Annotated in this window: 110 protein-coding genes and 2 tRNA genes (2 of these 112 only partly in view); 62 read left to right on the top strand and 50 right to left on the bottom strand. The window is 55.0% G+C overall.

Features of this window, described 5'->3' with window-relative positions; genetic code table 11:
• The 4 genes in view from V5T82_RS02280 to ftsE are tightly spaced (at most 15 nt apart) and all read right to left on the bottom strand, a layout consistent with a single transcriptional unit that may run on beyond the window.
• On the bottom strand, positions 1-203 hold the beginning of the coding sequence (locus tag V5T82_RS02280) for a lysophospholipid acyltransferase family protein (protein WP_332893957.1). The gene continues 571 nt to the left of window position 1, outside the view; 203 of the gene's 774 nt are visible here — the first part of the coding sequence; its start codon is at positions 201-203; its stop codon lies off the left edge, out of view.
• A gap of 15 nt (positions 204-218) precedes the next feature.
• A complete protein-coding gene (locus tag V5T82_RS02275) occupies positions 219-839 on the bottom strand; it encodes a YdcF family protein (RefSeq protein WP_332893956.1) in 621 nt (206 codons plus the stop codon).
• Between the two features lies 1 nt (position 840).
• Positions 841-1,725, bottom strand: a complete 885-nt coding sequence (locus tag V5T82_RS02270) for a cell division protein FtsX (RefSeq protein ID WP_332893955.1) — start codon at positions 1,723-1,725, stop codon at positions 841-843.
• Complete coding sequence (gene ftsE, locus V5T82_RS02265) at positions 1,725-2,426, bottom strand: cell division ATP-binding protein FtsE (RefSeq protein WP_332893954.1); 702 nt, start codon at positions 2,424-2,426, stop codon at positions 1,725-1,727. Before ftsE ends, V5T82_RS02270 begins: the two co-directional genes overlap by 1 nt.
• 173 nt (positions 2,427-2,599) lie before the next feature.
• On the opposite strand from ftsE, the gene V5T82_RS02260 reads away from it, so the two are divergent.
• The 4 genes from V5T82_RS02260 (at position 2,600) to V5T82_RS02245 (ending at position 7,138) form a co-directional block, all read left to right on the top strand.
• Entirely contained in the window at positions 2,600-3,670 is a 1,071-nt protein-coding gene (locus V5T82_RS02260) for a zinc-ribbon domain-containing protein (protein WP_332893953.1), read from the top strand.
• The gene (locus V5T82_RS02255) at positions 3,657-4,472 is read left to right on the top strand and encodes a hypothetical protein (protein ID WP_332893952.1); all 816 of its coding nucleotides are present in this window, start codon (positions 3,657-3,659) and stop codon (positions 4,470-4,472) included. The genes V5T82_RS02260 and V5T82_RS02255 overlap by 14 nt, the downstream gene beginning before the upstream one ends.
• Positions 4,462-4,923, top strand: coding sequence for a YaiI/YqxD family protein (locus V5T82_RS02250; protein WP_332893951.1), 462 nt, complete (start codon positions 4,462-4,464; stop codon positions 4,921-4,923). Before V5T82_RS02255 ends, V5T82_RS02250 begins: the two co-directional genes overlap by 11 nt.
• Positions 4,924-5,008: 85 nt before the next feature.
• Positions 5,009-7,138 carry an SIR2 family protein gene (locus tag V5T82_RS02245; RefSeq protein WP_332893950.1) on the top strand — a complete coding sequence of 710 codons (2,130 nt, stop codon included), beginning with the start codon at positions 5,009-5,011 and terminating at the stop codon, positions 7,136-7,138.
• On the opposite strand, the gene lysA is transcribed toward V5T82_RS02245, so the two are convergent.
• From lysA to argH, 3 genes are read right to left on the bottom strand one after another with little or no spacing between them, the layout of a single operon-like run.
• Positions 7,127-8,401 carry a diaminopimelate decarboxylase gene (gene lysA / locus V5T82_RS02240; RefSeq protein ID WP_332893949.1) on the bottom strand — a complete coding sequence of 425 codons (1,275 nt, stop codon included), beginning with the start codon at positions 8,399-8,401 and terminating at the stop codon, positions 7,127-7,129. The genes V5T82_RS02245 and lysA overlap by 12 nt on opposite strands.
• Before the next feature lie 18 nt (positions 8,402-8,419).
• Entirely contained in the window at positions 8,420-8,548 is a 129-nt protein-coding gene (lptM, locus tag V5T82_RS02235; RefSeq protein ID WP_332893948.1) for an LPS translocon maturation chaperone LptM, read from the bottom strand.
• On the bottom strand, positions 8,545-9,966 hold the full coding sequence (gene argH, locus V5T82_RS02230) for an argininosuccinate lyase (RefSeq protein ID WP_332893947.1): 1,422 nt from the start codon (positions 9,964-9,966) through the stop codon (positions 8,545-8,547). The genes lptM and argH overlap by 4 nt, the downstream gene beginning before the upstream one ends.
• Positions 9,967-10,087: 121 nt before the next feature.
• Here argH and V5T82_RS02225 point away from each other — a divergent pair, with 121 nt between their 5' ends.
• From V5T82_RS02225 to V5T82_RS02215, 3 genes are all read left to right on the top strand, one after another.
• A complete protein-coding gene (locus V5T82_RS02225) occupies positions 10,088-10,609 on the top strand; it encodes a TlpA disulfide reductase family protein (RefSeq protein WP_332893987.1) in 522 nt (173 codons plus the stop codon).
• A gap of 132 nt (positions 10,610-10,741) precedes the next feature.
• On the top strand, positions 10,742-13,498 hold the full coding sequence (locus V5T82_RS02220) for a PAS domain S-box protein (RefSeq protein ID WP_332893946.1): 2,757 nt from the start codon (positions 10,742-10,744) through the stop codon (positions 13,496-13,498).
• A gap of 18 nt (positions 13,499-13,516) precedes the next feature.
• Positions 13,517-14,536 (top strand): endonuclease/exonuclease/phosphatase family protein, encoded by a 1,020-nt coding sequence (locus V5T82_RS02215; protein WP_332893945.1) that lies wholly within the window; start codon positions 13,517-13,519, stop codon positions 14,534-14,536.
• On the opposite strand, the gene V5T82_RS02210 is transcribed toward V5T82_RS02215, so the two are convergent.
• The gene (locus V5T82_RS02210) at positions 14,533-14,730 is read right to left on the bottom strand and encodes a hypothetical protein (protein WP_332893944.1); all 198 of its coding nucleotides are present in this window, start codon (positions 14,728-14,730) and stop codon (positions 14,533-14,535) included. The two genes, V5T82_RS02215 and V5T82_RS02210, sit on opposite strands and share 4 nt — an antisense overlap.
• A 213-nt stretch (positions 14,731-14,943) precedes the next feature.
• Here V5T82_RS02210 and V5T82_RS02205 point away from each other — a divergent pair, with 213 nt between their 5' ends.
• Both V5T82_RS02205 and V5T82_RS02200 read left to right on the top strand, forming a co-directional pair.
• Positions 14,944-16,749: a M24 family metallopeptidase gene (locus tag V5T82_RS02205; protein WP_332893943.1), complete on the top strand. Its 1,806-nt coding sequence runs from the start codon at positions 14,944-14,946 to the stop codon at positions 16,747-16,749.
• A gap of 50 nt (positions 16,750-16,799) precedes the next feature.
• Positions 16,800-17,312: a hypothetical protein gene (locus V5T82_RS02200; protein WP_332893942.1), complete on the top strand. Its 513-nt coding sequence runs from the start codon at positions 16,800-16,802 to the stop codon at positions 17,310-17,312.
• A gap of 7 nt (positions 17,313-17,319) precedes the next feature.
• Here V5T82_RS02200 and V5T82_RS02195 read toward each other — a convergent pair whose 3' ends face one another.
• On the bottom strand, positions 17,320-19,323 hold the full coding sequence (locus V5T82_RS02195; protein WP_332893941.1) for an ethylmalonyl-CoA mutase: 2,004 nt from the start codon (positions 19,321-19,323) through the stop codon (positions 17,320-17,322).
• 229 nt (positions 19,324-19,552) lie between these two features.
• Here V5T82_RS02195 and ccrA point away from each other — a divergent pair, with 229 nt between their 5' ends.
• The 3 genes from ccrA to V5T82_RS02180 all read left to right on the top strand — a co-directional run bounded on the left by ccrA (position 19,553) and on the right by V5T82_RS02180 (position 24,126).
• A complete protein-coding gene (gene ccrA / locus V5T82_RS02190) occupies positions 19,553-20,854 on the top strand; it encodes a crotonyl-CoA carboxylase/reductase (protein ID WP_442917117.1) in 1,302 nt (433 codons plus the stop codon).
• A gap of 88 nt (positions 20,855-20,942) precedes the next feature.
• On the top strand, positions 20,943-22,469 hold the full coding sequence (locus tag V5T82_RS02185) for an ATP-binding protein (protein WP_332893940.1): 1,527 nt from the start codon (positions 20,943-20,945) through the stop codon (positions 22,467-22,469).
• Positions 22,462-24,126: an acyl-CoA dehydrogenase family protein gene (locus V5T82_RS02180; RefSeq protein ID WP_332893938.1), complete on the top strand. Its 1,665-nt coding sequence runs from the start codon at positions 22,462-22,464 to the stop codon at positions 24,124-24,126. Before V5T82_RS02185 ends, V5T82_RS02180 begins: the two co-directional genes overlap by 8 nt.
• A 68-nt stretch (positions 24,127-24,194) precedes the next feature.
• Here V5T82_RS02180 and V5T82_RS02175 read toward each other — a convergent pair whose 3' ends face one another.
• Positions 24,195-26,708, bottom strand: coding sequence for a PAS domain S-box protein (locus V5T82_RS02175; RefSeq protein ID WP_332893937.1), 2,514 nt, complete (start codon positions 26,706-26,708; stop codon positions 24,195-24,197).
• Between the two features lie 183 nt (positions 26,709-26,891).
• Between V5T82_RS02175 and V5T82_RS02170 the strand changes: the two genes are divergently transcribed.
• The 7 genes from V5T82_RS02170 (at position 26,892) to V5T82_RS02140 (ending at position 32,421) form a co-directional block, all read left to right on the top strand.
• Positions 26,892-27,452 (top strand): cob(I)yrinic acid a,c-diamide adenosyltransferase, encoded by a 561-nt coding sequence (locus tag V5T82_RS02170; RefSeq protein ID WP_332893936.1) that lies wholly within the window; start codon positions 26,892-26,894, stop codon positions 27,450-27,452.
• Between the two features lie 163 nt (positions 27,453-27,615).
• Entirely contained in the window at positions 27,616-28,365 is a 750-nt protein-coding gene (locus V5T82_RS02165) for an electron transfer flavoprotein subunit beta/FixA family protein (protein ID WP_332893935.1), read from the top strand.
• The gene (locus tag V5T82_RS02160) at positions 28,365-29,291 is read left to right on the top strand and encodes an electron transfer flavoprotein subunit alpha/FixB family protein (RefSeq protein WP_332893934.1); all 927 of its coding nucleotides are present in this window, start codon (positions 28,365-28,367) and stop codon (positions 29,289-29,291) included. The genes V5T82_RS02165 and V5T82_RS02160 overlap by 1 nt, the downstream gene beginning before the upstream one ends.
• A gap of 41 nt (positions 29,292-29,332) precedes the next feature.
• On the top strand, positions 29,333-30,217 hold the full coding sequence (locus tag V5T82_RS02155) for a 3-hydroxybutyryl-CoA dehydrogenase (protein ID WP_332893933.1): 885 nt from the start codon (positions 29,333-29,335) through the stop codon (positions 30,215-30,217).
• 190 nt (positions 30,218-30,407) lie between these two features.
• Positions 30,408-30,587, top strand: coding sequence for a hypothetical protein (locus tag V5T82_RS02150; RefSeq protein WP_332893932.1), 180 nt, complete (start codon positions 30,408-30,410; stop codon positions 30,585-30,587).
• Positions 30,588-30,772: 185 nt separating this feature from the next.
• Complete coding sequence (locus V5T82_RS02145) at positions 30,773-31,591, top strand: GNAT family N-acetyltransferase (protein WP_332893931.1); 819 nt, start codon at positions 30,773-30,775, stop codon at positions 31,589-31,591.
• Positions 31,588-32,421 (top strand): lysophospholipid acyltransferase family protein, encoded by an 834-nt coding sequence (locus tag V5T82_RS02140; protein ID WP_332893930.1) that lies wholly within the window; start codon positions 31,588-31,590, stop codon positions 32,419-32,421. The genes V5T82_RS02145 and V5T82_RS02140 overlap by 4 nt, the downstream gene beginning before the upstream one ends.
• Here the strand turns inward: V5T82_RS02140 and V5T82_RS02135 are convergent, their stop codons facing one another.
• From V5T82_RS02135 to V5T82_RS02110, 6 genes are all read right to left on the bottom strand, one after another.
• Entirely contained in the window at positions 32,422-32,910 is a 489-nt protein-coding gene (locus V5T82_RS02135; protein WP_332893929.1) for a deoxycytidylate deaminase, read from the bottom strand.
• A gap of 172 nt (positions 32,911-33,082) precedes the next feature.
• On the bottom strand, positions 33,083-34,174 hold the full coding sequence (locus V5T82_RS02130; RefSeq protein ID WP_332893928.1) for a site-specific DNA-methyltransferase: 1,092 nt from the start codon (positions 34,172-34,174) through the stop codon (positions 33,083-33,085).
• An 89-nt stretch (positions 34,175-34,263) separates the two neighbouring features.
• Positions 34,264-34,896 (bottom strand): ribonuclease HII, encoded by a 633-nt coding sequence (gene rnhB, locus V5T82_RS02125; RefSeq protein ID WP_332893927.1) that lies wholly within the window; start codon positions 34,894-34,896, stop codon positions 34,264-34,266.
• Between the two features lie 225 nt (positions 34,897-35,121).
• Positions 35,122-35,694: a hypothetical protein gene (locus V5T82_RS02120; protein WP_332893926.1), complete on the bottom strand. Its 573-nt coding sequence runs from the start codon at positions 35,692-35,694 to the stop codon at positions 35,122-35,124.
• A gap of 66 nt (positions 35,695-35,760) precedes the next feature.
• Positions 35,761-36,132 (bottom strand): hypothetical protein, encoded by a 372-nt coding sequence (locus tag V5T82_RS02115; RefSeq protein WP_332893925.1) that lies wholly within the window; start codon positions 36,130-36,132, stop codon positions 35,761-35,763.
• 112 nt (positions 36,133-36,244) lie between these two features.
• On the bottom strand, positions 36,245-37,342 hold the full coding sequence (locus V5T82_RS02110) for a PA0069 family radical SAM protein (protein WP_332893924.1): 1,098 nt from the start codon (positions 37,340-37,342) through the stop codon (positions 36,245-36,247).
• Between the two features lie 73 nt (positions 37,343-37,415).
• On the opposite strand from V5T82_RS02110, the gene V5T82_RS02105 reads away from it, so the two are divergent.
• The 3 genes from V5T82_RS02105 (at position 37,416) to V5T82_RS02095 (ending at position 39,745) form a co-directional block, all read left to right on the top strand.
• On the top strand, positions 37,416-38,081 hold the full coding sequence (locus V5T82_RS02105) for a TIGR04283 family arsenosugar biosynthesis glycosyltransferase (RefSeq protein WP_332893923.1): 666 nt from the start codon (positions 37,416-37,418) through the stop codon (positions 38,079-38,081).
• Positions 38,078-38,632, top strand: coding sequence for a TIGR04282 family arsenosugar biosynthesis glycosyltransferase (locus V5T82_RS02100; protein WP_332893922.1), 555 nt, complete (start codon positions 38,078-38,080; stop codon positions 38,630-38,632). The genes V5T82_RS02105 and V5T82_RS02100 overlap by 4 nt, the downstream gene beginning before the upstream one ends.
• Positions 38,633-38,707: 75 nt before the next feature.
• On the top strand, positions 38,708-39,745 hold the full coding sequence (locus tag V5T82_RS02095; protein WP_332893921.1) for a DUF6765 family protein: 1,038 nt from the start codon (positions 38,708-38,710) through the stop codon (positions 39,743-39,745).
• 6 nt (positions 39,746-39,751) lie between these two features.
• Here V5T82_RS02095 and moaB read toward each other — a convergent pair whose 3' ends face one another.
• The 3 genes from moaB to V5T82_RS02080 all read right to left on the bottom strand — a co-directional run bounded on the left by moaB (position 39,752) and on the right by V5T82_RS02080 (position 43,136).
• Positions 39,752-40,288 (bottom strand): molybdenum cofactor biosynthesis protein B, encoded by a 537-nt coding sequence (moaB, locus tag V5T82_RS02090; protein WP_332893920.1) that lies wholly within the window; start codon positions 40,286-40,288, stop codon positions 39,752-39,754.
• Positions 40,281-42,101 (bottom strand): lytic transglycosylase domain-containing protein, encoded by a 1,821-nt coding sequence (locus tag V5T82_RS02085; RefSeq protein ID WP_332893919.1) that lies wholly within the window; start codon positions 42,099-42,101, stop codon positions 40,281-40,283. The genes moaB and V5T82_RS02085 overlap by 8 nt, the downstream gene beginning before the upstream one ends.
• 165 nt (positions 42,102-42,266) lie before the next feature.
• Complete coding sequence (locus tag V5T82_RS02080; protein WP_332893918.1) at positions 42,267-43,136, bottom strand: uracil-DNA glycosylase; 870 nt, start codon at positions 43,134-43,136, stop codon at positions 42,267-42,269.
• 166 nt (positions 43,137-43,302) lie between these two features.
• Between V5T82_RS02080 and V5T82_RS02075 the strand changes: the two genes are divergently transcribed.
• The 3 genes from V5T82_RS02075 to V5T82_RS02065 are packed head-to-tail and all read left to right on the top strand — an operon-like array spanning position 43,303 to position 47,691.
• On the top strand, positions 43,303-44,943 hold the full coding sequence (locus V5T82_RS02075) for an electron transfer flavoprotein-ubiquinone oxidoreductase (RefSeq protein WP_332893917.1): 1,641 nt from the start codon (positions 43,303-43,305) through the stop codon (positions 44,941-44,943).
• Between the two features lie 47 nt (positions 44,944-44,990).
• Positions 44,991-46,700: a tetratricopeptide repeat protein gene (locus V5T82_RS02070; protein WP_332893916.1), complete on the top strand. Its 1,710-nt coding sequence runs from the start codon at positions 44,991-44,993 to the stop codon at positions 46,698-46,700.
• Positions 46,701-46,710: 10 nt separating this feature from the next.
• Positions 46,711-47,691, top strand: coding sequence for a 4-(cytidine 5'-diphospho)-2-C-methyl-D-erythritol kinase (locus V5T82_RS02065; RefSeq protein ID WP_332893915.1), 981 nt, complete (start codon positions 46,711-46,713; stop codon positions 47,689-47,691).
• On the opposite strand, the gene V5T82_RS02060 is transcribed toward V5T82_RS02065, so the two are convergent.
• The gene (locus V5T82_RS02060) at positions 47,688-48,701 is read right to left on the bottom strand and encodes an ArsJ-associated glyceraldehyde-3-phosphate dehydrogenase (RefSeq protein WP_332893914.1); all 1,014 of its coding nucleotides are present in this window, start codon (positions 48,699-48,701) and stop codon (positions 47,688-47,690) included. The two genes, V5T82_RS02065 and V5T82_RS02060, sit on opposite strands and share 4 nt — an antisense overlap.
• Positions 48,702-48,947: 246 nt before the next feature.
• On the opposite strand from V5T82_RS02060, the gene V5T82_RS02055 reads away from it, so the two are divergent.
• Complete coding sequence (locus tag V5T82_RS02055) at positions 48,948-49,616, top strand: response regulator (RefSeq protein ID WP_332893913.1); 669 nt, start codon at positions 48,948-48,950, stop codon at positions 49,614-49,616.
• 151 nt (positions 49,617-49,767) lie between these two features.
• Entirely contained in the window at positions 49,768-50,442 is a 675-nt protein-coding gene (locus V5T82_RS02050; protein WP_332893912.1) for a response regulator transcription factor, read from the top strand.
• Here V5T82_RS02050 and V5T82_RS02045 read toward each other — a convergent pair.
• Entirely contained in the window at positions 50,439-52,778 is a 2,340-nt protein-coding gene (locus V5T82_RS02045; protein WP_332893911.1) for a hybrid sensor histidine kinase/response regulator, read from the bottom strand. The genes V5T82_RS02050 and V5T82_RS02045 overlap by 4 nt on opposite strands.
• Before the next feature lie 160 nt (positions 52,779-52,938).
• Between V5T82_RS02045 and V5T82_RS02040 the strand changes: the two genes are divergently transcribed.
• Positions 52,939-53,325 carry a hypothetical protein gene (locus V5T82_RS02040; RefSeq protein ID WP_332893910.1) on the top strand — a complete coding sequence of 129 codons (387 nt, stop codon included), beginning with the start codon at positions 52,939-52,941 and terminating at the stop codon, positions 53,323-53,325.
• Here V5T82_RS02040 and V5T82_RS02035 read toward each other — a convergent pair.
• Positions 53,322-53,801, bottom strand: a complete 480-nt coding sequence (locus V5T82_RS02035; RefSeq protein WP_332893909.1) for a hypothetical protein — start codon at positions 53,799-53,801, stop codon at positions 53,322-53,324. The two genes, V5T82_RS02040 and V5T82_RS02035, sit on opposite strands and share 4 nt — an antisense overlap.
• Before the next feature lie 135 nt (positions 53,802-53,936).
• On the opposite strand from V5T82_RS02035, the gene V5T82_RS02030 reads away from it, so the two are divergent.
• The gene (locus V5T82_RS02030; protein WP_332893908.1) at positions 53,937-54,677 is read left to right on the top strand and encodes a hypothetical protein; all 741 of its coding nucleotides are present in this window, start codon (positions 53,937-53,939) and stop codon (positions 54,675-54,677) included.
• Here V5T82_RS02030 and V5T82_RS02025 read toward each other — a convergent pair.
• From V5T82_RS02025 to V5T82_RS02015, 3 genes are all read right to left on the bottom strand, one after another.
• Positions 54,674-55,912, bottom strand: a complete 1,239-nt coding sequence (locus tag V5T82_RS02025) for a CaiB/BaiF CoA transferase family protein (RefSeq protein WP_332893907.1) — start codon at positions 55,910-55,912, stop codon at positions 54,674-54,676. The two genes, V5T82_RS02030 and V5T82_RS02025, sit on opposite strands and share 4 nt — an antisense overlap.
• A gap of 38 nt (positions 55,913-55,950) precedes the next feature.
• Positions 55,951-56,024: transfer RNA gene (locus V5T82_RS02020), tRNA-Gly, on the bottom strand.
• Positions 56,025-56,087: 63 nt separating this feature from the next.
• Complete coding sequence (locus V5T82_RS02015; protein WP_332893906.1) at positions 56,088-56,876, bottom strand: class I SAM-dependent methyltransferase; 789 nt, start codon at positions 56,874-56,876, stop codon at positions 56,088-56,090.
• A gap of 605 nt (positions 56,877-57,481) precedes the next feature.
• Between V5T82_RS02015 and V5T82_RS02010 the strand changes: the two genes are divergently transcribed.
• Positions 57,482-58,231 carry a glycosyltransferase family 2 protein gene (locus V5T82_RS02010; protein WP_332893905.1) on the top strand — a complete coding sequence of 250 codons (750 nt, stop codon included), beginning with the start codon at positions 57,482-57,484 and terminating at the stop codon, positions 58,229-58,231.
• On the opposite strand, the gene V5T82_RS02005 is transcribed toward V5T82_RS02010, so the two are convergent.
• Positions 58,223-59,521, bottom strand: a complete 1,299-nt coding sequence (locus tag V5T82_RS02005; protein ID WP_332893904.1) for a HEAT repeat domain-containing protein — start codon at positions 59,519-59,521, stop codon at positions 58,223-58,225. The two genes, V5T82_RS02010 and V5T82_RS02005, sit on opposite strands and share 9 nt — an antisense overlap.
• A gap of 9 nt (positions 59,522-59,530) precedes the next feature.
• Positions 59,531-60,445, bottom strand: a complete 915-nt coding sequence (locus V5T82_RS02000; RefSeq protein WP_332893903.1) for a tyrosine-type recombinase/integrase — start codon at positions 60,443-60,445, stop codon at positions 59,531-59,533.
• Between the two features lie 228 nt (positions 60,446-60,673).
• Here V5T82_RS02000 and V5T82_RS01995 point away from each other — a divergent pair, with 228 nt between their 5' ends.
• From V5T82_RS01995 to folE, 3 genes are all read left to right on the top strand, one after another.
• On the top strand, positions 60,674-61,618 hold the full coding sequence (locus V5T82_RS01995) for a radical SAM protein (RefSeq protein WP_332893902.1): 945 nt from the start codon (positions 60,674-60,676) through the stop codon (positions 61,616-61,618).
• Positions 61,619-61,737: 119 nt separating this feature from the next.
• Positions 61,738-62,145, top strand: a complete 408-nt coding sequence (apaG, locus tag V5T82_RS01990) for a Co2+/Mg2+ efflux facilitator ApaG/CorD (protein ID WP_332893901.1) — start codon at positions 61,738-61,740, stop codon at positions 62,143-62,145.
• 99 nt (positions 62,146-62,244) lie between these two features.
• A complete protein-coding gene (gene folE, locus V5T82_RS01985) occupies positions 62,245-62,883 on the top strand; it encodes a GTP cyclohydrolase I FolE (protein ID WP_332893900.1) in 639 nt (212 codons plus the stop codon).
• Between the two features lie 82 nt (positions 62,884-62,965).
• On the opposite strand, the gene V5T82_RS01980 is transcribed toward folE, so the two are convergent.
• Positions 62,966-67,189, bottom strand: coding sequence for a CheR family methyltransferase (locus tag V5T82_RS01980; protein WP_332893899.1), 4,224 nt, complete (start codon positions 67,187-67,189; stop codon positions 62,966-62,968).
• A 385-nt stretch (positions 67,190-67,574) separates the two neighbouring features.
• Here V5T82_RS01980 and V5T82_RS01975 point away from each other — a divergent pair, with 385 nt between their 5' ends.
• From V5T82_RS01975 to V5T82_RS01965, 3 genes are all read left to right on the top strand, one after another.
• Positions 67,575-69,023, top strand: coding sequence for a TrkH family potassium uptake protein (locus tag V5T82_RS01975; RefSeq protein ID WP_332893898.1), 1,449 nt, complete (start codon positions 67,575-67,577; stop codon positions 69,021-69,023).
• Positions 69,024-69,117: 94 nt separating this feature from the next.
• Positions 69,118-69,825: a sulfite exporter TauE/SafE family protein gene (locus V5T82_RS01970; protein WP_332893897.1), complete on the top strand. Its 708-nt coding sequence runs from the start codon at positions 69,118-69,120 to the stop codon at positions 69,823-69,825.
• Positions 69,826-69,830: 5 nt separating this feature from the next.
• Positions 69,831-70,298 carry a GNAT family N-acetyltransferase gene (locus V5T82_RS01965; protein WP_332893896.1) on the top strand — a complete coding sequence of 156 codons (468 nt, stop codon included), beginning with the start codon at positions 69,831-69,833 and terminating at the stop codon, positions 70,296-70,298.
• A gap of 119 nt (positions 70,299-70,417) precedes the next feature.
• Here the strand turns inward: V5T82_RS01965 and V5T82_RS01960 are convergent, their stop codons facing one another.
• A complete protein-coding gene (locus tag V5T82_RS01960) occupies positions 70,418-71,017 on the bottom strand; it encodes a hypothetical protein (protein ID WP_332893895.1) in 600 nt (199 codons plus the stop codon).
• Positions 71,018-71,310: 293 nt separating this feature from the next.
• Here V5T82_RS01960 and V5T82_RS01955 point away from each other — a divergent pair, with 293 nt between their 5' ends.
• A complete protein-coding gene (locus tag V5T82_RS01955) occupies positions 71,311-72,210 on the top strand; it encodes an Abi family protein (protein ID WP_332893894.1) in 900 nt (299 codons plus the stop codon).
• Positions 72,211-72,243: 33 nt separating this feature from the next.
• Here V5T82_RS01955 and hslO read toward each other — a convergent pair whose 3' ends face one another.
• From hslO to V5T82_RS01940, 3 genes are read right to left on the bottom strand one after another with little or no spacing between them, the layout of a single operon-like run.
• Positions 72,244-73,146, bottom strand: a complete 903-nt coding sequence (hslO, locus tag V5T82_RS01950) for an Hsp33 family molecular chaperone HslO (protein WP_332893893.1) — start codon at positions 73,144-73,146, stop codon at positions 72,244-72,246.
• A gap of 8 nt (positions 73,147-73,154) precedes the next feature.
• Positions 73,155-74,069: an ornithine carbamoyltransferase gene (gene argF, locus V5T82_RS01945; RefSeq protein ID WP_332893892.1), complete on the bottom strand. Its 915-nt coding sequence runs from the start codon at positions 74,067-74,069 to the stop codon at positions 73,155-73,157.
• Positions 74,070-74,081: 12 nt separating this feature from the next.
• Positions 74,082-75,269, bottom strand: a complete 1,188-nt coding sequence (locus V5T82_RS01940) for an aspartate aminotransferase family protein (protein ID WP_332893891.1) — start codon at positions 75,267-75,269, stop codon at positions 74,082-74,084.
• A gap of 225 nt (positions 75,270-75,494) precedes the next feature.
• Here V5T82_RS01940 and V5T82_RS01935 point away from each other — a divergent pair, with 225 nt between their 5' ends.
• The gene (locus tag V5T82_RS01935; protein WP_332893890.1) at positions 75,495-76,238 is read left to right on the top strand and encodes a hypothetical protein; all 744 of its coding nucleotides are present in this window, start codon (positions 75,495-75,497) and stop codon (positions 76,236-76,238) included.
• 6 nt (positions 76,239-76,244) lie between these two features.
• On the opposite strand, the gene V5T82_RS01930 is transcribed toward V5T82_RS01935, so the two are convergent.
• Positions 76,245-77,027 (bottom strand): ABC transporter permease, encoded by a 783-nt coding sequence (locus tag V5T82_RS01930; RefSeq protein ID WP_332893889.1) that lies wholly within the window; start codon positions 77,025-77,027, stop codon positions 76,245-76,247.
• 53 nt (positions 77,028-77,080) lie between these two features.
• Here V5T82_RS01930 and V5T82_RS01925 point away from each other — a divergent pair, with 53 nt between their 5' ends.
• The 3 genes from V5T82_RS01925 (at position 77,081) to V5T82_RS01915 (ending at position 80,488) form a co-directional block, all read left to right on the top strand.
• Positions 77,081-77,662, top strand: coding sequence for a regulatory protein RecX (locus V5T82_RS01925; RefSeq protein ID WP_332893888.1), 582 nt, complete (start codon positions 77,081-77,083; stop codon positions 77,660-77,662).
• A 209-nt stretch (positions 77,663-77,871) separates the two neighbouring features.
• The gene (locus tag V5T82_RS01920; RefSeq protein WP_332893887.1) at positions 77,872-78,081 is read left to right on the top strand and encodes a hypothetical protein; all 210 of its coding nucleotides are present in this window, start codon (positions 77,872-77,874) and stop codon (positions 78,079-78,081) included.
• Positions 78,082-78,220: 139 nt separating this feature from the next.
• Positions 78,221-80,488 carry an SLC26A/SulP transporter family protein gene (locus tag V5T82_RS01915; RefSeq protein WP_332893886.1) on the top strand — a complete coding sequence of 756 codons (2,268 nt, stop codon included), beginning with the start codon at positions 78,221-78,223 and terminating at the stop codon, positions 80,486-80,488.
• Between the two features lie 7 nt (positions 80,489-80,495).
• Here V5T82_RS01915 and V5T82_RS01910 read toward each other — a convergent pair whose 3' ends face one another.
• On the bottom strand, positions 80,496-80,696 hold the full coding sequence (locus V5T82_RS01910) for a hypothetical protein (protein WP_332893885.1): 201 nt from the start codon (positions 80,694-80,696) through the stop codon (positions 80,496-80,498).
• 150 nt (positions 80,697-80,846) lie between these two features.
• Between V5T82_RS01910 and V5T82_RS18185 the strand changes: the two genes are divergently transcribed.
• The 4 genes from V5T82_RS18185 (at position 80,847) to V5T82_RS01895 (ending at position 82,779) form a co-directional block, all read left to right on the top strand.
• On the top strand, positions 80,847-80,987 hold the full coding sequence (locus tag V5T82_RS18185) for a YHYH domain-containing protein (RefSeq protein WP_442917103.1): 141 nt from the start codon (positions 80,847-80,849) through the stop codon (positions 80,985-80,987).
• A gap of 97 nt (positions 80,988-81,084) precedes the next feature.
• The gene (locus V5T82_RS01905; protein WP_332893884.1) at positions 81,085-82,227 is read left to right on the top strand and encodes a mechanosensitive ion channel family protein; all 1,143 of its coding nucleotides are present in this window, start codon (positions 81,085-81,087) and stop codon (positions 82,225-82,227) included.
• A gap of 3 nt (positions 82,228-82,230) precedes the next feature.
• Positions 82,231-82,575 carry an arsenate reductase (glutaredoxin) gene (arsC, locus tag V5T82_RS01900; protein WP_332893985.1) on the top strand — a complete coding sequence of 115 codons (345 nt, stop codon included), beginning with the start codon at positions 82,231-82,233 and terminating at the stop codon, positions 82,573-82,575.
• Positions 82,576-82,578: 3 nt separating this feature from the next.
• On the top strand, positions 82,579-82,779 hold the full coding sequence (locus V5T82_RS01895; protein ID WP_332893883.1) for a hypothetical protein: 201 nt from the start codon (positions 82,579-82,581) through the stop codon (positions 82,777-82,779).
• Here the strand turns inward: V5T82_RS01895 and V5T82_RS01890 are convergent.
• The 3 genes from V5T82_RS01890 to V5T82_RS01880 form a co-directional block, all read right to left on the bottom strand.
• Positions 82,776-83,561: a hemerythrin domain-containing protein gene (locus tag V5T82_RS01890; protein WP_332893882.1), complete on the bottom strand. Its 786-nt coding sequence runs from the start codon at positions 83,559-83,561 to the stop codon at positions 82,776-82,778. The two genes, V5T82_RS01895 and V5T82_RS01890, sit on opposite strands and share 4 nt — an antisense overlap.
• Before the next feature lie 279 nt (positions 83,562-83,840).
• A complete protein-coding gene (locus tag V5T82_RS01885; protein WP_332893881.1) occupies positions 83,841-85,562 on the bottom strand; it encodes a methyl-accepting chemotaxis protein in 1,722 nt (573 codons plus the stop codon).
• A 112-nt stretch (positions 85,563-85,674) separates the two neighbouring features.
• Complete coding sequence (locus V5T82_RS01880; protein ID WP_332893880.1) at positions 85,675-86,562, bottom strand: radical SAM protein; 888 nt, start codon at positions 86,560-86,562, stop codon at positions 85,675-85,677.
• A gap of 256 nt (positions 86,563-86,818) precedes the next feature.
• On the opposite strand from V5T82_RS01880, the gene V5T82_RS01875 reads away from it, so the two are divergent.
• The 4 genes from V5T82_RS01875 to V5T82_RS01860 all read left to right on the top strand — a co-directional run bounded on the left by V5T82_RS01875 (position 86,819) and on the right by V5T82_RS01860 (position 91,695).
• The gene (locus V5T82_RS01875) at positions 86,819-88,237 is read left to right on the top strand and encodes a tetratricopeptide repeat protein (RefSeq protein WP_332893879.1); all 1,419 of its coding nucleotides are present in this window, start codon (positions 86,819-86,821) and stop codon (positions 88,235-88,237) included.
• Positions 88,238-88,277: 40 nt separating this feature from the next.
• Entirely contained in the window at positions 88,278-89,696 is a 1,419-nt protein-coding gene (locus tag V5T82_RS01870) for a tetratricopeptide repeat protein (RefSeq protein ID WP_332893878.1), read from the top strand.
• A gap of 195 nt (positions 89,697-89,891) precedes the next feature.
• On the top strand, positions 89,892-91,331 hold the full coding sequence (locus tag V5T82_RS01865) for an ATP-binding protein (protein WP_332893877.1): 1,440 nt from the start codon (positions 89,892-89,894) through the stop codon (positions 91,329-91,331).
• 139 nt (positions 91,332-91,470) lie between these two features.
• The gene (locus V5T82_RS01860) at positions 91,471-91,695 is read left to right on the top strand and encodes an ATP-binding protein (protein WP_332893876.1); all 225 of its coding nucleotides are present in this window, start codon (positions 91,471-91,473) and stop codon (positions 91,693-91,695) included.
• Positions 91,696-91,704: 9 nt separating this feature from the next.
• Here V5T82_RS01860 and V5T82_RS01855 read toward each other — a convergent pair whose 3' ends face one another.
• Together V5T82_RS01855 and V5T82_RS01850 are read right to left on the bottom strand one after the other, a co-directional pair.
• Positions 91,705-92,382 carry an NrsF family protein gene (locus tag V5T82_RS01855; protein WP_332893875.1) on the bottom strand — a complete coding sequence of 226 codons (678 nt, stop codon included), beginning with the start codon at positions 92,380-92,382 and terminating at the stop codon, positions 91,705-91,707.
• A gap of 5 nt (positions 92,383-92,387) precedes the next feature.
• On the bottom strand, positions 92,388-92,987 hold the full coding sequence (locus tag V5T82_RS01850) for a sigma-70 family RNA polymerase sigma factor (protein ID WP_332893874.1): 600 nt from the start codon (positions 92,985-92,987) through the stop codon (positions 92,388-92,390).
• Positions 92,988-93,171: 184 nt separating this feature from the next.
• Between V5T82_RS01850 and V5T82_RS01845 the strand changes: the two genes are divergently transcribed.
• The 4 genes from V5T82_RS01845 to V5T82_RS01830 are packed head-to-tail and all read left to right on the top strand — an operon-like array spanning position 93,172 to position 95,569.
• Positions 93,172-93,435, top strand: a complete 264-nt coding sequence (locus tag V5T82_RS01845) for a BufA1 family periplasmic bufferin-type metallophore (protein WP_332893873.1) — start codon at positions 93,172-93,174, stop codon at positions 93,433-93,435.
• A 24-nt stretch (positions 93,436-93,459) separates the two neighbouring features.
• On the top strand, positions 93,460-94,353 hold the full coding sequence (bufB, locus tag V5T82_RS01840) for an MNIO family bufferin maturase (RefSeq protein ID WP_332893872.1): 894 nt from the start codon (positions 93,460-93,462) through the stop codon (positions 94,351-94,353).
• Positions 94,337-95,104, top strand: coding sequence for an HvfC/BufC family peptide modification chaperone (locus tag V5T82_RS01835; protein ID WP_332893871.1), 768 nt, complete (start codon positions 94,337-94,339; stop codon positions 95,102-95,104). Before bufB ends, V5T82_RS01835 begins: the two co-directional genes overlap by 17 nt.
• A 12-nt stretch (positions 95,105-95,116) precedes the next feature.
• Positions 95,117-95,569 carry a DoxX family protein gene (locus V5T82_RS01830; protein WP_332893870.1) on the top strand — a complete coding sequence of 151 codons (453 nt, stop codon included), beginning with the start codon at positions 95,117-95,119 and terminating at the stop codon, positions 95,567-95,569.
• 6 nt (positions 95,570-95,575) lie between these two features.
• Here the strand turns inward: V5T82_RS01830 and V5T82_RS01825 are convergent, their stop codons facing one another.
• Entirely contained in the window at positions 95,576-96,229 is a 654-nt protein-coding gene (locus V5T82_RS01825) for a pyridoxamine 5'-phosphate oxidase family protein (protein WP_332893869.1), read from the bottom strand.
• A 110-nt stretch (positions 96,230-96,339) separates the two neighbouring features.
• Between V5T82_RS01825 and pdxR the strand changes: the two genes are divergently transcribed.
• Positions 96,340-97,749: a MocR-like pyridoxine biosynthesis transcription factor PdxR gene (pdxR, locus tag V5T82_RS01820; RefSeq protein WP_332893868.1), complete on the top strand. Its 1,410-nt coding sequence runs from the start codon at positions 96,340-96,342 to the stop codon at positions 97,747-97,749.
• On the opposite strand, the gene V5T82_RS01815 is transcribed toward pdxR, so the two are convergent.
• Positions 97,727-98,626 (bottom strand): LysR family transcriptional regulator, encoded by a 900-nt coding sequence (locus V5T82_RS01815; RefSeq protein ID WP_332893867.1) that lies wholly within the window; start codon positions 98,624-98,626, stop codon positions 97,727-97,729. The two genes, pdxR and V5T82_RS01815, sit on opposite strands and share 23 nt — an antisense overlap.
• Positions 98,627-98,731: 105 nt before the next feature.
• Between V5T82_RS01815 and V5T82_RS01810 the strand changes: the two genes are divergently transcribed.
• The 3 genes from V5T82_RS01810 (at position 98,732) to V5T82_RS01800 (ending at position 101,598) form a co-directional block, all read left to right on the top strand.
• Positions 98,732-99,355, top strand: coding sequence for a class I SAM-dependent methyltransferase (locus V5T82_RS01810; protein ID WP_332893866.1), 624 nt, complete (start codon positions 98,732-98,734; stop codon positions 99,353-99,355).
• Between the two features lie 46 nt (positions 99,356-99,401).
• Positions 99,402-99,746 (top strand): hypothetical protein, encoded by a 345-nt coding sequence (locus V5T82_RS01805; RefSeq protein WP_332893865.1) that lies wholly within the window; start codon positions 99,402-99,404, stop codon positions 99,744-99,746.
• Between the two features lie 529 nt (positions 99,747-100,275).
• Positions 100,276-101,598, top strand: coding sequence for a sigma-54 interaction domain-containing protein (locus V5T82_RS01800; protein ID WP_332893864.1), 1,323 nt, complete (start codon positions 100,276-100,278; stop codon positions 101,596-101,598).
• Positions 101,599-101,680: 82 nt separating this feature from the next.
• Here V5T82_RS01800 and V5T82_RS01795 read toward each other — a convergent pair whose 3' ends face one another.
• On the bottom strand, positions 101,681-102,136 hold the full coding sequence (locus V5T82_RS01795) for a DUF1842 domain-containing protein (protein WP_332893863.1): 456 nt from the start codon (positions 102,134-102,136) through the stop codon (positions 101,681-101,683).
• Between the two features lie 158 nt (positions 102,137-102,294).
• On the opposite strand from V5T82_RS01795, the gene V5T82_RS01790 reads away from it, so the two are divergent.
• Positions 102,295-103,716, top strand: a complete 1,422-nt coding sequence (locus V5T82_RS01790) for a phosphatidylserine decarboxylase (protein WP_332893862.1) — start codon at positions 102,295-102,297, stop codon at positions 103,714-103,716.
• 52 nt (positions 103,717-103,768) lie between these two features.
• Here the strand turns inward: V5T82_RS01790 and V5T82_RS01785 are convergent.
• Positions 103,769-103,845: transfer RNA gene (locus tag V5T82_RS01785), tRNA-Arg, on the bottom strand.
• 309 nt (positions 103,846-104,154) lie between these two features.
• Here V5T82_RS01785 and V5T82_RS01780 point away from each other — a divergent pair.
• The 3 genes from V5T82_RS01780 (at position 104,155) to V5T82_RS01770 (ending at position 108,150) form a co-directional block, all read left to right on the top strand.
• On the top strand, positions 104,155-105,312 hold the full coding sequence (locus V5T82_RS01780; protein WP_332893861.1) for a hypothetical protein: 1,158 nt from the start codon (positions 104,155-104,157) through the stop codon (positions 105,310-105,312).
• 353 nt (positions 105,313-105,665) lie between these two features.
• A complete protein-coding gene (locus tag V5T82_RS01775) occupies positions 105,666-106,937 on the top strand; it encodes an OmpP1/FadL family transporter (protein ID WP_332893860.1) in 1,272 nt (423 codons plus the stop codon).
• A 142-nt stretch (positions 106,938-107,079) separates the two neighbouring features.
• Entirely contained in the window at positions 107,080-108,150 is a 1,071-nt protein-coding gene (locus V5T82_RS01770; RefSeq protein WP_332893859.1) for a PQQ-dependent sugar dehydrogenase, read from the top strand.
• On the opposite strand, the gene V5T82_RS01765 is transcribed toward V5T82_RS01770, so the two are convergent.
• Genes V5T82_RS01765 through panB form a run of 3 tightly spaced genes read right to left on the bottom strand, consistent with a single transcriptional unit; the run spans position 108,135 to position 110,278 of the window.
• Positions 108,135-108,563, bottom strand: coding sequence for a YqaA family protein (locus V5T82_RS01765; protein WP_332893858.1), 429 nt, complete (start codon positions 108,561-108,563; stop codon positions 108,135-108,137). The two genes, V5T82_RS01770 and V5T82_RS01765, sit on opposite strands and share 16 nt — an antisense overlap.
• Positions 108,564-108,569: 6 nt before the next feature.
• Entirely contained in the window at positions 108,570-109,424 is an 855-nt protein-coding gene (gene panC, locus V5T82_RS01760; RefSeq protein ID WP_332893857.1) for a pantoate--beta-alanine ligase, read from the bottom strand.
• The gene (panB, locus tag V5T82_RS01755; protein WP_332893856.1) at positions 109,424-110,278 is read right to left on the bottom strand and encodes a 3-methyl-2-oxobutanoate hydroxymethyltransferase; all 855 of its coding nucleotides are present in this window, start codon (positions 110,276-110,278) and stop codon (positions 109,424-109,426) included. Before panB ends, panC begins: the two co-directional genes overlap by 1 nt.
• 297 nt (positions 110,279-110,575) lie before the next feature.
• On the opposite strand from panB, the gene V5T82_RS01750 reads away from it, so the two are divergent.
• Positions 110,576-111,469 carry a GGDEF domain-containing protein gene (locus V5T82_RS01750; protein ID WP_332893855.1) on the top strand — a complete coding sequence of 298 codons (894 nt, stop codon included), beginning with the start codon at positions 110,576-110,578 and terminating at the stop codon, positions 111,467-111,469.
• Here the strand turns inward: V5T82_RS01750 and V5T82_RS01745 are convergent, their stop codons facing one another.
• The 4 genes from V5T82_RS01745 to V5T82_RS01730 all read right to left on the bottom strand — a co-directional run.
• Positions 111,470-112,219 (bottom strand): methyltransferase domain-containing protein, encoded by a 750-nt coding sequence (locus V5T82_RS01745; protein ID WP_332893854.1) that lies wholly within the window; start codon positions 112,217-112,219, stop codon positions 111,470-111,472.
• The gene (locus V5T82_RS01740) at positions 112,216-113,004 is read right to left on the bottom strand and encodes a methyltransferase domain-containing protein (RefSeq protein WP_332893853.1); all 789 of its coding nucleotides are present in this window, start codon (positions 113,002-113,004) and stop codon (positions 112,216-112,218) included. The genes V5T82_RS01745 and V5T82_RS01740 overlap by 4 nt, the downstream gene beginning before the upstream one ends.
• Positions 113,001-113,876 (bottom strand): DUF4405 domain-containing protein, encoded by an 876-nt coding sequence (locus tag V5T82_RS01735; protein ID WP_332893852.1) that lies wholly within the window; start codon positions 113,874-113,876, stop codon positions 113,001-113,003. The genes V5T82_RS01740 and V5T82_RS01735 overlap by 4 nt, the downstream gene beginning before the upstream one ends.
• A 70-nt stretch (positions 113,877-113,946) precedes the next feature.
• On the bottom strand, positions 113,947-114,879 hold the 3' portion of the coding sequence (locus V5T82_RS01730; protein ID WP_332893851.1) for a dihydrolipoyl dehydrogenase family protein. Its footprint extends 504 nt past the window's final position; the window shows 933 of its 1,437 coding nt (coding positions 505-1,437); its start codon lies beyond the right edge, outside the window; the stop codon is at positions 113,947-113,949.

Below are 114,879 nucleotides of genomic sequence, written 5' to 3'. Positions count from 1 at the left end.
AGGTTTTCCAGGCCGCGTACCTCCCACCTCAGACCGATGATGTTGCGCAATCCCCAATACACCAACCCAGACCAGCCGGCGAGCGCGCCTTGCACCTTTGAGCGCGACAACAGCAAAGTCGGCAGCATGACGACCGACATCACGCAGCCGCCGATAAAAAACGTCAGGTTGTAAATAATCGAACGGATGGTGGTGAGCAGCATATACGGGGAGATCTCTTACTTATGGAACAACGCCATGATCTTATGGCGAACCCAGGCCAAAAGAAACTTATTGTATTCGCCAACGATCAATCCCGTGGTTCCGGGCCACGCCCACCATTGATCTTGTTTCACGTGGGGGGGGAACACGGGATGTTCGACCAGCTCCATATCCGCCATGGCGTGGTTGAACTCCAAGACCGAACGCGGCATGTGATAGCCCGACGTCACCAAGCGCACGCTTTGAATGTTGTTTTGTTCCACCCAGTCGTGGGTTTCGGTGGCGTTGGCGATGGTGTCTTCGGCGTACCCGATGCTGACACAGCAATTCAGCTCGTCCGGGTTTTGGCGGTAATGCTCCAACAAGGCACGCATATCAACGCCTTTATACACACCGGAGATATAGAGCTTTTCAGCCGCGCCCTCATTGAGCAGCTTTAAACCTTCGTCCAGCCGCCCACTGCCTCCCGTGAGCACAACGATGGCGTCGGTCTTGGTGGTGGTGTCGTCCACTTGGGTGGGGATGGCGTCGGCGTACTTAAACAAACCCGCACCCCAAATGCCCGCCAGCAAAATCAAGGCCCCGCCGATGCGGGATATGGTGTGTTGTGCGCGGCGTCGAAACGGGGGGCGGGTCATCTCAAATCATCCTCTTTAAGGTCCGCATCACGGTGATGCGCGCCGTCAGCCCGGCGACCAGTCCCGCAGCCAACGGCAATACCCCCAGCGCGATCCAGCCCGCCAGCGGCATGGACATATCGGGCAGCATACCCGCCTCCAGCCGATCTGCAACATATCCCAAAAAAATCAATGTCGGCACCGCCAAAACAATACCGATCAAGCCGCCCTTGAGCCCCATGGCCCAGGCCCGCCCAGCGAACTGTTTAGCGATATAACTGTCCTGCGCGCCGGTCAGGTGCAACACTTCAATGGCTTCGCGGTGAACGGTCAGACCCGTGCGCGTGGTAAACACAACGGTGCCCGTCGCCGCCAATAAAATCAGCCCCAAGACAGAGGCCGCGAACGCTTCCAGGGACCGCACCATCTGAATCAAGCGCGCCAGCCAAATGCCATGATCGTCCACCTGTGCGCCCTTGATGGCGCGGGTGAGCGATTGTTCCAACACCCGAATGTCGAGCCCAGCTTCCGCATCCGTTTCCACATCGATCAAGCGCGGCAACGGAACGTCGGTGGCGTTGACTTGGCCAAGCCACGGGCTCAGCAATTTGAGGACCTTGGCTTCGCTGACCACTTCGGCGCTGACCACACCGCGGGTTTGGGAAATCAAGTTCATGGCGCGCTGCAAACGCCGTGCGTTGTCGGCTTGGGATCCATTGGGATCGGCCGGAATTTGCACGGTCAGCGTTGCCGCCATGCCGGTGTCCCAACGCCGGGCCAGCTCATCTAGGGCAATCAGGCCCGACTGCGCCATGGCGGCCAAAAACACCATGAAAGCAATCAGCCACGGCAAAAAGCGGCTGAGCGAATCTTGATCCAACGGCAAATCGGTGCGGCGCGAAAACATCAAGACGCACCCCCAGACTTGGTTCCCGGCGTGATGGTGAGGCTGCCTTTCTCAAGACGCATCACCGGATGGCCCAGCTCACGCACCATGGATTCGTTATGGGTCGCGACCACCACGGTCGTGCCCAGCTTGTTGAGTTCATCAAACAAGTGCATCAAACGATAGCCCATGCGGTCGTCCACATTACCGGTGGGCTCATCCGCCATCAGCAAGCGCGGACGCGCGATCACGGCGCGCGCAATGGAAGCACGCTGCTTTTGACCGCCCGACAAGGTCGGGGGGCGCGCGCTCATATGGTCTTTGAGGCCGACCCAAACCAGCAATTCTTCCACATGACGGCGTATATCGGTTTCTTTAAACCCAGCCACACGCAGCGGCAACGCGACATTGTCAAAGGTGGAAAGGTGGTCCAGCAGGCGATATTCCTGAAACACCACGCCGATGGAACGGCGCAAAGCGGGCAATTCGGCGCGCGTGGCCGTGGCGATTTCGCAGCCAAACAAATTGACCAAGCCCCGAGAGGGGCGGTGCGCCAGGTACATAAGCTTCAACAGGGACGATTTGCCTGCCCCCGAAGGCCCCACCAAAAAGTGGTAAGATCCGGGACTGAGCTCGAAACTCACGTCTTGCAGCACCTCCGGCCCAAGGCCGTAGCGCAAGCCGACGTTTTCAAATCGCGCAATGGGGACGGACGGGTCCATTTCCAAAGGAGGAATTCCTTAATACTTTTTGGCACAATATAAGGTGCGAATCGCCTGTGGGCCATACGATGGCACGAGCAGGCTTAAGAAGTCCATAACCAGGGTGAGGGTTGGCTTGCCTTACCCCCTCTAACCACCTATAAAGGTTAGAGGTTATTACAGATTGTGCTGCGATGATTATTACCTGTCCAAACTGCGGAACGCATTACGACATTAAGCCCGGGGCGATTGCGCCAACGGGGTCCATGATGCGTTGTAACCGCTGTGGCTACACATGGCAGCAATCCGTGGTCCATTCGGTTGAGGTTCGCGAACAACACGTTACGTTCCCCGAACCCCCGCCGCCGCCGCCTCAACCGGTGCAACCCGCACCTGTGATGGCCGATCCGCAGCCCGCACCACCGCCGCCGCCACCACCTATGCCGGAGCCCGAACCCGAGCCCGAACCGGAACCTTTCCCGGAACCGGAGCCCGAACCCGAGCCCATGCCGGAGCCCGAACCGGAACCAGAGCCAGAGCCCGAACCGGACGCTGATCTGTCTCAAGACGATTTGGACAATTTGTTCGATTCCGACGACGACCCCGATCCGGTCGCAAATATGCTCGACAACATCGATGAGGACCAAGCCGAAACCATCGACATTTCCGATCTGGGCATCGAGGACGAAGACCAAGACCCGATTCCCGACAGCCTGAGCGAACCGCTGATGGAACCGGATGACGACGAAATTCCCATGGGCAAGCCGCAATTCAAAATTGCCAAGCCCGAAAAGAAATCGTCCGCAGGCAAAATCATCGGCATCACCTTCGCCGTTCTGTTCATCGCCATTGCCGGCGGTGGCATCGCGATGAAGGACATGATCATCGACATGTACCCGGATGCAAAAGGGCTCTATGCCCTCTTAGAGGATGTCGAACCCGGCGAAGGCTTAGCCATCAACAAATCGAACCCGCAGCGCGAAGTGCGCGACGGTGTTGATATCTTTATCTTCCAAGGCACCATCCAAAACATCACCGAACAGCCGATCATGGTGCCACCACTGCATCTGGAAATCATCAACGGGGCAAACAAAATCATTCGCCGCCAAACGGAAACGCTGGCCAAAGACCAGTTGGGCCCGGGCGAAAGCATCCCTTATAAGATCGAAGTCGAAAACGCCCCGGCCACGGCGCGCACGGCAAACTTACGTTTCTTAAGTGAAGAAGAAGCCGCCGCTGGCGGTGCCGAAGGTGACAACCAATAAGCCCCCGACACCGCCCCTAGGAGGTCCCACCATTGAACTGGGTGAGGCACAGGTCGTCACGGAAGCAGACTTAGACCGTATCTATGGCACCGATCGCACCCACGACGCCCCAACCTCCCTTGTCGATGACGAACGCAACCACATGCGAGAAGACGGTTCTTGGGACGAAGACGATGCGCACCCCGTCCCCACATCGTTGATGAGCGTCGAAGACTTTCACGACACCAACGAGGCCCCCAATGGGTCCGCTGAGACCAAGACCTTAGTGGGGCAGGCGCATCGCCGCCGGAGCGTCCTTCGCCCGCGCGCCCGTAACGACAATCGCGCTGGTCTTATGCTCAAGCTGCTGATCCCATTTTGGTTCGTCGTGTTGGCCTTTGTCGGTCTTGTCTACAACGCTGAAGTCCAATCAACCTGGAAATTCGGCGCCAATTTCGCCAAAAAGATGGAGGCGCTGACCGGGGCCGACAATGATCCTGGGCAGGGCTTGGCTATCCACAAACAACCTCCGCAACGCGAAATCCGCAACGGCATGGATTTTTTCATCTTTTCCGGCCGGATCGATAACATCACCACCCTAGACGTTGCAGTCCCTCCGATGCTCATAGAGCTTGTGGACGGCGGGGGCAAAGTCCTTCTCACCCAAACCACCGGGCTTAAACAAACCATGTTGAAGCCCGGAGGAACGGTCCCGTACCGGATTGAGATCACGAACATCCCCGCCACCGCCCGCACGGCAAACCTGCGCTTCGCCACCAACGAAGAAGCCGCCAAATATTTGAGCCCATCCCATGACCGTTAAACCCACCATCTACGTCGATGCCGACGCCTGTCCGGTCAAGGACGAAGTCGAGCGCGTGGCGACACGTCACCAACTCAAAGTCATCATGGTGTCGGACGGCGGCATTCGCCCGCGTCAAAATCCGCTGATCTCTCTGCACATCGTGCCCAGTGGCCCCGATGCAGCGGACGACTGGATTGCCGACAACATCCAAGCCGCCGACATTTGCGTCACCAACGACATCCCGCTGGCTGCGCGCTGTTTAGAGGTCAGCGCCTTAGCCATCAAACCCAATGGCGAGCGCTTTACACAAAATGCCATCGGCATGGCATTGGCCAACCGCGAACTGATGCAGACCTTGCGCGAAACCGGCGAAATCACCGGTGGCCCCCGGCCCTTTTCCAAGACAGACCGATCTGAGTTCTTAAACGGCTTGGAGGTTGCCGTGCAGGCCGCCAAGCGAGCCCGCTAATATGCTTTTATACGTTCCACTTTTGATTCTCCAAGACCTATGGCCCCTAAAGCGTCGTCTATGAACGCAACACTCGATCCCAGCGATGTCCAAAAATAATTGTTTGCAACATTTCACAGATTTACGAGAACGCGGACAGCTCCGGTTTTTAGTTGGTGCTGGAATCAGCATTGATAGCCCGTCGTGTATCCCACCGGCAGGTCCGATTTTAGATGTCATTTTTGAATGGCTTAGCGCAGGAGATCAAACCCTGCTTGACCGACTTCACGAACGTGCCCGCCCCGGCAACCGACACACTCCGTTCGATTTTTTGAGATTTGAGGCCGTGATCCAAGCGATTGCGCAACCGACACCTTCAATTGTGAAACATTTGAGGGTCTTGGAAACAGCGGGCGTATCGAATTCGACGCATCTTTTTTTAGCCCTGCTTAGCCAGCGCGGGAACCGCATTTTAACCACGAACTTCGACACACGATTTGAAGAGACCGAAGACTTCAACGAAGTCCCATGTCAAACCCACTTGCTTTCACCTCGCGCCCAGGTTCCTCCATCCGACACAAACCTCATAAAACTTCACGGCTCTTTTCCAAGACCAATGCGTGGCGGTAATCACAATCCAAAAGCCACCCTAAACCAGATCGGTTCAATTGGTCTTGCCTTTGAGCATATGCCCAAGTTCGTCGATTGGTTTGTAACCGATTGCGCGCAAAAAACGCTATTTGTCATGGGCTATTCCTCATCAGACAGCTTCGATGTAGTTCCTTTATTGGAGCAGCACTTCAGTGGGGACGAATTGATTTGGTTTGACTTCGATCCCGCGTGCACACGTGTCAGCCGGCGTGAAATTCGTCACAGTGAACCTTGTATTCTGCCTGCGGACCGTACCACGGACTTTGTTGGGCTTTGCTTGTCCAATATCAAAAACAACAATCCCGATTGCCGTGTTTATCGTGTCAAAGCCCCTTCGTTAGAACGCTTTTTGACCTGGGCATTTGGCCCCGCATATGCAAAAGGACACCGCATTCTTCAAGACCTATATGCGGATATAAACCCCGGTGAACTGACCCATATGAACCTGTCAGATTTCACCGAAAGCTTTTCGTTTCTGGAGCTCACAGTTGAAGAGCGCAAAGACATTGCTCACCGTTTGATAAACGAAGACGCTTTTGGGGAAACGATGCTGTTTTTCGATCCTGGTAATCCCAGCAACACTGATGATGAGGAAGAAGCAGACGTACCAAGACATGAAAGCATCTATGAGCAAGTCGTCGGAGAATTTTATGAAAACGGCATTACGTCTGCCCACGAACTGTGTCAAACGTTTCAGGCGCCACCTGCCCAGACCCCCGATGCTTGCCATGACTTGTCCATGGCTCAAGCCTTTATCCAACTGGAAATGGGAGACATTAAACAAGGCTTCGAAACCATCGAACAGTCGTTCATTCACAACAAGTGTGGTGGTGAAAACATCATGGCCCAAAGTCCAGATATATTTTTGATGTATGCCGAAGGTGAGTTCGGCATGTATCACTCGCAAGATGATTTTAAGGGTATGGCCCGCGCACGCGCAAAAATCCGGCGTATCTCTCGCAAGTCCGGCGCCATTTGGGGGCTTGTTCTTTGGCACCTGTTGATGGCGCGAGAGTTTGAGTTGCGCATAAGAAAACAGTTTTCTCCAGCGCTGCTCGACGAGGCCATTCAACACAGCGCTATTTCTGCATACTATTTTTTGCGCACAGGAACCTTTCCGCTGCTTTTGGAATCGTTGCGCATGCACACTTATTTTTTGGACCTTGCTGGGCATAAGGGTACTGCAAGACTAATTTCCAACCGGCTGTTGACCTGGCTGCCTGAGAACGAGATTGAAGAACGGATGGTTTGTCTCAGCAATCTCGTCACCTTATGCGTCGATGATCTCAACGCGAATAAAGCCCGTAAACATTTGGCTGAAATGCAAAAGCTGCAAACTCAAGGAGACCCAAACCTCGCTGTTTTTGTCGCGTTGGCTGAGGCAGAACTTGCGATGCTGGAAAAAGACGTAAAAAAGGTTGATGATTTCATCTCGCTCGGTGAAACGATGCTTGCCCAGTGTGATACTGATCCCTGGAACCATGCCTTCAACATCAAAGCGACACGCCAAAAAGCAGTCCGCATTGCAAAGGTCCTTGAAAAGCAGTCCAACAATGCAACCGCACTTAATGGATCAGTCCGCTAACCAGTCCGGAACTTTATCCAGCGCAATGATGTCTTCGACGTCCAAGCGTTCCCGCACGATGGCGCATTTGTCGCCGTTGACCATGACTTCTGGGATCAAGGCACGGGTGTTGTAGGTGTTGGCCTGGACCGCACCGTAGGCACCCGCCGTGCGCATCACCAACAAATCGCCCGCTTTCATTTTCGGCAATTTGCGATTTTTCGCAAACGTATCCCCGGTTTCGCAAATGGGGCCGACGATATCAACGTTGATCAACGCCGCCCCGTCTTGGGGGTCTTTCACTGGCTCAATTTTATGAAACGCGCTGTAGAGAGTGGGGCGGATCAAATCGTTCATGCCTGCGTCCGCAATCAAGAACGTCTTGGTCGTGCCTTCTTTGACGAAGACCACACGGCTCACCAAAATGCCGGAGTTGCCCGCGATCATGCGCCCGGGTTCCAACACCAACTCAACGCCCAAATCGCCCAGGGTTTCACGCACCACTTGGGCGTAGGCTTCTGGTGTGGGCGCTTGGTCTTCTTCTTCTTCGAAGTACGGAATGCCCAAGCCACCACCGATGTCCAAGACATCCACCACCATGCCCGCTTGGCGCAGCTCTGCCACCATTTCAGCGGCGCGCGTATAGGCTTCGCGAAACGGCTGCAAGTCCAACAATTGAGATCCAATGTGCATGGACAAGCCGCGAATTTTCACGCCGGTCATGTTATGGGCACGCTGATAGACGCCGTTCACGCGGGTCCATTCAATGCCGAATTTATTTTCAAGCTTACCCGTTGAAATCTTTTCGTGGGTTTTGGCGTCCACGTCCGGATTGACGCGCAAGGTCACGTTGGCAACCTTGCCCAGCCCATTGGCCACATCGTTGATGCGCTCCAACTCAGGTTCGGATTCCACGTTGATTTGCTTGATGGAGCTTTCCAACGCCAAACGGATTTCATCGTCAGTTTTGCCCACCCCGGAGAAAACGATTTTATCCGCAGGCACGCCTGCTTTGAGCGCACGGGTCAGCTCACCGCCCGACACCACGTCCGCACCTGCGCCACGCCCGGCCAAGGTTTTGATCACCGCTTGGTTCGAATTCGCTTTGACCGCAAAACACACCAACGCACCCAAACCATCTAGGGCTGCGTTAAAAACGTCGAAGTGGCGTTCCAGCGTCGCTGTGGAATAGACATAAAACGGCGTGCCGACTTGGTCGGCCAGATCGCGCAAGGCCACGTCTTCGGCATACATTTCGCCGTCTTTGTAGGTAAAGTAATCCATCGGGCTGCTTCTTTAAGCCTAATTGTTGGGATAATCGCGGGGGTATTGGGATCCATCCGGGAACTCGGGATCGCCCTTACGCCCACACGCGCTGAGGCTGCCCATCACGATTACGGCGCACAGCGCCATCACAAAAAAACGCGTCATGCCAAAAACCTTTCGCGGGCCAGTTTGACTTGGTCGAGAACCTGAGAAGGCGCCGTGCCGCCAAACGAGGTGCGGCTGGACACGGAATTGTCCACGCCCAGCACCGAATAGATCTCGTCCGTGATGCCGGGATTGATGGATCGGAACTCGTCCAAGCTCAAATCTTCCAATTCGCAATTTTTCTCTTCCGCCAATTTCACCACGGCACCCGTAACATGGTGGGCGTCGCGGAACGGCAGGTTCAACACCCGCACGCACCAATCGGCCAGATCAGTGGCAGTGGTATAGCCCTTGCCCGCGTCTGCTTTCATGTTGTCCGCATTAAACGTCGCGGATTGATACATGCCGGTCATGGCGGTGACGCAGAGCTCTGCGGTGTCTGACGCATCAAACACCGGCTCTTTGTCTTCTTGCATGTCTTTGCCGTACGTCAGCGGCAAGCCCTTCATCACGGTCAACATGCCCATCAACGCGCCGAACACCCGTCCCGCTTTGCCGCGCACCAGTTCGGACGCGTCCGGATTGCGCTTTTGCGGCATGATGGAGCTTCCGGACGAAAAGTCATCGGAAATGCGGATAAACGCAAACTGTTGCGACGCCCAAATCACCATTTCTTCGGCCATGCGCGACAGATGCACACTCAAAATCGACAACAAGCTCAGATATTCCAAGGCGAAGTCACGGTCTGAGACCGCGTCCAGCGAGTTGTGCGTCGGACGGTCAAAGCCCAAAGCCTCCGCCGTCATATGGCGGTCAATGTCAAACGACGTGCCCGCCAGCGCGGCCGAGCCCAGGGGGCTTTCGTTCAAACGCGCCCGACAATCTTGAATGCGCGAACGATCCCGGCCCAACATTTCGGTGTACGCCAACAGATGATGACCCAGCGTCACAGGTTGCGCGGCTTGCAGGTGGGTAAAGCCCGGCATGACAGTAGCGGCGTGTTCTTCGGCCCGATCGATAAGCGCGGCTTGCAGATCTTTCACCGCACCGTCCAAGCCGTCCAGGGCATCGCGGACCCACAGCTTCAGATCCGTCGCCACTTGGTCGTTGCGAGACCGCGCCGTGTGCAGACGCCCAGCTGCATCGCCGATTTTTTCACGCAGCCGATTTTCCACGTTCATGTGGATGTCTTCCAAAGCGCGCGAAAAGTTGAACGTGCCGCCGACAATCTCGGCTTCGACCTCGTCCAAACCTTGAAGGATGGCATTGACATCGTCTTGGGTTAAAATACCCTGAGCCGACAACATTTGGGCGTGTGCGCGTGAGCCGCGAATGTCTTGTGCATACAAGCGTTTGTCAAAGCCGATGGAAGCGTTGATTTCTTCCATCACGGCCGACGGGCCCGCGCTGAAGCGTCCGCCCCAAATGGTGCTGGTGGTATTGGAATTGTTATCGTCGTTATGCGTATCGTTACTCATGGTATCTGGACCCAAAATGGACTTTAAAAACAGCCCATCGCTGAAAACTCAAAAAACTGTACAACCCCGAAAAACAAAAGCTTTCCTAAGCCTTTTGCTCTGGGGACTGGCCGCCATTGTGATGATATCCGGGCGCGTTGCAAGCGTTGAAGCGGCCGAGATGGAAATTCCGCTGGAGCTCGCCAACAAGCTGCGCCCAGCCGTCATGGCTGAAGGTGCGTTTGATACGCCCTTTTTCAACGCGAAAAAAGAAAAAATCACCGTTTCCAGCCTCAAAGGCCGTGGCGTGGTGATCAATTTCTGGGCCACGTGGTGCGCCCCGTGCGTGCGCGAAATGCCCGCGCTGAACACATTATCCCAAGCTTTAGAGGGCAGCGGCGTCGAAGTCATGGCGATTTCCGAAGACCGAAAGCCCTTTAAAAAGGTTCCGCCGTTTCTAGAAGCGAACGATCTCAATAACTTAGACCTCTACTACGACCAAAAAGGCAAGCTCTCGAAAAAGCTCGGTGTTGAAGGCCTGCCGACCACGGTGCTGCTGGGTGCGGACGGTGAAATCAAGGGGCGCGTGTTGGGGGTCTTGGAATGGGACGACCCCGACACCGTGAAATACCTAACTTGGGCGCTTGGCCCTGAAAATCAATGAGTTGACCAATTTTGACGATTCCCGCTTGTTCGGTTGATCCCGGCTTAAAAAGCCTGATAAAACGGTATCTATAAGAACAGCCAAACAACAATCTTGGCGCATAACAACAGGTCAGAGTGGTTCTGGGCAGGCATGAGCTCGAAAAAATCCCCCGTGATAGCAACGAACGCAGATGCGCTGCCCAAAAAGCGCATCAAGATGCCGCCGCGCCCAGACAGTCCAGAGCAGCGCCTGCACGACATCGTGTCCACGGTCGGCGATTGGATCTGGGAAACCAATGAAATTTTAGAAATCACGTTTATTTCCGACCGTTTCTTAGAAACCACCGGGCACGCACCTGAGGTCTTGGTCAACAAGACCTTGCAACAAGTCGTGTTGGGCGACGATATGGCGGGCGGTGACGACAACCCGGTCATCTTCAACTTAGACAACCGCGAGCCGTTCCGCGATATCGCATGCTCCTTGGAAGCCGCCGACGGCCAGATCTTGCACTTTACCCTATCGGGCATTCCGTTTTATTCCGACAACAACATGTTCCGGGGTTATCGCGGCGCAGCGCACAACATCACGCCGCAATTGGAAGCCAAGCGCAAATTCTTCGAAGCCCAAAAACTCGCCCAAAACGCAACCTTGGCCGAAGCCAGCAAGCAGACCAGCCTACGCTTCGCCGCCGAAGCCGCAGGCATGGACGCGGCGTTCGTGATCTATGACGCGGATGGCAACTTGACGGCGGCCAGCGAAGAGTATGCGAAACTTTATCCCGCACTGGACGATTTGATCATTCCCGGCGCAACGCTGAAAGACATCTTGCAAGAAGCCGCTTCGCGCTTAGACATCAAAGAAGCCCAAGGACGCATCGAAGACTGGGTTTCGGAAAAGCTGGAAGAACGCCTGCATCCCAAACCACTGCACCAAGAAATCTATCGCGGTGGGCGGTGGTGGCGGATTCAAGAACAACGTACCCGCGACGGCCAAGTCATCAGCCTGCACACCGACATCACCCACATCAAGGATATGGAAGCCACGCTTCTGGACAGCGAAACCCGCTATCGCAAGCTGGTGGAAATGGCACCCGATTTGACCTGTGTGGTGACCGACGGTCTGATCACGCTAATGAACGGTGCCGGAGCGACCATGTTGGGTGAACAAGATGCCAATTGGTTTATCGGCAAAAAATTCGAAGACTTCCTGCACCCCGATTTTCGTTCCATCGTGCGCGACGACGTTAAAGAACTGTTCGACGAACACTGGACGCCCATGCGCATCATTCGTGTCGACGGCACTGCCATGGACGCGGAGCTGGCCGCCCTGCCGTTTTCGGATCGAGGGTTACAGACCGTTATGTTGGTGGCACGCGACACCTCGGAACGCAAACGCGCCGCCGAAGCCCTGATCAACCGCGATTTCCAACTGCAAGGCATCATGGACACCGTGGTTGACGGCATCATCACCATCGACGAAGCGGGGATGGTGCAGTCCTTCAACCGATCAGCGGAACGCATTTTTGGTTACGATGCCCAAGAAGTTTTGCAACGTAATGTTTCGAAACTCATGCCCAAGCAGTTCGCCGACAACCACGACAGCTACATCCAGCGCTACAAAGAAACAGGACAAGCCGGTATTATCGGTACGGGCCGTGAAACCATCGCCACATGTAAAGACGGGTCTGAGTTCCCCATCGATTTGGCCATCTCTGAGCTCAAACGCGACGGGCGTTCCTTGTTCATTGGCGTGGTGCGCGACATCACGGATCGCAAAGCCGCCGAAGATCAACTGCAAGAAAGCCAAGAACGCTACGCCCTGGCTATCCGCGGGGCTGGCGAGGGCATCTTTGACTGGGATGTGACGTCGGACCAGCTCTATATCTCGTCCCAAATTTGTGAACTGACGGGCTACAACAATCCGTTCATCAAGGCGGATTTGTGGCTGGGCATGATCAATCCCGACGACCGTCCCACCTACCACGAAAAATTAATCGCCCACCTCAAAGGCTTCACCGACAACTTTTCACACGAATGCCGCCTGCGTCACAAAGACGGCTCGGAACGTTGGATTAGGATTTCGGGCAAGGCCATCAGCGACAAAGCCGGCTATGTTTATCGAATGGCGGGTTCCGTCGGCGACATTACCGAACGCATCCAGGCGCGCCATCAACTGATCGACGCCAAGGAACGCGCCGAAATCGCCAACCGCGTCAAAACCGAGTTTTTGGCCAACATGTCCCACGAACTGCGCACGCCGCTCAATGCCATCATCGGGTTTTCGGACGTGATGCTGGCGGGATTGTTCGGCCCGCTGGAAGCGCGCTATGGCGAATACATCGAAAACATCCGCGATTCGGGCTCGCACCTGTTGGATGTTATCAACGACATCTTGGATGTGTCGCGGATCGAAGCGGGGCAGATGGAACTGCACCCCGAACGCGCCCAAGTGGACGATCTGATCCATTCCGCCACCCGCTTGGTACAAGACCGTGCGCGTTCCGCCGATTTGGAACTGAAGGTTAAAATCGCTGACGGCTTGCCCGATTTGATGGTGGACCCGCAACGCATCAAACAAGTGTTGTTGAACCTGTTGTCCAATGCCGTGAAATTTACGCCGGAAAACGGACAAGTCACCGTCACCGCCCGCCAGACTGTCAATGACGAGTTGGTCATCGCCGTTGCCGATACCGGCATCGGCATGCATACCGACGACATCGTCACCGCACTGACCCCGTTTGGCCAAGTCGACAGCAAACTGACGCGCAAGTACGAAGGCACCGGCCTGGGCCTGCCGCTCACCAAAAGCTTTGTCGAGCTGCACGACGCCCACATGGACATTGTGTCCGAGCCCAACCTGGGCACCACCGTTTCCATACACTTCCCCGCGTCGCGTCTGGTATTATAGGGGGAGGAGAGATCCCCCATGGCGAAAGCTGAACCCATACGCATTGCAACCTTTAATATGGAAAGCCTGGACGGTCCGCCGCGCGCGCGTGGCAACCTCGACGCCCGCGTGCGTGCGCTCCGCCCGCAACTCCAACGCCTGCGCGCCGATGTATTGTGCTTGCAAGAGGTCAACGGCCAGCTCAACACCGACAAGACCAAGCGCAGTTTGAGCGCTTTGGACGACGTGCTCAAAGGCACGGCCTACGAAAATTTTCACCGCGCCGCCACCCAAAGCCCGTCCGGCAAAGGTGTGCGCGACCGCCATAACTTGGTGATTTTGTCCCGCTTCCCCATTTTGGCCACCCAAGAGATCTGGAACCATTTGGTGGAACCGCCGTTGTATCGTGCCGCCACATCCGACCCGCCCCAAGACGCACCCGCACCCGTTCAGTGGGACCGTCCGTTTTTGTATGCGGACCTGGATTTGGGCGGTGGGCACAAAATGGTGGTGGTGAACGTGCACCTGCGCGCACCCCGCGCCGCTTACGTGCCCGGGCAAAAGCGCGGCCCGCACAACTGGAAAAGCATGCCCGGCTGGGCGGAAGGCTTTTTCCTCGCCACCGTCAAAGCCGCCGGGCAAGCCTTGGAAGTGCGGACCTTTTTGGACCGCCTGTTCGATATGGACGAAGACGCCCTGGTCGCCGTAATGGGGGATTTTAATTCCGGCGACGCCGAATCGCCCGTGCGCATCATTCGCGGCGACGAAGAAGACACCGGCGACGGCGCTTTTGCGCCGCGCATGCTTGTGGCGGCGGAACGCAGTCTGCCCGAAAGCCAGCGTTTTTCCGTTATTCACCGGGGCCGACCGCACATGGCCGATCACATCTTGGTTTCACAGCAACTGTTGGGGTGGCTCGTCAGCGTGGAATGCCATAACGAAGCCTTGCACGATGAAGTCGGCAGCCCTGCCGCGATCTCCGGTGCGCCGGAATCGTACCACGCCCCGGTTGTCGCCGAATTGCAGCGACCCGGCCAAGCGCGAAAACGGTTAACTTAGAGCGTCGCTTGTGCGTTGGGAGATGCCGAAGCGTTCTTGGATTTGCGGGCTCCCAAGGTGGTGATCAGCCAGGATTTCAATCCGGCGAAAAACGCAAAAACATTTGTGTGGACGTATTCGTTGCGGGCGTGTTCGGCATCACGGATGGCTTGTTCGATGAGGTCTTTTTCATCAGCATCGCTTTTGATGTACATTTTCATCACTCTCTTTTTATTGGCCAATGTTGTCATCGGTCCATTTGGGGGGAGGTGTGATCAAAGTATATTCAGTGTGCAGCGCAGCAAAACTGCTGAATTTCCACAGCTGCTATGCGTTAAATACATGCCTTCGTTATACAGTCCTTAACTTGTGTTCCTGCGGTTCCAACCCTAAGTTCTTAAGGCTTAACCTATTATTTTGAGGCAACAATGACCCACACCGATCCCATCGCTTATGACCCGACCTTGCTGGCAAAGCTGCGTGGTCGCATGAAGGCGGACGGCATTGCGGCCTATTTGGTGCCCCATGCGGATGCTTTTCAAAGCGAATATTTACCTCCGTCGGACGAGCGTTTGGCGCGGCTGACGGGCTTTAGCGGTTCGGCGGGCAGCGCCGTTGTCATGGTTGAAGACGCCGCCGTTTTCGTTGATGGGCGCTATACCCTTCAGGTGCAAAACGAAGTGGATGCGAAACATTTCACCCCAACCCCCATTGCCGAAACACGCCCCACTGCATGGCTGCGCCAGCGCCTCAAGGCGGGGGACCGCCTTGCGTATGACCCCTGGCTCTACACCCCAGCTCAACTGAGCGGGTATGAGACCCTTTGCCAGGACCTCGGCGCGGAAATGGTGGCCTTGAGCCAAAACCTCATCGATGTGTTTTGGCCCGAGCGCCCAGCCCCTCCGGCCAGCGCTGTTACAGCCCTCAAACCCCCGTTTGCCCCCCTGACGTCAGACGCCAAACGCGAATTGGTGGGCAAAAGTTTGGACAAGGCCGGGGCCGAAGCGGCCGTCATTTCTGCGGGCGATTCCATCGCTTGGCTGTTCAATTTTCGCGCCGACGACGTGCCTTTTACCCCGCTGGTTTTGGCCTATGCCCTGTTGCACAAGGACGGTTCGGCACAGCTGTTCATCGACACCACACGGTTGGATGAAGAGGTCCGCGACCACCTAGGCCCGGACGTTGCGCTGAAATCCCCCGACCAATTGGGTGCAGCCTTGGACCAACTGGCCCAAGACAAACAGGCCGTGCGCGTCTGTAGCCAAACCGCACCCGCGTGGATTATGGAACGATTAAGCCACGGTGACGCCAAAGTGGTGAGCGGATCGGACCCGTGCCAGCTGCCCAAAGCCAAAAAAACGCCCGCAGAGCTCGACGGCATGCGGGCCGCCCACGTCCGTGATGGGGCCGCATTGACCACGTTTTTGGCGTGGCTCAGCAATACGGGCCCCAAAGGGGGCGTGACGGAGATGTCTGCCGCTGAAAAACTCGACGGCCTGCGGGCGCAAAACGACCACTTCCAAGGCTTGAGCTTCCCGACCATTTCCGGGTCCGGGCCCAATGGCGCCATCGTCCACTACCGTGTGACAGAGGACAGCGATCGCGAACTCAAAACCGGCGAGCTGTATTTGGTCGATTCGGGTGCCCAGTATCTGGACGGCACCACCGACGTGACCCGCACGGTCGCCATCGGCGAACCCACGGCGGAAATGCGCGACCGCTTCACCCGGGTGCTCAAAGGCCACATCGCCATTTCCACCCAAGTCTTCCCACGCGGCACCAAGGGTTATGAGTTGGACATCTTGGCGCGCCGGGCCCTTTGGGAGGTCGGACTGGATTACGATCACGGCACCGGACACGGGGTCGGCACCTACTTAGGCGTTCACGAAGGTCCGCAATCCATTTCCAAACGCGGGGTGGGTGCTGCGCTGGCGACAGGCATGGTGCTGTCCAACGAACCCGGATACTACAAAACCGGAGCTTTCGGCATCCGCATCGAAAACCTGATTTGCGTCAAACAGTTGCCTGCGCCCAAAGGGGCTGAACGCGAAATGATGGGGTTTGAGCCATTGACCTTGGCCCCCATCGACCGCACCTTATTAGAAGACGATCTGCTAAGCCCCGCTGAACGGGCCTGGGTGAATGCTTATCACACCCAAGTTTTTGAAAAGATCGCTCCGCTCTTGGACGATGAAACGCGTAAATGGCTGGAGTGGGCTTGTCAGCCCCTATGACTGTCTTAACGTTTTAGAAGGTATCCAGACCTCATTATACTGTTGAATTCGTGTGTGAATTCGCAAATGGAGCATGCAAAGGCAAAACCATGGGGCTGTTCGACAAAGACACTGACGAACCGACAACATTCACCAAACCGGTGGATCCCAATTGGGTGCGCACGCCCCAAGGCACGTTTTTGCCGTTTTTGACCATCGATCCCGAAGCACTGGGCCTGTCCGGCGTGGGCGGCATCTTCCTGATCTGGCACGGCGGTTTGAAACCCCAGTGGGTCTACGCTGGGCACTCGGCAGACTTGGCTGCATCGTTTCATCAAGTCGGCGAAATGTCCGAAGTCGTCGAGTACGACATCAACGGCGGCCTTTGGGTCGGCTGGGCCCCGGTCAAAAAACCTTACCGGGCAGGGGCTGTGAAATACATCGACGAAAACTTCAACACGTTGGTCCCAAACGAAAGTGCCTACAACGACAAAACCGACCCGGTCCCCGTCATTGCCCCCGTCACCAAACGCAAAAAGAGCTCAGGCCTTGCGGCACTGAACCCTTTTGCAAAATCCGATTAGTTGCAGCTTAAGCCGCGCGGTTTTTGTCGATGACTGTGGCGATGTCGGCCAACATGGCGCCGATTTCGAAGTCTTTTGGGGTGAACACACGGGCCACGCCTAAATCTTTCAACGCCTGCATGTCGCGTTCGGGAATGATGCCGCCGACGATCACGGGGATGTCGTCTGCACCTTGGTCCTTCAAGCCCTTCATCACGTCTTCGACCAAGGTCAAGTGAGAGCCCGACAACACCGACAAGCCCACCGCGTGCACACCTTCTTGAAGGGCAGCGGAGACGATTTCTTGCGGCGTTTGGCGGATGCCTTCGTAGATCACTTCGAAACCGGCGTCACGCGCGGCCAAAGCTACTTGTTCGGCACCGTTGGAGTGACCGTCCAGGCCGGGTTTAGCGACCAAAAGACGCGGGCGCGTGCTCATGTCGTCGCTAAGTTCATTGATCTGGGTGCGCACATCGTCGATGTCGACCACCGGGGCGTGAGATGCTCCGGCGATACCCGTAGGCGCACGGTATTCACCGAACACTTCGCGCAGCTTGTTGCCCCACTCACCCGTGGTGACGCCTGCTTTGGCGCAAGCGATGGAGCTTTCCATAATGTTGCGGCCTTCTTTAGCCGCCGTTTCCAGTTCAACCAGCGCTGCTTGAACGTCGGCGTCGTCACGCTGGGCACGCCACGCTTTCAAGTTTTCGATCTGGGCTTTTTCGGCTTCGGCGTCCGGCGTTAAGAAGGTTTCCGCACCCGACACCAGCGGAGAGGCTTCGCCTTCGGTGAATTTGTTCACACCGACCACGGTTGAATCACCCGCCTGGATCGCAGCCAAGCGTTTGGCGTTGGATTCGACCAAGCGCTGCTTCATATAGCCGACTTCAATGGCTTTGATGACGCCGCCCATTTCGTCCAGGCGCTTCAGTTCTTCACGGGCTTGGGCTTTGAGCTCTTCAACCTTGGCCGTAATTTCGGCAGAACCGTCAAAGATGTCGCCGTATTCCAGCAAATCCGTCTCAAACGCCATGATCTGTTGCAAACGCAAGGACCACTGTTGATCCCACGGACGCGGCAGGCCCAAGGCTTCGTTCCACGCCGGAAGCTGCACGGCGCGCGCCCGGGCGTTTTTGGACAGCACCACCGACAACATTTCGATCATGATGCGATACACGTTGTTTTCCGGCTGCGCTTCGGTGAGACCCAAGGAGTTCACCTGCACACCGTAACGGAAGCGGCGCATTTTCGGATCTTCAACGCCGTAGCGCGTCTGGCAAATCTCGTCCCAAAGCTCTGCAAACGCGCGGGCTTTACACAGTTCCGTCACGAACCGGATGCCCGCGTTCAAGAAAAAGCTGATGCGCCCCACAACAGTGGGGAAATCTTGGGGTGCAATGGCGCCGGAGCTTTTCACCATATCCAAAACGGTAATGGCGTTGGCCATGGCAAAGGCCAGCTCTTCACCCGGTTCTGCGCCGGCTTCTTGTAAGTGGTAAGAGCACACGTTCATGGGGTTCCATTTGGGCATTTCTTTGGACGTGAACGAAATCACGTCCGTTTCCAAACGCATGCTTGGTGCCGGCGGGAAGATATAGGTGCCGCGCGACAGATATTCTTTGATGATGTCGTTTTGCGTCGTGCCTGCCAATTTGGAACGGTCAACACCTTGAGATTCGGCCGTCGCAATCAACAGCGACAACTGCCACGAAGCCGCCGCGTTGATGGTCATGGACGTATTCATTTTGTCCAACGGAATTTCATTGAACAGGGTCTTCATATCCCCCAAATGGGAAATCGGCACGCCCACCTTGCCCACTTCACCGCGCGACAGCACGTCATCGGCGTCCAGCGCGGTTTGGGTTGGCAGGTCAAAGGCCACCGACAGGCCGCTTTGGCCGCGGCTTAAGTTGGTGCGGTACAGTTCGTTCGACGCGGCAGCACTGGAGTGGCCGGAATACGTGCGAAACAGCCAAGGCCGATCCTTTGCGGGGGCTTTTTTCGGTGCCTGGGGCGCGGATTCGTTGGTCATGAGGAGGTCTCCCTGAAAGTCTTCACCACCTTTTTTGGTGGTTTATGGCAAGGATTTTCACTCAGAACGCAATTTTTCGCAAGTGCGAAAGAAATTGTGCGTTGCAATATTTTTTCAGATAGGGTCATAATTGACCTAATGATCAACAAAGGACCTCCCCACCAACGCCGAATGGCGACTTTGTTCTGGGATCACATCAATGGGGCGGACCCGAATGGAGGCTAATCAAATGGCTCAAGCCAACGTAGACGAAAACACCGGCGGCATCGCCGAAGTACTCGCAAACCAACCGAAAAAAGATCTGTACGAGATGGGCGAATTTCCGCCCCTCGGTCACGTTCCGAAAAACATGTACGCGTGGGCTATTCGCCGCGAACGTCATGGCGAACCGGACACGGGCATGCTGGTTGAAGTCGTGCCGACACCGGTCCTGGACAGCCACGAGGTTCTCGTGCTGGTCATGGCCGCAGGCGTGAACTACAACGGCATTTGGGCTTCTCTGGGTCTGCCGATTTCACCGTTTGACGTGCACAAAGCCGAATACCACATCGCCGGTTCCGATGCGTCTGGCATCGTTTGGGCCGTGGGCTCCAAAGTGACGCGCTGGAAAGTCGGCGACGAAGTTGTGGTTCACTGTAACCAAGACGACGGCGACGATGAAGAATGTAACGGTGGCGACCCGATGTTTTCACCGACCCAACGCATCTGGGGCTACGAAACGCCTGACGGATCGTTCGCACAGTTCACCAACGTCCAAGCACAACAGCTTTTGCCGCGTCCCAAACACCTGACGTGGGAAGAAAGTGCGTGCTACATGCTGACGCTGGCCACCGCGTACCGCATGCTTTTTGGCCACCGTCCGCACATTTTGCGCCCGGGTCACAACGTGTTGGTTTGGGGGGCTTCCGGCGGTTTGGGCTCCATGGCCATTCAGCTGATCGCCACCGCAGGTGCCAACGCCATCGGTGTGATTTCCGAAGACGACAAAAAAGACTTCGTCATGCGCATGGGTGCACGTGGCACCATCAACCGCAAAGAATTCGATTGCTGGGGCCAACTGCCCGACGTTGACGACCAAGAAGGCTACAAAGAATACATGGGGCGTTGCCGCAAATTCGGTAAAGCCATCTGGGACATCACCGGCAAAGGCAACGACGTCGACATGGTGTTCGAACACCCCGGCGAAGCCACCTTCCCGGTTTCCGCTTTCGTCGTGAAACGCGGCGGCATGGTGGTGTTCTGCGCGGGCACAACGGGCTTTAACATCACGTTCGACGCACGCTTTGTGTGGATGCGCCAAAAACGTATCCAAGGCAGCCACTTCGCACACTTGAAGCAAGCCGCCCAAGCCAACCAATTGGTGATCGAACGCCGTTTGGATCCGTGCATGAGCGAAGTGTTCCCGTGGGCCGATATCCCCGCAGCACACATGAAAATGCGCAACAACCAACACAAACCGGGCAACATGGCCGTTCTGGTGCAAGCCATGGAACCGGGCCGTCGCACGATTGAAGATTGCGTCGAAAGCTAAGCCAAAGCACGCCGGACTTGCGCAGCAGCAGTCCGGCGTGCTTTAATAACGTAATTTTTCTTACGTTATTAAAGCACGGGCCGTAACTATGCAAAAAACTTGGGGTTTTTATGGTCGCAATAGCGAACTGGAAGAGATTGAAACCATTATCTCATCCGGACGTTGGTTCTTTTGTGCCATATCAGGACGGCGGCGCATTGGCAAGACGACGCTGATTCAGCAGGCGCTACGGAGACGCCAGAATCAGCACTATTTCTATTTCCAAGTGCCCGATAGCGACGAGCGTGGCGTGGTGCAAGCGTTTTGGGAAGCTGCCGAAGATATTTTTGATGATCATGAAGGCATGCGTGCGGTTTTGACCAATCGTGTCCGAAGCTTTCAAGACATGGCCGAAGCCATTGATGGCTTATGCGCAGTCGGTTTCATCATCATCATCGATGAATTCCAATATTTTCATCGCAAAGCCCTATCTCCCTTTGCATCCTTCTTACAATCTCGTGTCGATGAAATGCGAAACACTAACAAGGGTGGGCTGTTCGTCCTTGGCTCCATCCACACAGAAATGACGGCCATTTTAGAAGACCAAGCATCACCGTTGTTCAACCGTGTGACACACCGTTTGCATCTAGATCACTGGGATTTCGAGACGTTTTTTGAAATGTGTGAAGCCCAAGATGTCCAAACGCCGGAACACTGGCTGTTCTTGTGGTCCTTGTTCGAAGGTGTGCCGAAGTTCTACCGCGACGCCTTTGACCAAGGGGTCTTGGCCGATCAAAACGAATATCGCCAAACGACGTTACGCAAATTGTTCTTTGAAGGCGCAAGTCCGCTTCGCGACGAAGCCACCAACTGGTTTTTGCGCGAACTTCGAGGACGATACGACAGTGTTCTCAAAATGCTCGCCAACAAGGGGCCGTGCACGCGCGGCACATTGGAAGATGAGTACGACCGCGATGGTGTCGGTGGAGAAAAACAGTTAGGTGCGTATCTCACCACCCTAATCGACCGCTACCAAATGGTCGAAAAGCTCCAGCCCATCTTTGCGTCGAACAAATCACGCAAAGCCCGCTACGTGATCACGGACAATTTCTTATCCGCTTGGCTGCGTGCATTGGGGCGCAATGTGCAGATGGCACGGGTTCAGCCTGTTGCGAAGCCGTTAGCCCGAGCGGACGAAATGCTAATGGTCCATGAGGGCTATGCGTTTGAAAAAATGATCCGCATCCTCCACGAAGAAAGCTCGCGCAAAGGCGTCGGCGACTTCGCCTTGACCGACTTCGTATATGGCTACTGGAACAAGGCCGATGGCTCCGACGTGGTAATCGACATTGTCACGTGCAACGAAGACGACAAAATTCTCCGCTTGGGCTCGTGCAAGCGTAACCAAGACAGCCATGACGGCAAATCTTTGGAAAAATTCCAGTTGCACATCTCGCGCTTTCTCAAAAGCAAAGAAGGCCGCCGCTTTGACGGTTGGAGCGTCGAGCATGCGCTTTTCTCTCCGCGCTTTGACGAGCAAACAAAATCACATCTGCAGGAGCAAGGCTACATTTGCCGCGACCTGAACGACTACAAAGAAACTCTCTATCCAAAACAGGGACCAAACAATGAGTAATGCCTCCCCATACAAACTCGACGGTGTGCTGGCGTTATGCCAGCAGGCCGCTAAAGACTGTTCCATCTTGATCGAAGCTGCGCGCTCCGGCGTGCAGGCCAAAATCGTCACAGATGGCCGTATTAACAGCAAGCTATTGGACCAAGAACAATTTGCCGCCCACGGGTTTTCGTGGCTGCAAACTTACGTTCGCGCGGTTGAGCAACTGGTGCACTGGGCCGAACGTTTGGACGCCAATGGCGAACTGGGCGAGATTGAAGAGCTGATCTTGCAAGTGGGTACAGCCGAATACCTCAGCCAAATGGCTGGCGGCATCCCCATGAGCCAAGTCGAAGTGGTGCGCCCACGCGATATGGGTGTCAGCCCTGAACAGGTGCGTGAGTTCTACACCGACGCGGTCACCAAGCTGGTTCAAGACGGCAACGCCAACGCAGCCCGTGTGCGTATTGCGGAACTGTTGGATGTGCACACGTCCAGCTTCGGCAAAGACGCCTTGGGCGACGAAATGCTCGACATGATCCAAGAGCAATTCCGCCGTTTTGCCTCCGAAGAAGTCGCCCCCAACGCGCCCAAGTGGCACGACGACGATGTGCTCATCCCCGATGAGATCATCAACCAAATGGGTGAGCTGGGCGTCTTTGGCCTCACCATCGAAGAAGAGTTCGGCGGCTTGGCCATGTCCAAGACCTCCATGTGCGTGGTCACCGAAGAACTGTCGCGCGGCTACATCGGTGTGGGCTCTTTGGGCACACGTTCCGAAATTGCGGGCGAGCTGATCACTATCGGCGGCACGCAAGAACAAAAAGAAAAGTACTTGCCGCAAATCGCGGCGGGTGAGTTGCTGCCCACCGCCGTGTTCACCGAACCCAACACGGGTTCTGATTTGGCGAGCCTCAAAACCCGTGCTGTGAAAGACGGCGATGTCTACCGCATCACCGGCAACAAGACCTGGATCACGCATGCTTCAAGGTCCGACATGATGACGTTGCTGGCGCGAACCAACCCCGACGAGCCCGGCTACAAAGGTCTTTCGATGTTCTTGATCGAAAAACCGCGCGGCACCGAAGGCGATCCGTTCCCGTTGGAAGGCATGACCGGCACGGAAATCGAAGTGCTGGGTTATCGCGGCATGAAGGAATACGAACTGGCGTTCGACAATCTGGAAGTTCCGGCTTCCGCCTTGTTGGGTGGCGTCGAGGGCGAAGGCTTCAAGCAATTGATGTCCACGTTCGAAGCCGCACGCATCCAAACTGCGGCCCGCGCCGTCGGTGTGGCTGCCAATGCGTTGGAGCTGGGCTTGCGTTATGCGCACGACCGCACCCAATTCGGTCAACCCATCGTCAACTTCCCGCGCGTTGCGGCGAAGCTGGGCTGGATGGCTGTGGAAACGCAAATTGCGCGTCAAATCTCGTTCTTTGCTGCACGTGAAAAAGACATCGGCCACCGCACCGATATCGAAGCGGGCATGGCGAAATTGCTAGCCGCTCGTGTCGCTTGGTCCAACGCCGACAACGCGTTGCAGGTCCATGGCGGCAACGGCTATGCGTTGGAATATCCCATCTCGCGCGTCTTGGTGGATTCTCGCATCTTGAACATCTTCGAAGGTGCAGCCGAAATCCAAGCCCACGTGATTGCGCGCGGCCTGCTGAAACCATAAACACAAACGGACCTCCCCCCCGCAAAAAGCCCCGACGTTTTCGTCGGGGTTTTTTTATGCTGCAGAGATCAGCTGTTTTGAGATTTGTCCAAGCACACCGTAAAGGTCGAACCGACGCCCGGCTGTGATTTAACGCGGATGTTGCCGCCCATGGCTTCCACCATGTGCTTGGTCAACACCAAGCCCAAGCCCGTGCCTTGAATATCTGTGGATTCCGCACCCAAACGCTGGAACGGCTCAAACAGCATGGCCGTCTGTTCAGGCCTCAAGCCCGGTCCGGTGTCCGAGATGGCGACACACACCTCTTCATTTTTGGTTTTAACTTTGATGCGGACCTGTCCACCGTCCACATTGTACTTAATGGCGTTGGTCACCAGGTTGATAATGACTTGTTTGAACTTCAAACGGTCCGCTTGAATGTAGACCGGCGATGCCTCGCGGTCGAACTCAAGGCCAATGGCCTTGGACTTCAGCATCGGTTTTAAGGAATCCAAACAGGTCCCGATCAAATCGCGGGCGTTCACCGTGGCGAGGCTGACATCCAAACGGCCTTGTTCGACTTTGGCCAGTTCTAGAATCTCGTTGATAATGTCGAGCAAGTGATGGCCCGACTGCTCAATCAAACCCAAATATTCCCGCTGCTGATCGGACAAACCGACGTCACTGACTTCTTTGACCATTTGCGAAAAGCCAATGATGCCGTTCAAAGGCGTGCGCAGTTCGTGGCTCATGCCTGTGAGGAACTCGGTCTTGGCCGAGGTCGCATACCCGGCTTGTTCCTTGGCAGCGAAGATTTCCAGCTGAGCCTTTTTGCTCTGGGTAATGTCGTCGCACACCAGAAGGGTCGATTCTTCCTCGTTCACAAACAGGCGCACACCCGAAATCAAGAAATCGCGGTCGTCCCCGTCGCGGGTGCGCAGTTTCAACTCATAGTCCGTCAGCACACCGTTCGCATCAAAAGCGTCGTAGAGCTTCTCACGGTCCGATGGTGAGACCCAGATGTTCATATCTTGGGCCGATTTGCCGATGGCTTCGGAATAGTCATAGCCCAACACCGACACCCACTTGGCGTTCACGTCTTGGATGGCATGGTCGCTGTCGCGCGAAATGCTCATCAAACTGGGCGACGCGTGGAATACGGACCAGAATTTACGCTCCGACGTGCGCAGCGCTTCTTCGGTGTCTTTGAGTTTGGTGACGTCCGTCTGAATGCTGACCAAGCCCCCCAACGATGTGCGGCGGTCGCGCGTCATCAAATGACGCCCGTCTTTGAGCAACACCGGGAAGGTCCCTTCCAGCCGCAAACGATACTTCAAGCGCGTTTGCAAATATGCATCCGCGTCTTTGTAACCATCGGGAACAATGACATTGCCGCGCATCACATCGATTTGGCCCAAGTCCATGAAGTGCACGCCTGGACGCGCTTGTTCTTCGGTGTAGCCATAGTCCTTGCGAAAGCGCGAGTTGCTGGCGACCAGCTTACCGCCTTCGTCGTACAACACGAAGCCTTCGGACATACTCTCAATCGCGTCGATCAGGTTGCGCTCGGCCTTTTCAGCGCGGTCACGGGTGTTCAACAAACTGTCTTCGGCGTCTTGACGCAACAACGCCAATCCCAACACCTCGGCGATGCGGGTCACCAGCTCGCGCTCGTCCAAGGACCAGTTGCGCGGCTCCCCTTCCACATCGACGCCGACAAAGCCGATGAATTTGTCCTTGGCGAAAATCGGCGCGCTCAGATGAGACGTGATGCCGCCGTCCTGCATCATGGATTTAATTTCTTGTGCTTCGTCAGGGAGTTCGCTGACGTCGACCAAAGAGATGGGGGTGTTGTTGCGAAATTGGCTCAAACACCAATCGAAGCGTTCCGTCGCCATGCCGACGTAATTATCCCGGCGCGAAGAACAGCCCGGTGCGACCCATTCGTGGGTGTTGGAAATCATGTGCCCATCAGCCATCAAACGAAACACAAAGGCGCGCGCACTACCAACGGCTTCCCCCAACACGCCCAACGCAGCCTCCACCGCTTCGGGTTTGGAATCGGCCAAGACCAGGCGCGTGACTTCGGCCAGCTTCGCGTCACGGAACTGTCGGGCTTTCAGGGCGTCTTGGGCCAAGCGGCGCTCGGTGATGTCTTCTTTGATGGCGACAAAGCGCGTGATAGCACCGTTCGCGTCAATAATGGGCGCAATGGCGGTGGATTCCCAATAGAGCGCGCCCGAACGCTTGCGATTGCACAGCTCACCGCGCCACGTTTCCCCGCGCAAAATGGTTTCCCATAGCTTGGCATATATCGCAGGTTCCGTCTGTCCGGATTTAAGCAAACTTGGCTTTTGGCCGATGGCTTCGCTGGACGCATAGCCTGTCGTTTCGACAAAGCGCGGATTGACGTATTCGATTACACCTTCGGTGTCGGTGATGATGACGGAACTTGGACTGGCTTCTATAGCTTGGAAGAAAGCCGTCGGGTCATTTTCGACAATCGACACGTCAAAGCTGCCAACGCCCTGGCTTTGTGCCGTGCGGACAACGTCTCTCACCACAGCGCTTACGCGGCGGAACGGTTGTTTATGTGCCGTCATCAATCGAATTTGCCCTTAGTTTAGGGCACCCCCACAGTCCGGGTTGCAGCCTTACCCCATAATTCAAGGTTAGTTTGTAAGATGAATTTTGGAAATTACCCATTTGGACGAGTTAGCTTAAATTCGCAGCTTGCGAATCCCGTCAGCCAATCGCATGTTTAGTCCCCAACAAGGAGACACCCGATGGTCAAATTATCGAAAATCTACACCCGTGGCGGCGATGGCGGCACCAGTGGACTGGTCGACGGTTCGCGCGCAAGCAAGAGCCACCTGCGATTTGACGCCATCGGCGACGTGGACGAAGTCAACTGTGCCATCGGAATGGCTCGTGTGGTTTTAAACGACGGCAGCGACGCCGACCGCTTTTTGGCCGGGGTACAGAATGATTTGTTCGATTTGGGCGCAGATTTGGCGACTCCGGGTGAAATCGAAGGCGCTTTGCGCCTGGCTGAGGGCCGCACCTGCGCCTTGGAAGCCGAAATCGATGTCTTAAGTGATACTTTAGGTGAACTCACCAGCTTTGTGTTGCCGGGTGGAAGCGAAGCCGCAGCCCGCCTGCACGTGGCCCGCGCCCTGACGCGTCGCGCTGAGCGCACCATTGTTAAGCTCAACGTCGACACCCCCCTAAACCCAGAAATCTTAAAGTATATCAACCGTTTGTCTGATTTTCTCTTCCAGCTGGCACGTGCAGAAAACGACCAGGGCGCAGCCGACGTGCTGTGGAAACCCGGTGGCGATCGCTAATCGAAGTCAAATTCAATTAATCACTTGGTCAATAAAGTTTTTGCACCTGCGAAAAGAGTTTGCAGGCGCGGTAAAACTTGCCTAAGCTCTTTGCCTCAGCTGCGGCGATAAGATCGCGGCGCAGGGAAGCAACGAACACATAAACAGATACCGGATAAGTACCATGAAGGTTTTGGTCGCCGTCAAACGGGTGGTTGACTATAACGTCAAGATCCGCGTGAAAACCGATGGATCGGACATTGAAACGCAAGGCGTGAAAATGTCTATGAACCCCTTTGACGAAATCGCTGTCGAAGAAGCTGTGCGCTTGAAAGAAGCCGGCACGGCTGACGAAGTTATCGCCGTGTCTTTGGGGGTCACCCAAGCACAAGAAACCATCCGCACTGCGCTGGCCATGGGAGCCGATCGCGGCATCCATGTCCAAACTGACGCGGTGCTGGAACCGCTGGCCGTCGCCAAGCTGCTCAAAGCCATTGTCGAGAAGGAAAATCCCGACATGGTCGTTTTGGGCAAGCAAGCCATTGACGACGATAGCAACCAAACGGGCCAAATGCTGGCCGCCCTGTTGGGTTGGGGCCAAGGCACGTTTGCCTCCAAGCTCGAACTCGCAGACGGTAAAGCTAACGTAACGCGCGAGATTGACGGTGGCCTGGAAACGGTTGGCCTGTCGGTACCCTGTGTGGTGACGACGGACCTGCGTTTGAACGAACCGCGCTATGCGTCGCTGCCCAACATTATGAAGGCGAAGAAAAAGCCCATCGACAAGCTCACCACGGACGAGCTTGGCGTCGATGTCGCCCCGCGCCTGGACGTGTTGAGCGTTGAAGAACCCGCAGCCCGCGAAGCCGGTGTGATTGTCGCCGACGTTGCCGAGCTGGTCGAGAAACTCAAGAACGAGGCAAAGGTGATCTGATGAGCGTACTGGTCCTTGCCGAACACGATAATTCGGAACTCAAAGCACAAACTCTGAACGCCGTCACCGCCGCTAAGGCACTGGGTGACGTGGCCATCTTGGTGGTCGGGTCTGGCTGCCAAGCGGTGGCTGAGGCTGGCGCCAAGGTCGAAGGCGTGTCCAAAGTTTTGGTGGTCGACGGTGGTGATTACGAACACACCTTGGCCGAAACCATTGCCCCGATCTTGGTCAAGCTGTCGGACGACTACACTTACTTGATGGCCGCCGCCACGACCACGGGCAAAAACGTCATGCCCCGCGTGGCAGCTCTGCTGGACGTTCAACAACTTTCCGACATCACCGCCGTGATTGATGCGGACACGTTTAAACGTCCCATCTATGCGGGCAACGCCATTGCGACGGTGAAGTCATCCGATGCCAAAAAGGTCATCACGGTGCGCACCACTGCGTTCGAAGCCGCAGCCGCTGAAGGCGGAAGTGCAGCTGTTGAAAGCATTGATGGTGCCGACAACCCCGGCCTGTCCAGCTTTGTTGGCGCTGAGCTGACCGTGTCCGAACGTCCAGAGTTGACGGCAGCGTCCGTTATTATCTCCGGCGGTCGTGGTATGGCGTCTGGCGACAACTTCCCGCTGTTGGAAGCCGTGGCCGACAAACTGGGCGCAGCCGTTGGTGCTTCGCGTGCAGCCGTCGACGCGGGCTTCGTTCCCAACGATTACCAAGTCGGTCAGACCGGCAAAGTGGTCGCACCGGAACTCTACATCGCGGTCGGTATTTCCGGTGCCATTCAGCACTTGGCCGGGATGAAGGATTCCAAAGTCATCGTCGCCATCAACAAGGACGAAGAAGCCCCAATCTTCCAAGTGGCGGATTACGGCTTGGTCGCGGACTTGTTCGATGTTTTGCCGGAGCTCTCCGAAAAGCTCTAAGCCCCCAACTTCCAAAAGTTTGATACAAAACGAGGAACGTTATGTCAGTAGACAACATCAAGAAAATCGGTGTCATCGGTGCAGGTCAAATGGGGCGCGGCATCGCCCATGTCTCGGCGCTGGCCGGTTACGGCGTTTACCTGATGGATGCCAACGCCGACGCGTTGGCCCCTGCGCTCGACAACATCAAGGGCTACATGGCCAAACAAGTCGATAAAGGCAAAATCGAACAAAGCGCCGTGGACGCAGCTTTACCGCTGATTTCAACGGGCGCCGACATGTCCGGTTTTTCCGATTGCGATTTGGTCATCGAAGCGGCGACGGAAAATGAAGATGTTAAAAACATCATCTTCAAAGAGCTGTGCCCGATTTTGAAACCGGAAGCGATCATCGCGTCGAACACATCTTCCATCTCGATCACGCGCTTGGCGGCCAAGACCGATCGCCCGGGCCAATTTGTGGGCATGCACTTCATGAACCCGGTGCCAGCCATGGCGCTGGTGGAAATGATCCGCGGCATCGCGACCGACGAAGACACCTTCAAAACCGTGTCCGAACTGGCCGTGAAAATGGGCAAATCGCCCGTGTCCGCCGAAGACTTCCCGGCGTTCATCGTCAACCGCATGCTGATCCCCATGATCAACGAAGCGGTTTATACCTTGTACGAAGGTGTTGGCACGGTATCGGCCATCGACAACGCCATGAAGATGGGCGCCAACCACCCCATGGGTCCGCTGCAGCTGGCCGACTTCATTGGTTTGGATACGTGCTTGGCGGTGATGAACGTGTTGTACGAAGGCTTGGCGGATTCCAAATATCGCCCGTGCCCGCTGTTGGTCAAATACGTCGAAGCCGGCTGGGTCGGTCGCAAAGCTGGAAAAGGCTTTTACGACTACTCCGGCGACGAGCCCGTGCCGACGCGTTAATCTGCACGCATATTTACAAAAAAGACCGGCCTCAGCGCCGGTCTTTTTTTGTCCCAAAAGGGTCATGTTCATTCAACTTTTTATTTACCTCTTTTATCTAGTTTCTTACTGACACCTACACACAGGAAACTTTAATCCTCACCAATGCTCATGAAGAAAGCAGGGGTCTCACAAGCGAGGAGCTTTTGATATGAGTGATGCACAACAACGCATCGATTGCGGCGACACTGAACATTGCAAGCAATGTATTTACAAAAACGCGCGGTCCACTGAGTCCATGAACTATGTAAAATCACTTGTGCTAAACAGCCTTGGCCGTTGCGACTTTTACCACGGGCCGGACAAGGTGGTTCACAACACCGCCCTTTAATCGTGTCCAACACCTTACCAAAATAGCCTGTTCAACAGCAGGCTATTTTTTTGACCAAACCGCAAAGCCTCGTCATAAATTGGTCATATAACCGACTCCAACACTTCATATCATCGTCACGGCGTCTCAACGTTCTCATGACAAGTTTCAAGAACTTGTATGAGTCCGAAAAAGGAATTGGCGCTGTGAAGCCGATAATTGTAAACAACTTAGAAATCCGTTTGGCCGACAGCGAAGTCGAGTTGGCCGCCTCCCAAGCGCTCCGTTACCGTGTGTTTTACGGCGAAATGGGCGCAAAAGCCACGCCCCGCGTCGCCATGAGCGAGCTGGATTTCGACCCTTATGATGAATTCTGCGACCATTTGCTGGTCATTGACCGCGAACGGTCGACGGCGGTGAAGCCCTGCGTGGTCGGCACCTATCGTTTGCTGCGCGGCGATGTCGCCGACGAGTACGCCGGTTTTTATTCCGAAAGCGAGTTCGAGCTGAAACCGCTGGTGCAACGCTCCGGCCAAGTCCTGGAGTTGGGCCGCAGCTGCATTGACGCCGAATACCGCTCGCGTGGAACCATGCAGCTGTTGTGGCGCGGCATTGCCGACTACGTGTTTGCAAACTCCGTGCGCTACATGTTCGGCTGCGCGCCCATCCCGGGCGTAAACCCCAGCGATGTGAAACTGCCGCTGTCGTATCTGCATCATTACCACATGGCACCACAGTCCATCCGCACCCATGCGTTGGAACAGCGCTATGTGGACATGAACATGATGGACAAAGACGCCATTGACGTCGGTCGCGCGCTGCGTGAATTGCCGCCGCTGATCAAAGGCTATCTGCGCGTTGGTGGTGTCATCGGCGACGGCGCCGTGATCGATTACGATTTCAACACCATTGATGTGAACATCATCGTTGAAACCGAAAACGTCACGTCGAAATATCGCAACCACTACACCCGCGACAACAAGCCGGCTGTGGAAGCTCCTGTTACACAGGACGCTGCCGCATGAACTTTTCGCCTGTCCGCGCTGGCGTAACCATGGTCCTGTTTGGGCTCTTGATTGCGGTGTTGGTCGTGCCCTACGTGGTGCTTTTGGGTCTTTGGCCCGCGAAGCGCCACGTTTTCGGCCAGCTGTTTTTCAAAGGTTGCCTGTCGCTGACGGGCATTAAGGTCAATGTGGTTGGCCAACCGCGCAAGAACGTTGCGATGTTTGCGTCTAACCACTCGTCTTATCTCGACATCATTATCTTGGGCGCAGTGATCCGCGAAGGTGTGTTCGTGGCCAAAAGCGAAGTGGCCGACTGGCCACTGTTCGGCATTTTGGCGCAACTGGCGCGCACGGTGTTTATCAGCCGCGACCCGCGTGATGCGAAACGTCAACGCCAAGAACTCTCCTATCGTATGGTGCGCGGAACGTCCCTGGTGCTGTTTCCCGAAGGAACCTCCACCGACGGCTCCGAAGTCAAACCGTTCAAAAGCTCATTGTTTGCAGCCTTGGATGATGTGCCCGGCAAAGCCAAAGTGCAGCCCATCACCGTGGTCTACACCCGCAAGCGCACCGGCGAGCCTATGAGCCAGCCCGAACGTGAAGCGTTCACCTGGTTTGGCGACATGACTTTGGCGCCTCACCTGATCAATGTGTTTGGCAATGGCGGCTGCGAAGTCGACGTGATTTTCTCGGCCCCGTTCATCTCGGCCGAAAGCTTCGATCGCAAGCAATTGGCCCAGGCGTGTGAAAACATCGTGTCCGACAATATGGCCGAAACCTTGGCCGCGCTCGATCCCCGCCCGGTGTCTCTCGAACACGAATCCGATCCGATTTTCATCGGCGCTGAATAATTAGTCTTTGTCTTCGCGAAGTTGCTCTTCGCTGAGCGCTTCGCCGTAACCGATTTCCACACCCGCTTCTTCAAACATGCGTTGGGAGAATTGGCCTTTTTCATCCCAGCGTTCTTGGAAGTCCGCGTCTTTGATGGACGCCTTGTCCACCACCACACGCTTGATGCCCACCTGAATGATGGCCCGCGCGCAATCGGGGCATGGGATGTGGGTGACGTAGATGGTGTTTTTCAACAGCGTCTGGCCCGTACGCGTGGCGTTATAAATCGCGTTGCGCTCGGCGTGTTCGGTCCAGTCGTATTTGTCGGGGCGCTCGTGACGTTCCGCCGCGTCGTCGTCCACCTCACGCGGGAAGCCGTTGTAGCCATACGAACTTGGCGTTTTGTCCTCAGCCACAATCACCGCACCCACCTGGGTTGAACGGTCCTTGGACCAAGACGAGATTTCACGCGACAAACGAATAAACCGGGCATCCCACTTGGACGTCATGAGGAGGTCTCCTTAAAAGCTTTCCTCATTTGTAGGGGAGGCATTGGAGAGAGGCAAGTGACAATAAAATCACCCCCCAAAGCCCCTAAACTCTCATAAGTACCTGTGCGACCTGGAACGTATGAATAGGGCTTCGGAGGGTGCGGGGTGCTCCCCGATCTCTCAAATTGTCTTAATTCATTTCGGCGCGGATTTGTTGACGAAACGCGTCGATACACACCAGCTCGCCTTTTTTCTCCACATGCCAGAACGACCAGCCGTTGCAGCTCGGCGCCTTTTGCACAAACGCGCCCGTTTGGTGGATGGAGCCCTTAAATTCAGACGTCACCAGCGTACCGTCCGCACGAACCTTGGCGGCAAAGCGGCGGCGGTTGTCGTACAGTGTGTCGCCCGGTTTCAACAAGCCGCGTTCCACCACAGAGCCAAACGGCACGCGCGGAAGTGAACGTTTGGCCGCCGTGCGCAGCAGTTCCAAATCCTTTTGTGCTTTGACGCGTTTGATGCGCGCTTCGGCGACTTCGGCGTAGTCCTTTTCACGCTCCAGCCCGATCCAGTTGCGGCCCAATTTGCGCGCCACCGCACCCGTGGTGCCGGTGCCGAAAAACGGATCCAAGATCACGTCGCCGGGCTCGGTCGAGCTCAAGATCACACGATACAACAAGCTTTCCGGCTTTTGCGTCGGGTGGGCTTTTTTGCCGTCTTTTTTCAAACGCTCCCCGCCCGAGCAAATCGGCAGGGTCCAGTCGGAACGCATTTGCAAGTCGTCATTAAGCGCCTTCATGGCGTCGTAGTTGAACTGGTACTTGCTGTTTTTACCCTTTGCCACCCAAATCAGGGTTTCATGCGCATTGGTAAAGCGCCGTCCACGGAAGTTGGGCATGGGATTGGTCTTGCGCCAAATCACGTCGTTGAGCATCCAAAAGCCCAAGTCCTGAAGCTGTGCGCCCACGCGAAAAATGTTGTGATAGCTGCCGATGACCCAAAGCGTGCCGTCGGGTTTGAGCAAACGGCGCGCGGCTTTCAACCAGCGTTCGGTAAACGCGTCATAGACCTTGAAGCTTTCAAACTGATCCCAATGATCGTCCACCGCATCGACCTTGGAATTGTTCGGACGATGCAAATCGCCCCCCAATTGCAGGTTATAGGGTGGGTCGGCAAAGATCATATCGACACAGCCTTCGGGAAGGCTTTCCATGTGTTCGATACAGTCCCCGATCAGGATCTTGTTGAGTGGCAGTATGGTGCCGTTCTTTATATTCGTCATGGGCGCACTAAAGCAGGCGCAAGAATCCCCGTCAACAAATAAACGGAATCAATGACTTATTACATTTTCCTAGACCAATATGTTGAGTCTTAGGATTCTTCAAGACTCAACATCTTGCGAATAGGGGCATAACTTTTTCTATGTTCTGGGGTTACGCCGAGGGTTTTCAGCCCCTCTTGATGCGCTTTTGTGCCATATCCTGCGTTTGATCCCCACCCGTAACCCGGGTACGTCCGGTCCAGTTCCAACATCAATCTGTCCCGTGTGACCTTGGCGACGATGGACGCGGCGGCGATGGACAAAGACAAGCCGTCGCCTTTGACCACGCAGTCCGCCGGACACGGAAACGACTTGGGCAGGCGGTTGCCATCAATGAGCGCAAAGTCCGGTTTGACGCCTAAATTTTCCACAGCCCGTTCCATGGCTTTGAAGGTGGCTTGCAAAATATTGATGTCATCGATTTCTTGGGCCGAGGCTTGGCCAACGCCGAAGGTGACGCCCACCTCAACCAAGCGCTCAAACAAAGCTTCACGCTTTTCCGCCTTCAGCTTTTTGGAATCGTCCAGCTGATCGATCAGGTCTTGGGGCAAGTCCTGGGGCAGTGTGTCCGCATCCAAAATCGCAGCCCCCGCCACCACCGGCCCGGCCCAAGGCCCACGCCCAGCTTCGTCGACACCGCACACAATGCCGGATTTGGTTTGTTCGATGGAAAAGTCGGGCATATGCTAAAACCTTAACTGCACCAATTGGTCGGCCGCCTTGATAAGTGGCATTCATTATCATATATTGGTTGTAGGTACATTCAGTACATTTTGTCCTGAGAAAGCCCCTGCAATCGAAGTTTGAAATTTGGAAACGTTATTATGACTTATGGCCCCACGCCCCCTATCGTTTAACCTTTTCGCCCTCCATCCAAATGCGGTGTTTCTCACGCGCATGCGGGTGCATCAATAGTATTTTTCGTCTTCGTCTTTCCACCAAATTGGTGGAATTTCTTTTTTGAGCAACCTCAAAGCATTTTCACCGTGATAGACGGCATTCTCAGCCGCATCCCACAAGCCAGAAACGGTTTTGACTCGGCCTTCGTCTGATATGGCCTTAAACGTTTCTTCCTTGAGCCCATCAATTTGGGCATAGAAAAAATCCAGTTCATTGTAAAACGCAACAACTGGCTGCAAAACCGTGTGTGGCAGCACGGTTGTGTCTGATGCTAGCATGGCAAAAAAGCTGTCATTGCGGGCATATACAACGTGAGGAATGAAATTCTGTTTTTCACGTACAGCCGATAGAACCGGGCCTTTCGGTGCTTGCTTAAACGCCTTGAGCTCGCTGACGTTTAATTTAATTTCAGCAACAATCGCGTTGCACATGTTTTTCTTTTTTGTCCGACCATTGTGGAAATCCATTCCGACCTTGAAGACATACCCCAAGACGGCCACCCCAATGGATGGGCCAATCATTTTTTCGAAAATACTCTTGGGATCTTCTATCCTCTGATCCGTCTTTTTTGCCTCAGCCATAACATCCCCTTACAAAAGAGGGGACAACCATAGCATGCGTGCAACGCACGCGTTAACAGAGAAAAATCAACTGACCCGGCGCTGATTGGCGGCGGGTGGTGGGGTGTCGACTTTCATGGAGATGGTCATGGCGAGGCCTTGCTTGGTCAGCTGCAGAACTTTTACGGCATCGCGCGGCAACGGCACATGATGGGCTTTGCAAACCATGATCATAGCCGTGAGGACCTGGTCTTCTTTAAGGTGGATCTCCACGGGGTTTTTCGGATCCGCAGTCATGAACTCGACAACCGCCTGGGCTTTCTCACCGGGCGTGCCCAGAAAACGGATCTTTTGGATTTGCGATTGGGGATGTTGCATCTTTTGATCGAGGAAATATTCCAAGATCGCCCGCTTCAGCAGGTCGTCGCTAAAGACCAATTTTCGTACATCAAGTAACACGGTTCCACCCTCGCTCGGCGCCCGAGGATTGCTCTTTTATTAAGTCATATGATTGCAAATTCAGTCTAGAATAGGAATAATCCTAATAGATCATACATTTATGCGTGTCCGCCTAAATCAAGCTCAACTGATCGCCCGGGCGCGGCGGGCGCAGAAACGCGTCGCAGTTTAGCTTCACTTCGCCGGGCTCTGCAGGTATGAGGCCCAACTTTTTACACGCCACGTGATAGCGCTGGTTGAGCAATTTCGCATGCACCCCGCTCCCGGTCATGCGGGTTCCAAATTCGTGCACATAAAGTTGGCCGTCACGGGACTGTTTGAGCAAGCTCATCACCCGTTTGGCTTTGTGGGGTTGGTAGGTTTCCAGCCATTCCTGGAACAAGGCTTTGAGCTCCAACGGCAGACGCACCAGGATGTAGGCCGCCGTTGAGGCTCCCGCGTTGGCGCCGGCCTCCAAGATGCTTTCCAACTCATGATCGTTCAGTGTCGGGATCATGGGGGCGGCGAACACCGCGACGGGCACACCGGCTTTTGAGAGGTCCTCCATCGCCTTCAACCGCCGTTTGGGTGTAGACGCCCGGGGCTCCATTTGGTTGGCCAGCTTGTGGTCCAAGGTGGTGAGCGAGATCGCCACGGTGACCAAATTATCCTGGGCCATCTCCGCCAAAATATCGATGTCGCGGGTCACCAGATAGTTTTTGGTGATGACCACCAAGGGATGGCGATAGGCTTGCAGCACCTCCAAAACCTCACGGGTGGACTTATATTCACGCTCGATGGGTTGGTAGCCGTCCGTGTTGGCCCCAATCATCACAGGGGCGACTTTATAGCTGGGTTTCCTCAACTCCTTTTCCAAAGCTGCCGCCAATCCCTTTTTCACAAACAGCTGGGTTTCGAAATCGAGACCCGGCGACAAGTTCAAATACGCATGGGTCGCGCGCGCATAACAATAAATGCAGCCGTGCTCACAGCCGCGATAGGGATTGAGGGAGCGGTCGAAGGGAATGTCGGGCGAGCTGTTCCACGCAAACGCAGACTTCACCGTATCCATATGAATATGTGTTCTCAGCGGCGGCAGGTCGCCGTCCCCATTTTCGCCCAGCGCCCACCCGTCATGGGTCGCCACCCGGGTTTCGCGTTCATAGCGCCCCGTGGCGTTGGAAACCGCCGCCCGGCCCTTACGTTTGGCATGGGGTAACTCGTCAACCATGGCCCATCATATCAGAACAATTCAAGAACATCAAAGGTGTGGCGCAGGGCTCTGTGCGTGGTAATCTCAGCCCATGTTGAGCGTTATTATTCCCACGATAAATGCCGAAGCACATCTGCACCAGACTTTGCAGAGTGTCGGCGAAGACGTCCAGGTCCTGGTGGTAGACGGTGGGTCCACGGACAACACACTGCTCATCGCCAACGAAGCCAGGGCCCAGGTGTTCTCCGTCGAACCGGGACGCGGACGGCAGTTGGCTATGGGGGCCGACAAAGCGTCAGGGCCATGGTTGTTGTTTTTGCACGCCGACACGACGCTGCCTAAGGACTGGCAGGTGTTGGCGCAAGCGTTCATGGACGACCCGCTCAACGCCAGACGGGCGGCTTATTTCTGGCTGGGGTTTGACGACAACAGCACAGGGGCCAACCGCGTGGCGGCGCTGGCGAACTGGCGTGCCCAGACCTTTGGCCTGCCCTATGGCGATCAGGGCCTGCTGATCCACAAAGACTTTTACACCGAGGTCGGCGGCTTTCACCCGGACCAACATTTGATGGAAGACGTCGATTTGGTGCGCCGCATTGGGCCGATGCGTTTGAAGCGCCTGCACGGCACGGTCACAACGTCGGCCGAACGCTACCGCCGCACCGGCTGGTGGGCCCGACCTCTCAAAAACCTTCTGTGCCTTTCGCTGTATCTGATCGGCGCGCCCAAGTCTTGGTATCAAAGGTTATATGGATGAAACATGTCGTCATCATGAGCAAAGCGCCCAAAATGGGCCGCACAAAAACCCGCTTAGCGGCCAATACCGGACCCGTCCAAGCCGCAGCCTTTCATCGTAAAACCCTGTTTCATGTTGCGCAACAACTCAATGATAACAGATGGATGCGATGGCTTGCCGTGACGCCGGATGCTGCAGCAAGCCAACCCCGCTTGTGGCCGGACGGTTGGGCCGTCATCCCACAAGGCCGGGGCGATTTGGGAGACCGCATGCTGCGCCCCTTGGCCCAATTGCCGCCCGGTCCGGTGGTCATCATAGGCTCCGACATTCCCGACATCACCGCCGATCATATTGCAGCGGCGTTTGCAGCGTTGGGCGAAAACGACTGGGTCTTCGGCCCGGCCACGGACGGCGGCTATTGGCTGGTGGGCGCAAAACGCCGCCCGCGTTTGGTGAACCCGTTTCAAGGGGTGCGCTGGTCCACGGAACACGCACGCGCCGACACCCTCGCCAACCTGCCCGACGAAACGAAGATCGGGTTTTTGGAAACACTGAGTGATGTGGATGAGTAACTGCAGAATGTCGATTTGCAATCTTTAAGAGCTTTATATAATATAGTCTCCTAATAAGAGAATGGAGACGCGGTCATGCAAATCGACTTTCATCACGGGGTTACCTATGTGGTTGCCCGCTTGAGCGGGTTTTCGCACCAAGCAGCCAATACCATTGCCTATAGTGCACAGTATGTTGATGACGCGACGAATGCTGGTGTTTTAGAGTTTCAAGATCGAATCTTTTACAGCCGTATTTCTACGGCCAACAAAACCCTGACCCTTAAACACCTTAATGACTTCGGCAATCACTTAGTCTGGATCCCATTCCACTTTCTCCCGGGCAACGGTGGACTGCCAGCAGGCTCCAACCCGAACGGTTCATTTGTTCACAAAATCATTTGTCGCCCCAATAGTCACGTTGCGCAAGATATGGTCCGCGCCTGCATCCAAGACAAACACAAGCCATACGCATTGCATCGCCTGGGTATCACAGCACATGTTTATGTTGATACCTGGGCACACCAGGGTTTTGCCGGAATCGTTCATGACGTCAACAAAGTCGATGAACTCAAAGGTGAAGATGAAATGATCTTTGACGCAAACGAAGCTCTTTTGTCACTGGGGCACGGGCAAGCCCTGAGCAATCCTGATATTCCCTTCAATGCATGGTCATATAAGAACGGCCTGGATGATATTATAGAACGCGACAATTTAGGCGATTTTACCGAAGCCGCTGATGAGTTATGCAAAGTCTTTCGAGGATACCTCAACGATGGGTACGACCCAGACCGCGCAGGTCTGAAGCCCAAGCACAAAGAGCAAATCTACGACATGCTGGGCGCTATTCGGTCAGACAACGCTGAAGAACGACATCAAGAGTGGATTGACGCTGTAAAAAAAGACCATTTCGGCTTTGGTGCTGAAGACCTGGACTACATCCCCAAAGGCGTGGACTCATGGAAACACATCGCGACAGGAATTACAGGCAGTCACGATTCCGGCAAAGAACGTCCGGTATTCCAGCCTGATTTTCTCACCAGCGATTGGAAAATGTTCCACGATGCCGCCAAGGAACACCGCCTGACGGTCATTGATGACATCTTGCCGAAGTATGGGATTTGTGCGGGATAAGTCCGCTTAAACCAGATGCTCTTTCAAACGCGGCATCAATTCGACCATGTTGCACGGGCGTGTGCGCGCATCCAGTTGGTGCACCAAGATATCGTCCCACGCATCCTTGCACGCCCCCGTGGAGCCCGGTAAGGCGAACAAGTATGTGCCGTTAGCCAAGCCTGCGGTCGCGCGGGATTGAATGGTGGAGGTTTTGATTTTTTGATAGCTGATCCAGCGGAACAGCTCACCAAAGCCCGGGATTTCTTTTTCGCAGACTTGAGCAAAAGCTTCCGGTGTCACATCGCGGCCCGTTAAGCCCGTTCCGCCCGTGGCGATGACCACGTCAATGTTGTCATCCGCGATCCAGCCGCCCAACAGCTCCACCAGCGTCGGCACGTCGTCTTTGACGATTTCACGCGCGGCGACAATGTGATCTGCAGCTTCGATGCGCGCGACCAAGGTGTCGCCGGACTTATCGTCGGCCAGGGTGCGGGTATCGGATACGGTCACAACCGCGATCTTGACGGGCAAGAATGCACGTTCACCTTCAATTTTACTCATTTGCGGCAACCTCTTGGGTGTCGGCTTTGGCCTCTTGGCCTTGGGGGGAATAGCTCGGCCATTTACCGGCGGCGACCGCGTCCAGAGACGGTGCGTCTTGGCCCAAACGGTTGCGGTAAATCCACAAGTTGGTGAGCACGCGTTCGATAAAGATGCGGGTTTCGCGCGACGGCAGGCTTTCGATGAAAAACAAGCTGTCGCCCATGTTATTCACGCGCCGACGCCATTTGTTCAAGTTCCCCGGTCCGCCATTCCAAGCCGCCGCCATCAAAAACAAATCGTTTTTGATTTTGTTGTCGCCCAGCAACATGCCGATGTAACGCTGGCCAAGCTTCAGGTTCAATTCCGGCTCAAACAATTTAGAGCGCTTGTTCCAACGATACGTGCGATCCCGCGCCACAAAACTCGCCGTGCCCGGCATCAACTGCATCAAACCGCGCGCGCCTGCGCCGGATTTGGCTTTGGGGTTAAAGCGCGATTCTTGACGGACCAGCGCATAAATCAAGGCGCGGTCTATCTTAAAGCCGTCGGCGGGCTGCCAAGACGGCAACGGATAAGACGCGCCGTCAAAACCGCCCCCGCTGGGATACAGCATGGCGTCCAAACGCATGGTCAGTTCCGCCATACCCGTATTCGCCGCAATGGCCAGCATGCCCGTGGCCAATGCACGCGGCGCCAAGCGTGCGGTCTGGCGCATTTCTTTTTCGGCCAAGGTGTTTTGACCGATCTGCAACAACGCCAAGGCGCGCTTGCCGCCTGGGTGTGCCATCAGGTCTTGAACCTCGGTGCCTGCCATGGGCGGAATGGCCCAGTTGAATTCAGGGTCTTGGCCCAACAGCTTGTTCGCCAACATGCCGTAGAACGTGCGCGGATGTTCCGCTGCATTTTCCAACAAGCGCATAACCTTTTCAGGCTGGCGGTTGATCAAGTACGCCCGCGCCGCCCAAAAGGCGCTGGCCGAATGGGTCCAGCTGGACGTATCGAACTTGGCCGACAGCTCAAAATGTTCGGCGGATTTTTCCATATTGCCCAAGCGCCAATGCGCCAAGCCTGCAATCCAGTGTGTGCTGGGCAGATACTTGCCCGACCGCTTGGCCGCGCGTTCCGCCCACTCAACGGCCCAATCATCCCGCCCGTCCATGAAGTAGCCCTTCGCCAGACGCGCGCGGGCCCAGTCCATGTTGTAACTGTCGAACAGACGTTTGACCTCAGCAGATTGTAACAAGCGTTTGGCCGACAAAGTATGGCCCTTGCGCAGATAGCTTTTGAGCATGTGCTTCAGTGTCGCCACGCGGCGGCGTTGGGAACGCTTCAACCATTTGCGGTTGGGTTTGTCGACCTTGGCCGCCGAGGTGGGGGCTTTGTACAAAGCCCGACCTGTTTCGGGCTTGGCCGGATATTTCCAGTTTTTCGGACGGCGCTTCAAGGCCAGCTTATAAATGCGCTGGGCATAATGATGGTCGTTGTAACTGGCCATCCAGTTTTTGAGCTCTTTGTATTTGGAGCGATACTTGGTCGGGTGCAAATAGCGCTGCGCCAGAACATGGCCCATGAGCGCTTTGTCGGACAGCTGCTTGATCAGCTTGTCGGCGGTGCGCCATTGGCCTTTTTCTTGGACTTTGAAAATCTTTTTATAAAGATCAGCGTCGGCGGTGCTCAACACATGGGGCAGCGTGACGGCCTCTGGCTTCACGTCCGGCACGCTCAAAGCGGCGAGTTGTTCTTGGGCATTTGTGGGGGTGAGCGAAAAGACCGACGCAGTTATCACGCCAGCCGCAAACAGAGTTGCGCGCATCCACGGTTTGAAGGCCATCAATTCAACCGCTCCTCAAGCGTTACACGTTTGGGCTTCGCTCAATGCAAAAGAAGAACGAATACCCGACTGGGTATCCATCATCGCCCCAAAATATTGATAAATCTTATACGTCACGAGGGTATATCTGGCAACTGTGGTTGCATATGGCCATCCATGAAGGCATTAGCCGATTTCCGCCAGCTTCGCCTTGATCCCCAACAAATCCCCCCAGGCTTGGCGTTTTTGGGCCGGCGTGGTGATGAGATATTCCGGATGATAGATCGCCGTGGCGGCGATGGGGTGGGACATGCGTGGGGTTTCGTAGGTAAACCAACGCCCGCGCAAACGTGACACACTGCCTTGTTGCGCCAACAATGAATGGGTCGCGGGGCCGCCGATGGTGATCAGCACAGCCGGGTCAATGAGTTCGACCATGCGTTCCACAAACGGCAGACACACGGCAATCTCTCCTGGGTTCGGGCTGCGGTTGCCGGGCGGGCGCCAAAACACCGTGTTGGAAATAAAGACCTGCGAGCGGTCCAAACCGATGGAGCCCAGCATCTTGTCCAAGAGCTGACCGCTGCCCCCCACAAACGGCAGGCCTTGGCGGTCTTCGTCCGCCCCCGGCGCTTCGCCGACCAGCACAACTTTGGCTTCGGGATTGCCGTCGCCAAACACCAAGTTCATGGCCGTTTTTTTCAAAGGACAGCCGTCAAAGCCTTCCAAGGCTTCGCGCAGGGCATCCATATCTTTGGCCGCGCCCGCCAGCTCTACGGCGGATTTCAAGGCCTCTTCGCCCACACCCGTGTCCGCCGGGCGGATCGGTGTCGGGCCGGATTTGGCAGCAGCCGGAGATTTCCCCGCCTGCTCATCATGCTGGGTTTGCGCTTCAGCCAACATGGCCTTGGCGTCGGCCTCGCGCTTGGCTTGAGCCGCTTTGATCAGGCCGTAACGGTCAATGGGTTCTTCACCCACGGCTTCGTCTACCCCGGCATCTAAATACCAGGACAGCACATCGGCGGGGTGGTTCAAGCTGTCTTCGAAAGCGTCCATGGACGCCACATTATCATTGAATTTTAAAAACGAAAGAGTTGTGCAGTGCAAAAACTTTATTTCGCAGTTGCAGCAAAACCCGGAATGGGGTTTAATTTTGCCCTTCGATCCGCAAAAAGCGGGCGTTAGATCAAAATAAACAGGGTTGAACAGGAGCGCCGATCTCATGGAACGGGAATCTATGGAATTTGATGTTGTGGTTGTTGGTGGCGGACCGGCAGGTCTGTCTGCGGCCATTCGCATCAAAAAACAAGCCGCCGAACACGGCAAAGAGATCGCCGTATGCGTCCTGGAAAAAGGCTCAGAAGTCGGTGCGCACATCTTATCGGGTGCTGTGGTCGATCCCATCGCCTTGAACGAGCTGTTCCCCGATTGGAAAGAGCTGGGCGCGCCCCTCAACACCCCCGTCACCGAAGACCAATTCCTGTTTTTGACCAAAACCGGGTCTTACAAATTGCCGACCCCGCCGCAAATGAACAACCACGGCAACTTCGTGGTGTCCCTGGGCGAAGTCACCCGTTGGTTGGGTGAGCAGGCCGAAGCTTTGGAAATCGAAGTCTTCCCAGGCTTTGCCGCATCTGAAGTCTTGTTCAACGACGACGGCTCCGTCAAAGGTGTCGCCACCGGCGACATGGGCCGCACCATGGCCGGTGAAGAAGGTCCGAACTTCGAACCGGGCGTTGAGCTGCACGCCAAATACACCCTGTTTGCCGAAGGCTGTCGCGGATCGCTCAGCCAACAATTGATGGACCACTTCAACCTGCGAGACGGCGTTCAGCCGCAAACGTACGGTGTGGGCATCAAAGAACTTTGGGAAATCGATCCTGAAAAGCACGTGCCGGGCAAGGTCGTGCACTCCGTGGGCTGGCCGCTGACCTCTGACGTTTACGGCGGGGCGTTCTTGTATCACCTGGGCGACAACTTGGTGTCCGTGGGCTTCATTGTGGGCTTGGATTACGCCAATCCGCATCTGTCTCCGTTCGACGAAATGCAGCGCTTCAAAACTCACCCGGCCATCAAACCGACCTTTGAAGGCGGTCGCCGCGTGGCTTACGGTGCGCGCGCACTGAACGAAGGTGGCTTCCAATCCATCCCGAAATTGACCTTCCCGGGCGGTGCGCTGATCGGTGCGTCGGCTGGGTTCATGAACGTGCCGCGCATCAAAGGGTCGCACACGGCGATGAAGTCCGCCATGGAATGCGCCGACGCCATTGTGGCGAGCTGGGGCGAAGAAGCTCCGGCTGAATTGACGGGCTATTCCGACAGCTTGAAAAAATCGTGGCTGTGGAAAGAACTATATAAGTCCCGCAACATCCGCCCGTCGTTCCACAAGGGACTTTGGACCGGCATCGCGTATTCCGCCCTCGACACGTATCTGTTTGCAGGCCGCGCACCGTGGACGTTCAAAAACCACACCGACCACGATCAGCTCAAACCGGCAGACAGCATGCCGAAGATCGACTATCCCAAACCCGACGGTGTCATCACGTTTGATAAGCTGAGCTCGGTCTTTATTTCCAACACCAACCACGAAGAAGACCAGCCGTGCCACTTAACGCTGAAAGATGACAGCGTCCCGGTGGCGACGAACCTCGCCAAATTCGACGGGCCCGAGCAACGCTTCTGCCCCGCCGGTGTCTACGAATACGTGGAAATCGAAGAGGGCGAAAATAAAGGCGATCAACGTTTACAGATCAACGCACAAAACTGCGTGCACTGTAAAACCTGCGACATCAAAGACCCGACGCAAAACATCGTCTGGACCACGCCGGAAGGTGCGGGCGGGCCGAACTACCCGAATATGTAATCAACACGTTATTGCGGCCTGGGCATGAGGGGGCTACACTCCCCTTCATGTCCGCTTTACACGTTTCAAATCAATCTCTTCGCCAGCTTGGAAGAACGCTTCTTCTGGGCACATGTCTCACCCTTGCTGTCACAGCCGCCAGCGCCAAAGACGCGCCTGGGCTCAAGACCTCCAGCGGGGACTACCTGGCCGGATACCATGCCGACCAGTTGGGCAACACCGCAGACGCTTTGGGCTTTTATGGAAAAGCCGCCAAAGATCCGGTCTTGGCTCAACCGGGCCTGTATAAGCGGATTTATCTGCTCGCGCTCAGCGAAGGTCGCATTCCCGACGCCATCCGCGCATTGGAAACAGTGGAAAAAGCCGGTGGGAAAGTTCCTTTTGCGAACCTGATTTTGTCGATCCAGGCCATCAAGAACAAAGACTACCCCCGCGCAGAAACACTGATCCGTACAGATAAAGGCGGTCTGTCGCCCCACTTGAACCCACCTTTATTGGCGTGGGTTAAGTTTGCTCAACGCGACATCGACGGTGCCATGAAGGCGTTGGAAACGCTCAACGAACAAAAGGGCATGGCGACGCTGTTTCACATGTATGCCGCCTTGATTCTCGACGCCAACGCCAACGCCCCGCGGGCTCGCAAACACTTTTTGAACCTGCTTAAAGGCGGCGGCTTGTCCAACCGCATGGCGAAGTTGACGGGTGAACATTTCGAACGGGCTAAGGACCACCCCAAAGCGCGCGAGATTTTCAATAAATACGCCATCACCGATGTGGGCCTGATCATGCGCGACCAAGCCACAGCGCGGATGAAAAAAGGCACGCGTCCAGAGCTCGACATTCAAACCGCGCAAGACGGCGTTGCCGAAGCGTTGCTCAGCATCGCGGTGGCTTATCAAGCCCAAACATCCGGATCGCAGGCTTTGATTTTGTCCAACTTGGCGCTTTATTTGCGCGAAGACTTGGCGCGGGCGCAAATGATCAAGGCCGATGCCTTAGAAATAGCTGGAAACTACCCCCTCGCCAACACGGTTTATGCCGGGATCGCGAAATCTTCTCCACACCGGTGGATGGCGCAATTGCGCACAGCCCTGAACTTAGAACAGCTAGAGCGTGACGGCGAAGCGATCCGCTTGCTCAAAGATTTGGCGCGCGAACGCAAAGATTTGCCGTCGCCGTTAGGTGAGCTCGGTCACATTTTGCGCTCGAACGAACGCTTCGCGGATGCGGCCGAGGCCTATTCCGATGCCATAGACCGCAGCGGCAAAACCAACAAACGCCATTGGATCTTGTACTACAATCGCGGTGTCGCCTATGAAGCCAGCAAACAGTGGCCCAAAGCCGAGAAAGATTTCTTGAAGGCCTTGGAGCTCAACCCCGATCAACCGGATGTTTTGAACTATTTGAGCTACTCGTGGATCGATCAGGGGCTGCATTTAAAACGCGCCCTGAAGATGATCGAAAAGGCCGTCGACCTGCGCCCGCGCGACGGCTACATCGTCGACAGCTTGGGCTGGGGGCTTTATCGTTTGGGCAAATATGATCAGGCTGTGCGCAAACTGGAACGCGCCATCATGTTGCGGCCCAGCGACCCGGTGATCAATGACCACTTAGGCGATGCGCTTTGGAAAGTGGGCCGCACCCGTGAAGCGAAGTTCCAATGGGAACGTGCCAAAACCTTGGGGCCGGAAGAAAAACTGCTCAAGATCATCAATCAGAAGCTCAAATCGGGCTTGGCGGACAGTTCTCAAAAATGAGCCTGCTGCCATGACCAAAGCCGTGCTCAGACAATTCGCCCCGGCGAAAATCAATCTCTACCTTCACGTCACCGGACAGCGTGACGACGGCTATCATGAGCTCGACAGCTTGGTCGTGTTCGCCGACATCGGCGACGTGGTCGAGGTCCGCGCCGGGCACGGTTTAAGCTTGGACATCTCCGGCCCCTTTGGCGCTGACCTGAAAGCCGACGAGGACAATTTGGTCTTAAAAGCCGCACGCGCCTTGGCCGAACAGTGTCACATTAAACCCCACGCAGCCTTGCACTTGATCAAAAACCTGCCGGTCGCGTCCGGCATCGGTGGTGGCTCGGCGGACGCGGCGGCGACGCTTAAAGCCCTGATCCAGTATTGGGAGGTGCATGTGGACGACGAAGGCATTCATGCCGTCGCGCATGACGTTGCCCCCGACATCGACAGTGCCCGCGCCATGGCGACCTTATTGAAAGTTTGGCGCGACGATCTGGCCCACCACAAGCTCAACACCATTGGATTGAGCTTGGGTGCCGACGTGCCCGTGTGCTTGGAAAGCCGCCCTGTGTTCATGGGTGGCATTGGGGAAAAATTGGAACTTGCCCCGCACATGCCCCGCGTCTGGCTGGTGTTGGTCAATCCGGGTGTTCAAGTGTCCACGCCGGACATTTTTAAGGCCCGCACAGGTGAGTTCAGCCGACCCGACCGTTTTCATGAGCCCCCCAATGACGCCCAACATCTGGCCCGTCTGCTTTCAACCCGGCGCAATGATTTAAGCGCGCCTGCGATACAAACATCGCCTGCTATTCAAAATGTCTTAAGCGCTTTAGACAACACCGACGGCATATTACTGAGCCGCATGAGCGGTTCGGGTGCGACGTGCTTTGGGCTGTACACATCACAAATGACCGCCTTTGCGGCGGCCGCAAAAATCAGCCACATGCACCCCAATTGGTGGTGTGAAGCGGCTGAAATGCTTGATAGCACGCTCGATTTTTAGAGACTTCCCGCCACCTTCAGCGCCAAGTCGAACATGCGGTTCACATAGCCCCATTCGTTGTCGTACCACGCCAAAACTTTCAACTGCGTGCCGTCAATGACCATGGTGGACGGCCCATCGACGATGGACGAACGGGCATCATTGATAAAATCGGTCGACACCAGCGGACGGTCTTCCAGGCCCAAAATGCCTTTCAGCTCACCTTCGGCGGCATCGCGGAACAGCTGGTTGACCTCTTGGGCCGTCACTTCGCGGGACAGCTCAAACACACAGTCCGTGAGCGAGGCATTCAACAGCGGCACGCGCACCGCATGGCCGTTCAGTTTGCCTTTCAAATCCGGATAGATCATCGTGATGGCCGTGGCCGAACCGGTCGTGGTCGGCACCAAGTTCATCAGGCTGGACCGCGCCCGGCGTTTGTCTTTGTGCGGGAAATCGACCACCACTTGGGTGTTGGTGACATCGTGAATGGTGGTGATGCAGCCATGCTTGATGCCGATTTTTTCGTGCACGACTTTGACCACCGGAGCCAAGCAGTTGGTGGTGCAACTGGCAGCGGTCAACAGGTGATGTTTGTCCGCGTCGTACAAATCGTCGTTGATGCCGTAAACGATATTGAGAGCGTCCTCTTTCACAGGGGCCGCAACGATCACCTTCTTCACGCCCATGTCGAAGTAAGCTTGCAACTGTTCGGGCTTGCGGAATTTGCCGGTGCATTCCAAGACGATGTCGCAATCGCCCCAGCCACCGTCCGCAATTGCAGGGGTAGAGGTGTAGGCAATGGACTGGCCGTCAATGACGACGTTATCGCCGTCATGGGTGGCTTCGTTGTCCCAAGTCCCGTGTACCGAATCAAAGTTCACCAAGTGTGCCGCGCCATCGGCATCTGTGCCGATTTCGTTGATGCGCTGCCACTGGACGTCCCCCGACTTTGCACTGGTCGCCCAACCCGCACGCAGCACCAAACGGCCCATACGGCCAAACCCATTGATTCCGATTTTTACGCTCATAGAACTATACCCCTAAAGACGTCGTTATAAGGTTCCTACGCAGAATATACGACTGTTTTATGACGGTCGATCTGAATGCTCATCCAACACACTATTTAACTGGTAAATTTGAGAAAATTGCACTTTCTGCGCACAGTTCCCTTGCCCCGCCCCCCTCGTTCGCCTTAGTCTAAAGGATAAGGGATGGTGGCGATAAAAATAATCAATAGATAACATCGCCACATTGGGATAACGGAACGGATCCATATGCGTATTTTATTTGCCGACGACCACACTTTGGTACGTGAGGGTATTCGTCCGTTTTTGGATGAGCTCGACGGCGACGTTGAGGTCTTAGAAGCCGAAAATTTACCCGGCGCGGAAGCTAAAGCCAAAGAGGCCGGTAAGCTGGACTTGATCTTGTTGGATTTGAAAATGCCCGGCATGAACGGGTTCAGCGGCATCACGAATTTCGCCAAATCCTATCCAGACGTTCCCATCGTGATTTTGTCTGGACACTACAACCGCAAAGACGTCATTGCCGCACTGGATTTTGGCGTGTCGGGCTATATCCCTAAAAACATTGGCGGAATGGCCATGGTCAACGCGTTGCGTTTGGTGTTGGCCGGTGAAAAATACCTGCCGTCGGACGCCTTTTCGTCCACGCCCACACTCGAAGACGACAGCATTCTCAATCAGCCCAGCAAAACCGCAAACCAGGAAGTCGATCCCAAATTCGCCACCCTGACCCAGCGCGAAGCTGAAATCCTGACCCATTTGGTCGATGGCAAAACCAACAAACAAATTGCCCGCGAGCTGGACCTGCAGGAAATCACCGTAAAGATCCACGTGCGCAACGTGTACCGCAAAATCGGCGCCGGCAACCGCGCCCAAGCGGTCAAAATTACCCTGCAATCGGGTTGGGAGCCAACCTAACCGGCCTACCCCCTTCGTATTAACATTTTTAACCCGTAATACATTATCCTTATAAATTACTACCTGTGCACCCACTTTCAAGCCCCTGATTTTGGTATGGTCACCAAGAAGTGGACCATAACAAAAACGTCGTTCTTTAGGGCGCGTGCACATGAACATCATCCTCGCGGACGATCATAAGCTTATCCGGGACGGGCTCAGGCCTTTTCTCAACGATCTTGATCAGTCCGTTACCATCCGCGAAGCCGGAACCTTTGACGAACTGCTCCAACTTGGGCAGGAACTCGATGAACTGCATCTGATTTTGACGGATTTAAATATGCCTGGCATGCGTGGCATCAACAGCCTGCGCACCTTGGTCAAAAGCTTTGCGGACATCCCCGTTGTGATCTTGTCGGGCGTTACGGACCCCGGATTGATTCGCCACGCCATTGACGTCGGCGTAGCCGGTTTCATTCCCAAAAGTTCTGGGAGCAAAGTCTTGATGAGCGCCTTGCAACTGGTGTTGTCCGGTGAGAGTTATGTGCCAACCGACTTGTTAGAAGCACCGTCAAATAACATCCCTCCCAAGGACGAGAGTGGAACCAGCCTCCCTGGGCAGACAACAATAATTGTGCAAGCTGAGCGATTCGACACGCTCAGCCCACGTGAATTGGGGGTGTTGAACCTTTTGGCCGGTGGCCTCACCAACAAACAAATCGCCAACGAAATCAGCGTCCAGGAAGCCACCATCAAAATTCATGTGAAAAACATCTATCGCAAAATCGGCGCCAACAACCGCGCCCAAGCGGTCCGCATGGCGCTACAACCCAACTGGAGCGGCTAAGGAAGAGAGCAGACCTCGTCCAAACGCTTAGCGACCGCGCCCAAACTGATGGGTTTTCGCCACACTTCGACGACCTCCACGTCTTGGACTAGCTCATCACTTTCAGGATCCGCGTGCCCGGTCATCACAAACACCGGCAGCATCGGGCTTACCTTGCGCACTTCACGAATCAGAGCTTGGCCCCCCATCACAGGCATACGCAAATCGGTAATGATGGCGTCCACCGGATCCGAATGGTGAATATGCAGGGCTTCTTCGCCATTGTAGGCGGTGTACACCAAATAACCTTGGTCTTGTAAAAAGTCAGAAAGGCTGTGCGCCGCGTTGGTTTCGTCGTCCACCACCAAAACCTTATGGCGATCGCCGCTCACAGCCACCACATGGGGGGCGACCTCAGCAATGGTGTGTTGCTGCTGCTCCAACAATGCGTTCGCCCGTTCGATCTGCTCTTCGCTGGCCATGGGGAAGCGCATGGTGATGCAGGCCCCCGTCTCACCGTTTGTCGCAGAGATCGACCCGCCCATGCCTTCGACGATGGAATAACTAATCGAAAGGCCCAGGCCGGTTCCCTGACCGCTGTCTTTGGTGGTCACAAACGGCGCAAAAATATGTGGCAAGACATCGTCGCTGATGCCCCCACCGTTGTCCTCAACTTCGATGACCACTTCTTGGGCGGTCTCATCGGCCATGTACTTCACCCTGGTTTCGCCCGTGAAATCTTGGCCGGTTTTTTCGCGTTTTTCGAGTATGGCGTCACGGGCATTGCTCAGGAGATTCAACACCACCTGCTCCATCCGCGTCGCATGACCCAAGACGGCACAGCATTCGATGGCACCTTTGCAAGACGGAATTTCCGTGATCAGCTTGATATCCAGACCCATGAGCTGACCCTCGAACAATTTGCAGCCTTCTTGCACGGCATCAAAGGCATTGAACACCACATTCGTATCCCGGTCTTGTCGGGCGTAGACGCGCATGTGGTTGATGATTTCGGACATGCGCAAGATTTGTCCTTCGACCTTTTCCAAAGTCTCGCTCAGAGACGAGATATCGGCTTGACCCCGCTCGACCTGCAACTGCGCGGCCTCAACCCCCATGCGCATAATGTTCATCGGCTGGTTCAGCTCGTGCGTAATGCCGGACGCCATTTGACCGATGGTGGCCATTTTTGCCGATTGCACCAGCTGAGTTTCCGCCCGCTTACGCTCTGCGATTTCGCCTTCCAATTCACCCGTGCGCCGCACCAGTTCGCGGGTGCGTTCGCGCACGCGTTGTTCCAATTCATCGCGCGCCTGGCGCAAAGCGTCTTCGGCGCGTTTGCGTTCGGTGATATCGCGCACAATCACAGTGGCGATGCGTTTGCCGCTGGACATGGTGAAGTTGAGGCTGATGTCGACAGGGATGTCTTCGCCGCTGCGCGTCTTGGCGGTCATCACCGCGCCCTTTCCGCCTGGGCGTTGAGCGACCTGATCAAACCCGACTTTTCGCTGACCCGTGTGTTGCGTGCTGAAGCGATTGGGGATCAAATCTTCGACACGCTTGCCCTGGAATTCTTCATTGGAATACCCAAACAACGTCAACGCCCGGTCATTGGCGCGCAAGATCGAACCGTCACCAGCAACATGCAAAATAGCGTCCGGCGCTTGGCGCAACAGCATGGACAACTCATCGCGCACTTCGGACAAGTTCGCGTTGGCCACCGTGACGCGGCGCAAAAACATGATCAGCATAAAACCCAAACCGATCACAACAGGCATGGCCGCCAAGATGATCCAGCCCATGGACGATGCGGCTGACGTGGCCCGATTGATTTCACTTTCCGCAATCCGCCGCCGTGTCAGGAACGAATGATACAGCACCGCAATTGCAGCCAACGCCGGGGTGTCGTCAACTTTGACCAATTTGTCGACTTCCACCGGCTTAAGCCCGGATTTCATGGCATTGGTGGCGACCGCTATGTTGACAGCATATTCATCAAAGACACTGCGCAAATCACGCAACGCATCCTTTTCTTCGTCGCGAATGACGAAGACCTTTAACTGGTTGATGTCTTCATAAATCGCATCGCGCTTTTCGATCACCAAGGGCAAATAGTCCATATCCTGGCGCAAAACGAAGTTTTTAAAATGATGGATGAAACCGCCGTAGCCCATATTGCGGGAAACGAGGTCCAAAATACGCTGGGCCTCAGCAGCTTGTTTGTTGTAGGCGGCCCAGCGGTCTTGAACCGCATCGACGCGCTGGATCATTTGCAATCCGAACAAAGCCAAGACCCCGGCCAACGTCAATGTGACGATGCCGATCAGCACTGCGCGTCGTTTAAATCCTGGGCGCATAAAAATCCCAAACATATTGGTATGCTCAAACCCCGCAGGTTCGAGCGCTGGATTATCTTAGGTAGGCTGGCAATCTATGACAAGCAAACAACGCCTTTACAGAGCAGGCGCGTCAAACCTAAAGTAGGCCCCAACACCCACAAACTTGGGAACCGCACCCGTGCACATCAGCTTCACCGTCTGGCAATTCGTCCGCGTCATGGTCTATTTGGAAGAGGTCTCAAACCCGAGCCCCGACCAAAAGGCCCTTTGCGACGCTTGGGCAGAGATTTGGAAAGAGCTCGACCAGCAGCTCAACCGACTGGCCGAAGACGACTTTGACGCCTATTCCCAGATGATGATGGATCAAGACCTGATCATAGACGACGCCTTGCCCGCACAAATCGAAACCGCCAAAGATGTGCTGGAAAAGGTCATGGCGCAGCTGGACAAGCTGCAACACCTTGGCGGCGAGGACGAATATATGCAGAGCCTGAAGTTCGAAAGACGCGAACTGCGTCAACTGGCGCGTAAATTTGGACGCTTAATCACAGAAAGCGACACTTAACTGGGCTTGTCTGTAGACTCGGTGGCGGCCTCAGCCTCATCCTCCAAACCAAAAGCGATGATCCCACCCGATCCCGACATATGGTTCGTTTCCAAAATGCCTGTCATGGCGCGCGCTTTGATCGCCGCCCATTCCATTTTTGCCGCCGCATTGGTGTGACCGGATTCGGTCGCTTGTTCCGCCAAAACCCGCATGCCGCCTTCCAACATGGCAAAGGCATGGGATAAGGGCAAAGCCTGGTCTTGATCGAATTCAAAGCCGCTGGTGGCTTCAAACGCGTCCGCCAACTCGATAAACAACTGACCCGTCGGTGCCAAATCGCCCGGATCCACATCCGGTTCGATCTCTGTTAGGCGTTCCGCGATGTAGCGCACAATGGCGCTGAACACCTGGGCTTCGGCTTGAGCACCCGTGGGCATGGCCTGTTCCGGCGAGGCCGCTGTGTCGTTATCGTTATCGTTATCGTTATCGTTCATGTCTGAATCCGGCTGGCAGTGAAAAAGTATTAAATGGTCACACAATGCATGACAATTTGCGTCGGGAGCTTATACTTTTCCAAATCCCGCGTCCAATGCTCTGGACCATAACTTTTGTGTTCAAAAGGCTTTTGCGTGAAAATTCCTGAAGGTGCTACACAAGACATTATCTATCGTCCCGTTTGGGCCGTTGACCGCCCTGCTGTGGATATGTTTTACGCCCTGCCGATTATGCGATCCGAAGACGGCGCGGTCATCAAAGGCCTCAACCCCTTAGATCGCCATCCCACGGTCGAGGCCACCATGATGCACCAAGTGAAGTACCTCACCCAAGCTTTGCAAGCCCTGCAACGTTCCGCCAAGTTGGGAGAGCCTATCCGTTTGGTGGTGCGCATCAACTCCGTCGCACTCGCCACCAAAGAAGCCGCAGGCGAAGTGACCGAGGAACTTCGTGTCCTTTCCGACGATGAACGCAAACAGATCGTGCCCGAAATCGTCGAATTCCCCAAAAGCCTGTCCATGGAAACCATGGACGACATCACCATTCCCCTCATGGCGTTTTTCGACACCTGGATTGCGCGGCCCGAAAAAGAACACGCCGACTTCACCCCGTTCGCCAACTTGAACTACGGCGGCGTGACCTTGGACTTGGAAGACAAGCCGTTGGATTTGAAACTGGCAGGAAAGATTTTCCAATTGTTTGCCCTGCGCGCCTCCCACCGTCGTTTGCCCACCTGGCTATTGGGCGTGCCGACCCTGGAGCTTGCCAAGCTTGCGCGCATCGCCGGGATGCAGGTCATCTCAGGCTCTTACATGAACATGGACGACGGTATGCCGGGTCCTGTGCTGGAGGGCGATCAGCCGTTCCGGGGTTAAATCACCCCGGCTTTTTTCAACCGGGCAATCTCGTCGTCGGATAACGCCAACATTTCGCGCAAGACCTCTTCGGTGTGCTGGCCCAAAGCCGGGGCGGAGCGGCTATAGCTCACCGGTGTCTCCGACAACTTCAACGGGTTTGCGATTTGGCGCACGTTCACCCGCGGGTCGGCTGCGTGGGGCAAGTCGACCACCATTTCACGATGGTTCAGTTGAGCATCGTCAAACACTTGGCCCAAATCGTTCACCGGGCCGCACGGCACTCCCAACGGCGCAAGACCGTCCAACCAATACGCCACAGGCTTTTGCGCCAGCACAGCTTCAATCTCCGGAATCAGGCGCGCGCGGTTTTTGAGCCGGGCATTGTTGGTGGCAAAGCCTTCGTCTGCGCTCAAATGATTCAGTCCGGCGAAGGTGCAGAACTTTTCAAACTGCGCATCATTGCCAACCGCTAAGATCAAATAGCCATCCACCGCTGCAAACGCTTGATACGGCACAATGTTGGGGTGCGCGTTGCCAAGCCGTTGCGGCACCGCCCCGGTGGTCAAATAATTCATGCCCTGATTGACGAGCCACCCCACTTGGGTGTCGAACAGGCTGAGGTCCACAAACTGCCCCTGCCCGGTTTGATCGCGGTGGCGCAAAGCCGCTAAGATGGCTGTGGCAGCGTACATGCCGCACATGACATCGGAAATGGCGACCCCGGTTTTTTGCGGCGCACCGTCGGGCTCACCGCCCAAACTCATCAAGCCACCCATACCTTGGATCAAAAAATCATACCCCGCCCGGTCGGCGTAAGGCCCAGTTTGTCCAAAGCCCGTGATGGAACAATAAATCAGGCCTGGGTTTTCAGCCTTCAAGTCGTCATAGCTCAGGCCATACTTGGCCAAGCCCCCCACCTTGAAGTTTTCCACCACCACATCACACTGCACAGCAAGCTGTCTAATCACAGCTGCCCCTTCGGGCTGGGCGAGATCGATGGCGACGGAACGCTTGTTGCGGTTGGCGGACACAAAGTAGGCACTTTCGCCCGTGTCGTTCCCGTCGGGGTCTTTGATATAATTCGGCCCCCAGTGCCGCGTGTCGTCGCCCGCACCGGGGCGTTCGATTTTGACAATGTCGGCGCCCAAATCCCCCAACATCTGCGTGCAAAACGGCCCCGCGAGAATGCGGGTGAGGTCGAGGACGCGAACACCGGACAGGGCGGTAGGGGAAGTTTCGTTCTGATCGGTCATGACCACAGTGTGGCGCACGCAAGCGGAAATGAAAAGGATGGAGCGGATGAAGGGAATCGAACCCTCGTCGTAAGCTTGGGAAGCTTCTGCTCTACCATTGAGCTACATCCGCATGCTCCAGACCCTATTATGGGGGAGCGTTTTTTGGCAACCTCTAAATCGCCCCGCCGCCGTCTTAAGTTTGGGGCTTGGTGCCGACACCGATCAACATATGTGCAAAGGTTTTGGCCGGCATGACCGCGGACAGGCCCATGGCCAACAAAGACGTCAAACGGCCATAAGGCAGGCCATAGCGGTGGTGCAAATGACGGTTCAGGCCCTCGCGGGTGTAAATCGGTTCAATCCGGTCACAAGTGAACCCGCCTTTTTCAAACTCTTGGCGCAGCTCGTCTTGTTCCAAGCGCCATTGATAGAATTCCGTGTTCTCGCCTTTTTGCGGCAACACGCCGCCATCGATCTTTTTCAGCCGGGTGTTGTAGAACGGCACAGTGATGATCAGCTTGCCGCCCGGCTTGATGACCCGCAGCGCTTCGGCGAAACAGTCTTGTAGACCGTTTTCGAAGTGCTCAAACGTGCCCCAGGAAATGTAGAGATCGAAGTGATTGTCCGCAAACGAGGTGTTGCGAATATCGTCACGCACAAAGTGCATGTCCGGGAACTCTTGCGTCAAGGCCTCAACGGTGGGGGTGCTGATGTCCAGACCATGGGGCTCAAAGCCCATGTCTTTGAGCAGCAAGCACCACTCCCCCAGCCCACACCCGCCGTCCAACACACGCATGAGCGAGCCCCCCGGCTGAGGTTTCGGCGCAAACCTGTCAACGACAGCGAATTCGGGCCCCATCTTAATCTTCCACTGCGCGCGGCGTTGATTACCTATGGACTCCCAATTGTCAGTCCAGTGCTTATCCAGCTTTTCTTCTTCACTGGCAGAAGCGTCAACGATGGTGGAATAATCTGCGCGCATGGGGGGCTCTTATAAAGGTGGGGAGGTTTGTGCCAAGGATACAGCGATGCGTTCGTTTTTCATATAGGGGATGGTTCGTCAAGGGGGGGGTGAGCAGCACCACATAAAAATGAAGGGTTGCATCCCCTTCTAAAACTAGTACATTATTCCATAATTCCACCTGTGATTGCTAATCTATAANGGCTGAGGTTTCGGCGCAAACCTGTCAACGACAGCGAATTCGGGCCCCATCTTAATCTTCCACTGCGCGCGGCGTTGATTACCTATGGACTCCCAATTGTCAGTCCAGTGCTTATCCAGCTTTTCTTCTTCACTGGCAGAAGCGTCAACGATGGTGGAATAATCTGCGCGCATGGGGGGCTCTTATAAAGGTGGGGAGGTTTGTGCCAAGGATACAGCGATGCGTTCGTTTTTCATATAGGGGATGGTTCGTCAAGGGGGGGGTGAGCAGCACCACATAAAAATGAAGGGTTGCATCCCCTTCTAAAACTAGTACATTATTCCATAATTCCACCTGTGATTGCTAATCTATAAGATAACTAGAAATTATGTATTCTGCATGTCTCGCGACGAGTTGTGAACTCGACAAACTTTTAAGTATTAGAATGACAATTCGAGGCCTTTTAGCTCAATCATTACCTCCGAGCGAAATCATTGTTTCTCTAAACAGCAAAAAAACGACACCGTTTAGGGAGAGCCTTGAGTCATTATATCCAGATATCATATTTGTTGAGGCTAGCGAAAAGCTTGGAAATGTTAGCTACGCCAGAAATATGGCAGCGAAAAACTCCCGTTCAGATTTCATACTGTTTATTGATGACGATACGGTTATTGGTAAAACGACTTTTATGCATAGTATTTTTGAACATTCTTCCTCTTTTGATTTTTCGTGCGGTGCAAAGCGCTACTGGTTGCAGCCGAACTGGGGTTCTGAAATTGCTGAACTCGACCCGGTCAGCCACACAATGATGGTAATGAAAAAACTATCTATTGAGCCCATCAACTTAGACAGAAAAACGAACAGGCAAAAGTTGAGCAATTTTTCATTTATTGGCAATTTGGGGGTTGTTTCCAAGCAGGCTTTTTCAAGCGTGGGCGGATTTGATGAGAATTTTAATGGGTGGGGTTATGAAGATGCTGACTTGATGCAGGCTTTGTTCAGCAAAGGACAGCGTTTTCACCTTATGGCTGAGCATGGTGTCTATTGTTTTCACTTAAGTCACTCGACAGATAAATCTCAGGTACATAGAAACATCGATTTATATAAAGAAAAATGCAGGCAAAGGGGGCGCACCTTCCGCCTTAATCATCTTTTGGGAGTTTTTGAAGGTGATGGCTATAAAGCTTCAACGTAATTTCGATACGCGCTGCTCAAAAATTGATATTGCCTCTGCATTACACCCCATATGCCTTAAAGCTTGAATAGCTGTATTTGGCAGTGAAGGTGATTTAGGGCCAGAGGTCCATAAGTGACTATTTTGAATTATCCAATTCTCAATTCGCTTTACATGATTCGAATTATTGCCGCGGCTAATCGCAGAAATCATGCTTCTCGCAGCATAGGGATCGCCTTCTATATCTAAAGCATCTGCAACTCTGGCTATCGAATTCGGTGAACGCCTCATTCCTAATATATCTGCGACGGCCTCTCTCATATGGGGTAGATCAGACTTGAGTTCTTGAACAAGGGCTTTCTCAATATCGTCGTCTCTATCTTCAATTAGCCAAGCCTCAATTTGTCCGCGAAGGGGGTCAATTCTCCCCATTTTCTCATTTTGGAGATAAGAGATAAGCCAATTAATACTCTCTGACTTAAGAAACCCATTTCGGATAGCAGCAAAACACAGACTAGAAATAATCATCGGGTGCCTAAGTTTCTCATCCCCATAACGACTTGTAAGGACGGGTCTGAGCTGCTCTTGAATAAACCCATTTTGTTCCCGAATTGCATATTCACAAGATAAGAGTGAAATTGCCAAGAATTGCAGTTGTTGTTGTGTGAGGTCAGAAAACTCATCAATCGATTTCACAATTGTCCAATAGGCGTTCTCAAAATTATCCGTATCATTTGGCATATCTTCAAGAAATCGAGCCACTTGCTGTACAAGGCTCGGTAAAGAAGAAGAGAGAGTATCTATGAAGCTATTGACTTGATGGTTGTTAAAGTTTCCGCCAAACATCAACTGCCGGATTACATTTAAGCTATTCGTTGTTGCGATCGACACGGTAATGCGGCTTTTCAATTCAACTTTGAGCTTGAGCTGTGAATCCATGGAATAAACCAGGATCGGCAAATGCCTCAAATCAAAGGGCACATCCTCTAGGGTTTGGCTTATAAGGATCACGGATTCAAGCCGACGGTTTGTATGTGCAATCCCAAGTTCATAAAAGACATTGGGGTTCTTATCCGTCATATCCACAATAAGAACTTGTGATGTTCCAATGCTCTCAACAATACTCGTCAGAATAGGCTTGGGATTATAAAGAGAATCTGCTCTCAAGCATGTTATGCCCAACTCTTTACAAGCATCTGAAATAGTAACAAATGTTTTATCAAGTTCAGAGCTAAATGGCATCATTACAAATGCTTGTTTTATTAAGCCTGTCTTTGAATTTGATAGCAAATCCCGAGGATAGATATTCATAATTTCTAGTTATCCGCCCAAAATCCCCTTTCGTGTGTTGGCGGATTTGATGGCTGTGCGGAGGCTGGCATCTGACACGTGGGTGTAAATCTCCGTCGTTGAAATCGAACTGTGCCCCAACAGCTTTTGCACATAGCGGATATCAACACCGTTCTCCAACAGTTCCGTCGCGGCAGAGTGGCGCAGCATGTGGGGCGTGATGGGGCGCTCTATCCCGGCCCGTGCGGCAAGCTTTTTCAGCTGGCGGCGGATGAAATCCGGCGTCACGGGGGAGCCCCACCCGTTAATCAGTAAATACTCGCTTTGTGTCCCTAATTTTTCGCGCGTTTTCAAATATCTTTCGACAAAGCGGCGCATGTCGTCATCGACGAAGTACACACGCCGTTCGCGATTGCCTTTGCCGCGGATGGAGATGCTGCCTTCGCTAAAATCAATGTCGTGTAAGCGGATAGCACACAGCTCGCCAACGCGCACACCTGTGGTGAACATCAGCTCCATGCCCAAACGCAAGGTTAACCACGTCATGCGTTTCGGCCCTGCGTTTGAAGCCCTGCGCGCGGCGGCGAACAATGCTTTTAATTCTCCGCGCTTGATGTTCTTGGGCAATTGGCGCGGCAAACGAACGGTCAGGCGCATGCGGTGAAAGGGTGAGCTTTCGATGACCTCTTCATCTTCCAACCACCGGCACATGACCTTGAGGCACGCAATGCGCCGCTTAATGGACGCCGGCGCCATGACACGATCCTGCAAAGCCAAAACCCAGTCAGAAATGGCGTCCTTAGCAAAAGGATCTTCGCAGCGCGTGCGCTTCAGCCACATGGCAAAATCGTCAAGGTCTTGGCGATACGCCTTGATGGAGTGCGCCGACAACCCCTTGCCCCGGCAATGATCCAAAAACCCTTGTTTCAGGGTCAAAAAGTCCATATCTGCGCCCCCGCGCGAAATTCAATGTGGGTTCTTGGTTAACGGCTTTTCTGCCAACAGGGAAGTTTTTTCAATAAAAACAAAATGTTAGAGAGACACCTACCCTGGACTTTCGCGCAAAGGCTGCAAATCGTGTGCCCATTGGCGGTTTTGCGTGCCCCGAAACAAGTCTGGAAAAAATCAGCGGATACCCTATTTTCTAATGACATGAACTGAAAAGAGACATCCATGCCCGAAGGCCAACACGAGCGCGCGCCCATAGACCCTGCCAAGTTTCAAGACCCGCTGGTCACCGCCAAAGGCGAAATCCGCGCGACGGTGGGGTTAAGCGGGCTCAAGACCCTTTGGTTCAATACCGGCTCGCTGTGCAACATCACGTGTGACAACTGCTATATGGACTCCAGCCCCACCAACGATGATTTGGTCTATTTGGCGCAGGGTCATGTGCAGCATTATTTAGAAGAAATCGCCACCAACGGCTGGAGCATTGACGAGATCGGCTTTACCGGGGGGGAGCCGTTCATGAACAAAGACCTGGTGGCGATGCTGCACGATGTGTTGGACCGTGGCTTTAAGGCTTTGGTTCTCACCAACGCCATGAAACCTCTGTGGCAAAAGCGCAATGACCTGCTTGCGGTGAAATCTGAAAACCTCACCTTGCGGGTTTCGGTGGATCACTACACCCAAGGCGCCCACGAAAACATCCGTGGAGACGGCACCTGGCCCCCCATGGTGGAGGGCATTAAATGGCTGATCGAAAATGGTTTTCAAATCGACATTGCCGGGCGCACGTTATGGGATGAAACCGAAGAGCAATCGCGCCAAGGCTACCAACAGCTGTTCGACGCCTGGGGCTTAAAACTGAACGCCGCCGATCCTACACATTTGGTGCTGTTCCCGGAAATGGACGCACACGTCGATGTGCCCGAAATCACCACCCAGTGTTGGGGGATTTTAAACGTGCGGCCCGACGCCATGATGTGCGCCACGTCGCGCATGGTGGTGCACCGAAAAGGCGAGGCCTCACCCAGCATCGCGCCCTGCACGCTGTTGCCTTACGACACCCGTTTTGATCTGGGCAAAACCTTGGTCGAAGCCCACACGGACGTGGCGCTGAACCACCCCCATTGCGCCAAATTTTGCGTCCTGGGCGGCGCGTCGTGTTCGGCGTAGGTGACACGACACTGGACAATTGCCCAAAAAAGACCAGATAATATAAAAGCATTCTAAAAAATGGCGCCAACACCTTGGCACCCAATAAAATGAGAGGGCTCATTATGGAGCACCTAAACATGGATATCCCCGGCACATATGTGCTCACCACGCGCTCCATCACGGTTTCTGTGGAACCGGAATTCATTGACGAACAGAGCGAGCCGGAAGACCACCGCTATTTCTGGGCGTACCATGTGCGCATCGAAAATCAAGGCGGCGAGACCGTGCAACTGAAAAGCCGCTATTGGCACATCACCGATGAGTTAGGCCATGTACAGGAAGTGTCCGGCGCGGGCGTGATCGGCGAGCAGCCGCATTTGGAGCCCGGCGAAAGTTTTGAATATTCCAGCGGTACACCGTTGGGTACGTCTTCGGGCATCATGAAGGGCTATTATGTGATGGCGACGGCTGCGGGCGAGATGTTTCATGCCGACATTCCGGTGTTTTCACTGGACAGCCCGTACCACAACCGTCAACTTCATTAGACCACCACGTCTGGGGGCAGCCTTGAATGCGCCCCCCTGGCTCCCATATGGGTTAAGACGCCTGCTTCCCCCGGCAGGCCCAGACAAAGGAAATACACCGTGGCTACCAACCGCAAACCGCTGAGCGTCGTCAACGACGACAATTCCCGCCCGTCCCGTGATGAAGCCGAAAAGGCTGTGCGCACGCTGCTTCAATGGGCCGGCGACGACCCCGACCGTGAAGGCTTGCTCGACACGCCTAAACGGGTCGTCAAAGCTTATGAAGAATACTTCCAAGGCTACAACGCCGATCCGGAAGAAATCCTCGAACGCACTTTTGAAGAGGTCGAGGGCTATGACGAAATGGTGTTGTTGAAAGACATTCGGTTCGAAAGCCATTGCGAACACCACATGGCACCGATCATCGGCAAAGCCCATGTGGCGTATCTGCCCAAAAACCGGGTGGTCGGCATTTCCAAACTGGCGCGCGTGGTGGAGCTGTACGCCCAGCGCCTGCAAATCCAAGAAAAGATGACCGCGCAAGTCGCCAATGCCATCAACGATGTGCTTCAACCCGACGGCGTCGCCGTGGTGATCGAAGCCGCCCACCAATGCATGACGTGTCGCGGCGTGCACAAACCGGGCGTGTCCATGGTGACGTCAAAAATGGTCGGCGCGTTTCGTGAAGACGACCGCACGCGGCGTGAGTTCCTGTCGATGGTGAACAATCCGTCTTCGGGCGCGTATGAGCTGGTTTAACGCGGCTACCACGCTCACTTGAGCCTCTCAGACTGTTCGACAGAAACGGATTTAGATGAGGATGCCATCTAATATTTTGAACTTACGCCCAATCGTGCAAAGCAGTCTTTATCTTATCCTCTTTGCCCTTGGTGAAATGAGCAACCTTTGTATCTTCATTCAGAACGTGATTGATCCAAAGATGTTTCAGAAAATCATGAAGTTCATGAAGCTGAGCAATATCGCGTTTTTTAAGCCACTTCTCCTGAAGGTCGTTTACACTTGCTGAAATTTCGTAGTGAAGTTTCCGGTGCTTATCGAGTTCAGGAAACTCACAAGCCTCCATGATGCGCTCTTCGCGCTTAAAGTGGTCATTGGTATATACGATTAAACCCTTTATGGCCGCGTCCATGGTCGCAATATCATCACCGTCGCGACCAATATCGTTCAGCAGTGAAACAAGATTTTGATGATCGGCATCTATGGCATCGACGCCGACACTCATAATATCGGTCCAAATGACAATATCCGTATTCGTAGCCAACGGCAGTTCAATCCAAAACGTACTTCCCTGTCCCCTCTTGCTCTCAAAGCCAATTTTTCCAGCCAAACGTTCAACAAGAAGTTTCGTGACGGTTAGGCCAATGCCTGTACCTTCTCTGGCCCGGGTGACGTCATCACCAAGGCGATGAAAGGCCTGAAAAACACGCGGATAATCTTTCTTTGCAATGCCTTGGCCCGTATCCTTTACCGAAATACGTAGGAACCTGTTTTGGGTCTGGTGCCCTTCTATCGTAACTGTGCCGCGTTCCTTGTTATATTTGATCGCATTGGACAACAGATTATAGAGGATCTGGCGAAATCTCACGCCATCCGTCAGTATTTCCGAGCCGAGTGTGTCTTCTATCTTGCTGGTGATCGTGATCTGTTTTTCCTCAGCTAAGGGAACGGCCATAGAAACGACGTGATCAATGGTATGGCGTGCATCAACGACCTCAAGATCCAGTTGTGCTTGATTGGCTTCCACTTTTGCCAAGTCAAGAATGTCATTTACAAGTTCTAAAAGGTGGTCAGCCCCTTCGAGTATATATCCCGCTTGTTTTTGATGCTCAGCAGACAAAGGATTATTTCTGTCCATTTGGAGCAACTGACCAAAGCCAATGATCGCATTTAAAGGCGTTCTCAATTCGTGGCTCATGCTGGCCAGAAAATTCGATTTGGCGGCATTGGCCGTCTCCGCATCTATTTTCGATAGAGCGAGATCCTGATTGGCCGCTATTAAGTCTTCTGTTCGTTCTTTGACTCGCTGCTCCAGCAACTCGTGTGATTGGCGCAGTTCTCTTTCTGTTTGCAATATCTGCGTAACATCACGCTCAGTTGAGGCCACAACCTCGCCTCCCCCATCCGGATCTTTGAGAACCGACACAGAAAGCCAAACATCAAGAACATGTCCATCTTTATGAACGCGCTTGGTGTTGACGGACTGTCGTTGCCCATGCTCTACGGCTTGATAAATAATATCCAGCGCGGTTGTCCGTTCCTCTTTGGGGACGATATCGCGAACGTTCATCGTCAGGGCTTCTTTCTCTGAATACCCATACATATTTTCCGCACCCTGGTTCCAGGCGAGGATCTGACCGTTCATGCCCTGTAATGTCACGGCATCATTTGAATCTCGAATGATTGCCGCCATGCGAAGAGCATCCGATTCAGCCTTTTTAACGACAGTGATATCCGTAAAGGTAATGACAACGCCTTCAATATGATTTTCCGCCGTACGATAAGGAAGAATGCGCCGAATAAACCAGTTTCCATCCTTCGTCATGATCTCGCGTTCAATGGGCGACAGTGTGTTGAACACTTCCTTACAATCTGCCACAAGGCGAGCGTCTTTAAATGTCTTTGAAAAATCACTGAGCTTTCGCCCTTCATCCCCGGGCTGGATTTTTATCAACGAACTAACGGCAGGTGTGAACCGCTTGATGTGCATGGTTTTGTCGAGAAAAAGCGTTCCAATGTCTGTGCTCGATAACAGGTTGGAGATGTCGTTGCGGCTGGCTTCCAACTGATCCACTTTGTCTTGAAGCTCCGTATTGACGGTATTTAATTCTTCGTTGAGAGACTGCATCTCCTCTTTGGAAGTTTCCAATTCTTCGTTTGAGGATTGAAGCTCCTCGTTCATGGACATGGCTTCTTCATTTGACGCTTTGAGTTCTTCGTTTGAGGTTTCCATCTCCTCAATCGTGCTGCGAAGGTCCTCGCGCGTTGCTTGGAGTTCGCGTTCCAGCTCATAGACCTCGGATTGGTCAAGCGCCTGCGTTTGGGTATCGGGTATTTTAAGCTCTTCCTCAGACATCAAGCTGGTTCCAGGTTCTGAGAAGGCAACCAGGTAGAGGCCCTCGGCTTCATGGGGTTCGTGAACAGGACGAACGGTGACGGAGACGGTCAATTTCTTTTTGCTGCGTTTGATTTCGATGTTGTCAGCACGCACAGTTTCATCGTTGCGCACAGCTTTGTTGATCAAGCTGCGCAATTTCGTGACCAAACCTTGTCGCGCCATGGCCAAAATATCTTGATGCGGCTCCCCCAGTGGCAGCTTTAGATATCGGTCCATTGGCCCAAAAAAGTACAGTGGTTCACCGTTGCGGTTGATCAAAACCGAAGCCGGTGCGTAAGTTTCCGACAACAAGCGATGCGTTAAATCAGAAAACACCACGCGACGCAGTGGCTGGCGTGTGGCTATGGGCTTGTTGGTAGGGGAACGCTCAACGGTTGGCACGATGGGGAAATCAACCTGCGGTGCCTTTGTTTGTTTTTGGCGTTTGTAAATCCTGGATTTCTTATCCAAAACTGAAAATAAATTTCCAAGTCTGCCAACGGTTTCAGATGAGCCCAAAAACAGGTAGCCGTCTTCTTCCAAAGTATAGTGAAACAAGGAAATAATCTTGCGCTGTAATTCCTGTTCTACATAAATCAGCAAATTCCGACAGCAGATTAAATCCAACCGGGAAAAGGGAGGGTCGGAAATAAGGTTTTGTTCCGCAAAGGCAATTTGTTCGCGCAGCTTTTTGTTTGCTCTATACGTGTTGCCTTCCTGAATGAAGAAACGTTTCAACCTTTGGGGCGACACATCGCTTTCGATACTGTCCGCAAACACCCCTGCGCGTGCTTTTTCCAGGGCCCTCGCATCAATGTCCGTTGCAAAAACCTGTATGTCGACATCCTTGCGCTGCTTGGATATGGCTTCATTCAGTAAAATGGCGATGGAATAGGCTTCTTCACCGCTGCTGCACCCCGGCACCCACACGCGGATTGGATGATCCGGTTCACGCTTTTTAAGCAGTTTCTCTACGACATGCTTATTCAGCGCCTCAAAACTCTCAGGGTCGCGGAAAAACTGTGTGACACCGATCAAAAGGTCATTGAACAGGTTCTCAAGCTCAATTGGTTTTTTCCGCAAGAGTGTGAGGTACTTTCCCATATCGTCGACATGAACAATTCCCATGCGCCGTATTATGCGGCGAACCAAGGTGCTTTTTTTGTAATACCGGAAATCGCGCTTCAGGCGTGTGCGCATCAACGACAAAATATCTGTAAGGTGATCGGAATTGGATAGTTCTTTTTCTGTGCTGTCTGCATGTTCAGCGACATATGGGTGCGTGGCATATTTTTCCAAAAGCTTGGGCATTTTGGATATGGGGACGATGTAATCTGCCATGCCTGTCTGGATGGCGTTGGACGGCATGGAATCATATTTTGCGTTTGCAGGGTCTTGAACAATCAGCAGGCCGCCCTGTTCTTTGATCTCTCGCAAGCCAGAAGACCCATCTGCCCCCATACCCGACATAATTATGCCGATGGCTTTTTCATGCTGGTCGTGAGCCAAAGCCTTGAGGAAATGATTGATAGGCATTTGCATGCCCCGTTTCTCAAGCACTTTGGTTAACCCAATGGCGCCGTCCTTAATGGATACAAACTTGTTTGGAGGGGTAACATAAACGTGGCCAGCCTGTAGGGAGACACGACGCTTTATCTGCACAACAGGCATGTCAGTGCACGCCCCCAAAAGATCCGCCATAAGGCTGTCATGTTCAGGGTCGAGATGTTGAATGATCACATACGATATGGGTAAATCGCTGCGTACGGCTTTGAAAAAGGCCTTTAAAGCTTCTAATCCACCAGCGGACGCGCCAATACCAACCACCAAGGGTGGCTGGTCCATGGAACGTTTAGGCGATGGCGACTTGTTGGCAGAAGTTTGAGCCTTACGGCTTGCTGTCTTCTTCGCAGCACTCCTTTGCGTAGGAGCTTTTTTCTTTTGGGCCAAATGCCCTCCTGACTAAGCGTCAAAATCAACCACATAATTGCAGATGATGAGACAGCATCCCTATTCATAGTAACATGGACATGTGAAACAGGCGAGGTGTGATAGGGGAAGGCTGGTTGGTCAACAATTGGCTATAAGGCGGACATCAGCCCATTTGCAATGACATCTCCGATAACACCCTAAGTGCGGACATCGTCGGACAATCATTTGCCTATTAACCAGGGTGCTGCCAACCGCCTTTGCCGATTGGACACCGTGATCAACAGTTTGGTCCCCTGTCCGGCCAAGCACATTTCTCACCAATTGCAAAGCTTGCACCGTGCGCTTCAGCCCTTTAGCATGCGCGCACATTTCGTGTTTTGGCGGGAAGGGCTTTGACCTTCACATGATGGATTTCCGACCCATTTTGATGATTTTGGGTGTGCTTTTGGCGACTTTGGCCGTGGGCATGTGCATTCCTGCCCTGGTGGACGCCCTTCACGGCAACCCAGATTGGCAGGTTTTTGCCGTTTCTGCGGGCCTGACGCTGTTTGTCGGTGTGTCGTTAACGCTCACCAGTTCGGCCGGCTCCGTGAGCCTCAATGTTCGCCAAGCGTTCGTCATGACCACGGTGAGCTGGCTGGTGCTGACCATCTTTGCCGCGTTGCCGTTTTCGTTTTCAGAATTGCAACTGAGCTACACCGACGCGTTTTTCGAAGCCATGTCGGGCATCACCACCACCGGCTCCACCGTCATCACCGGGTTGGACCATGCCCCGCCGGGCATTTTGCTGTGGCGCGGCATTTTACAATGGCTGGGCGGCTTGGGTATCGTCGTGATGGCCATCGCCGTGATGCCCATGATGGGCGTCGGTGGTATGCAGATGTTCAAAGTCGAAGCCTTCGACGCGGGCGAAAAGGTTTTGCCGCGCGCGGCGCAAATCTCCATGGCGTTGGTTTTGATCTACGCGGTGCTCACCGCCATTTGGGGTCTGATGATGTGGTGGGCAGGCATGACGCCGTTCGAAAGCACCGTGCACGCCATGACCACCATCGCCACGGGTGGCTTTTCAACCTCCGACGGTTCGGTCGGCCACTTCGACAGTTGGACGATCGATCTGATCATCACCTCCGGCATGATCGTGGGCTCGTTGCCGTTTTTGCTGTTTTTGCAGGTCTTGCGCGGCAAACCCTTAGCCATTTGGCAAGACGAACAGGTGCGCGGCTTCATCGCCATTGCGGGCGGACTGGTGCTGGTGGTCGCGGCCTTGCTGTGGTTTGACACGGGGATGGAGCCCGCCCAGGCGCTGCGCTATTCCGCGTTCAACGTGGTTTCCATCATGACCGGTACGGGTTACGCCACCGACGATTATGGGCTTTGGGGCAGCTTTGCCTTGCCGATCTTTTTCTTCATCATGTTTATCGGCGGCTGTGCGGGGTCCACCACGTGCGGCATCAAAGTGTTCCGCTTTCAAATTCTTTACAACGCCGCACGGGTGCAGGTGAGACACCTGCTCCAGCCCCACGGCGTGTTCATTCCGTATTACAACCGCCGCCCCATCCCGGACGAGGTCATCATCTCGGTCCTGTCGTTCTTCTTCGTCTTCGGCCTGTCGTTTGCGCTGTTGGCCTTGGGGCTTGGCATGTTGGGGTTGGATTTCTTGACCGCGATTTCGTCCGCCGCCACCGCCATTTCCAACGTCGGCCCCGCTTTGGGCCCAATTGTGGGGCCCAGCGGCACGTTCCAAAGCCTACCTGACGCCGCCAAATGGCTCATGAGCGCGGGCATGCTGTTGGGCCGATTGGAGCTGTTTACCATTATCGTCTTGTTTTCCAAGACGTTTTGGCGTGGCTAATCGCCTGCTCCAGCCCTGGTAAGTTATTTTGCATTGCAGCATCATACGATTTCGGGCATTCTCATACTCATAAAATTTGGAGTGCCCTGAGCCTATGTTGTCTTTTCTCACCCTCGCCGTATTGGTCGGTATGAGCCACGCGCTCGAAGCCGACCACGTTGCCGCCGTCTCTTCCATGGCGTCGCGTCAAACCAGTGTGAAACAAATTGTGCGCACCGGCGCGGTTTGGGGCTTGGGCCACACCCTCACTTTAATGCTGTTTGCCGGTGCCGCCATCATTTTGGGCTTCGCCATTCAAGACGGCTTGGCGTCCCTTTTGGAATTTGTCGTCGGTGTCATGTTGGTGGGCTTGGGCGGTCACATCCTTTACCGTCTGTGGCGCGAACGCGTGCACTTTCACGCCCACAGCCACGGCCAAGACAAACACTTCCACGCCCACTCCCACGCGGGAGAGGTGCAAGACCACACCGCATCCAGCCACCACCATGAACACAAACCATTTCCCCTGCGCACACTGTTGGTCGGCATGATGCACGGCATGGCGGGCTCGGCGGCTTTGTTGGTTTTGACAGCCTCAACCGCACCCACCATCTCCAGCGGCTTTATCTATGTGGTGCTGTTCGGCGCAGGTTCGATCTTCGGTATGGCTGCACTCAGCGTTTTGATCGCGGTGCCCATTGCCTATTCCGCGCGCATGCTGACGTGGGCCAACCGATCCATCCAAGGGACGACGGGTTTGGCCACCATGGCGTTGGGTCTGTACACCATGTATGAAACGCAGCTTTATCAGCTGCTGCCCTAATCGAGATGCACACCATCCACACTCGTGAATACCTCGCCGCAGATGCTTGGGCGTGCTTAGACGTGTTGCGCACCGCCGTGCGCATTACGGGGCGACAATTTTATGGCCCAGCGCAACTCACGTCCTGGCTGGCGCGCACACCGTCTGTGCACACCTTCCACCAACGCTTGGCCCCGTCACTCACGTGTCGGGTGGCGTTTGATGGGCGAGGTATCTATGCCTTTGCCAACATTACCCCAGCCGGGTACGTGGACTTTGTCATGTGCCACCCCCGCCGGGCCCGCCACGGGGCCGGGCGAAGACTTTTGTTGGAGCTGATGGGCAGCGCCGACGCACACGGGGTGGCTGTTCTGACGGCCCAAGCCAGCCTCGCCGCCCGCCCGCTGTTTGAGGCCTGCGGCTTTGAGGTGGAAGAGAACCGCGAAGTCCTCGGTTTGGCGTGTTTCGGTATGGTTTGCCCGCTTAGCCTGTAGCCCATCTAGGCTTATCGTTTTCCAATTTTCATAAAAAAAGCTTATGGTTAATGCAAAACGTCAAGATTCCTGCCCTTTATGACGCGGTGCATTCATAGAAAGCTATGCTTTATTCAGGGTCAGCGCAGGGGCGCCCAGGCGCTTAAGTGCTGGACGATCTGCTCGTCCATCTGTGTGTTGAAGTCACCCATCAGCTTTTCGATCATTTCGAACCAGGCTTTTTCACGCTCCGCCAGGGTGGCGTTTTCACTGACTTCGGCACTGCGCATGGCTTCGACGCGCACGTTGCCTTTGGCCCCGTTGGCATCGACGATCTCCAAGCGCCCGATGCAATGGGCGTCATAGCGCTCGGTCGGTTCGTAGGTAAATAGCCCCTTGAACCCCTCGGTCTTTTTCAAAACCACTTCTTTGACGGAAGCCTCTTCAATGACGAACGTTGCCACCGCGCCATTGTTTTTCCCACCCACGGCTTGAATGCGCGAGCGCGCCCAGCCTGCCATGGCCTGGGCCGGTGGCGTGGGGAAGCGGTGCTCCGCATTGGGGGCCTTCATCGGGGCGAGGTATTCGTTTTTCACCTGAATGCTGCCCACGTTCAAAAACATCGGCGGCAAGTGCTGAAAGCCCAACTCCGGGATCGGTCCGGCGATGGGGGTGTCGGTTGCGCACCCGCCAACCAGTGCGGCGGTGCCCAACATCAAAAAATGCCTGCGTGTTATCATGGGAGTTATATTGCCCCGCGATTGTGACATCTTCAAGACGTATGGATCCTCATTAAATTTGCTTCTGTCATCTATCTTTTCAATAAGCACACCTCTTGATTGTTGGCGACAGTCACGTCTACGATGAGGCATCTTATTGGAAACACAACATATGCTAAATCTCACTCAAAACTTGACCAATTTGTTGACACCCCTTCGAAAGAGAGCTACTGTGCTCGGTAACAACACCCGCCACACGTCCTTTCTTCGGAAAGGGTCCTGTTTCGACAGGCGTGCAAAAGGCGGGTTTTTCTATGCCTAATTCCAAGACCCGCATTTTTACGAAACCAGCTTTCACACCAGAGCAACACCTTGAAAAACTTCGCAATCAAGGGCTCCATATAGAAAGTGACGAAAGAGCCAAAACATACTTGCAACATGTAGGTGGATACCGCCTGAAGGGGTATTGGTATCATTTGCTATGCCCAACAGATAAAACTTTTCCTGAGACAATCAGTTTTGACAAGATCATAGATCGTTATGAGTTTGATCGTCAGCTGAGAGCCCTTACTTTTGAAGCAATTGAAAAACTTGAGATTGCGGTACGTGGATCTATCGCCAACACACTAAGTGTCAGACATGGTCCCCATTGGTTTTTGAATACAGACATTTTCAAGCCAACCAAATCCTGGGGAATTGGAACTTTTCTCAATAAAATAGAACACGAAGTCGCGCGATCCAAATCAAAGCAATTTGTTGAGAGTTATTATAACAAATTCGATAAACCGTATTTACCGCCAAGTTGGGCTATGACGGAGTGTGTAACTTTTGGATTCTGGTCGCGCATATACACAATATTAGAAGAATCGAGAGACCGCAAAAGCATATCCATGAAATTTGGGATTGACCAAACTGAGGTGTTCGAATCTTGGCTTCATTACTTGACTTACGTTCGCAATCACATCGCACACCACAACAGACTCCTTCGACTAAAACTAACGATCACACCGACAAATTATAAGAAAATGAGAATTCGTGTATCTGACACAAAGTACTTTTACTCTGCAGCAACAGTCATAAATGTCATGCTGATCAATACTGGTATCCCATCAACATGGAAAGATGACTTGGAAGCGCTCTTCGCCAAGTTTCCAGACATCACGCTGTCTGAAATTGGTTTCCCAAATGATTGGACAAACAAAGCGGGTTGGTGAAAAACACTTTATCAAGTGCATTTTCATTATAAATCAATGCGGTTTGGCGAACAGCTTGTCGAGATCCTCGACGTCAAAGATGTAATCGGTTTTGCAAAATTCGCACACGACTTCCACTTCGCCCGCTTCGTTGGTGATTTCTTCGCGCGGCATGGTTTTGATGGTGTCTTCGATCTTTTCGCGCGAACAGCGGCAGCGTTGGAACACTTTGTGGGGTTCGAACGCGCGCACGCCGTCTTCGTGGTACAAGCGAAACAACAACGTGTCGTGATCCAGCCCTTCGTCCAGCAATTCGTCTTCGGTCAAGGACGACAAAATGGCCACAGCGCGCCGCCAGCTGTCTTCGTCGTCTTCCGTGGGCGTTCCGGTCGCGCTGGGCATGCGTTGCACCATCAGCGCCCCGGCGCGCGAATTGCCGTCTTCGATTTTCGACGCAACAAAAATCGCCGTGTCCAACTGTTCGGAATTGCGGAAATAGTGATGCGCACATTCCGAAAGCGTTGCGCCGTCCAATTCGGCAATGCCTTGGTAACGTTCCATGTCCTGGCCTTGGTCGACGGTGAACGCCAAGTGACCACTGCCCAACAAACGCGGCACAGGCGCACCGTCGCTGATCTCAGCATCGTCGACGCGCTGTTCGTCAAACCGCGCATAACCCCGCACCGCGCCTTCGGACGTGATATCCGCAACCAGCAAAGAAATCGGCCCGTCACTTTGAATTTGCAGGGTGAAAATACCCTCATATTTCAAGGCACTGGCGAGGGTCACGGCTAAAGTCAAAGTTTCGGCCAACATTTGCGAAACCGGCGCGGGGTAGGCGTGGGCGTGCAAAACATCGTCCAGGGCCTGGCCCAAGCGAACCAAGCGGCCACGCACATCCTGACCTTCGATTTGAAAGGTCTGGGCGAAATCCAGATTAGGGGAAGTCTCGGTCATTCTCTCTCTTAGCTCATGCACCACGCCAAGATGCCCTTTTGAGCGTGCAGGCGGTTTTCGGCTTCGTCCCAGATGATGGACTGTGGCCCGTCCAAGACTTCTGCCGTGGCTTCTTCGTCACGGTGGGCGGGCAGGCAGTGCATGAACACCGCGTCCGACTTGGCCAGTTCCATACGGCGTTGGTCCACTTGGAACGGCTGCAACAATGCACAGCGCTCTTCCGCGTCCGTGTCGCCCATGGACACCCAGGTGTCGGTCACAATCAAGTCCGCATCGGTGCAGGCTTCATCGGCGTTGCGCGACACAGTGATGTCCGCCCCTTCGCCTTTGGCCCAGTCAATGACGGCTTGGTTCAAGCTCAGCTGTTCGGGTGTCGCCAAGGTCAGCGCAAAGTCGAAGCGTTGTGCGGCGTGCACAAAGCTCGCCGCCATGTTGTTGCCGTCGCCGCACCAAACCACCTTTTTACCTTGGATGGAGCCGCGATGTTCTTCGTATGTCATCACGTCCGCCATCAACTGGCACGGATGGCTGTCATCCGTCAGGCCATTAATCACGGGAACGGTGGCGTGCGCGGCCAGCTCAATCAGCTTCGCCGGGTCGTCGGTGCGAATCATAATCGCGTCCACATAACGCGACAGCACACGTGCGGTGTCCGCCACGGTTTCCCCGCGCCCCAACTGGCTGCCTTGGCCGTCCATAACGACCACATGACCACCCAGTTGTTTCATGCCCACTTCGAACGACACACGAGTGCGCGTAGACGGTTTTTCGAAAATCATAGCAAGCGTTCTACCACTTAGAATTTCCGTATCGCCGTCTTCCATATGGCGCCCGGTTTTGATGGCCGAGCCCATATCGAGAATTTCGCGCAGGGTGCCTGCGTCCAACTTATGCAAATCGAGAAAATGCTTCGGAGCCGTCATTGTGGCTCTCCTTCACTTAGCTTCATTCCCCGCGTGGCGCGCGGCCACGGCGGTGAATTTTTCCATGGCCTCATGGATGTGGGCCTCGGTGATGATCAACGGGGGAAGCAAACGCAACACGTTGTCGCCTGCAGGCGCAACCAACAGACCTTCTGCTTCCAACTCAGTTTTGAAGTCGCGGTTGACCACGCGTTCCACCAGCTTGATGCCTTGCATCAAACCCAGACCGCGCGTTTCCACGAACACGTTGGGGAAGTCCTGAACCAATTTGGCAAGGCCGGCATGCAGTTTGACGCCCATCTCGACCACGTGATCCAAGAACCCGTCTTTCAAGAGCTCGTCCAGCACCGCACCGCCGACGGCCATGGCCAACGGATTGCCGCCATAGGTCGTGCCGTGGTTGCCCACGCCCAACACAGCCGCTTTTTCGGTGGTCAATATCGCGCCCAACGGGAACCCGCCGCCGATGCCTTTGGCCGTGGCGACCACGTCCGGAACGATGTCGGCCCATTCGTGGGCAAACAGCTTGCCGGTCCGGCCCATGCCGCATTGGACTTCGTCGAACATCAACAACAGGCCGAACTCGTCACACATGGCGCGCAGACCTTTAAGATAGTCCGCATCCGCCGCGCGCAAGCCGCCTTCGCCCTGAACCGGTTCGACCAAGATGGCCGCCGTTTCGTCCGTAATCGCAGCGCGCATTTCGTTCAAATTACCAAAGGCAACATGATCGAAGCCGTCCACAACGGGGCCGAAGCCTTCCAACAGCTTTTCTTGACCCGCCGCGGCAATGGTCGCCAAGGTGCGGCCGTGAAACGCGCTGTCGCAGCCGATCACCCGGTAGCGTTCAGGGTGGCCCTGGTCGATTTGGTATTTGCGCGCGATTTTGATCGAGCCTTCCAACGCTTCGGCACCCGAGTTCGAAAAGAACACCCGGTCCGCAAAACTCGCCGCCGCCAACCTGTCCGCAAGCTCATACTGGCCCGGGATCTTGTAAAGGTTGGACACGTGCCACAGCTTTTCGGCTTGGGACGTTAAAGCGTCCACCAAGTGAGGATGGGCATGGCCCATGCAGCTCACCGCGATGCCTGCGCAGAAGTCTAGGAATCGTCGCTCGTCCGCCGTGTACACATAGACCCCCTCGCCCTTGACAAAGGCGAGATCCGCAGGCGCATAGGTCTCCATCAACGCGGACGACATAACGAATGATTCCTTCTCTCTGGTTCCAAAAATAAACAACCGGGCAAACCCTTTTTAAAGGCGGGCCTGCCCGGAAAGCCGAGGATTATGGGAATCCGACCTCCGTCTGTCAATGGAGAAGTCTAGAAACTGTGCATGTCTTGGGAGTTTAGCCCTATTGACGTCATGGGTATTCGAACGTCATACTTGCTAAAAACATACAGCGACAATGATAAAGAGTGGATCATGATACGCGCACTTATCGCTACGGCGAGTGTTGCGGCTGTCTTGGGAATTGCGGTCCCTGCTATGGGGGTGACGGTTGAAGAACCCAAGAACGCAGCGCAAGATCGCCCCAGTTACACCTTCAAAGGCATGCCCGAACCCGGCGAAGTCCGTCGCTATAAGGGCCATCTGTTGGTGGGCTCTGCCAAAGCAAATGCCAACAATGCGAAATTCTTTCAATACATGGCCAAGGTCATCGATTTGGCGGAACAACTGCCCAAAGACCTGCGCAAAGGCGCTGATCTGATCCAGCTGATCGCCTACGACCCGCCCGACAGCACCCACCCCAAACTCAAGGGCGCCAACAACCGTGTCATCGTGACGGGTGAATACCGCATCGGCGGAGATGATAAATCCATGGGCGCCTTTGTGGTTAGCCGCGACGTCACGTGGATTGCACCGCTGAAAGTGGCCTATGCGTTCGTGGACGCGAGCTTAAGCGCCAAGCTTCATCGCAATATGTTGACCCTGTCGCAAAGGCTCAAACAATTCGAGCCCGGCAGCGCGAGTTTTCACAAGCTCAATACGAAGTACAAGATGATCAATGGCTTGTTGAGCAAAACCGATCCCAACATGATTGAGAAATTCAAGTGCGAACCCATGCGTGCACGCTATGCGGCGATGAAGGCCTGGAAAGACGATAAGCTGCGCCTAGAAGGCCAACGCCGCCGCTTGGTCGGGGCGAAGTGCAGCTTTAAGGGCTGAGCGCGGTTAAGGCTTCAGCTTGTAGCCGCTGTCGAACATTTTCCAGCACACGATCCACAGCACCACATCCATGCCCGCGACCACGGCCATGCCGACCAAGACGTTGGCGTCGCTGTGGCCGATGAAGCCCGCGCGAAAACCGTCGATCATGTAGAAAAACGGATTGAGCAACGCGATGGTCTTGGCAATTTCGGGCAAACGTTCGATGGAATAAAACGTGCCTGACAAAAACGACAAGGGCGTGATGATAAAGTTGGTGACCGCCGCGATGTGGTCGAATTTTTCCGACCAAATGCCACCGATCACGCCCAAAAGCGACAGCATCAATGAAGCCGCCACGGCGTGAAACACGATCAAGCCGACGTTGGCAATTTCCAGCGGCACCCAGATGGACAACACAAAAGCCGTAGCAAGCCCCACGGCAATCCCGCGGGTCATTCCACCCATGGCAATACCAAACGTGAGTTCATGCGCGTTCAGCGGCGGCATTAAGGTGTCGACGATGTTGCCCTGAACCTTGGAAATCATCATGGAGCTCGACGTGTTGGCAAACGCGTTTTGCACGATGGCCATCATAATCAGACCCGGGGCGAGAAATTCCAAAAACGGAACTCCGTGGACTTCCGTAACCGCCCGGCCCAAGGCCAGCGAAAACACCGCCAAGAACAGCAACGTGGTCACCACCGGGCCGACAATGGTCTGGGTGTAGACCTTCACGAAGCGACGAACTTCGCGCATATACAAGGTATAAACGCCGAGCCAATTGGAAATGGTGACTTGCTGTTGCATGGGCTTTGCCAATCTTCATTGGATCCAGGGGAAGCACCTTATATAGTCCTTCTATGGATGAACGCAAAGCCCCCGCAAAAAAGCCCAAACAAAAGATCCCGCGCAAGATCTCGCCGGAGCGTCTGGCGGGCATTGCTTTGCATTATCTGGAACGCTACGCGTCGAGCTCTGAAAACCTCAAGCGTGTCTTGGAGCGGCGTGTCTACACATCCATCCGCCACCACGGCGAACCCGACCAAGAGACTGCAGCCCAGTGGATCGACGATCTCATCGTGCGCTATCAAGAGGCTGGATTGCTCAACGATTTGGCCTACGCCGAAGTGCGCGCACGGTCTCTCATGAACCGTGGCGTGGCCGGGCGCTCGATCCGCATGAAGCTGCTTGAAAAAGGCGTGGACCCCGACACCATCGACCAAGCGCTCGAAGCGCTCACTGAAGAAGCCCCGGACCCGGAACTCCACGCCGCCATCAAGCTCGCGCGGCGCCGTCGCTTAGGTCCCTTCGCAGACCCAGACAAACGCGAAGCCAACTCAGAAAAGCACTTGGCCGCCATGGCGCGCTCGGGCTTTAGCTACGACATGGCGAAACGCGTGATCGAGTGCGACGACAAGGACGAGTTGGAAGAGCTTTTATAAAGGTCACCCGATTGATCTTGGCGTCACGTTCACGCGATCGTGACGGCTTCGACTCCCGTTTTAGGTCCTTTTGTGTTACAATCTTTATTCGTAAAACATCCGGCCCTCTCGCGGGGAGCCCCGGAAAATCGGGAAGATCGGCGCAGAGAAACCGCGTCGCCCGCCAGAGGTTTTATAGAGGTTTTTGGATCCAGAAAGGAGCCAGAGCCATGACTTGGTTACTCATTCTCATCACTGTCGAAAGCGCCAGTCCGGTTGCCATGACCGGGGGCGATTATCCGTCCATGTTCGAATGCTTCGATGCACGCGAATACGTAATGGATCACGACCACGTTCAACGTCCGGCCCAAGCCGTGTGCGTGCAAACCCAAAACGGCGAAGCCGTCATCGTCACACACAAGGAATACAGGCCACGCTAGGCAACATCGCGCCGGGCGTGGAAAAACGCCCATGAATGTCACAAAACTGTAACAATCAAAAGGTGTTACGAATACATTCCGCGACTTGTCCCCAGCCGCTAAACATGCTCTGTATCTTGGTTAACACCAGATTCAGAGCATGTTCTTGACCTCTTCGACCTTTAAATACGATTTGGGCGCAGCTTTTGTTGGCGCTCTCACCACCCTTCCTCAAGCCGTCGCCTACGGATTGATCGCCATAGCACCACTGGGTCCCGAATGGGCCATGTTCGGTATTATGGCGAGTGTCGGCACGTCCGTCGTGCATGGTGCTTTGGCGGGCGCGTGGGGGCCCAACCGATTTTTGATATCGGGTGCGGGCGCCGTCACGGCCTTGGTTATGGCCTCGGCTATATCCGCAGCGCTTTCGCGTGGCTATTCACCCGAAGACGCCTTGGTCCTGTCTTATGGGGCCATCGTCATTGCGGGCCTCGCCCAATGGCTGGCCGGGCAATTGCGGCTGGGACGCATCACGTCGTATGTGCCGGTTCCTGTATTCGCGGGGTTTGGTAACGCGTCAGCATTGCTGGTGATAATCAGTGCACTGCCCACCGTGTTGGGCCAGCCCGACCAAAACCTGTGGACCCTTTTGTTCAACGATCTCGATACCGTTTTACCCTGGGCCGCGGCTGTGGGCGGCGTGACGATCTTGGTTCACTTGGGCCTGGAAGGCCGTATTCGGCTGATCCCCGCCGCCCTCATCGGTTTGGCCGCTGGCACGGCTGTTTATTATGTGGCTTCACCCACGACGGCACCCTTGATCGGACACTTGGATTTGAGCGTCTTGTGGCGTGAACCGCCCTTGGTCTTTCCGATGCTGGACTGGCTGTCGGGCGCCCCGAATCTGCAGTGGCGCGACGCGGATATTCCCATCTTTGCAGGGCTCTCCATGGCGCTTCTTGCCTCCTTTTACACGGTGATCACCTCGTCAGCCTTGGCACTTAGCCAAGATGAAACCATCGACAGCGATCATGAACTTCGTGTTTACGGCGCTGGCAATGTGCTCATGGGTGTGTTGGGCTTTTTGCCGTCCAACGGATCGCCGAGCCGATCCAACGCCGTCGTCATGGCGGGAGCAAAAACCCGTGCCGCCAACTGGGGCAGCGCCCTTGCGTTTTTGATTTTGGTCGTTGGCTTGGCCCCCATCGTGAAGCTGCTACCGCTGTGGGCGACGGCGGGCATGCTGGTGGCGTCGTCCCTGCAAGCCATTGACCGCGACACACTGGACAAGCTTTTCAGCCTCTTCTTGCGGCGCATGGAATACCCCCGCCTCATCGCAGGCGATCTGTTGGTCACTGTGGTGGTTGTGGTCACGGCACTGACCCTGAACCTGATCGCCGCAGTGGGCCTGGGCGTGTTCTTGTCTGTCGCGCTGTTCGTGCTGGGCATGGGCAAAAACCCCATCCGGCGCATGTATCGCGGTTCGCGGATTCATTCGAAAATTCAGCGCCCCGCACATGAAACCAAAATATTGGAGCAATATGGTGAGCGCATCGGCATCATCGAAATCCAAGGCGCGTTGTTCTTTGGATCAACCGCACGTTTGATCAGCGAGGCCCAAGCCCTATTGGACGATGGCGTTGAATATCTGATTTTGGATTTCAAGCACCTGAGTTCCATCGACAGCACGGGAACGTCGAAATTGCGTTTGCTTTCGTTGTTGTGCGACGGCGCAGGCGGCAAATTGATGATCAGCTATGTTCAGCGCGAACGGCGCGCGGTGCGCAATGGAAACGGGCATGCGTCCGAAAAGGATGCGCGACAAGGCAATTCCTCACCCCGATGGATTTGGCTGAACCTCAAAACAGGCGGCATTGTCGATGTGTTGGGGGAAAACTGGATTTTCGCCGACACCGACACGGCGTTGGCGCGCGCCGAAAAGGTCCTGTTGGACCAAATGCAAACCCACGGTCATTCGGCCCACCTGCGTCCGATTTCTACCAGCCCACTTTTTGACGGACTTTCACGCCAAGACCTCATGGACCTAGGCCAAAGCGTTCAACGTCGGATCTATCGCAAGGGTGAGCAAATTTTCGCCCAAGGCGAAGACGCCGCATGCGCCTATTTCTTAGCCCGTGGCCGCATGAACATCTTCATCGACATTCCTGGCGCCAGCCGCAAAAAACGCATCTCAACGTTGATGGCGGGATCCCTGTTTGGCGAAATGGGACTGATTGACGGCGAGCCCCGCTCCGCCAGTGTCGTGGCGTCCAGAGATAGCGTGTGCTACGTCATCGACACCAAACACTTTTCCCAACTGCGTCAAGAACGCCCCGACCTGGTTGTGACGTTGATGAGCAATGTGGCCAAACAGTTTTCAAGCCGTCTGCGCGTCGCCAACATTATGATTTCAGAATTGGATCAATAATCCCAAGTCACACTTCGCGCACATCCTCAGTGATGTCGATCATGTCGTCGGGGTGCAGTTCTGGCATAGACGGTTTGTGCAAACGCAAGGCGACGATTGCCAAACCCGCCAACACCGCGCCCACGATAAACGCGAATACGGACACAATGGCCACCGCAATAGAAACAAGAATGCCTAAGCCCAAGGCCAGATAATGGCGTGCCGTCATGAAAGACCCTTTCCGTTCGTGTTTGTCTATGCGCCAACGTATCGGCAAAAACATTAACCTTGCCTGAATAGGAATGACACCCTGCTTTACAACCCCATAATACCCTCATAAAGTGTATTTGCAACGCCAATCACTTTATAGGAGGTCCACATGTTCCGCGCACTTTTCATCGTTCTGGCAACTCTGGGGCTTTTCGCCTCACAAGCCTATGCACATGGTGGTGGGTTGGATAGCTCTGGCTGTCACTGGAACCACAAGACCGGCACATATCACTGCCATCGCAGCCCATAATTCTGGCGACATAAACTTTCCATATGTATAGCGGTGCGGGCTTTACACCCCCGCCGCTTCCGCTATCATCCCACCACAATTTCAGTGGTGAGTGGACATGGACAAACTCAAAGAATTCTGGGACCTGTTCGAAGAGGTCTGGAAGACCGGGGCGTTCGGTGTGGACGTTGGCGGCATTCTCACGGCCATCGCGATCTTTATCGTCTTCATGTTGTTGCGCGGGCTGATCTCGCGCTTCATCATTCGGGTGCTGCGCTTTAAGGTGTCCAAAACCAAAAACATGTTGGACGACGAAATCCTCAATGCCTTGGAAGAACCGATCCGGCTTCTGCCCGTCATCTTCGGTCTGTTCCTCGCCATCGAATTTTTGGACCTTGAGGACCATGCCCAAGACATTGCCGACCGGCTGGTGCGCTCGCTGATTACAGCCGCGATTTTTTGGGCGATTTATCGCGCCATCAAACCCCTGTCGAATTTGCTCACGCGCCTCGAAAAAATCTTTACCGCCGTGATGATGGATTGGATGGTGAAGGCCTCCAAGATCCTCATTGCATTTGTCGGCATCGCCGCCGTGTTGGAGATTTGGGGCATTCAGGTGGGGCCGATCCTGGCGGGGCTTGGCCTGTTCGGTGTCGCCGTGGCTTTGGGTGCACAAGATTTATTCAAGAACCTCATTGCCGGCATTTTGATCATCGCCGAGCGGCGCTTTAACAAAGGCGATTGGGTGCGTGTCGACGGTGTGGTCGAAGGCACGGTCGAACAGATCGGATTTCGCTCCACCATGGTTCGGCGTTTCGACAAAGCGCCCGTCTATGTGCCCAACACCCACCTTTCGGACAGTGCAGTCACAAACTTCAGTGCCATGACGCACCGCCGGATTTATTGGCACATCGGCATTGAATATTGTGCCACCATCGATCAGCTCAAGGCCATTCGCGACGGCATTGAAGACTACGTGCTGGGCTCGGACGAATTTGCCCATCCGCCCGAAGTTTCGACCTTCGTGCGCATCGACAAGTTTTCCGACAGCTCCATCGACATCATGCTGTACTGCTTCACCAAAACCACCAACTGGGGGGAATGGTTGGAGATCAAAGAACGGCTGGCCTACCAGATCAAAGACGTGGTGGAAAATGCCGGTTCCGGCTTTGCTTTCCCGTCACAGTCCCTATATGTGGAAAGTCTGCCCGGTGAAGCACCGGACATTTTTGTACCCCCATCGGCTAAAACGAAGGCTTAAGTCATTATGAGCGTCACCATTTATCACAACCCGCGCTGTTCCAAATCCCGCAAAACCTTGGAGCTGATCCAAGACAAAGGCGTGGAGCCGGAAATTGTTGAATACCTGCAAACCCCGCCGAGCGCGGACGAGCTCAAAGACATTTTGAAAAAGCTGGGCAAGTCGGCGTCTGAAATCGTGCGCAAAAAAGAAGCCAAGGAAGAAGGCATCGACGTTGGTGCATTGGACAACGACGCGCTGATCGAAGCCCTGTCCGCGCACCCGCGCGCCATCGAACGTCCCATCGTCGTCAAAGGCGGCAAGGCCGTCATGGGGCGGCCGCCGGAAAATGTCGACGACTTGCTCTAAGACATGAGCATACCTCTCATCCTCACTTTGATCGGATTTACCGGCGGCTTCATCTGGGGCTACCTGACACCGCGCGGCTATTGCTCCATTAGCTCGGTTGAAGCCAAATCGCTCAAGTACCGCTTTGGCGGCGGACTGATCAACGGCACCGTTGTTGGTGGTGTCGTTGGACTGATTGCCATAATCGCTTTTGGTGAGGGTTAAACGCGGCTCGAAAACTCTGCCACGTCGTAGGCCATCACGTGGTTGGAGAGCCACAGGCCTAAGTAGGTTGGCAGCGCCTTGGGCGGAACCTTTTCCGTGCTCAGTTTGTTGATGGTGCGTATAAGATCCTCCAACAAATTCAAGTGCGCCTGGCGGTGACGTGAAGATGCGCCAGGTCCCTTACGGGTCAGCTCGACCTCTTCTTCATGAAAGTGGTGGGCGGAATAGGCGTAGAGCTGTTCCAGCTCGCTCACCAACAACTCATTCGTGGTCCCGCCCTCTATCCGGTGTGCCAAGCGGTTGATGTATCTCACCAAAGATTTGTGGTGCGCGTCGATGGACGGAACACCCGTTTCCATCTGCGCCGCCCAGGTGATGGCATTGCCTTCAGCAAAGTCTTCCGATTCAAATAAATGCCAATAACCCTGGTCGGCCACCAGTTCATGTTCGAAGAGCTTTTCGCGCACTTTATCCAGGAAATACGTCCCCGTGTTTTCGTCCATGCCCACGTTCAAGATGGCCTCCAGGAGAACCAATATTTGTGTGTGGCTGTCAGAGTGAACCTCCAAGTGTTCATACCCAGCACCACGAAGGATGATTTCTTCATGGGAAAAGTGCTCACGCAGCTCCTCTAGAAACGAGGCGCATGCTTGGGTAAAATTATCTGAGGCGCCGTAACTTAACCAAGCCTTCTTGACGTTTTCGATGGCATTTGCCAAATCCGTGTGATTGACGTCGATAAATAGATTGTTCGAGGTTTCGATTTTCAACTGCGGCAACATAAGATTCACTCCGTTCAGAGATTATTGTTGTTATGTACTCATCGGCGCAGCTTATAACCTAATAATTAGTCGGCTATTTTGCTGATTATGGATTAATCAGCAACAAACATGCCACTTTTCCAATGCTAAATACCATACTCCATTAGTATGGTATTTAGCATTATTTAGCATATCATCCACCGTTTAACCACATAGGACTCGCAAAATGCGACGCAATTTTCATCGCACCCACTAAAAAAGGCGCCCCAATGGGACGCCTTTTTGTATGTGTTGAAAGAATTATCCCCGGATGGTGTTGAGGAAATTATGCACTTCACCGCTGAGCTGACTGGACTGACGGGTCAGCTCTCCGGCCGCGTCGAGAATTTGCGTGGCCGAGCTTCCCGTTTCGGACGCCGCTTGGGTCACTTGGGAAATGTTGGAAGACACTTCCTGTGTGCCGCTGGACGCTTGCTCCACATTGCGCGCAATTTCGGACGTCGCCGCACCTTGTTCTTCTACGGCAGCGGCGATGGCGGATGTGATCTCGTTGATCTGGTTGATAATCCCACCGATGGAGCCAATGGCTGTAACGGCGTCTTTAGTGGCACCTTGGATCCCGCCGATTTGGTTGGAGATTTCCTCCGTTGCTTTGGCGGTTTGGTTGGCGAGGTTTTTCACCTCTGACGCCACCACGGCAAAGCCTTTGCCGGCTTCCCCCGCACGCGCCGCTTCGATGGTCGCGTTCAAGGCCAGCAAGTTGGTTTGGTCTGCAATGTCGGTGATCAATGCCACGACCTCGCCGATTTTGTTGGCGGCTTCGGCCAGGCCTTGCACCTTGTCGTTGGCGCCTTCGACTTCGGCCACTGCCGTTCCGGCAATCTGGGTGGATTGCGAAACTTGGCGCGAGATTTCGGAAATGGAGCTCGACAGCTCTTCCGCTGCACTTGCCACAGTCTGCACGTTGGCCGAAGCCTGTTCCGCCGCCGCCGCAACATTGGTGGCTTGTGAACTGGTTTGATCCGCTGTGCCGGACACGGACTGCGCGCTGCTTTGCACTTCGCTTGCCGCTGCAGAAACGGTTTCCACAACCGAACCCACCGACGTTTCGAACTGTTCGGCCATACGCAGGCGTTCGGTTTTGCGCTCTTCAGCGTGGCGTTGGTCGGCTTCTTGTTGGGCCTGTTCGCGTTCTTGGGAAGCGATCAAGGCCTGTTTGGTTTCTTGAAGGGCGCGCGCAACGGTGCCGAACTCATCGGTCCGCTCCCCACTCAACTGAGTCTCACCCACATAGTCGTGGTTAGAAATCTGTTCGATGTCATGGATCAAGGCTTCAATAGAGCCCTTGATCAAGACGACCAAATAGCCAGCCGCACCTAAACCGATAATCACGCCGATGATGGTCAACACCATATTCAGGGTCTGCACACCTTCAATGGACGTTTGTACCTCATGAATACCTTCTTCCAACACCTCCAGTTTGACGCTGGTGGATTCAGACACCTTGGCCAACAGGGCTTCCATGTTTTCGCCCATGGCCCCGGCCACGCCGTCGAATTCTTCCATCATCACGTTGCCTTCTTCCGGGCCTTTGGCAACGTAGGTTTCACCCATTTTGATCCCGGTTTCATAAAACGGGCCGAACGCTTGTTCCGTTTCGTTGAGGGCAACGACGACCTCGTTCAGCTCCAATGCCAAGGCGAGGTCACGGGCCGCTTGAACGTCTTCTTTGAATTTTTCGGCGAATGCGGCGGCTTCGGTGAAGCCATCGTCAAACCCCGGCAATCCGCGCGTGGCAGAGATATCCGTAATCCATTGCTGCACCTGAACCACGTCCAGTTGAATGTCTTTGATAACAATTGCCAACGGAATCGAAAGATCCGCAACCGACGTTGCATCGGTTTCCGTGGCTTCCAATTTCGGCAACTGCGCGCTCAGGTTCACCAGCGTAATCACCGCGGCACCACTGAACACCAACAATATAACCGCGAGCACCGCGATCAGGCGTGCTTTGATAGACATGAAAATTTACCCCCAGTAAATTTGGACCCTCTCTACTGCGCACAATATCATGAGGTTAGGGGGAATACCACGACAAAGCGAAGTACGCCTGCGCCCATCAATTATAACTATTCTAAAGACTACGCATCCATTGTGGACGCAAAGAACCCGCGTTGCTTTGTGCGGCGCGCACTTGGGCGAGCAACGCTTCGTTATCGCGGGGCAGGTTGCCCGCCAACGCCAAGGCGTTTGAAGCATGATTGGAGCGGAAAATCACAGCCTTTTCAGGTTTGAGCAATTCCAGCAAATATTCCAACTCTGCCAAAATACCCGCGTCGTCTTGCCATTCAAATTCAGAGCCGTCTGGTTTGGCAAAGGCTTCGCGGAATTCCGGTTCAACGCCGCCTTCTAGGGCGAGCTGCAGCGTCGACAAAAACTTCGGCGACACGGTGTTGATCAACGCGGCCGTGCCTTCGATGTGTTCGCGCCAGTGTTCTTTCCCGCCAAGGCCCAAAATAACGGTGGCGGAAATTTTCAGGCCCGCTTCGTCCGCCCGCACCATCGCCTTTTGCATCAGCTTTGACGAGCCTTTGCGAATGCGTTTGAGCATGGAATCAGAGCCCGATTCGATGCCCAAATAGACCATATTGAGGCGCTTGTCCTTCAGCCGCTGCAAGTCTTCCACGGACTTTTTGGTCAAGTTTTGCGGCGTGGCGTAGCACGTCACGCGCTGAAGATCGGGAAATTCGGCAATCAGCTTGTCGAGGATTTGCTCCAAATCATCCGTCGGCACGGCCAACGCATCCCCGTCAGCCAGGAACACCCGGGTGGCGTCAGGCCAATCTTGGGCCGCGTCTTCGATGTCGGCAAAAACCTCCTCCAACGGGCGTTGGCGGTAAGATTTGATCTTGTACATGGAGCAAAACGTACACGCATTGAAGCTGCACCCGATGGTCGCCTGAATGATCAGGTTTGGGCCTTCGGAGGGGGGGCGCCAAAGCGGCATGTCGTAAATCATCATGGGGAGGGACCTGTATTGCGTTTGCTTCTTCCTACGTAATACAGGCCCGGGGGGATATCAATAAGCAAGCCTACGCGCGCGTCGCGCAAATATAATTGCCACGCTGTGCAATCTCACATATAGACAACGGGCCAGACGCCATAAGATCGTATTCAGCTCCCTCGACGCAGATACGAAATGCTGAAGGGCGCGCGAGTTTCACTTGAAGAAGCGTGCGTTCCAACAGATACTTAGGCTCAGGATGAATGCAGAGATAATGACACCCCCCATCACCACCCCGACGGATAACAGCCCAGAGCCCTCCGGCGCGAACTCGCGTGCGGACGAGGGCCGCCGCCATTACGACCAAGCGTTGGAACACCACCGCGCGGGACGGCTGGATGTGGCGATCAAAGAATACTCCCACGCATTGCGGTTCCAGCCCAACTCTGCCGACACGTACAATAACTTAGGCGTGGCGCTGCGCTCCGCCGGGCGGCCCGAGGCTGCGGTCGCGTGTTATCGCCGCTCTTTGGCACTGAAAACGGCGTCCACCGCCGTTTACACCAACCTGGGCAATGCTCTGCGCGATTTGGGCGAAACCTCTAAAGCCGTTGAGGCGCACCGCCGTGCGGTCAAGCATGGGCCGAAATCGCCCAAGGCACTCTATAATGCGGGCTTGGCTTTTCGCGAAGGCGGCCATGCCCAAGTCGCCATGGAGCACTTCGCGCGCGCGATCAAGCTAGAACCCACCTATGCCCAATGCCGGGTCGAGCACGCCCACACCATTTTGCAAATGGGCGAATGGCCGCGCGGCTTTAAAGAGCTGGAAACCCGCTTTGCCATCAACGGCCAAGATGTGCGCCGCGAAGGGATTGAGCCCTGGAACGGATCGTCCCTTCAAGGCAAAACCATTTTGGTCAACGCCGAAGGCGACGAAGGGCGCGCGGTTCAATTCGCGCGTTACGCGGCCGTTTTGAAACGCGGCGGCGCAACCGTCATTTGGGAATGCGCGCCGCACTTGGCACACCTGTTGGCAGCGTCGCCCGATATTGAAAAAACCGTAAGCCTTGGCGAAAGCGTCACGGCGGACGTTCAAATCCCCCTGTTGAGCCTCCCCGCGCGGCTGAGCACCAAGGTCGACACCGTGCCTGAGGACGTGCCTTACCTGAACGTGCCGAAGATTGGCGCAAGCACCTTGGACATTCTTCCCGAAACCCGTTTGGCTCTCGGCCTTGTCTGGTCGGGCAAGTGGGAAGGGCGCTCCACCAAAGGTCCCAAACGTCACGGCGATATGGAGCTTGACGACCTGGCCGAGCTGATCGGCATCCCCGAAGTCCAGGCATTCTCCTTGGAACGCGGTGCGGGTGCGTCGGACATTTCCCGCCTGGGGCTACAGCCCCTGGTCGAACAGGCCGGGCCCACCATCATGGATTTGGCCGATTTGGCCGCCACCATCCACCAGTTGGATTTGGTTATCTGCTGCGACGGCGTCACCGCACACGTGGCCGGTGCTTTGGGCAAGCCGGTGTGGATGATCTTGGACAGCGGCGCGGATTGGGGCTGGCTGTTGGATCGCGCAGACAGCCCCTGGTACCCGAGCATGCGAATCTTTCGCACCAAATCGGACGAACCGTGGTCGGTGGCCGTCAGCGAAGTGCGCAAAGCATTGATGGGTGTCCTCAAAGGCGGCTAAGATCACTTGAGCCCCCGAATCGGATAAGCCAGACTCACTTATGAACGACACGCCCAAAAACCAAGCCCCGCCCCAACACCCCCAGGCGAAGAGAAAACCTGGTTTTTTCGCGCGCCTGTTGGGCACGGCCGCCAACGAGACCGACATCAAAATCCTGATCGGCCCGTTTATTGACACCCAAGGCCAAGACCACGCGCGCAGCATCGCCAGTGTATTTTCCGGTCACAACGGCATCTTCGTGCAAGTCGTGAACGAAGCCCCGGTTCTCACACCGGAGGTGAACCGCTCTGACTTGCTGCCCCAAGCCTGCACCCAAGCCTTGGGATGGCTCACCCAACACGATGCCGACTTGGTGATTTGGGGTGACGTACCGCCACCGGGCGCAAACCTGTTTTTACACTTCGCCGCCCCTCCACCCGTTGACGTTGACCCGGCGGGGACCATTTCACCGTTTCAATCGCTAAACCTGCCCTTGGGCTTCGATCCCGAAGCCTACGGCCCGTTGGTGATGGCCTCTGCTTTGGCCGCGCTCAATCCCGACACGGACCCAAAGCGTGAAACGTGCCGCAATCTCATAGCACCCGCGTTGGAAAAATCCGCTGAGATCATGGAACACATCCCGCGCGAGTTCACCCCGCGCGAGCGCGCTTCTTTGCAAGCCATGTTTGCAAATGCCTTGGCGTCGTTCGGCCATCTGTTCCCCGGCACCGAAGTCCTTCACCGCGCCGCCCTGGCCTACGCCGAAGGCATCAAAGGCACGCTGCGTTCCGACAGCCCCACCAACTGGGCTTACCTGCAACGCAACCTCGGTACGGTTTTGCAGGCCATGGGTGAGCGCACCGACGACATCAACACCCTCGTCAAAGCCGAAGAGGCTTACAAAGCCGCGTTGGAAATCTTTACCTTCGAAGCCACACCGTTTCCCTGGGCCACCACCCACAATCGAACGGGTGAGGTGCTTTACCGCATGGACATCAAAACCGACGAGGTTGCCAATCTGAAAAAAGCGCTTGGCCATTACCAGTCCGCGCTGAAGGTCTTGAACAAACGTTCCATGCCGTTGCTGTGGAGTGAGACACTCAACAACTTCGCCCAAACCGCACAAGTGCTGGGCCGTCAGACCGATAATGAAGACGTCGTGGAAAAAGCCGTCACCGCGTGCAAACAAGCCCTCACGGTGCGCACCGTAACCCAGCAACCAACCCTATGGGCGGCAACGCAAAACAACATGGGCAGCGCTTTGTTCTTGTTGGGGCGCATGACCGGCGAAGACAAACATTATGAGGCCGCGCTCAAAGCCTTCATGGACGCTCGCGAAACTTACGACAAGTTGGGCCTGACACGGATGGTGGAAGTCACCGATAAGAACATCGCGCACGCCGAACAGCGCCTGCCCGAAGGTGCTGCGCAAAGCGGCGAGCAAAATGCCGACATGTGGTGGCTTGAAGAAGAAGAGTAGCTGCCCTGGCAAGCTCTTTTTGTGCGGTGCGCAATAACACCAAAACATTTCACTTAATACGACATTCGGACTCACGCGCTGGACGCGTTCGCTCCGCAGCGCCTATAATTTACACAGAAAATATGCCAAATGGTGGGGCCTATGACAACGCGCAATACACACCGCGGGTTATGGCAAAAACTAAGTTTATACGGTATGCCCGTGCTCTTATGGGCCGCCATCGTCAGCTCATCTTACAGCTGGAATTTAGAAGGCCTTAGATCCAACTCTCAGGAGCTCGCACGCGAACGCGCCCGCATGGTCTTCACCATGGTCGAAACCACGCGCTTGTGGAATACCAATCTGGGCGGGGTTTATGCACCGGTCACACAAAGCTCACCGTCAAACCCTTATCTCCGCGTGTTTGAAAAAGACATCGTCACGCCCGGTGGGCAGCACTTAACGATGATCAACCCCACCTACATGACGCGCCAAATCGCCGAAATCCTCAACAAGGGCGATCTCAACATCAACATCACCAGCTTGCGCCCCCTCAATCCGAACAACACTCCGTCCGATTGGGAACGCAAGGCGCTGGAAAGTTTTGAGGATGGCGCGCGCGAACAGATGGAGGTAATGCCAAACGGACATGGCCCCGCTTTCTTTTATATGGCGCCGCTAGATGTCAAAGAGGCCTGCCTGCCGTGCCACCGGGGACAAGGCTATAAGGTCGGTGAGATTCGCGGCGGCATCCGGGTTTCGTTCCCAACCGCCAGCTTTGATGAAGCCGAAGCCCTCTCTGCCAACAAACTGTTGAACGTGCACCTTTTGGTGTTCGCCATGCTGAGCATTTTATCCACCACCGCCATCGCCTGGACCCGGCGTTTGCTGGATAACCTCCACACCGAACGCGACCACCGCGATGCCATCATCGCGGAAACAACGGGCGCATTGCGCAACGAAATCCGCGTGAAGAACCGGCTGTTTTCAATCATTTCCCACGATCTCAAAAGCCCGTTCACGGCGCTGTTGGGGATGACCAAGATCATGAGCTCCATGGATGATCGTCTCGACAAAAAACAAATCACCGACTACGCCAAAGACGTCCACGACGCCGGTGGGCATATGTATGAATTGGTGCAAAACCTTTTGGACTGGTCCAGGTTGCAAATGGACGGGGCCAAATTCGAACCTTGCAACACGTTGATGCTGGATTTGATCCAAGATTCGCTCAAAGTCATCAAGCCCGCTGCCAAAACGAAAAAAGTTGTGCTCGATATCCATGGCCCCAACCTGTTGGTCTATGCCGATCAAAACATGATGCAGTCCGTGATCCGCAATTTGGTCGGCAACGCCATCAAATTCACCAAAGCAGGCGGACGCATCACGGTCGACATTGAAATTACCGACGATACCCGTTTCGCCCAAGTCACTGTTTCCGATTCCGGCATCGGCATCCCCAAAGCCTTGCTCGAAAATCTCTTTTCTTTAGATCAAAAAACGACCACCCGCGGCACCGAAGGCGAGCTGGGTACCGGATTGGGATTGCCGCTGACCAAAGAAATGGTGGAGCGCAACGGCGGTCAAATTTGGGTGATCAGCTCGCCTGGAGATGGCACGACCTTCTATTTCACCGTGCCCCTGGCGGGACGCTGAACGCAACCCATCGCCAAGGTTGAGCAAGGTTAATGCGTGCTGACCCAATACGGCCAAACATTGTGTCTTAATTTCACAGGACTGCCATTGGGGACTGCCATTGGGGACTGGACGTGCAGATCGGTGCGCCAAATCAAAAATGTCCGAATACGCTCACGACGTTCACAACGCTGGGCGTCATATTTTTGCGGTGGACATAAAAACCACCACCCAAGGCACCCATGGCGAACTTGGAACCGGGCTGGGACTGCCGCTGAGCAAAGAGTTGGTCGAACGCAATGGTGGAACCATTTGGGTGCAAACCGCGCCGGGCGAAGGTTCACACTTTACCTTCACCGTGCCGCTGGCCGGTCACACCGCATAAACACGATGTCTACCGCGCGCGTATGACGCTGATCAGTGAAGCCACCCCATAAAGCGTCAACGTGGCGATCAACTGCCACATCAACAACATAGCCGTCGCGTCGGGCGGATGGAACAAGCGCAGACCCACCGCACCCAAGGCCGATGCTGCCAGAACCGCCATGCCCACGGTTACCGAAGGCGTGGCCAGCATGCCGCGCTTGAGCAAAATCACCATAACCAGTGCCGGCGCCGCCCCCGTGGCAACCACGGAGGGATAGCACGTCCAGTGCGGAGCAAAGCTAAACTGATCGGGACCGATTTGCTGATACAGCTCAAAACAGCTTTCGGTGATCAAAGCCAGCCATGCGGCGAAGGGCACGATGGGCAACACCCAAGCATGGGGGGCGCGTCCCGGTTGGGTGCCACACAAAGCCGCATAGCCCGCCGTGAGGGCGGTGGCGAAAATTGCTGTCAATTCAAGCAAGCTGCGCCAATCGGTGAGACGCTGCTTGGCCAATGAAAAGGATTCACCGTCGACAAAAGCCAAAGCAAAAGACTGCTGTTCCACCAAGGCACCCATGATCAAAGACACCGGGAACGCAATGCCCATCCACATCAACAACCGCTTGGCCGGGTGGGCCAGGCGTTTGACGGGGGCAAGATCGTCCGACAGGTTCGAAATTAGGTCATGGGTTGACATGTTCATCTTAACTACAACTCCGGCTTTGGGGCCATTTGTGTGCGCAGGCTCTTTAAGGCGCGGTGCATGGCAACCTTCAGGGCTGCCACGGACATTCCGCTGGCCTCGGACGCTTCTTTAAGGCTCATTTCGCGCAATTTCAACAGTTCAACCGCTGTGCGTTGCCCGGCGGGTAAACTCTCTAGGGCGCGGGATAATTCGTCGCCCATGGCGAAGACCAAGTCGTCCTCTGGGGATATATTCGTTTCATCTGCCAAAAAGGTTTCAGGATATTCGTCAACCAAGGTCTCACGCGCGCCCTGGCGATAAATTTTGCGCAAAGCATCAATGGTGCGGCGCTGGGTAATGGTGGCCAACCACGGCTTGAACGGCAGGGACGGATCATAGGTGTGACGGTTTTTGTGCACCGACATCAAGACCTCTTGCACGATGTCTTCGGTTTTGTCCGGGTCTTGAATTTTTTTCGAAACGATGGCGCGGATCAACGGCAACACGGCCTGCAGCAAGTTTTGATACGCCACGCCGTCGCCGTCTTGCGCAGCTGCCATCCAGGCAGACCACTGGGCAAACTCAGGGCGGTCTTGTTCGGTCTTGTCCGTTTTTTCGCTCATGCTCGCCTTTAAATGCTTGCGCCGTGTTTTGTCGAGATAAACACACTTTCGAAAAAAAATCCAAACGCAGTGTAACCCATTCCCGCACCCGGACGAAATAGGAGGGGAAGGCGCAAGACACAACCGCGCCCCATCCCCCGAAACGGGATCCACAACGCTTTTTTATTTATCTGAGGAGACAACCATGTCCGCTAAAACCTTGAGCAAAGCCCCGATCATCGCAGCCGCCGTTGCCGTCGCCCTGTCCGCAGGCGCCATGACCACCACCGCACATGCATCCGAAATGGAAAAATGTTACGGCGTGTCCAAAGCCGGCCACAACGACTGCCAAACGGCAACGTCTTCTTGCGCAGGTACCTCCAAAATGGACGACCAAAAAGACGCCTTCATCGCCGTTCCCAAAGGCACGTGCTCCAAAATCACCGGCGGCATGTTGAAACCCATGTAATCAAAGAAAGAGGAATTGCGCACAATGGACCAACAGGCCCAAACCGCGCAGCGCTCTACCAGTTCGATCCCAACACGCGCTGGGATCGGACTGAAAGCGCAGCACTATCAAGACATCCTCGAACACCAACCCGACATCGGTTGGTTGGAGGTGCACTCTGAAAACTATATGGCCGACGGTGGGCCTGCGTTGCGATGGCTTGACGCCATGCGCGAACGCTTTCCCCTATCGCTGCACGGTGTCGGCATGTCCTTGGGCTCCGCCGCGCCGTTGGACCGTCTTCATTTAAAACGTTTAGTCGATTTACAACGCCGCTGTGAGCCCGGTGCCGTGTCCGAACATTTATCTTGGTCCATTGCCAATGGGGCGTATTTGAACGACCTGATTGCCCTGCCCTATACCGAAGAATGTTTAGAGATTTTTTCCACCCACGTGATCGAAATGCAAGACGCCTTAAAGCGTCCCGTGCTAATCGAAAACCCGTCTTCCTATTTGCGCTACGAACATTCCGTCATCCCCGAACCCGAGTTTTTGGTCGAAGTCGTCAAACGCACCGACTGCAACGTGCTGTTGGATGTGAACAACGTCTACGTCAGCGCGCAAAACCACGGTTTCGATGCCCACGCCTACATCGACCAAATCCCTGCCGAAAAAGTTTTGGAATACCACATGGCTGGGCACTCCAAGACCGTCATCGACGGGCGCACCATTCGTGTTGACGATCATGGATCGCCCATCACTGACGCGGTATGGAACTTGTTCGACTACACGGTAGGCAAAGTGGGTGCAAAACCGACGTTGATCGAGCGGGATTCAAACATTCCTGAACTTGACGTTTTGGTTGGGGAAGCCCACAAGGCCGACGCCATCTTGGCGCGTCACCTCGTGAAGGAGGATGCCCATGCTTTCGTTGGCTGAGCTGCAGAGCACCTTTTCAGATATTTCCCTTGGCGCGGATGCCGGTGCGCTGTCCGGTGTGATCATCGGCGACGGTTTCACACCCGAACAGCGCCTGCAAATTCACCGCAACAACACCACGATCTTACTTGCCGAAGCCTTGGCCGCGACCTTCCACATTGTCCACGAATTGGTGGGCGAAGACTTCTTCACCCAAGTCGCACGTTCGTTCGTGCGCACCCATCCACCGACCTCGCCGTGCCTGTTTGAGTACGGCCAAGGCTTTCCTGCCTTTTTGCAAAGCTTGCCCCAGTTGAGCGACATGGCCTACGTCGCCGATGTGGCGGAGCTGGAATGGCAGGCAAATGCAGCGTTTCATGCAAGCGAGGCGAAACCTTTGGTGGCCGAAGACTTGGCCGCTATCCCCCCTGAAGAGTTGGCGCTCCATCACTTGCGCCCGCACCCAAGCGTGCGGTTTGTCTCCAGTGCATTCCCCATCAAACAAATCTGGGACATGCACCAAGACGGCGCAGATCCGGACTTGGGCGTCAATCTCGACGACGGCGGAGACGCCATTTTAATCGTGCGTCCCCACGCCGAGGTGAATATCCATGCGCTGTCGCCCAACGCCTATATCTTGGCGTCGCGCTTGGCCGACGGTGTAATCGTCGGCCAAGCGTTTGCCATACTTGAGGGTGTGGAAAGCGTTGAGACCCTCCCCCTTATTTTTGCCGAGCTCATCGCCACCGGCATGTTTGAAAAAATCCAATAAAGGACCACGCCTATGTCTTCATTGATGACCCTCTACGGCCAAGTCGTCGGCAAGTTGAAAACCATCCCCGACCCGCTGATCATTTTGATGGCGCGTGTCGGCCTGGGCGCATTTTTTGTGCGCGCCGGACAGACCAAGGTGGACAGCGAGTTTAACTTGACCGACACGACCCTGTATCTGTTTCGCGAAGAATACAAAGTCCCCGTGCTGCCCCCCGAAGTCGCGGCCTATATGGCGACGGCGACCGAACACGTTTTGGGCGCGCTGCTGGTCATCGGCTTGGCATCCCGCCTGTCGGCTTTTGGCCTGTTGGGCATGACCTTGGTCATTCAGTTTTTTGTCTATCCCGGCAGTTGGCCCGACCACCTGTTGTGGGCAGCCGTGCTGATGCTGATCCTCGCCCGCGGTCCCGGCTGGCTTGCCGCAGACAGTTTGGTGTGTAAGGTGTTTTGCAAAGACAAATAGGTTCTTTTAACCCAACTTCACGGCGTCGAGGTGCTTTGGCCTTTCGACGCCGTCTAAGTTTCTGGGGTCCGGTATTGCCTCACCCACGCTCATGGACACCGGCAACACCCCGGCCCAAATGGGCAACGCGTAATCTGCTTCGTCATCCTTGGGCCCGCCGGTGCGGATTTTGGCCGAGGCCTCATCGATGGGCATGGACAGCACCGCCGTGGCCTTAATCTCTTGATCCGTCATGGGGCGCAAAAACTCATTGCGCCCGGGGTAGAGATGGTCGATCAAATTCCCCAGCTTTTCTTTTTTGACGTCCGGGTCTTCAATGGCTTCGGGCTGACCGAACACCAGGACGGACCGAAAGTTCACCGAGTGATGCATGGCCGAGCGCGCCAAAATCAACCCATCCAAAATCGACACGGTCAAACAAACCTCTGCGCCCAGCGCAGCCTGAATGCCGCGCCCCGCACTGGACGCGTGCCAATACACCCGCCCCCCTTCGCGCCATTGGATGGTCGGCATGCAAATCGGTGAGCCGTCCACCACATACGCCAGATGGCACATGGGCTGGGCGTCCAAGATCGCGTGGATGGTTTCAACGTCGTAGTGACCGCGCGGGTGCGCGCGGCGCAAACGGGTGCGTTCTGTTTTGTTTAACACTTGTGTCATAGCATGGGGCTCATAGGATGGTCTCCGCAATTCAAGAGCTTGTTTTTTAGCTTTGAATTGGCTTACCTTGAATATCCACTTTAGAAAAATCAAAGCAGACCAATTTTTTCATGGCGCGCGCCCCTATTTTGACCTTCAGTCTTGAGCCGGACAGTACCGAAACCCTGTTCGATCAAATCTACGAAGCTTTGCGCACCCGCATCATCGGCGGGGAGCTGCGCGCGGGGTCGCGCCTGCCTGCATCGCGGCGCTTGGCCGAAGAACTGGGCGTATCCCGCGCCACCGTCGTGGGTGCCTATGATCAGTTGGAGGCCGAAGGTTTTGTCGAAGGCCGCAAAGGCTCCGGCGTCTATGTGGCCGAGATCGGTCCCGTCGAGCTGCCCAAGCCTGTCAGCTTGGACGATGCGCTCGGCGATCAAGCACCGTCGGAGCTCTTGCCGCTTCAACCCGGCCGCCCGGATATGAGCGCCTTTCCCCACCGAGCCTGGGGAAAATGTTTTGCGCGGGTGGCGCGCACCGATCCAGATGCTTTGAGCCGCGCAGTGCATCCCTTTGGTGATCCGCGCCTGCGCACAGCCATTGCGGCTTACGTGAACGAATGGCGCGGCTTCCCCGTATCACCGGACCGCATTTTGATGACGTCCGGCACCGCAGACGCCATGGAGATCATCGTGCGCACGGTCACCGCCCGGGGCGGCACCATCGCCATGGAAGACCCCGGCTACTTGCCCCTGCGCGCTTTGGTGCAAAGTTTGGGATTGCAGCCCGAATGGCTGGCCTGCGACGACGAAGGGCCCAAGACACCGCGAAATGCGCCCTTTTCACCCATGCTGACGTTGTTGACGCCATCGGCGCACTATCCCGTGGGCGGCACCATATCCACCGCCCGCCGTGTCCAGTTTCTCAAGTGGGCGCGCAACAATGGAACGTGGTTGATCGAAGACGACTACGACAGCGAATTCCGCTACGCCGGCCGCCCCATCCCCGCCATGGCGGGCCTGGACCAACATGGGCGCACGTTTTACATCGGCAGCTTTTCCAAAATCTTTTCCGAAACTTTGCGTCTGGGCTTTTTGGTGGTGCCGCAGTTCTTTGTCGGTCCCGTCACCGAAACCCTAAAGACTTACGGTGCCAAAGCCGGGCTCAGCGCCCAGCGCCCCTTGGCAGCGTTTTTGGAAGGCGGCGATTTTCAACGCCACATCCGGCGTATGCGCCGCATCTATAGCGAACGGCGTGAAATTTTGCTGGCATTGCTGGACACACACTTCGGGGATAGCGCCACCTGGCAAGATCACGCCGCCGGGATGCACATCGTGCTCGAGCTGCCCACCGACGTGGACGACGTTCAGGTGTCGCGCAACGCCGCGCGGGAAGGCGTGCACTGCCCGCCCTTGTCCCAACACTACGCCCAGCCGCAAAACCGATCCGGCCTATTGTTGGGCTTTTGTGCCTTTGAAGAAGACACCATGCAAGACGCCATGCAAACTTTGAAAGCTGTCACCGAAACCCAGGGCGCTTAAGCGTTTCCGCCAAGACGTCAAACACCTTGCGAATGCGTGGGCTGGTCTTAAGCTCCCTATGTGTCACCAGCCACAACGGGACAAAGGTACTGTCTAGAGATGGAAAAGCGCGTTCCAGCCCCGCCATGCCTTCGGCGATTTCGTCTGCAACGACGCTCACCCCCAGCCCCTGCTGCACCATCTGCCACACCACCGTGCTGTTTTCCGACAAGACCGGATACGTGACACCGTTCCCGACCAAACCCAGTTCGCGCAGGCGGACGTGCAACTGGTCCGTCCCGTCAAACCCGATAAAGTCCACATGGCTCAGATCACCGTCCGGCTGAGGCCGACCGATCAAGTCGAGATAATCCGTGTGTGCATAGAGGCTCAAGGGGAAATCGCGGATGTGCTTGGCGATCAGGTCGGGCTGGGTCGGGCGGACGTGACGCACGGCGATGTCGGCTTCGCGGCGACGCAAATCCTGCACTGCATTTGATGCAATGATTTCGATGGTGATGGCCGGGGCCTCTTGGCGCAGACGCCCAATGGCGGGCGGCAGAGCATACTGGGCCATGGCGTCGGTCGCGGTAATCGTGACGTGGCCTTCGATGGTGGTGGCCTGCCCGCTCGCCGCCAGGCTCACAGACGTGGCGGCTTCGCCCATGGCACGGACGTGCTCCAACAGCTCAAGCCCGCTTTGTGTCAGCACCAAGGAGCGGCCAACCCGCTCGAACAAGGTCAGGCCGAGGCCGCCTTCCAACGCCGAGACTTGTCGCCCGATGGTCGGCTGGGTCAGATTCAGCGCCCGGCTGGCAGCCGACAAAGAGCCTTCTTCCGCCGTCACCAAAAAGGCGCGGACATGGTTCCAGTCAAACTGTACCGATCGCCAATCCATGCACATATGCATATACACTCAACACAAATAATCAATTTCTTTTTGATTATGCATGGATCATAACGGGGGCAACCAGACTGTGAGACCTTTCCATAGAGGCTTGAAATGAATAAATCCGCTCATTTTTGGGACAAAATTGCCCCAAAGTACGCCAAACAACCCGTTGGCGATCCAGAAGCTTACGAACGTAAGCTTGCACAGACGCAAGAGTATCTGCACGCGGACATGGATATTTTGGAACTGGCGTGCGGCACCGGCACGACGGCACTGAGGCACGCGCCGTTTGTGCACCATGTCCTGGCCATTGATCTTTCCCAAGCCATGGTTGGCATTGCCCAAGGCAAAGCTGAAAAAGCGAACATTGAAAACGTCACGTTCAAGCAATCCTCCATCGAAGACTTGAATGAACCGGATGCACGTTTCGACATGATTATGGCCCACAGTATTTTGCACCTGGTTGATGACCGCCAAAACGTGCTGCGTGAAACCTATCGTATGCTTAAGCCCGGCGGATATTTTGTCTCTTCGACCGTTTGCATCGTGGGACTGATGCGTCTGTTGGGGCTGGTCTTGCCCATTGGGGCAGCTTTGGGCTTGCTTCCCAAGGTGAACTTTATCGCCCCACCCGTGCTGCTGGCGGAAATGCAAAACGCAGGCTTTTCAATTATGCGCCACTGGCAGCCCACGTCAGGGCCAGCCATGTTTATCATCGCGCAAAAGCCTCTCTGATCCTCACCGGGCTTGATCACATCCTTTTCGGCCATACATTGAGATCATGTGTAATGCCTTGAGCCCCGAAAAAGCTGTGATCTGGTCCGTCTTGCATGGTGCCCCCTGCGAGACCGTATTGGCGGGCAGGTTCCGCTACGCCCCCTACCAAACCCTGTTCGAAGCGGCCTTGACGTTAAAGGCCCAGGGCAAGACCTTCAACCTAGACAATTTTCAGGCCGAACTGAGCCGGACCAACGCTTCGCTTTCGCCAAAAGACCTGCGCGCGTTAAAGCGTATGCTGAACGTTTCGCCACCGCCACGCATTCGCGACAATGCCAACAGCTTCATGCGCGCACTTGGCGACATCCAGAGCGGTCAGCCCGTTGAACTGCATCGTTTCATCAACTGACAAAAAAAGGGGCTTGGTCGAAACCGAGCCCCGAAGTATCTGCGGAGATGTTATGGGTGCGTTTCGGGGTCAATCCATAACCGTCGCCACGGTCATGCCCAAAAATCCAAGAACGACAAAAGATAATAACCAAAACAAGATGTCCATTGACGCCTCTCCTTGATCGGTCTTTGCCCAATACGGCTCTTTGGAAAAGAGCGAGACACCACTTGCCGTTTATGGAAAAGCTCTGAGGGGGAGGGAGAAGGCTATCCCCATATCGGGCTCGTGGTGTCTCTAGTTATGCAGTCAGCATGGAAGTACGTAATTGGGAGTTGTACGTTTTCACCTTACACAGCAGAAACTATGCCAACTCCGTGCAGCTTTATAACAATGTCATAACCTTTTTATATTCCGCCTTATTTACAACGCGATAAACGCATACCTCTTAACATATTGCTTCTAAACACCGCGCCAAACCTCACCCTAAAACTGACATATATGTCAGTTTTATTTGCGATGTCATGACAAATTTGTCAGAATGCCCTTTATGACAGAGTTCACAGCCACCACTTCCCCCCCCGAAACGGGCGAACTGCTTTCGGCCATTTCGGAACCCGCCGCGTTGCTCACCCCCGAATACCGCATCGTTGCCGCCAACGAAGCTTACCACGCACTTTATGGTGATAATGTCATTGGGCGGTTTTGTTATGAGGTCTCGCACCACTTCAACACGCCGTGCGACCGGGCGGGGGAAAGTTGTCCGTTGGACGGCACCTGTGCGTCGAACACCAAAAAACGCGTTTTGCATCTTCACCATACCGAGCACGGCGAAGAGCACGTGGACGTGGAAACGCACCCGGTTCACGACGAACACGGCAACATCACCCATGTTGTCGAGATCATGCGCCACTCCACCATCGCCAGCGCCACACCCGAAGCCCAGGGCCTCATCGGCCGCTCCCAAGCGTTCAGCCGCATGCTCGACTTGGTTCAGCGCGTCGCCCCCACCGATGCCACCGCCTTATTGTTGGGCGAAACCGGGGTTGGTAAAGAAATGGTCGCCCAAGCCGTTCATCAAGCGTCTGAACGCCACGACAAGCCGTTTGTCCCGGTGGAATGTTCGGGCCTGACCGAAAGCCTGTTTGAAAGCGAACTGTTCGGTCACGAAAAAGGGGCGTTCACAGGGGCACTGGCCCAAAAGCGCGGCCTGGTCGAAGCCGCCAGCGGTGGCACGCTTTTCTTAGATGAAATCGGCGACATTCCGCTGCCCATGCAAGTGAAGCTGTTGCGGCTTTTGGAAACCTCGACGTTTCGCCGGGTCGGCTCAACGGAACCGCGCCAAGCGAAATTCCGTCTCATCTGCGCCACCCACCGCAATTTAAAGGACATGGTCAAAGACGGGCGTTTTCGCGAAGATTTGTATTTCCGCATCAACATCTTTCCCATCTTGTTGCCGTCTTTACGCGAACGGGTGGACGACTTGGCCGTGTTGATCCCGTCCATCTGGCAGCGCGTGGCACCGGGCCAAGAGCTCAGCATCGACGACGATGCGCGTCGCATGCTCTATGCTTATGCCTATCCCGGCAACATTCGCGAACTGCGCAACATCTTGGAGCGCGCCGCCCTTTTGGCCGACGGCAATCCCATCACGCCCGACTGCCTGCCCATGGAAATGGTTTTACAAAGCGGCAATGGCCTGGATTTCGAAACGGAACTGTCCGAACCGTTGGTCACCTTGGAAGAGGCCGAGCAGCGCTACCTTAAAAACGCACTCGCCCGTTTTAAGGGCACGCGCAAGGAGCTTGCGGATAAACTGGGGCTGAGCGAACGCAAGCTTTACCGCAAAATCCAAGCGCTCAACACCGATTGATCCCTGTGGGCTCAAACCTACCCACCCAAAAAAAACGGAGCGGCCAAGCCGCTCCGCATAAGTTTGGTAGGACCCAGTTGGGTTAGTTGCAAACGGCCATGGGCTGAACAACGGTACCCGGGCCGCCTTTGAATTCGTAGCGTGCGGTACCCGGAGCCCCCCAGTTGGGCGCAACCAGAGAGCCTTCCAAGCCCGGCGCACCCGGCGCACTTTTGAAGTCCCAGCGAACGGAGCACGATTTCATGGTGCACATGAAGTACCAAGGGCCTTTGACCTCGGTCTTGATGGGTTTAAAATTCGGACCAACCGAAGCCCACGTCACCGTGCCGGTGCCCATGGCTTTCTTGTCCGGCATATTGTCGACAACCATTTGTAAATTCAGCGACGGCGCGCCAACGACATGGCCGTTGGTGGCTGTGCCATAACACGCACGAAACGCATTCACGCCCGTTTTGCCGCCATGGCCATCCGCCAGAGCCGCAGAGCCAGTGGCCCCAATCACCAATGCCAAAGCCAATCCCGTAACACTCTTAAACATAACATTTCCCCCTGAGAGATTGAAAACTGCCGCAGAGCGACATACCTAATCATAGGTTGTATGAATTGTTCTTTATATACCAATTGGTATCAACAACCATTTATATATTGCATTCCGCCCTGAACTATCCCTAAAGTTGCACAAGGGAGGAGTACATCATGAAACTGCACAACTTTTTGATTTCAAGCGTCTGCGCATTGGCTGTGAGCTTTAGCGCGACGGTGGCCTCGGCGAAATCGCCGTGCCAAGGCTCGCTGGACTATCTGGACGACCAGTACGCCAAACACAAACCGCTGCAAAACGCCTTTCAGGCAGCCTATGACGGCCTAAAGCCCCTGCCATATGGCTACAAATATGGGGGCAGCGTTGAAAACCCGTGGAAAACCCAGGCTTCCAACGGCAAAGAACTCAAAGATGCCGTGAAGGCCTTTTACGACCAAGTCTGCGTTTTGCTGCCACAAATCAGCGGCACCAACGACAATGCGCTGGATTCCATCCAATACTTCGCATGGCTCTATAACCACAACGACAAGGGTGTGGCTTTGGTCAAAGGTGATCCCAATACACCTGCCGTCAACGGCGTGAAAAACTTCCTGATCAAGTTCAATGAAGAATACAAAGCCCACATGGACAGCGCGTCGTCCACCGGCAAGGTGGCCGAATGGGTGGCCGACCCCCGCTTGGAGATCAAAGATTACGTGCTGCAACAAGCCAGCGAATATAAAAGCTGGAACCAGTTTTTTGCGCGCAATCTGATCATGGATCCCACGACCGGCACCTATCCGTCGCGCCCGGTGACCATGGCGGATCGTAAATACGTCATCGTCTCACCCACCGACTGCATCATGAACCCGCTGGTTCAGCCGGTGCAGGTTAAATCCGGTGAAGTCGTGCGCAGCTTGATCGAAAACCCCTTACAACGCGACACGGTGTTGGACGTCAAAGGGATCCCCATGTCCGTCGATAGTCTGTTGGCCAACGCACCAAGCGCACTGAAAGAAAAGTTCCAAGGTGCCACCGGTTTGGCGTGTGTTTTGATGCCCAACACCTATCACCACTTCCACAGTCCCGTGGACGGCACCATTCTTTATCATGAGATCGTCGAAGCCGGTGATCCTTACGCCCACGGCACGTTTGGCTACAGCGATTGGCCCAACTGGGTGCCCATGGACGGCAACGTCGGACGCCCGGGCACGGACTTTAGCCAGTTCCAAGGCTTCACCCGTGGTGTGATCGTGCTGGAAGTGGAATACGCCAACCTGCCCAAAGGCCAACGCCCGCCCGGCGCGCCGGACACCTTAAAAGGTTATGTCGCGTCCATTCCTGTGGGTTTGGATACCGTGGGCTCGGTCGTGTTCAACACCAAAAACATCAAAAATGGAGCCGCCGTCAAAAAAGGCATCACCGAGTTCGGCAACTTCTATTTCGGTGGCTCTTTGAACATTATGCTGTTTTCGCCTATCGAAGGATCGAACGGGTCCACCATGGTCAGCCCCGCCGTGCAAACCCGCATGGGCAACCAAATCGGCATCTTGAACACGCCCTACAGCGCGCCCAAAACGCCCTGGACCCCGGACTAAATCTGTAAAACAAAAGGCCGGTTGCATGGTGGCAACCGGCCTTTTGAATGGATGGCGGACCCTGAGCGATTCGAACGCCCGACCTTCTGATTCGTAGTCAGATGCTCTATCCAGCTGAGCTAAGGGTCCAAGGTGCTTGTGACGTTATCCGTCAGAAGCGGGCGGAAACTAACTCAGCCCGCAGCCCTTTGCAAGAGGAAGATGACGCTTTTTTTTCCATTGTTGTACGCCAGGGCCTGTTTTCACGAATTATAAAGAGTTAGAGGCAAATACTAATTAATGAAATCGGGCCTTGCCGCCGCTTTTGGCATTCGTTAAGATCGCTGCAAAATTGCTGTAAGGCTGGACAATACATTGTTTTGAATGATTTCAGCTTTGCATCTGGGGGATACGTTTCCTGGATTGACTAGGTACCAAGTTTAAAGGCGAACGCGCGAAATGGATTTTTCCAAGTTCCGGGCACTGATCGTGGGGGCTGCAGTTATATTGCCGGCCTGCTCTTTTTCTGAATCTGCCCTGTGGCCTTCTTTGACGGGTGAAGATCCGGCCTCGGATACTCCGAGTGCTGCGGCACAACCCGCTTCGGCGGCTCCGACCCAAACCGTGGCAAACACCAGCGGGGTTGCTCAGCCGCCTCTTTTGGGGACCACGAACTTTGAGCCCGTCGGCGTCACGCCGGGCCAAGACACCGGCACCTTCGTCGGTCGCAAGGTCATCGAGCTGCGGTCCGAACTGCAACGCCTGCAAGAACAGGTCAGCACCCATAACGGTCAATTGCAAACGTTGCGTGCCGATATGATCGCCAGTGCGCAGAATTACCACGGCACCGTTGCCGCCGTGAATTCCCGCTTGCAAGTGGGCACCACGCCGGGCAACCCGATCTTGGTTCAACAATTTAATGGCGCACAGGTGTCGCTGGACAACTTGAACGTCGGCATCGCGTCGATGAACAAGCTGGCGACTGCGGTCGCGGGCATGTCCACCATGTCTTCTTATTTGTCTGAATCCACCGCCGCCGCCTTTGGCGTGTCCGGTGCGGTTGACGAAGACCACCGTCAATTGGCCATTTTGCAAGACGAAGTGGATCAAACCGTTGTTTTGATCGACCGCTTGCTCAAAGAAACCACCGAAGACATTCGCCGCCAAAGCAACTATGTCGCCACGGAACGTTCGAACCTGAACACCTTGGCCGCTGGCATCAAAACGGGTGAAATTTTCGGCGCAAGCCTATCCAACGTCGCCAAGACCGCTGCCGGTCCGGGCGCCATTGCCGGCAAGCCCATGGATACATCCGGCCGCCGCCCGCTGGTGGTGATCCGCTTTGACCGTGAAAAGGTTCCCTATCAACAAGCGCTGTACAACGCGGTCGGCAAAGTTCTCGAACGCCGCCCCAACGCTGCGTTTGACTTGGTCGCTGTGGCTCCGGCCTCAGGTGGGCCCGCCCGTGTGGCTTTGAACTCCACCAAAGCGCGCCGCCACGCCGAAGACGTGTTGCGCGCCTTGACGGAAATGGGTCTGCCACCTGCCCGCGTTGCGGTGTCCGGCAAAACCCTAAACGCGGCACAAAGCAATGAGGTTCACCTCTACCTGCGCTAAGCCAACCGCTTCTTTTCGAAAAACGCCGTCCCCAGTGGGCGGCGTTTTTTGTTGTGTATTTGCGGGTTTCCCCGAAACCAACTTCGGGAATACCCTTACAAATCTGAGTTCTAACACATTATAACTATGACATAAATGCAACATATTAGATAAATTCGAATGTGGTATATGTGTACTACTTAATTTTTGATCAGCTGTGGTACAAACTTGCATCCTTACAGGGAACACGATGACTGAGCACCAACCATAAAAGCAAAAACGTCAAAAAACGTTTGGGGCTCGACACAAAACAATTTAGCGGCCCACCATCCACGGTTTCACAACCCGGATCGGCCCAGAAGGGGGAAACCTTTATGAATAAAGCCTTTAAACCCACCCTGATGATCGGTGCAGCAACCGCCATGATGGCGCTCGCTTCCGGCAGCGCGCAGGCGACCGACGGCATGTTCTCCAACGGCTACGGCAATGCATCCAAAGGCATGTCCGGTGCCGGCTCTGCCATGAGCCTCGACACCCTCGCCGCCGTCAACAACCCGGCTGCCATGCACGCCCTTGGCAATCGCTTTGATCTCGGCGTTTCTGTATTCTCGCCGCGCCGCAAGTCAACGATTGAAGGCGACGCCGTGTTCTTCGGCCACCCAGAATCCGCTGGCACCCACAACAGTGATTCCGAATGGTTCTATATTCCCTCTACCGGCGTAAACCTGAACATGGGTGAATATTCTCTGGGCGTGACACTGGTCGGCTCAGGTGGCATGAACACGAACTACAAGGGCTGTATCTTTAGCGGTTGTACCAGCGCCAGCACAGGCATCGATTTGGCCCAAACCGGTCTTATGTTTACCTATTCCCAAAAGGTCGGTGACAACCTGACCGTCGGCATCGCGCCCACCATCGCCGCACAGCGCTTCGAAGCCGTCGGCCTGCAAGGCTTTGGCACAGCATCATCCAACAGCCGTCGTTTGACGGATAACGGTTATGATTATTCATACGGCTATGGTGCCACATTCGGCATTCTGGCCAACATGACCGATAAGTTGGACATGGGCGTGACGTATCGCACCCGCACCTATATGACCGAGTTTGACGCCTATTCCGGCCTGTTTGCCGAAGGTGGCGATTTGGATATCCCCGCGTCCTTCACCCTTGCTACAGCTTACAAAGCTATGGACGGCTTGACCGTTGCCTTGGACTGGAAGCGCATCATGTATGATGACGTGAAATCCATTTCCAACACCAACAACGTTGGTGCCACCACTGGTCCTGCACAGTTGGGTACGAAAACTGGCCTCGGCTTTGGTTGGGATGACATGGATGTCTTCAAATTGGGTGTTCAGTACGAAATGGATGAAGCCATGACTGTGCGCGCAGGTGGCAGCTGGAACTCCATGGCGTTCGAAGAAAATGAAGGCATGTTCAACATCTTGGCCCCGGCTGTTCCGCAGTATCACTTGAGCGCAGGCGGCACCTACAAAATTGGCTCCGGCCATGAAGTCGGCCTCGCCGTGACGCGAGCTTTCAGCAACATGACGTCCAATGACAACAACGCGAACCACAACGGAAACACCATTGATCTGCAAATGGATCAGTGGAACTTCGACGTCGGTTATACCTATAGCTTCTAGGCTGACGAACGCACCGAATAAAACGCCCGCAGCCCCGAGGTTGCGGGCGTTTTTTTTATTTGGTGAAGACGCTCTTAAATCCCATATATCGATCACTATGAAACATCATTTTTTTACAGCTTTTCTGATTGGTCTCGGGCTATTGACGTACCAGCCCAAGCCCGTAACCGCGCAATCGTGGGTGCAGGATTTAAAACTGCCCCCCGGATTTTCCATTGAGGTTTTCGCCCGTGCCCGAGGCGCGCGTGCCATAGACTTCGCCCCACAACTGGGTGTGGTTTTTGTCAGCACGCGGCGCGACACCATCTACGCCATACCGCTCAGCGACGACGACGGATTGCGTCCAACCTATCCGGTCCTTTCGGGGCTTAAGGCCGCCAATGGCATTGCGTGGAAAGACGGCTATCTTTATGTCGGTGAGCAAAATCGGCTGACGCGCTACCACGTCCCCGCCATCGATGCACTGGCGGGACAGACGCCTGAGGTGTTGTTTGACGGCCTGCCCGACAAATCTTGGCATGGGTATCGCTACATGACGTTCGGGGCGGACGGCGCACTGTATATGGGCGTCGGCGCTGCGTGCAATGTCTGTAGCCTACATGGACTGGAAGGCACCATCTTAAAGTTCACCCCCGGCAAATGGGGCCAGCCTGAAATTGCCGCCACCGGCGTGCGCAACACGGTTGGGTTGGATGTAAACCCCCAAACGGGGCAGATCTTTTTCACCGACAACGGCGCGGACGGCATGGGGGATGACAGTCCGCCGGACGAACTCAATGCCTTAGAAGGCCTGGGCGCGCACTATGGCTTTCCTTGGTTTGGCGGTGGTGAAGACCGCACGCCGCAATTTAAGCTCTTGTCCCCACCCCAAGGCACCGTCAAACCCCAGATCAAATTCCAAGCCCACGTGGCCCCCTTGGGCGTAGATTTTTACGAAGGCGACATGTTCCCCGAAGACTACCGCCATGACGCCTTTGTGGCGCAACATGGCTCGTGGAACCGCTCGATCCCTGTGGGGTACCGCATCATGCGCATTCGCTTCAATGATGCCGGACAAGCGCTCGGCAAAGAGCCTTTCATCGAAGGCTGGCTGCGCCCCAACGAAGACGTTTGGGGACGGCCCGTGGATGTGGAAGACTTGCCGGACGGATCGCTGTTGATCAGTGACGACGGCGCAGGTTTAATTTACCGGGTGAGCTATAAGAAGCCCTGAGCGATCAGGAGAACCGCTGAATAGCGGCCTCCTTTGGCGATCAGCACCAACACGCTAAAGAGCCAAAACTTCACCCGCAAAAACCCAGCCGCAAAGGTGATGGGATCGCCAATGATCGGCACCCAGCTCAGCAACAACGACCACACGCCCCACTTGGAAAACCATCGATCGGCCTTTTCCAGATCATCGGCTTTGAACGGGAACCATTTCCGGTCTTGCCAATGCAAACACCACCGCCCCAGCGCCCAGTTCACCATGGCGCCCAAGGTGTTGCCCGCCGTGGCGACACCCCACAACCACAGGGCTTCGAACCCGCCGGAAACACTCAACCCTGCAAGTACGGCTTCGGACGAAAACGGAAAAATGGTGGCGGCCAGGAAGGCGGTGAAGAATAGGCCCAGATAACCGCTCATCTGCGATCAATCATCAACGGCGATGTTGTCGATCAAACGCGCCCGGCCCAGCTTGGCGGCGGCCAAAATGCGCGCGGGGTGGGCGGGATCGTAAGTTTTTTGTTCCGCGAACGTCACACTGTCGGCGATGGCGACGTAGTCCACTGGGCCAAAGCCTGCGTCTTTGAGGGTCTTTGCAGCCGCACGGCATAACGCGGCCCCGTCGCCGCCCGCACGGTAGTCTGCAGCGACTTGTCGCAGGGTTTGGTTCAAAATCGGCGCGGTTTCGCGCTCACCAACGTTCAAATACATATTGCGCGACGATAGCGCCAAGCCGTCGTCTTCGCGCACGGTTTCAACACCGTGGATTTGCGTGGGGATGCACAAATCGCGCGCCAAGGTTTTGATCACCATCAGCTGCTGAAAGTCTTTTTCCCCAAAAAAGGCATGGTCCGCTTGGGCTTGGTTCAAAAGCTTCGTCACCACCGTTGCCACGCCGGTGAAATGGCCCGGGCGGTGCAAGCCTTCCAAGATCCGGTCAGGACCCGGCAGGTGGACTTCTGTGATGCAGCCCGGCGGATACATTTCTTCGACTTTAGGCGCGAACAACACATGGGCGCCGCGCTCTTCGATCAAGGACCGGTCACGGTCTTCGTCGCGGGGATAGACGGAAAAGTCTTCGCCTTCGCCGAATTGGGTCGGGTTGACGAACAACGTCACAACAACCCGCTCACACGTGGACAGTGCGGCCTCAACCAGCGACAAATGTCCCGCATGCAGCGCGCCCATGGTCGGCACGACACCCACCAACAGGTCATCCTTGCGCCAAGCCTTCACTTGGTCGCGCAGCGCTTGAATGGTGCGAACGGTCGTAACGCTCATCAGGACTTTTTCTTCACCCCGAAGCAGTGTTCGTCAGCGGGGAAGGTTCCCGTGCGCACTTCGTCAGCATACTGACGCGCCGCTTCGGCCAAACCACCGCCCAAGTCCATATAGCGTTTGACGAACTTCGGTTTGAACTCGGTGAACAATCCGGCCATGTCTTCGGTCACCAAAATCTGGCCGTCGCAGGCGGGCGAGCCGCCGATGCCGATGGTGGGAACCGCGATTTCGTCGGTGATGCGGCGCGCGATGTGTTCCATGGTGCCTTCGACCACCACGGCGAACGCACCGGCCTCTTCCAAGGCTTTGGCGTCATCAATGATTTTTTGTGCCGCATCGTCTTCACGGCCTTGGGCTTTGAAACCGCCCATGGTGTTGACGGATTGGGGCATCAAACCGACGTGGCCCAAAACGGGGATGCCGCGCTCAGACAGGAATTTCACGGTCGGCGCCATTTCCGCGCCGCCTTCGATCTTCACACCGGCGCAGCCCACGTCTTTCATAATGCGGGCCGCATTGCGAAAGGCGACTTCGGGGCTTTCTTGGTAGGAACCGAACGGCATGTCGACAATCACGCACGAGCGTTTCGCCCCGCGCATCACGGCTTGCCCGTGCAACACCATCATGTCCATGGTCACGCCGACGGTACTGTCCAGCCCATACAGCACCATGCCGAGGCTGTCCCCCACCAACAAAAGATCGGTGTGCGCGTCCAACAAGCGCGCCGTCAAAACGGTGTAGGCCGTGAGGCAAACCAAAGGTTCGGCCCCATCGCGGCGCTTGTGCGCGCGGATATCCGGAACGGTCAAGCGGCGCATGGCCGCATCGACATTGATCGATTTATGTGTGCTCATACCGATTCCCCAATCTATATGCCACTGTTGTCAGTTGGGTTTTGAAACTTTGCCCTGTTTAAACCTGTTTTGCAATCCATGTTGCACTGCACAATATAAGTGATCAAAACCTAAATTGCAATAAAACTGGCACGCCTGCGCCAAAGTATCTTGGTTGCGACGTACGCATATACACTTCATTTGATTAAACTTTCCAGCCCTCCCACGGCGTGCTACACTTTTTAAGAGAAGAAAAAGATCTGAACTTCAATTCAGACGCTGCGCCTTGCTCTCGCAGACAAGGAAAGAGGGGGGGGGATGGGAAGCAAAAACCAAAAACCGGACCGGAGCTGCGAAAAGCAGCCGGATGCGTTTCTGAATAAGCTCAATTCGCATTTGGAAACCTTCATCGCCGACGTCATTGAGGCCGACAGTGCCCTGGGCCCTTTTCCAGCCCTGGCCAAATTGCGCACGTTAGCTGGTCCCAACGATTGCTGGACCGTCAACGACTGCACCAAGACCGATTGTCTTTCTTACGCCAACCCCCATGAGCGCTGCTGGCTCACCGCCGGCACGCTGTGCGATGGTTTAAGCGACGGCGACTTTGCCCAAAAGCTGGGCTCTTGCCTGAAATGCGAGGTGTATCAACACGCCCACACCTCTCGCGAAACGGCGTTGGTGGAAAACATCAACGTGTTGCTATTTCACCTCAATACCAAAGCCCAGAAATTGCGGGAAATGGCCATTCACGACGGACTGACCGGTTTGTATAACCGTCAATTTTTCGACGAAGTCATTGACCGCGAAATCGCCAACGCCAAGCGCCGCCACGAACTGCTGGGGCTGATGATGATCGATGTCGACAACTTCAAAACCATCAATGACGACTTCGGCCATATGGTGGGCGACGATGCCTTGCAAACCGTCGCCAACATCCTCACCAACAGCGTGCGCAAAAGCGATTTGGTGTTTCGGTTCGGCGGCGATGAATTCGTGGTCCTATTGACCAATATGCAAGACGGGCGTTTGGACCGCACCCGCGCGCGCATTCAAAATGCGATTGAAGAGTTAAACACGCTGACCCCCGACACACACTGGGAACTGGGGCTCAGCATCGGCGATGTGGTCTTCGATGCCCACAAACAAAGCATCACCAATGCGCTTTTGGAAGCTGATCGCAATATGTATCGCCAAAAGGCCAAAGCCAGTTGATCACCCCCGGGTCGCCACCATAAACAATCGACGAAACCCAAAGTCTGTCTTGCCGTCTGCCTTGGGCGCATAAGCGGCGCGCAACTTGTCCGCCAGCTGGGTGCGAAACGGGCCTTTGAGTTCAGGGGGCAAGGCTTCGCGCAGGCGCCCCAGATCGGTCGCAAAGACCCAATCCACCACCCCATCGCGACCCACCAACGTTTCACCATAAGTGTCTTCCCAAATCTTGAGAGATTGACTGACCGGGCTCAACCATTTCTCATAGCTTGCTATTTCAGATACGGGATCATCAGGCAACAGATGAACAAGACGTTCGGCCCAGGGGCCGTTTTTGGCGATCTCCAAGGTGATGGTGTGGCTGGGTTCTTTGTATTGATTGGGCATTTGCACCGCCAACACGCCGCCTGGGTTTAAAAAGCCCATCAATTTTGGAAACAGATTTTTGTGATCGTGCAGCTGGTTCAGCGATGCGTTGGCATAAATCAAGTCTTGGGCCGCGTCCGGCTCCCACCGCGCGATGTCGCCTTGTACGCAGTCAAAATCATCTCCGTGGTGCGAACGCGCCAGCATCAGCCATTCGGTGGAGCGATCCACCGCACTGAGTTCTGCCCCCGGAAATCTTTCACGCAAATAGGGAAGCACATTTCCCGGCCCACAGCCCAAGTCCGTTACACGTCGGGCCGACTGCAAGGGCACGGCGTTGAGCAAATCCAGAGCCGGTTGCAGGCGCGGGTCTATCGCGTCACTCATTGCGGACGTGTGGCGACCATGAACAGCCGGCGGAACGGGAATACGGTCTTGCCGTCTTGGCGTTTGGGGTACGCGCGCGCCAACTCTTGGGCCAAGGCGTTGACAAACATTTTGCGCATTTCTGGGTCCAGCGCTTCGCTCAAAGGTTTTAAGGCGGTCGAACCAATCCAGTCTAACACCGGATCGTCACCGTCCAACACCTGGGCATAGGTGGTTTCCCAGATATCCAGAGTTTCGCTCAAGGGCTTGAGCCAGTCGTAGTAATCGCCCATGTCCGCAACAGGGGCTTCGCGCAGCAATGGCTCTAGCGTCGACGCCCATGGACCTTTTGCAGCAACCTCGTTCATCAAGACGTGGGACGGTTCGGCCTGTTGGTTGGGCATTTGGATAGCAAGCGTTCCACCTGGGGCCAACTGATCCATCAAATGGGGAAACAACGTTTGATGATCATCCAGCCAATGCAGCACGGCGTTGGAATAGATCAGGTCTTGGGGCTGGGGGGCCGACCAGCCTTGGATGTCGGCCTGTTGCCAGTGGACCTTCAGCGCAGGGTTGAGAACTTCAGCGCGGTGCAACATTTCAGGGGAATTGTCGATGCCCAGCACCCACGCGTTTTGCCACAGTTTGCAAATGTACGGCGTCACCGTGCCCGCGCCACAGCCCAAATCGGTCAGGCGCTGGACATCGGCCAAGGGCACGCGGCTTAACAGATCAAGCGCCGGGCGCAAGCGCAGGTCTTGGAACTGCAGATAATGGGACGGGTCCCAATTGTTTGGAACGTTCACGGACGGTATCCTTCGATCAAAGCCATCTTCACCACATCCAACGCCTCAATCCCATGGGCCTCGGCGATGGGTTTGATCTTATCTTCGGCTTTAATCTCAATCCCTGCAAGTTTTAGACGGCCTTGGAACAGGGCGAACCCCATTTGCAACTCTTTCGCCAGGGCCCCGGCCGTTTTGCGTCCGACCCCGGTTCCGGCAAACTGAGCTTCGACCTCTTCAGGCGTGTAGCTCGATTGCACAGCCGGGCGGTCTTCCAAATGGCGGATGACCATATAGATATGCATAGGCGTGGTGGAATTAACCGCGGCAATGTCTTTCAGCTTCATGCGCCGGTCCGGGACCTCAATGTCTTCGCCGTTTAGGGCGTCAATGGCTTTGGGCAAATCGATGAACTGGCGCTTGGCAAAGCCCACCAAGGACACGTCTTCGGCGTGCCCGAACGGCGGCTCAAAATCGGGTGAGGTAATCCAGCTGTCTTTGATCTGGTCTTCCAAATCAAAAATCCAACTGGCGGGCGGCACGTTGGCGAGGCTCAACCCAAAGAACACGGCGATGATAATCAACGAACCATAGACCGTATTTCTCACATGCACATGGCCTTTGGCGCGCTCTGCCATGTAATTCTTAAACGGCTTCCAGTTGTAGACTAGGTGCACCACGCCCACGACCACAAAGACGATGGAGAAGATGATGTGCAGCTCCCCCCACGCGGTCTTGGTCAGTCCGCCCAAGTCCCACACCACCCAGTTGGCGATGCGCCCTTGGGGCGTGATGTAGAGCACCACGCCCGTGACCGTCGCGACCACAAAGGCCCACGTCGTCACCAAAGACGTCATGGCGCGATAACTGGTTTTCTTTTTCGGTGTGTTCATAACCGACCCCCGATCTAAAGAACGCATAAAAATATAATACGCTTCTAATGTAGGGGCGAACAGGTTTGTTTTATGAAAGAAATTTCAACACGAACCGAACGATTTTGCGGGTGCGGTCGCTGAACAAAGACGGCGTATAAAAGCTGCCCGCCGCGCGCTTGCTCACTTCGCCCAAGGTCGGATACGGGGCGATGGTGGACGCCAAAGCCCCAATTTTGAGGCCTTGTTCCATGGCCAAAACCCACGGTTGGATCAGCTCCCCTGCACGCGGTCCGGTGATACCTGCGCCCAAAATCTTACCCTTTTTGGTCACCACGGCTTTGACCAAACCGTCGGTGAGACGCTCCGCCCGGGCGCGGTCGTTTTCTTGGAAAGGGTGTTTCAAAACACGGATGTTGTCTGCACCAAACTGATCGCGGGCTTGGCGTTCGGTGAGCCCCACTTGCGCGAGCTCCGGGGCGGTGTAGGTCACCCACGGCACCGTTTGGTGTTTGGCTTTGGCCGGCAGCTTAAAGAGCGTGTTGCGGATGACGATGCCCGCGTGATAGCCCGCCACGTGGGTAAACTGCAGCCCACCTGCCACGTCGCCGATGGCAAACACGCTTTTGTTGGATGTGCGCAAACGTGCATCAACCATGATGCCCTTCGGCGTGTAATCAATGCCACCGCGCTCCAAATCCAACCCGCCGACATTAGGGCGGCGTCCGGCCGCCATCAACAGGTGCGAGCCCTTGATCACATGTTCGCGCCCGTCGTCGTCTTCGCACACGATCTCCGGCGCATCCTTGGTTCCTTGGGCACGCACAACGGTGACACCTTCATGGATCACCACGCCGTCGGCCAGCAGACGGTTTCGCACCACACGCACCAGCTCGGGATCATCCTTGGGCATGATCTTAAACATCTCCAAGATGGTGACCTGTGAACCTAAGTTCCGAAACGCTTGGGCCAGTTCACAGCCAATGGGGCCGCCGCCGACCACGATCAAGTGCTCGGGCACGCT

It is taken from the genome of Magnetovibrio sp. PR-2 (assembly GCF_036689815.1).
GTDB lineage: Bacteria > Pseudomonadota > Alphaproteobacteria > Rhodospirillales > Magnetovibrionaceae > Magnetovibrio.
Note: the sequence above shows the minus strand (reverse complement) of the source record. Positions and strands in the feature narration are given on the sequence as shown.

Coding starts and splice junctions, on each gene's coding strand:
- apaG (WP_332893901.1), top strand. CDS start 61,738: ATGGATATCCCCGGCACATATGTGCTCACCACGCGCTCCATCACGGTT.
- V5T82_RS01750 (WP_332893855.1), top strand. CDS start 110,576: ATGGGAAGCAAAAACCAAAAACCGGACCGGAGCTGCGAAAAGCAGCCG.
- V5T82_RS02065 (WP_332893915.1), top strand. CDS start 46,711: ATGACCAAAGCCGTGCTCAGACAATTCGCCCCGGCGAAAATCAATCTC.
- V5T82_RS01765 (WP_332893858.1), bottom strand. CDS start 108,563: ATGAGCGGTTATCTGGGCCTATTCTTCACCGCCTTCCTGGCCGCCACC.
- V5T82_RS02220 (WP_332893946.1), top strand. CDS start 10,742: ATGAGCTCGAAAAAATCCCCCGTGATAGCAACGAACGCAGATGCGCTG.
- V5T82_RS01975 (WP_332893898.1), top strand. CDS start 67,575: ATGATGGATTTCCGACCCATTTTGATGATTTTGGGTGTGCTTTTGGCG.
- V5T82_RS01860 (WP_332893876.1), top strand. CDS start 91,471: ATGTCCGAATACGCTCACGACGTTCACAACGCTGGGCGTCATATTTTT.
- V5T82_RS02075 (WP_332893917.1), top strand. CDS start 43,303: ATGGAACGGGAATCTATGGAATTTGATGTTGTGGTTGTTGGTGGCGGA.
- hslO (WP_332893893.1), bottom strand. CDS start 73,146: ATGACCGAGACTTCCCCTAATCTGGATTTCGCCCAGACCTTTCAAATC.
- V5T82_RS01825 (WP_332893869.1), bottom strand. CDS start 96,229: ATGACACAAGTGTTAAACAAAACAGAACGCACCCGTTTGCGCCGCGCG.
- V5T82_RS02050 (WP_332893912.1), top strand. CDS start 49,768: ATGAACATCATCCTCGCGGACGATCATAAGCTTATCCGGGACGGGCTC.
- panB (WP_332893856.1), bottom strand. CDS start 110,278: ATGAGCACACATAAATCGATCAATGTCGATGCGGCCATGCGCCGCTTG.
- V5T82_RS02140 (WP_332893930.1), top strand. CDS start 31,588: ATGAACTTTTCGCCTGTCCGCGCTGGCGTAACCATGGTCCTGTTTGGG.
- V5T82_RS02100 (WP_332893922.1), top strand. CDS start 38,078: ATGAAACATGTCGTCATCATGAGCAAAGCGCCCAAAATGGGCCGCACA.
- V5T82_RS01930 (WP_332893889.1), bottom strand. CDS start 77,027: ATGCAACAGCAAGTCACCATTTCCAATTGGCTCGGCGTTTATACCTTG.
- V5T82_RS01775 (WP_332893860.1), top strand. CDS start 105,666: ATGAATAAAGCCTTTAAACCCACCCTGATGATCGGTGCAGCAACCGCC.
- V5T82_RS01925 (WP_332893888.1), top strand. CDS start 77,081: ATGGATGAACGCAAAGCCCCCGCAAAAAAGCCCAAACAAAAGATCCCG.
- V5T82_RS01935 (WP_332893890.1), top strand. CDS start 75,495: ATGATACGCGCACTTATCGCTACGGCGAGTGTTGCGGCTGTCTTGGGA.
- lptM (WP_332893948.1), bottom strand. CDS start 8,548: ATGACGCGTTTTTTTGTGATGGCGCTGTGCGCCGTAATCGTGATGGGC.
- V5T82_RS02195 (WP_332893941.1), bottom strand. CDS start 19,323: ATGACCAACGAATCCGCGCCCCAGGCACCGAAAAAAGCCCCCGCAAAG.
- V5T82_RS02155 (WP_332893933.1), top strand. CDS start 29,333: ATGTCAGTAGACAACATCAAGAAAATCGGTGTCATCGGTGCAGGTCAA.
- V5T82_RS01745 (WP_332893854.1), bottom strand. CDS start 112,219: ATGAGTGACGCGATAGACCCGCGCCTGCAACCGGCTCTGGATTTGCTC.
- panC (WP_332893857.1), bottom strand. CDS start 109,424: ATGAGCGTTACGACCGTTCGCACCATTCAAGCGCTGCGCGACCAAGTG.
- pdxR (WP_332893868.1), top strand. CDS start 96,340: ATGGCGCGCGCCCCTATTTTGACCTTCAGTCTTGAGCCGGACAGTACC.
- V5T82_RS02025 (WP_332893907.1), bottom strand. CDS start 55,912: ATGACCGATCAGAACGAAACTTCCCCTACCGCCCTGTCCGGTGTTCGC.
- V5T82_RS01885 (WP_332893881.1), bottom strand. CDS start 85,562: ATGTCTATCAAAGCACGCCTGATCGCGGTGCTCGCGGTTATATTGTTG.
- V5T82_RS01970 (WP_332893897.1), top strand. CDS start 69,118: ATGTTGTCTTTTCTCACCCTCGCCGTATTGGTCGGTATGAGCCACGCG.
- V5T82_RS02000 (WP_332893903.1), bottom strand. CDS start 60,445: ATGGACTTTTTGACCCTGAAACAAGGGTTTTTGGATCATTGCCGGGGC.
- V5T82_RS01870 (WP_332893878.1), top strand. CDS start 88,278: ATGAACGACACGCCCAAAAACCAAGCCCCGCCCCAACACCCCCAGGCG.
- V5T82_RS02175 (WP_332893937.1), bottom strand. CDS start 26,708: ATGACGGCACATAAACAACCGTTCCGCCGCGTAAGCGCTGTGGTGAGA.
- V5T82_RS01810 (WP_332893866.1), top strand. CDS start 98,732: ATGAATAAATCCGCTCATTTTTGGGACAAAATTGCCCCAAAGTACGCC.
- V5T82_RS02095 (WP_332893921.1), top strand. CDS start 38,708: ATGCAAATCGACTTTCATCACGGGGTTACCTATGTGGTTGCCCGCTTG.
- V5T82_RS01795 (WP_332893863.1), bottom strand. CDS start 102,136: ATGTTTAAGAGTGTTACGGGATTGGCTTTGGCATTGGTGATTGGGGCC.
- V5T82_RS02010 (WP_332893905.1), top strand. CDS start 57,482: ATGACAATTCGAGGCCTTTTAGCTCAATCATTACCTCCGAGCGAAATC.
- V5T82_RS01805 (WP_332893865.1), top strand. CDS start 99,402: ATGTGTAATGCCTTGAGCCCCGAAAAAGCTGTGATCTGGTCCGTCTTG.
- V5T82_RS02045 (WP_332893911.1), bottom strand. CDS start 52,778: ATGCGCCCAGGATTTAAACGACGCGCAGTGCTGATCGGCATCGTCACA.
- bufB (WP_332893872.1), top strand. CDS start 93,460: ATGGACCAACAGGCCCAAACCGCGCAGCGCTCTACCAGTTCGATCCCA.
- V5T82_RS02110 (WP_332893924.1), bottom strand. CDS start 37,342: ATGGTTGACGAGTTACCCCATGCCAAACGTAAGGGCCGGGCGGCGGTT.
- V5T82_RS02180 (WP_332893938.1), top strand. CDS start 22,462: ATGAGTAATGCCTCCCCATACAAACTCGACGGTGTGCTGGCGTTATGC.
- moaB (WP_332893920.1), bottom strand. CDS start 40,288: ATGAGTAAAATTGAAGGTGAACGTGCATTCTTGCCCGTCAAGATCGCG.
- V5T82_RS02270 (WP_332893955.1), bottom strand. CDS start 1,725: ATGTTTTCGCGCCGCACCGATTTGCCGTTGGATCAAGATTCGCTCAGC.
- V5T82_RS01790 (WP_332893862.1), top strand. CDS start 102,295: ATGAAACTGCACAACTTTTTGATTTCAAGCGTCTGCGCATTGGCTGTG.
- V5T82_RS02005 (WP_332893904.1), bottom strand. CDS start 59,521: ATGAATATCTATCCTCGGGATTTGCTATCAAATTCAAAGACAGGCTTA.
- V5T82_RS01855 (WP_332893875.1), bottom strand. CDS start 92,382: ATGAACATGTCAACCCATGACCTAATTTCGAACCTGTCGGACGATCTT.
- V5T82_RS02275 (WP_332893956.1), bottom strand. CDS start 839: ATGACCCGCCCCCCGTTTCGACGCCGCGCACAACACACCATATCCCGC.
- V5T82_RS01780 (WP_332893861.1), top strand. CDS start 104,155: ATGGATTTTTCCAAGTTCCGGGCACTGATCGTGGGGGCTGCAGTTATA.
- argF (WP_332893892.1), bottom strand. CDS start 74,069: ATGACGGCTCCGAAGCATTTTCTCGATTTGCATAAGTTGGACGCAGGC.
- V5T82_RS01815 (WP_332893867.1), bottom strand. CDS start 98,626: ATGGATTGGCGATCGGTACAGTTTGACTGGAACCATGTCCGCGCCTTT.
- rnhB (WP_332893927.1), bottom strand. CDS start 34,896: ATGCCCGACTTTTCCATCGAACAAACCAAATCCGGCATTGTGTGCGGT.
- V5T82_RS01835 (WP_332893871.1), top strand. CDS start 94,337: ATGCTTTCGTTGGCTGAGCTGCAGAGCACCTTTTCAGATATTTCCCTT.
- V5T82_RS01850 (WP_332893874.1), bottom strand. CDS start 92,987: ATGAGCGAAAAAACGGACAAGACCGAACAAGACCGCCCTGAGTTTGCC.
- V5T82_RS01995 (WP_332893902.1), top strand. CDS start 60,674: ATGCCCGAAGGCCAACACGAGCGCGCGCCCATAGACCCTGCCAAGTTT.
- ccrA (WP_442917117.1), top strand. CDS start 19,553: ATGGCTCAAGCCAACGTAGACGAAAACACCGGCGGCATCGCCGAAGTA.
- lysA (WP_332893949.1), bottom strand. CDS start 8,401: ATGGATTACTTTACCTACAAAGACGGCGAAATGTATGCCGAAGACGTG.
- V5T82_RS01955 (WP_332893894.1), top strand. CDS start 71,311: ATGCCTAATTCCAAGACCCGCATTTTTACGAAACCAGCTTTCACACCA.
- V5T82_RS02245 (WP_332893950.1), top strand. CDS start 5,009: ATGTCCAAAAATAATTGTTTGCAACATTTCACAGATTTACGAGAACGC.
- V5T82_RS02225 (WP_332893987.1), top strand. CDS start 10,088: ATGATATCCGGGCGCGTTGCAAGCGTTGAAGCGGCCGAGATGGAAATT.
- V5T82_RS02105 (WP_332893923.1), top strand. CDS start 37,416: ATGTTGAGCGTTATTATTCCCACGATAAATGCCGAAGCACATCTGCAC.
- V5T82_RS01880 (WP_332893880.1), bottom strand. CDS start 86,562: ATGATGATTTACGACATGCCGCTTTGGCGCCCCCCCTCCGAAGGCCCA.
- V5T82_RS02185 (WP_332893940.1), top strand. CDS start 20,943: ATGCAAAAAACTTGGGGTTTTTATGGTCGCAATAGCGAACTGGAAGAG.
- V5T82_RS02135 (WP_332893929.1), bottom strand. CDS start 32,910: ATGACGTCCAAGTGGGATGCCCGGTTTATTCGTTTGTCGCGTGAAATC.
- V5T82_RS02210 (WP_332893944.1), bottom strand. CDS start 14,730: ATGTACATCAAAAGCGATGCTGATGAAAAAGACCTCATCGAACAAGCC.
- V5T82_RS02215 (WP_332893945.1), top strand. CDS start 13,517: ATGGCGAAAGCTGAACCCATACGCATTGCAACCTTTAATATGGAAAGC.
- V5T82_RS01735 (WP_332893852.1), bottom strand. CDS start 113,876: ATGAACACACCGAAAAAGAAAACCAGTTATCGCGCCATGACGTCTTTG.
- V5T82_RS02060 (WP_332893914.1), bottom strand. CDS start 48,701: ATGAGCGTAAAAATCGGAATCAATGGGTTTGGCCGTATGGGCCGTTTG.
- V5T82_RS18185 (WP_442917103.1), top strand. CDS start 80,847: ATGTTCCGCGCACTTTTCATCGTTCTGGCAACTCTGGGGCTTTTCGCC.
- V5T82_RS01905 (WP_332893884.1), top strand. CDS start 81,085: ATGGACAAACTCAAAGAATTCTGGGACCTGTTCGAAGAGGTCTGGAAG.
- V5T82_RS02055 (WP_332893913.1), top strand. CDS start 48,948: ATGCGTATTTTATTTGCCGACGACCACACTTTGGTACGTGAGGGTATT.
- V5T82_RS01845 (WP_332893873.1), top strand. CDS start 93,172: ATGTCCGCTAAAACCTTGAGCAAAGCCCCGATCATCGCAGCCGCCGTT.
- V5T82_RS02250 (WP_332893951.1), top strand. CDS start 4,462: ATGACCGTTAAACCCACCATCTACGTCGATGCCGACGCCTGTCCGGTC.
- V5T82_RS01875 (WP_332893879.1), top strand. CDS start 86,819: ATGACACCCCCCATCACCACCCCGACGGATAACAGCCCAGAGCCCTCC.
- V5T82_RS02165 (WP_332893935.1), top strand. CDS start 27,616: ATGAAGGTTTTGGTCGCCGTCAAACGGGTGGTTGACTATAACGTCAAG.
- V5T82_RS02080 (WP_332893918.1), bottom strand. CDS start 43,136: ATGGACGCTTTCGAAGACAGCTTGAACCACCCCGCCGATGTGCTGTCC.
- V5T82_RS02120 (WP_332893926.1), bottom strand. CDS start 35,694: ATGGCTGAGGCAAAAAAGACGGATCAGAGGATAGAAGATCCCAAGAGT.
- argH (WP_332893947.1), bottom strand. CDS start 9,966: ATGAGTAACGATACGCATAACGACGATAACAATTCCAATACCACCAGC.
- V5T82_RS02150 (WP_332893932.1), top strand. CDS start 30,408: ATGAGTGATGCACAACAACGCATCGATTGCGGCGACACTGAACATTGC.
- V5T82_RS02015 (WP_332893906.1), bottom strand. CDS start 56,876: ATGCGCGCAGATTATTCCACCATCGTTGACGCTTCTGCCAGTGAAGAA.
- V5T82_RS01910 (WP_332893885.1), bottom strand. CDS start 80,696: ATGACGGCACGCCATTATCTGGCCTTGGGCTTAGGCATTCTTGTTTCT.
- V5T82_RS01965 (WP_332893896.1), top strand. CDS start 69,831: ATGCACACCATCCACACTCGTGAATACCTCGCCGCAGATGCTTGGGCG.
- V5T82_RS02160 (WP_332893934.1), top strand. CDS start 28,365: ATGAGCGTACTGGTCCTTGCCGAACACGATAATTCGGAACTCAAAGCA.
- ftsE (WP_332893954.1), bottom strand. CDS start 2,426: ATGGACCCGTCCGTCCCCATTGCGCGATTTGAAAACGTCGGCTTGCGC.
- V5T82_RS02205 (WP_332893943.1), top strand. CDS start 14,944: ATGACCCACACCGATCCCATCGCTTATGACCCGACCTTGCTGGCAAAG.
- V5T82_RS01830 (WP_332893870.1), top strand. CDS start 95,117: ATGTCTTCATTGATGACCCTCTACGGCCAAGTCGTCGGCAAGTTGAAA.
- V5T82_RS02085 (WP_332893919.1), bottom strand. CDS start 42,101: ATGGCCTTCAAACCGTGGATGCGCGCAACTCTGTTTGCGGCTGGCGTG.
- V5T82_RS01865 (WP_332893877.1), top strand. CDS start 89,892: ATGCCCGTGCTCTTATGGGCCGCCATCGTCAGCTCATCTTACAGCTGG.
- V5T82_RS01915 (WP_332893886.1), top strand. CDS start 78,221: ATGTTCTTGACCTCTTCGACCTTTAAATACGATTTGGGCGCAGCTTTT.
- V5T82_RS01960 (WP_332893895.1), bottom strand. CDS start 71,017: ATGATAACACGCAGGCATTTTTTGATGTTGGGCACCGCCGCACTGGTT.
- V5T82_RS01920 (WP_332893887.1), top strand. CDS start 77,872: ATGACTTGGTTACTCATTCTCATCACTGTCGAAAGCGCCAGTCCGGTT.
- V5T82_RS02070 (WP_332893916.1), top strand. CDS start 44,991: ATGTCCGCTTTACACGTTTCAAATCAATCTCTTCGCCAGCTTGGAAGA.
- V5T82_RS01940 (WP_332893891.1), bottom strand. CDS start 75,269: ATGTCGTCCGCGTTGATGGAGACCTATGCGCCTGCGGATCTCGCCTTT.
- V5T82_RS02130 (WP_332893928.1), bottom strand. CDS start 34,174: ATGACGAATATAAAGAACGGCACCATACTGCCACTCAACAAGATCCTG.
- V5T82_RS02035 (WP_332893909.1), bottom strand. CDS start 53,801: ATGAACGATAACGATAACGATAACGATAACGACACAGCGGCCTCGCCG.
- V5T82_RS02170 (WP_332893936.1), top strand. CDS start 26,892: ATGGTCAAATTATCGAAAATCTACACCCGTGGCGGCGATGGCGGCACC.
- V5T82_RS01800 (WP_332893864.1), top strand. CDS start 100,276: ATGACAGAGTTCACAGCCACCACTTCCCCCCCCGAAACGGGCGAACTG.
- V5T82_RS02260 (WP_332893953.1), top strand. CDS start 2,600: ATGATTATTACCTGTCCAAACTGCGGAACGCATTACGACATTAAGCCC.
- V5T82_RS01895 (WP_332893883.1), top strand. CDS start 82,579: ATGAGCATACCTCTCATCCTCACTTTGATCGGATTTACCGGCGGCTTC.
- V5T82_RS01890 (WP_332893882.1), bottom strand. CDS start 83,561: ATGTTGCCGCAGTTGAAAATCGAAACCTCGAACAATCTATTTATCGAC.